The organism is Centipeda infelix ATCC 43532 (assembly GCF_000234095.1).
In the GTDB taxonomy this organism is placed as follows: Bacteria; Bacillota; Negativicutes; order Selenomonadales; family Selenomonadaceae; genus Centipeda; species Centipeda infelix.
This window is the reverse complement of the sequence record NZ_JH376798.1, coordinates 456,516-546,329: the sequence shown is the minus strand read 5'-3', so window position 1 is coordinate 546,329 and position 89,814 is coordinate 456,516. Positions and strand designations below refer to the sequence as shown.

Here is an 89,814-nt window from a genome sequence, read left to right as displayed (position 1 = left end):
GTGGCGAGCTTGCGAGCCGATAGGGGCGCTCGAAGACGCAGCCTCGGAATGTCATAGAAAATAGGTGTAGAGAGGCGCAACGATGAGGTCGATGCGCGTGCCGACGGGGTACATCTCGTAGACGGGGATGCGCTCCCCGCCCGCCTCGATCGTCAACTGTGTGCCGACACCCGTACGCAGACTAAGTTCGTTGTAGTCACGATCCATATCGAGAACGAAATAGTCGCCCTCCCGCCGAAATGTGCCCTCCTCGGGGAGGAACGGCAGCCCGACACCGTGCGACTGATAGCGCGTGCCCGTCAGGTGGAAATGACCGTCCGCGTGCGCGGTCAGGAACTCCTCGACGGGAGTTTTCTGCACCGAGTGGATGAAGTGGATCGTCAGAGGAACGGCATCGCGCACCTGTCGCACGAGGATAGTCTTTTGCCCGTCCGCCTGCAAAAACAGGGTGGGTGTACTCAGAATATCAAACGCAACGAGCAGCACCGCCGCTGCGAGCGCAATCAGATACGCTCTCATTTCTCGTTAAAGTACTTCTCCGCACCTGCATTCATCGGCAGGGACATCCCCGCCTTCGCCGTGTCCTTCGTGATCTGCTTGCCGACGGCATGCGCCGCCTGCAGACGGTCAAGATTCGAGAAGATTGCCTTTGTGATGCTATAGCCGAGATCCGCGTTCACCGAAGGACCTGCGACGAGCATTGCCATGACAGAGACACTTGGGATCGCCTCATCAAAGCCTGCATACGTCCCTGCAGGGATGACGGTCTTGGTGTAGAACGGATACTTTGCGATCAGGTCGTCTGCAATCTTGTCCTCCACGGGGAGCAGCCGCACGGGATTCTGCGCTGCAATATCCTGCACGGATGCCGTCGGGTAGCCCGCCGTCAGGACGGCGACATCCACATTGCCGTCCTTCAGTGCACTCGCGCCCTCGGCGAACGAGAGGAACTTTGCATCAATATCGTCATAGCTGACACCATATGCTGCGAGAATCTGGCGTACATTCGCCTCCACGCCCGAGCCCGCTGCGCCGACTGCGACACGCTTTCCCTTGAGCTCAGAGAGACTCTTGATGCCGGAGGACTGGAGCGTCACGAACTGGCAGGTCTCGGGGTAGAGCGATGCGATCCCCTGCAGACCGTCGACCTTCTTGTCCTTGAACATCTCCGTACCGTTGACCGCGTAGTAGGTGATGTCGTTCTGCACCGTCGCAAGATCGACCGCACCGTCGCGCAGCATATTGATGTTCGCGACGGATGCACCTGTGCTCTGTGCACTCGCATTCATCCCCGGGATGTCCTTGTTCAGCACCTCGGCGATCGCGCCGCCGATGGGGTAGTACGTCCCGGCTGTGCCGCCTGTGCCGATGTTGAGAAACTTCTTGTCTCCCGACGAGGCGGAGTTGCCGCCGCAGCCGGTGAGAAGCGCAGCAGAGAATACAAGGACTGCGCCTGCCGCAAGAATTTTCTTTACGGTAGAGATATTCATGTTCTTTCCCTCCATGTCTATAATAGAAAAGTTCTCGAACTATCGTCGCATGCGGCGATAATAAACGCATTTTATCATAAAGAACCCCGCGCCTGCAAGCGCGGGGCTTCTTGTATGACAGTATACACGCGTATACAAGAGGGCTTCGGTACGGCAAATCTCATTTCTCGTTGAAATATTTCTCTGCACCCTCATTCATCGGCAATGACATCCCCGCCTTCACGGAGTCGCGCGTGATCTGCTTGCCGACGGCGTGCGCTGCCTGCAGACGGTCGAGATGCGAGAAAATCGCCTTTGTGACCTTGTAGCCAAGCTCCTCGTTCACCGTAGGCCCTGCAACAAGCATCGCCATGACGGCAACGCTCGGAACAGGCTCGTTAAAGCCCACATATGTCCCTGCGGGAATAATGGTCTTCGTGTAGAACGGATACTGTGCGATCAGCGCGTCGGCGATCTCCTCCTCCACGGGGAGCAGCCGCACGGGATTCTGCGCAGCGATGTCCTGCACAGATGCCGTCGGATAGCCTGCCGTCAGAACGGCGACATCCACATTGCCGTCCTTCAGCGCGCTCGCGCCCTCGGCGAACGAGAGGTACTGTGCATCGATGTCGTCATAGCTGATGCCGTACGCCGCGAGGATCTGGCGCACATTCGCCTCCACGCCAGAGCCGACCGCACCGACGGCAACGCGTTTGCCTTTGAGCTCAGAAAGGCTCTTAATCCCTGAGGCCTTCAGCGTGACGAACTGGCAGGTCTCAGGATAGAGCGAGGCAATCCCCTTGAGACCATCCACCTTCTTGTCCACGAACATTTCCGTACCGTTTGCGGCATAGTATGCGATATCGTTCTGCACCGTCGCAAGGTCGATCGTCCCGACGCCGAGCATGTTGACATTGGCGACAGATGCGCCCGTGCTCTGTGCACTCGCGCTCATCCCCGGGATCTCCTTGTTCAGGATCTCCGCCATCGCGCCGCCGATCGGGTAGTATGTCCCTGCCGTACCGCCCGTGCCGATGTTGAGGAATTTCTTCCCCTCCACATCGGAGTTGCCGTTGCATCCTGTGAAGAGTACCACCATCGCCGCAAGGACTGCCCCTGCCGCAAAAACTTTCTTGACGGTAGAAATCTTCATGATCTACACCTCCTACCAACATCTTCAACAGTTCTCAAGATTGCAACAACTTATGATCTATAGCTGTATTCTATCACAATATTTTTATTCATTCAAGGTATTGGAACGATGATTTTTTGTTATATTCCTATTATTTCTTTTGACCAAAAAGACCTGTGGAACGAAGCAAATTTCGTTCCACAGGCCTCATAATCAGCGTTTCCGTTACAATGTCTGTTTGCAGCTGTCCGGAGTGAAGATCAGTACGCGATTGGCGAAGGGGCATTTTGCCTTCATCCGATCGAAGAGCTCGCCATCCTTCCGAAACTCCGCCGTCCCCGTCAGGAGGAAGCCGGTTCCCATTCCCCGATGCCCCTCCACCTCGTGACTGCCAAGCGTCACTGCAAGGTGAGGACACGCCTCTGCATTGCGCTCCGTCTTGCGGAATCCATAGCATGGGATTAGGATTTTCTCATCCTCGGTCACGATCAGGTACTTGTTCCACGTATTGGCGATGTGCGGCTCACCATCGGCAGATGTCGTCGCCACCGATACGATCCCATCGTGCTGCAAGCACGCAAAAAAGACTTCTGTCAGCATATACTCCTCAATTCTTCACAATTTCCGCTGTCTCCCCGTTCGCCTTCGCACGTTCGATGCATGCCTTGAGACGCGCGATGTTCTTTACATGGAGATCGATGGCAAAGCGGATGCGCTTCTTCTCCTCCTCCGTAAACGCAGGATTTTCATAGGCGGCGCGAATACGCTCAAGGCGTGCCTCCACGTCGCGCAGCTCATCCTCCATCGGGCGTACATGCTGGAGTGCGCAGCCATACACCGCACGCATCGCATCCTCGACATACTGCGCATATCCCGGTTCGCCCGAGGACTTCTCAAGCCACTGCGCGACGTGGTGGATGATGTCGTACGGCGATTCGCCGCCGTGGATCATGGAGACGATCTCCATCTTGACCTGCTGCTCGCGCCCGTGTGGCTGACGAACGTGCTCTGCATCCTCCGCCATCAGATGACCTTCTCGCCGTGGAAGCGCTCGCCGCCGATCTCAGGGTACAGCCCGTACTCGACCGCCCACTCGCATTTGTACTTGAGCGCCTGCGCATGGATGGTCGCGACGCGGTCGATATTCTCGCGTACAATCTTCGCGGGAACGCCCGCAACAAGGGAGTTCGGTGGAATGACGGCATTCTCTTTGACCACCGCACCCGCCGCGACGATCGAGCCGCGCCCGATCTTTGCCCCCGTCAGGACAACCGCCCCCATGCCGATGAGGACGTGATCCTCGATCTCGCAGCCGTGGATGCACGCGCTGTGTCCAACGGTCACATAGTCCCCGATGATGCAGGGGTTATCGTCCGCAACGTGCAGACATGTGAGATCCTGGATGTTCGAGCAGTCGCCGACAGAGATGTAGTTGACATCGCCGCGCGCGACCACCCCCGGCCAGAGGCTCGCGTACTGTCCGACGCGCACATCGCCCGAGAGAAATACCTGCGGTGCGACGAACGCCTCCTCGTGGATCTGCGGCGTGATGCCGTGAAATGCGGGGAATCCGTCCCCTTTGAATGTAAACATATCTTTTCCTTTCTAATAAGGAATCATCCTTTTTCCTCAAACGGCTCGCTGCTATGCGCTGCATGGTAGTACCTGTGCGCGGCAAGCACTTCGGCGGCACTCGGCGCGGGGCGCACGGGGACGGGATCACCGTCCGTGCGCTTTTTGCGGCGCACACCGCGCGCCTTTTCCGCTGCCGCATCGAGTGCGGTATTCGGCAGATTCTTGTATTCCTTGGAGTTCGCATATTCCATCCACTCGCGCTGCAGCGCACGCAGGAGGTAGACCTTCTCATCGTCGAGCGGTGAGAGTTTGCCCGCCTGCTGCGCCTGACGGAGCATATCGTCCAGCTCCTCGCGCGAGAGCACACGGCGGTTGCCGTATTGGTCGCGCGTCGAAGGTCCGGGTTGGAAGTGCTCCCGCTCCTTGTGCGGGTCGCTCTGTGCGCCGTCTGCGTGTGCGCCTGTGCCGTTCTGTGCGGCACTCGGCTGTGCTGCCGATGTTTCACTGTCCTGCACGGCAACTGCCTCACGCCCGAGTGCCCCCTGCATCGCGCCCGTCGTCGCGGCGGCATCACCGCCCTCACTCACAGGTGCATCAAGTGCATCACCCGCAGCGGCATCACCGCCCGCCGTCAGCGCCCCCGCGGACGAGCTCCCCTCGCAAGAACCGCCGCCCACGCCCGAGAATTTCGGTGTACTGCCGCCGCCCTTCTGCATCTCCGAGAGCACGGCGATATTCGCCTGCGCCACGGCGCGCAGGGCCTCGTCCTTCGTCTTCGCACGCTTCAGTGCGCGCGCCAGTACCTCGCGACGCTCCTCGATCCGTGCCACCTTCTCATAGAGATCGGGATCGTTTTCCTTTAGATACTGCTTGTCCCCGGGCGAGAGCTTACGCCCCTGCCGCAGCTTCTGACGAATCAGAGCCTCGCGATCCGCATCGCGATTCCCATTCGTTTTCTGCGCCTCGTCCGATCTCACCTTGCCGGGCTGTACGGGCGCACCCATCGCCTGCGCGAGACTCGTCCCCGTCTTGATCCGATACTTCATCTCGCGCCGAAGATCCCGCAGCTGTGCATAGTCGCCGACGCGCCCGATTCCCTCGAATATTGCCATAACATTACCTCCATGTAATGCGGTTTTCTACTATATATAAAGAATCGACGGGATATGCCTTCCGCATAAGCAGCTGTCCATATTCTATCGTATTTAGGGCAAAAAGAAAAGCCGATGTATCCACCGGCTCAGATTTCCTGTCATCCCATTTGGTCGTCCATGCACAATCCATTTTATAAACGAGTCCGTCGTGCAGACACTAATCACCCTGCCAAGTCCCGAGGTGCTCCCCCACCAAGGCAGACTAATCGTTCCAAATGTGCCCGTGCATCGCTCCCATCGTCTGCAATCAAACGATCGACACAACGCGCAAACAGGAAATTCATGAATGTAAATTTATCATATTTCACTTGCGCACGCAAGAGAGGGCTTTAGTCCTAAAAAATTTTTCTCCTGATAAAAAAAGATTGACATAAGAGCTCATCGGGTGCAAAATAATTACACAGAAATTTTGTGCTGCGTGACTGCGTGGGAGCGGCATGCGGTACGGGAAGAGGAATGAGGAGGAATTACTATGGGACAGCGAATGCCCATCGGGCTGCAGCTCACGGGGCTGGTCGGAAGTGTTATCGCACTGATGATCGTCCTACTTGCTGTCGTACTCTACGAGTTCAAGTCATCAAGTGCGGACTATCAGCATCTGCTCTCCGTCACGGTCAAGAACAGCATTACCCTGCTCGAGGCAGAGGACGACTTCCATCAGGGACTGAGCGAGGTGCGCGGCTACATCATCACGCGTGATCCAAACCGTGCCACGGATACGGAAAACGCGCTCAAGAAGGCAGACGAACAAATCGGTATCTTTGCCGAGCATGCGGTCAACGCCGACGCGAAAGCACGCGGTGAAGAGCTGCGCAAAGCGGTGCACGACTATACAGAGAAGACGAAGGATATCATCGCCCTCTACCAGCGCAACGACATTGAGGCAGCGACGGCAGCATCCACAGAGCTCCGCAAGAAGACGGACGAGATCGACGCGCTCTTCAACAAGGCGGCAGAGATTCAGACCACCGTACAGGAGCAGCAGCTTGAGAAACTGAACAACAACGTCGATCACATCTTTATCATCGTGCTCGTCGTTAGCATTGTCGGTATCATCGGTATCGGTGTCGCCGCCACATGGTACGCACGCCGTCTCGCCGGCCGTCTCGTCAAACTGCGTGGGGAAGTCGGCAAGCTCGGCAAGCTCGACCTCTCCTTCCAGGGCTCGCGTGCAACATGGAACGATGAGATCGGCGATATGGCAAATGAACTGCTCGAGATGAAGGATGCGCTTCACCACATCGTACGCTCCATCCAGACGGAGGCGGACAGCCTTTCCAAGGCAAGCGCCAACCTCTCGAACTCCGTACAGTCGCAGATGCAGGTCTCCGAGAGCATCGCACACACGATCACAGATGTTGCTTCTGATGCGGTGCACAACAATAATAGTATCGGTGAGATCACATCTGCCATCGAGCAGGTCAGCGCGCGCACCGAGGAGATGAGCGCGAGCGGTGTCCATGCGAACCAGACCGCATGCGACGCGGTGGACGATGCGAACCAGGGCATGAAGTACATTCACGAGCTCGTCCAGCAGAACGATACCGTCAGCAACGCCATGACCGAGATTGCACAGGTCTCTGAGAAGCTCGTCACGAGCTCCGATGCCATCAAGAACGTCGTCACCACCATCCGTGAAATCGCGGGTCAGACAAACCTCCTCGCACTCAACGCCGCCATCGAGGCAGCACGTGCAGGTGAGGCAGGACGCGGCTTTGCTGTCGTAGCAGAGGAAGTCCGCAAGCTCGCTGAGCAGAGTTCTGCCGCCACGAACGAGATCGAGCAGACCATCACCCATATGATCGAAAGCATCCAAGTCGCCGCAGGCGCAATCGAGAGTGCCGAGGAGAAGGTTGCGGCGAGCAAAGAAGTCACCGTGGAGACGGAGAAGAGCTTTGACTCCATCCAGAAGCGTCTCGAGGATGTCCGCACGAACATTGAGCAGATCAGTCAGGCAGTCGACCACACGGCGAACGATATGCAGGATGTCGTCGGCAACGTCCAGAACATCAGTGCAGTCGCCGAGAAGACGGGCGCGAATGCCGAGACCGTCGCCGCCGCATCCGAGGAGCAGAGCGCGAGCCTGCACGACGTGAGCGACAGCGCCGAGTCCCTCGCACAGACCGCCGCGAAGCTCAACGACATCACGTCGAAGTTCCGGCTGTAAAATATCTTTCAAAGAACCCCGAAGTTGTTACTTCGGGGTTCTTGCTTGCAAAAATAAAAATGCTTCCTATTGACAATCTCTTCCACCCCTATTATAATCAGACACATGAATAGTTGTTCATATGTTATTTGAATAAAGGAGACGATCACCATGAAAAAGGCATTCAAGTTTCGCGACATCGACTGCGCCCACTGCGCTCAGGAGATTGAGGATGCTGCGGCAAAGATCGAGGGTGTGAACAAGGTTCGCATCAACTTTCTCAGCGAGCGCATGACGCTCGACGCGGACGACGCACGCTTTGACGAGATCATTGCAGAGATCAAGAAGGTCGCCAAGACCATCGAGCCGGACGCCGTACTCGAGGCGTAACAACGAAAAAAGGGGGAAGCAGACATGACGAAGAAACAAAAGAGGATGCTCATGCGCATCGGCGGAGCAACAGCACTCTTCATCCCGGGAATGATCCTCGAAGACACGACCGTCGGTGTCGTACTCCTCCTCGCAGCATACGCGCTCATCGGGTGGGACATTCTCTGGCGCGCCGCAACGGGCATCCGCCACGGGCGCGTCTTTGACGAGAACTTCCTCATGGCAGTCGCCACCATCGGTGCGATCACCCTCGGCGACTACTCCGAGGGTGTGGCTGTCATGCTGCTCTACCAGATCGGCGAGTGGTTTCAAGGATACGCCGTGCAGCGTTCCCGCCGCTCCATCTCCTCGCTCATGGACATCCGCCCCGACACGGCGCGTGTTCTGCGCGACGGTGCGGAGGAGGAGGTATTCCCCGACGAGGTGGAGGTCGGTGAGACCATCATCGTCCATCCGGGCGAGCGCGTCCCACTTGACGGGATTATTACAAAGGGCGAGGGACTCCTCGACACCTCCGCACTCACAGGCGAGTCCATGCCTCGCGCAGTGCATGTGGGGAACGAGATCATCAGCGGCTGCATCAACCAGACGGGCGTGCTTGAGGTAGAGGTCACAACCCCGTACGAGGAATCGACCGTCGAGCGCATCCTGTCACTCGTGGAGGAGGCGACGGACAAAAAGGCGACCACCGAGGCGTTCATCACACGCTTCGCTCGCTGGTACACGCCCGCCGTTGTCATTGGCGCACTGCTCCTCGCCGTTATCCCGCCACTCGTCACGGGCGATCCGTTCGGTATGTGGATCTACCGTGCGCTGACCTTCCTCGTCATCTCCTGCCCCTGCGCCCTCGTCATCTCCGTGCCCCTCTCCTTCTTTGCGGGAATCGGCGGCGCGAGCCGTGCCGGCATCCTCATCAAGGGCGGCAACTACTTGGAGGCACTGGCAAAGGCGGACACCGTCGTCTTCGACAAGACCGGCACGCTCACGAAGGGCAGCTTCCACGTCACGAGCGTCATCCCCGCCGAGGGGTTCAAGGAGGAGGACGTTCTCTTCTACGCGGCGAACGCCGAACGCTATTCCACCCATCCGATCGGACGCTCCATCCTGCGCGCCTTTACGGGCGGCGGGAACACGACCGAGGAGACGGACGTACACGCGATGGAGGAAAATGCGGGACGCGGCATCTCCGCGCACATCAACGGTCATTTCATCCTGCTCGGCACGCATGACCTCCTCACAGCAAAGAAAACGGTAAACATCCCTCCTGTTCCGCATACGGGTGCGGTCTACCTCTCCGTTGACGGTCGCTTTGCGGGCGTCGTCCACGTCGCGGACGAGATCAAGGAGGATGCGGCGGAGGCAGTACGCGCCCTAAAGGAGCGCGGCATCCGCGAGACGGTCATGCTCACGGGTGACTCGCGCCCAATCGGCATGAGCGTTGGAAAAAGCCTCGGCATCGATACCATCCACGCCGAGCTTCTCCCGCAGGACAAAGTCGCACAGGTTGAAGCGCGTCTTGCTGCACAGCAGGATGACAAGACCGTCGCCTACGTCGGCGACGGCATCAACGACGCGCCCGTGCTTGCGCGTGCCGATGTCGGCATTGCGATGGGTGCACTCGGCTCGGATGCGGCAATCGAGGCGGCGGATGTCGTTCTCATGACCGACGAACCGCGAAAGATCGCAACTGCCATCGACATCGCACGCAAAACCATGCGCATCGCGTGGCAGAACATCATCTTTGCCATCGGCATCAAGGGCATCGTCCTCGTCCTTGGTGCACTGGGTCTGGCGGGCCTCTGGGCGGCGATCTTCGCCGACGTCGGTGTCACCGTCCTCGCCATCCTCAACGCCATGCGTGCACTGCATGTAAAGGAATATTGACGCACATGAAAGCCCCCGATGTTGCTCGGGGGCTTTCGTCTATTCTATTACGCTTCGCCGCGCCGCCCATGATACAGGCACCACGGCTCCTCCGCCATGAAGTCGCCGTCATGGTAGTACGCCGCGCGTGCACGGCAGCCGCCGCAGGACTTCTTGTAGCTGCACGAACCACAGCCGCCGCCGTAGTCGAGCGTACGCAGTTCCTGGAACACCTCGTTTTTCGCCCAGATCTCGTCGAACGGCGTCTCGCGCACATCGCCAAGCTCACGGTTGAGGTACGCGCACGGCTGCACCTTGCCGCGCGGACTGATGATGCAGTACGTCAGCCCCGCCAGACACCCGCGTGTAAAGCGCGTGTCCACGCCGAGCTGATCGGCGATGCGCAGGAACTGCGGCGCACAAGTCGGCTTCAACTCGATGTCCACCGTCTCCTGCTTCCGCATGATACGCGAGAGCACATCCTCATACGCCTCCGCACGCAGGGACTCCTCCTCGATCGTCTCCGCGCGTCCCGTTGGCACGAGAAAGAAGAAATGATGCGCCTTCGCCCCGATCTCCACGGCAAAGTCCGTCATCATCTCAAGCTCGTGTGCGTTCCAGTCCATCACCGTCGTATGGATCTGGAACGGCAGCCCTGCCTCACGGCAGTTCATCATCCCGCGCACCGCGCCATCCCAACCGCCAGGGAACGAACGGAACGTATCGTGCTTCGTCTTGTCGAGCGAGTCGAGCGAGATGCCCATGCCGCACGCGCCCGCTTCCTTCAGAGCCTTCGCCATCGGCAGATCGATCAGCGTCCCATTCGTGCCGAACACGGGGATGAGCCCAAGCCCGCGCGCATAGGAGACCAGTTCGAGGATATCGGGGCGCGTCAGCGGTTCTCCGCCCGAGAAAATCATAATGCGAAAGCCCGCCTTCGCAATCTCGCGCAAGAGCTTCTTGCCCTCCTCCGTCGAGAGCTCCTCGTCCGCACGGCAGCCCGCGTCGCGATAGCAGTGAGCACAGTACATATTGCAGGCATTCGTCGTGTTCCACGAGATGATCTTTACCCCGCCGCCCGCAACGCCCTTCGGATGCCCCTTCGGCATCCCCGCAGGGTGTCCACCGGGATGACCGCCCATATGCGCGTGGGGATGCCCCGCACCCCCATGTCCCGCCGCGTGCGGATGCGCCTCCATCGTCCCCTGTGCGGCATGCACCGCCTCCATTGGGGTACTCATACAGCAGCCTCCCGAACGCCGATCTCCTCATCCGTCAGATAGCAGGATGGATCGGACTCCCAGAAGTCCCCTGTCCGTGCCTCGGCACGCGTGCGGAAATTCCCGTTGCACCAGCTGAGATACTGACACTTCGAGCAGCGTCCCTTGAGGAGGGGCTTGCGATCCTTCAGCCCCGCGAGAATCGGATGCGTCATATCCTGCCAGATCTCGCCAAACTTCCGCTCACGCACATTGCCGAACGTGTGATGCTGTGTGAACTGATCGGGATGCACATAGCCGAGCGGATCGACCTCGCCGAACGCGATCCCCGAACGGTTGCCGCCGTTCGCACCGATCAGCTTCTTGATCTGCTCCGCCCCCGCATCGTTCCCCTCCGCGAGCGCCTTCAGATACATATAGACACCGTCGCAGTGGTTATCTACCGTCAGGATCTCCTTCTTGAGACCGCGTGCCTCAAAATCCTTCGTCCGCGCAATGATCGTGTCCATCGCACGGCGCGACTCCTCCGCCGTCACATCCTCATCCATCATCTGACCGCCGCGCCCCGAGTAGACGAGGTGGTAGAAACAGACGCGGTTGATCCCCTTCTCCTCAATAAAGTCAAAGATCTTATCGAGCTCCATGATATTGTGGTGGTTGATCGTGAATCTGAGCCCCACGCGCTGCCCCACGGCAACACAGTTCTCGATCCCCTCCATCGCACGCTGATACGCGCCCTCGACCCCGCGGAACATATCGTTCACATCCGCGAGCCCATCGAGTGAGATGCCGACATAGCCGACCCCGAGATCCTTGATCCGCTGCGCCACCTCACGCGTGATGAGCGTACCGTTCGTCGAGAGCGTCGGGCGCACGCCTTTGTCCCGTGCATACTCCGCCAGCTCGAAGAAATCGGGACGGATCAGCGGCTCACCGCCCGAGAAGAGCAGCACGGGCACACGGAACTCTGCCAGATCGTCGATAAAACGCTTTGCCTCCTCCGTCGTCAGCTCACCATCATACTTCTGTCCGTCCGACGACATATAGCAGTGCCGGCAACGCAGGTTACAAGTGCGCGTCGAGTTCCAGACCACCACGGGCCCCATCCCCTCCGCCGCGCCGCTCTTCATGCGGTGGGCGTTATGTCCGTAGCGCAGGGCATCCCCGTAGTACTCATCCATAAAAAGCAGCTTCGTTACGCTAATCATCCAGATCTCCTAAATACACAATACACAATTTAGACAGAAGGCGTCCCCTCGTTCCGTTTGCGGATGCCGTCGAGCAGCAGCCGCGTCTTGAGCGCGATGTTCTCCTGATATGAGAGCTCAAGGTGACTGAATGCCGCCGCCTGATAGAGCGAGTGGAACATCTCAGCAATCAGATCGACCGGCACATCGCTGCGAATCTCACCCGATGACTGCCCCTCACGAATGATCTCCGTAAACACCTGCTTGATCTGCGGGGTCATGCGTCTCCCCTGGTGCTTTGCTCCGTGCGGTGGTACTTCTACCACTCCCGGCCCCTCCGACATACTTCCGTGCGGCGCACCATGATGTGATGCCGAGAGGAAGAGCGGCATGACAAAGCGGTTCTCATCGAGGAACTTTGCCGTCACACGCGCCCCCACCTCCAGAAGTTCGAGCGACGTGCGCTCTGCCGCGCGCGCCTCCGCGAGTGCCATACGGATGGCCTCACCGAGCCGCCCGAGCAGAGAGAACAGCAGATCCTCTTTCGAGTTGAAGTAGTTGTAAAACGTCCCGATACCAAGATCCGCTGCGCTCATAATGTCCGCGACCGAAGTATCCTTGTAGCCCTTCTTCGAGAACTCGCTGATCGCCGCCTCCAAAATCATCTTGCGGGATTGCAGCTTCTTGCGCTCCCGACGGCCCATCTTTTCCTCCAACAAGAACGTCACCCTTTCTTTTGTCCTATGGACCTATTATAGCGAAAAATAATGGATTTGAAAAGAGAAAAATGAATCCCGTTCATATTTTCATTCTCAATATCCTAATTGAGAATACACGCACAAAAAAAACGCCGAGATTCTCGGCGTCATATATCTAAAATGGTGACCCAGGAGGGATTCGAACCCCCGACCCTTTGATTCGTAGTCAAATACTCTAATCCAGCTGAGCTACTGAGTCACATGTCTCGCGACTTGATTATAATATCAGATTGGGCAGGGCGTGTCAAGGAATTTTTTCAAATGGGCATACCCCACACACCGTCCTTGTAGATATGCATCAGCCGCACGGGCACAATCTCACCGCGCGTGACGGGCGCGTCCGTATAGACACGCACATACGTCTCCGTCAGCCCATCCGTCACGCCGTCCTCCTGCGTCTCGAACAGCACCTCTGCCACCGAGCCGAGCATGGAGCGGTGATATCCCTCTGCCAGTTCCTCCGCAAGAGCCTGCATCCGCGCCGCACGCTCCTTGCGGACCATCGGCGGCACCTGATCCGTGCGCCGCGCCGCAGGTGTCCCTCGACGCGCTGAGTATGGAAAGACGTGCATACGGGCAAAACCCATCCGCCGCACGAAGTCCATCCCCGCCGCAAAGTCCGCCTCCGTCTCCCCCGGGAAACCCACAATGATATCCGTCGAGATCGCCACCCCCGGCACTGCCGCACGCACCTCCATGACAAGCTGTGCGAACTGTGCCGTTGTATAGTGACGGTTCATCGCACGCAGCACAGCATCACTCCCCGCCTGCAGCGGCAGATGCAGATGTGCAGCAAAGCGCGGCTCCGTCCGCATCAGCTCGAGAAGATCCGCCGACAGCTCCACCGACTCCAGTGAGCCGAGCCGCAGCCGCCGCAGGCCACGCTCCGCAAGTGCCGTGCGACACGCATCCGCGAGTGTCGGACGCTCCGCAAGATCAATCCCGTACGCCCCGAGGTGAATCCCCGTCAGCACTACCTCATGAAACCCTGCATCGACGAGGAGGCGCATCTCACGTGCCACCGCAGAGAGCTCGCGCGACTTCACAGGACCGCGTGCGTATGGAATAATGCAGAACGTGCAGAAGTTTTGACAGCCGTCCTCGATCTTGAGAAATGCGCGCGTGCGGTGCGGCAGCGCGTGCAGCGGGATATCCTCAAAGACACGCGCCTGCATGATGTCTGTAATCGTCCCGAACGCCCCCGTATCCGCGCGGAGCGATGCCTCCACATAGTCCACAATGCGTGCGCGTTCCTTTGTCCCGATCACCACGCGCACCCCATCGAGTGCACGGATCTCCTCGGGCGCAACCTGTGCATAGCAGCCCGTCACCGCAATACAGGCGGCGGGGTTCGTCCGCGCCGCGCGGCGGATCAGCTGCCGCGACTTGCGGTCACTCAGATGCGTCACCGAGCACGTATTGATGACATAGACATCCGCCCGCTCCTCGAACGGCACGATATCATAGCCGCGCACACGAAACAGTCCCTCCATCGTCTCCGTCTCGAACTGATTCACCTTGCAGCCGAGCGTCATAAATGCAGCCTTCACGCCAAAGCCCCTTTTTGTCGTCATACACCAAACTCGATGCTTTTCCCTTTCGCCCCCACTATGGAAAATATTGCAGCGCGTGTGCAGTGCAAGCCCCCGACGCGAACCTTAGTGAAGCAAGTGGGAAAAGCACACGTTCTGCCCCTGCGGATTTTATTCGTTCAAGCGAAGCGCGTTTGGAATCCGCAGGTATTTAGGCAGATAAGTGTGCGACCACTTGCGTAACTCCGTGTTCGCGAGGGGGCTGCATCACAGGGTCCGCAATGATTAGGGCGCTCCAAATATTTTCCTATTCTATCACAAATCAAACGCTCCGCAATAAATTTTTCTCCCAAAACTAATGACATTTCCATAAAATACGATATAATAGTATCTAGGAAGTTATTCCCATGCCATCACCATGGAAGGGGGAACATACATGGCAACCATATCGCAGATGACCGGCGCAGCACGCAGCATCTACAGCTCGCTCTACGCCAACAACTCGCGTACGGACGCGACGGCAGCACTCTTCGGCGGTCCGCAGGCACAGAGACGGCGCAGCTCAAGCCTTTACTCCGCACAGTATCGCGGACAGGAGTCCAGTGCAAACGAACTGCGCTCCATCATGGACATCGCGAATCAGGCACGCAGCCTGCGCAAGTCCTACGCAGAAACCAGTTCGAAGTTCTACGCCGAGTACGACAGCAACATGAAGGATCTCAGAAAGTCCGCCGGCAAACTCAGCAATACGGACTTCCAGCTCGACAAGTCCGACATCAAGACCAACGCCGATGGCTCCAAGACCTACAGTGACAAGCTCAAGGCCGCCATCGACAACGTCAAGGATCTCGTCAATGAGTACAACGAGACCAACGACTTCCTCCACGAGAACAAGAGCCTCGGCAAGGGTGTCCGTCAGCTCGTCACCGAGTTCTCCGACACCACGTACAAGGCAGACTCCTACGCCAAGATGGGCATCTCCGTCGATGCCAAGACAGGCAAGATGAGCGTGAACGAGAGCCTCCTCGCCCGTGCCCTCACCGACTCGCCCGCACAGTCCGAGGCAATCCTTGGCAAGGGAGGCCTCGCAGGACGCGCCGACCGCCACGCACAGTACGCGCAGATGTCGCGCAGCCGCGTCATCCCCTCGATGGAGCAGGCGATTGGCGGCCAGCTGAACTACGCTGCGAACATGCTCAACGGCAGATCCCTGCCCACCATGTCGCGCTACTCAAATATGCTGAACCTCTTCAGCATCTATGTATAGGGGGAGAATAAAATGGATCTCACAATGGATATCGCACAGATGTCAGTCGGTATGCACCAGGCACAGGCATCACAGCAGCTTGGTCTCGCCGTCGCAAAGATGGCAATGGACTCCGGCAAGGATGCCCTCAAACTCATCGAGGAGACTACGGCAAGTATCGATCCGAGCCTCGGCAACAGCATCGACGTATCTGCGTAAACAGAAAACACAAAAATCCCCCTTTCTGCTTGTTCAGAAAGGGGGATTTCTTACAGAAAGTTACGAGGGTCTAATATGGACTGGTATACCTACATCATCAACGCTGCCATTCGCTCGAAATACAACGGTACGCACTGGTTTCGCTATCTCCGAAAGGTAATACGCGAAGATGAGATCATGTTGACCACACACGATTTTGAGCAACTCTTACAGGCAGCCGAGCTGAGCAACTTTCAAAAAGTTCCACTGAAACATGCCATGCAAAAAGGTTCACCCACACACGAACATATCCTTTCGCTGAACCGTCCGGCAAAGTTGAAGAATATCAATGCACTGATGGAGAAATATCACAATGGTTCATCCACAGAAATTGTTATGGCTGAATAACAATTTCGCAAACATGAACAATGCCCCACCGGAGAATATTTGCGAGATGCTGTATCAATTCAGCAACCTGATCGTATACGTCGCTCCCATCCGTTATGTATTAGGGATGAAACTCGAAAGTGGAAGAGAGCAAGATCTAAAGGACATTGGGTTGATCATACAACATGAGGACTTCAAAGATCCATTTGAACTTTTTGACCGACTTCAACAACAAGGCTTTTCCCGCATTGATTTCTCCATGCTCCTCGAAGGTTTCAGCTATGCCTACGGAATGGATTGGTTGGAGAAATTCTATAAGGAACATGAGAAACAGTTAGAAACACTGTTTTAGGATGATATATCAATACACAAAAAATCCCCCTCCACATGGAGGGGGATTCGTTATGCAGCGTATGCTGCAAATTGTGCCGTGTGTGGATTAGAACAGGAACTCAACACGACCGAAGAGCTGCTGAACCTTATCCTTCTCAGACTTCTCGATCGTCTTGCCCTTGAAGTACTTCGCGGAAAGGACGACGTTCTTCCAGAGCGTGTAGTTCGTGCCGAGCTCAATGCCCTTCGATCCGAAGAGAGCACCATCCTGCGTTGCAAGGACAGATGCGCCACCGAGGTAACGGTAGGCAACATATGCGCCCCACGAGCCCTTATCCATCGGATCTGCACCCTTGTAGTCATAGCTGACCTGATAGGACTTCTTAAAGTCCTCAAGATCAGAGTTATGCGCATAGGCTCCAGACAGGAAGCTGTTCTTGTCGAAGTGATAGCCGAGGTTGACGCCCCAGATGTTCATCTTATCCTTACCGTCCTTGGTAAGTGCTCGGAAGTCATTCGAACCCAAACGATAGTAAGCAGCACCCGCGACAAGGTTATTCTTGTCGTACTGGAGGGCGATGCTCTGATAGTTCGCCGTATCCGCTCTGTAATAGCGCTCTGCCGGCGGCAACGTATCATCATCAGCATCCAGAGCCTTGCTCTTGAAGGTATCCTCTAGGTTGAAACGACCAGCCTGAATAGTCGCCTTCAGATCCTTGCCGAAGCTGACCTCAGCACCCGAGAACTCATCATCAAAGACGATTGCGCCCGGAGCCGCATACCCCTCACCGGAGAGGAGCTCCATCTTGCCGAGCTTCACCGTGAAGTTGTTATAGTCACCCTGTGCCCATGCACGCTTAAGCGAAACAGTGCTGTCGTCGCCAGCATCTGTCTTCATGTTGTATGCACTGTCGAGACGTGCATGAACATTCCAGTGGCTGTTGACCTCTGCGCTCGGCTCAAGACGGAACATAAGATGGTTGTCGTTCTCACGCTTATCGCCCTCAACGCGCTGGCTCGTGTAGGTGTACTCGAGCTTGCCGTTCCACTTCACCATGTCAGCATGCTTCTCGAGGTTCGAGACGCGGACACCGAGGTTGTTGAGCTCATCAGCGAACTCAGCAGCGAGACGGTCGACGAGTGCGCGGTCCGAGACGGGCATGTTCTCCTTTGCCATCGCCTTTGCGACCATCTGCGCCATCTCATAACGCGTGATGTTGCGGTCGCCGCGATAGGTGCCGTCGCCGTAGCCCTCGACAACGCCGTCAGCGGCGAGCTGGGTCACAGCATCGTATGCCCAGTGGTCACGGGGCACATCGGAGAACGGGTTCGCAGCTGCGAACGTGGTGCTTGCTGCACCGACAACGAGAGCCGTTGCGAGTGCGGATACGAGAGTCTTCTTCATAAGAAACTCCTCCTTCTGTAAAACAGATAGTATCTGATTTCCAAAGGAGCGAGACCTCGCAAAAGTATCCATGTTTCCTTTTCGCGATGGATTCTCATCCCTTGGAACGATTTCATCATAGCATACGCAAGAACAGATTGCAATACCCAATCGTCAAAAAACTTTATAGCAGGTTATAATTTTCGGCTTATGTTCGTTCATGTGGGGATAAGAAGGAGGTGTTGTTACTCCTCCCACGCTGCATCTGTCCATGCCTTAACCATTTAGATCGACCTCATGCACTGTTCCGCCAGTAGCTTCCATCTGTGCGATAGATGCTCTCAGACGTTCCATATTCTCAGGACTATAGAACGGATCATCACTGCGCTCTGCCGAGATCACGAACGGGATTTTGCGTTCGCGCACCGCTGTCTTTGCAAAGACGCAGAACGCTGTCGTCATCGTCATCCCGATCTCGGAGCAAAACTCGTCAAACTGCCGCTTGAGATCGGCATCCATACGGATGCTCACACTTGCCTGTGCCATGTTCTCACCGCCCTTCTATTTTATTACATTGTATGAAAATATTTGTATGTTGTCAATTTATTTTAACGCAACTCACTCCCCCACGAGTGCGACGGGTGAGGGGACGCGGATGCCGCGGCTGTTGGTAAAGATCTCGACCGCGACGCCGAACACGTCGGCGATGCGCTCCTCGGTTAGCACCTCGGCGGGTGTGCCCGTCGCGCGAACACGCCCGCTCTGCACGAGGACGATGTCATCCGCGTACTGCATGGCGTGCGCCATGTCGTGCAGTACCATGAGGATGGTCATGCCGTGCACGCGGTTGAGCTGTGAGATGATCTCCATGACGCGCAGCTGATGCGCGACATCGAGGTAGGTGGTCGGCTCGTCGAGCAGCAGCAGACGCGGACGCTGACTGAGCGCCATAGCGAGAAAGACGCGCTGCCGCTCGCCGCCCGAGAGGGTATGCACCTCACGCTCCGCGAACGCAGAGACGTGCGCGGTCTCCATCGCCCACGCGACCGCCTCTCTGTCCTCCGCGTCCGAGCGCGTCTGAAAGAGCCCCGCATGTGCAAAGCGTCCATAGGTGACAAGCTGCTCCACGGTCAGCCCCTGCGCCGACGTGCGTTCCTGCGGCAGGATGGCACGCACGCGTGCAAGCTCTTTTTCGGCGTAGCTGCCGAGTTCGCGTCCATCCAGACAAATCTCGCCCGTATAGCGGCGATTCAGCCCCGCCAGCGCACGCAGGAGTGTGGTCTTGCCCGCACCATTCGGCCCGATGATGGCCGTGCGCCGCCCTGCGGCGATATCGACGCTGAGGCTGTGCAGGATCTCCTTGCCCGCGATCTTGACGCAGAGGTTCCGCGCCGTCATGCCCGCACTCATAGCTGCCTCCTCAGAAGATAGAGAAAGAACGGTGCGCCGACGACCGCCATGATAATGCCCACAGGAAGTTCCAAGGGAGCAAACAGCAGCCGCGCCGCCGTATCGCTCAGTGTGACGACGGCGATGCCGAGGAGCGCCGCTGCAGGGAGCAGGAAGCGATAGTCCGCGCCGATCATGAGCCGTGCGGCGTGCGGGACGATGAGCCCGACGAAGCCGAGGAGCCCCACCACGGACACGGCACTCGCGGCGAGGAGCGCGGCGACCGCCGTGAGGAGGATGCGCGTGCGCTCGACGGCAAGCCCGATGCCGCGTGCCATGTCGTCGCCGAGCTGGAGGATGTTGAGCCGCTGCGCGGCAGCGAGCGCGAAGAGCCCCGCTGCGATGGTATACGGCAGGAGCATCTCGACGTGCGGCCAGCTCCGCGCGGAGAGCCCGCCGACCATCCACATCAGGGCACTGTGAACCCTGTCACTGTAGAGGATCATCATCGCCGAGATGCCCGCACCGAGAAAGGCGGACACGGCAACGCCCGCGAGGATGATGCGCGTCGGACGGATGCCGTCTCGCCACGCGAGAATGTAGATGAGGAGCGCCGCGAGCATCGCCCCGCCAAACGCCGCCGGCGTGATGAGCCACGCCGCCCCCGGCAGCATGAGCATGATAAAAATGCCCGCAAGCCCCGCACCGGACGAGATGCCGATAATGTGCGGGTCGGCGAGCGGATTTCGTAGGATCGCCTGCAGGATCGCCCCCGAAAGAGAGAGGTTGATGCCGACGAGTGCGGCAACGATCGTACGCGGTAGGCGGATGTTCCAGAGGATCTGTGCGTTCGCCTCGCCCTGTGCACCGCCAAGGATGCCGATGACCTCCCCGAGTGGGATGTCAACGGAGCCCTTCGCGGTGGAGAGGAGCATGGAAAATGTCGCAAGCACAGCAAAAAGAATGAGGAGCAGGATACGTTTTTTCATGGGTAGACGAGCCTCGCCATGTACTGCACTGCTTTTGGATATTCAATGCCGGGGCTGAACAGGAACAGCTCCTGCGGCAGGTAGTAGACGCGCCCATCACGAATCGCACCGACGCTCTGCCATGCGGGGCTCTCGGCGAACATCGCCTCCATCGAGGCGCGGATCTCCGCCTCCTCGCCCATACTCGTGACAAAGATGATGTCGGGGTTCTGCGCAACGAGCGTCTCCATGCTGTAGGGCGCGGCATCGGGGTTCTTGTCGAGCGCGGGCATCCCCGCCGCTGTGTTCTCCCAGCCGAGAATGTTCGCAATGTTGCCCGCAATGCTGCCGTCAAGCTGAACGGAGAGCCCCTGTCCCGTGCTGTGGATGATGGCGACGCGTTTCTTCTCCTGCGGGATGGAGGTGCGGACGGCTTCAATGTCTGCATCCATCTTGTGGACGAGTGCGTCCCCCTTTGCCTTCTCACCCGTGAGCGCGGCAAATATTCCGATCTCGCGCTTGACGTCGTCGTAGCTTTTCATGTCGAGGACGAGCGTCCGAATGTTGTTCGCCGCAAGTGTCTCGATGAGCTTTTCGTTCATGCCCTTGTTGAGGATGACGAGGTCGGGCGTGAGTGCGATGATCTTCTCCGCGTCGATCTGGTAGACCCTGCCGATGCTCGTGACGCCCTTTGCCGCATCGGGGATTTTTGACTTCGAGTCGGGGCGGCCGACGACACTGCCGCCGACCGCATAGAGCGGGTCGAGGAAGGAAGCGGATGTGACGACGATGCGCTCCGGCTTTTTGTCAAAGGTGACAGTGCGGCCGTTGTCGTCCGTAACGGTGGCGTACGCGCTGCCCGTCTGCGGATTCTCCGCCGCAGGTGCGCCGCAGGCGGTAAGAAGAAGTGATGTCGCCGTAAAAAGTGCAAGTACCCACAATTTCATCATGTTAGCTCCTCCTCGTGAGAATGGTGGAAAGGTAGTTGAGCTTTTCGTCCGCGTGCGCCTCGAGGTCGTAGATGATCTTCTCATCGTCGAGCCCCGCGCGGCTGACGAGGACTGCCTCCTTCGTCATGTTGTTGCGGCGCAGCAGGTCGATGATCTCGGCGGAGTTGTGGTAGACCTTCATGACGGCGGCACTGCCCGCAACCGCCATGACCTCCTCCAAGCGGTCCTTGTCCGCTGTGCCGGGGATAACGGCGAACACGTCGTTGCCCTCGACGATGGGGCGGCCGACGCGGCTGCCGATGGCAATGAAGGCGGGCACGCCGGGGATGGTGACGATGTCCACGTCCTCATGCTCGAGGAGGCGGAAGACGTAGATGTAGGTGCTGTAGAACATGGGGTCGCCGAGGGTGAGGAATGCGACGTTTTTCCCCGCATTCAGGAGCGCAAGGATCTCGGCTTTGTTTGCCTCCCATGCGCCTGTGTCCTCAGCGAAATCCTTGACCATGGGAAATACTTGGTAGACGATCTCGATGTCCTTCTTGAGATACGGGCGTGCGATCTCAAGGGCGACACTGCCGTCCTTCTTTTCTGTTTTCGGGGCAATGAGGACATCTGCCGCCTCGATTGCCTTGATGGCCTTGACGGTGAGCAGCTCGGGGTCGCCGGGGCCGACACCGATGCCGTAAAATGTTCCGCGCATAAAATCTTCCTTCCATTTGATTCCTATATGTATTGTTCCATGATGGCATGCGTCCCACGCAAATACTTTGGGGCATCATGCCGTCCGCTGCTCATATCGGTGGAAGAACAATATGAGCAATAAAAAATCCTTCCACCATAGTACATAGGAAGAAGGATTTTGTCAAACGCTAAGATTCGGATGCTTACATCAGCATTGCGAGCATCGTACCTGCCGCGACCGCCGTGCCGATAACACCGGCGACGTTCGGTCCCATGGCGTGCATGAGGAGGTAGTTGCCCGGCTTTGCCTTGATGCCGACGATCTGGCTGACGCGTGCCGCCATCGGAACAGCGGAGACGCCCGCCGAGCCGATGAGCGGATTGACCTTCCAGCCCGTCGCGCGGCACATGATCTTTCCGAGGACAACGCCCGCCGCCGTACCGAAGATGAATGCGACGAGACCAAGGCAGATGATGAGAATGGTCTCCTTGACGAGGAAGCTCTCCGCGCTCATCGTGAGCCCCGTACCGAGTGCGAGGAAGATCGTGACCGTGTTGATGAGAGCGTTCTGCGCCGTATCCGAGAGGCGATCCGTCACGCCGCTCTCACGGAAGAGGTTGCCGAGCATGAGCATGCCGAGCAGTGCCGTGATGGACGGGAGCAGCAAGCTGATGAAGATGGTCGAGACGATCGGGAATGCGATGCGCTCGAACTTCGTGACCTCACGCGCCTGCTCCATGATGACCTCGCGCTCCTTCTTCGAGGTGAGGAGCTGCATGACGGGCGGCTGAATCAGAGGCACGAGAGCCATATAGGTATATGCCGCAACGGCGATCGCACCGAGGAGGTGCGGTGCCATCTTCGTGGCGAGGTAGATCGAGGTCGGACCGTCCGCACCGCCGATGATGCCGATGGAGCCTGCCTCCTGTGCCGTAAAGCCGAGGAGCATTGCGCCGAGCAGGGCGATGAACACGCCGAACTGCGCCGCGGCACCCATGAGAAGGCTCGACGGACGTGCAATCAGAGGACCGAAGTCCGTCATTGCGCCGACACCGAGGAAGATAAGCGGTGGGAAGATCTCGTATTTGATTCCCATGCCGATCGCGGACATGACACCCGGCTCCTCAAAGCCATTGAACGGGATGTTCGCAAGAATACAGCCGAATGCAATCGGGCTGAGGAGCAGCGGCTCGAAATCGCGTGCAAACGCGAGATAGAGCAGGATGAGTCCGACAATAATCATGATGACGTTGCCGCCGGTCATACCCACGAATCCACTGCCGTCAACGACTGCCTGCAGGGAGACGGTAAATGCGTTGATAAAATCCATAATCTCTCACTCCCTCCTCAGCGCGGCGTGCGCATTCCACTTGCGCGTCCGAAATTGCGCCATGCTGGCTGCTCTGCCGGACGGATCGCGTGGATCTGTTCGGCACTGTAGCCACAGGCGGTGACGGCTGCCGCAATGACGGCGACGGTCTCCATGCTGAGTCCCGCCGGAACGGCAGGGGCAGCAGGTGCGGCCGCCACAGGCGCGGGAGCGGCAGGTGCCGCTGCGGGCGGCTCTGCCTTTTTCTTCGTCGGGTCAAGTCTGTGGGTCAGCTCAATGAGCCCCCAGATCGCCGTCAGAACGGCGAAGACAATGACCATGTTGATGATCATGATGACGAATGGATTGTCGGTTACGGGTTGATGCATAAACTCACCTCATCTTGTTTTTCGCCTCATGAATACCGCCGCATTACCCGTCTACGGAGATACACCGAGGATCTTTATGTATATTGCGAAAATACCGCTTTCGTTATTATGCTGGATTTCAAACAGTTTTACAAGTTTTATTTTCGCTTTTCTCATGCAACTTTTGCATATTTTCTATAAACACGGCGTTTAATCCGCGCGTGCCGCGTCAAACACACGCTTCACCTCGGCGTAGATCTTGTCATAGCTCTGGCCCGGCTGTGCCTCATAGAGCTTCTCCCCATCCATAAAGATGCTCGGGACATAGTAGTACTGCCCCGCAAACGGCTGTGTCTTCGCAGGTTCTTTGTTCTCGTCGATGAAGTCAACCTGCACGCCCTCATAGCCCTCGGTGCGCAGTGCCTCCATCGCACGATGTGCATTCGCGCAGTAGGGGCAGCCCGCCATCTCGATCATGGTCAGTGTTTTCATGGCAATTCTCCTTTCGAAAGATAGGAACAATAAGCGATGTCTATCATAACACAAAGTTTTTTCTAATGCAAAAAGGCGGCAAACACCTCGTTGCCAACCTTCATGCCTGCATTCGTCAGAGCGACGAATCCGTCTGCACGGCGCAGCAGTCCCTGTGTGATATATTTCTCAATCACCGCTCCATAAACATCATCAATTCCCACGCCAAAGGTACGACGAAAATCCGCCTCGTCAATCCCCTGCGCCGTACGCAGTGCGAGAAAGGCGTACTCTTCCATTGCATTCTCGCGCGTGCGCTCCGTATCCTCGGGCGTGCGGACACTCCTGCCCGTCTGCATGGCACAGATGTATTTCTCCGTGTCAGGTTCGTTGCCCCAGCGTACACTGTCCACATAGCCGTGCGCCGCTGCGCCAACGCCGAGGTACGGTACGTTCCGCCAATAGCCGCGATTGTGCAGGCTCTCATATCCCGCACGTGCGAAGTTTGAGATCTCGTAGCGCACATAGCCGCGTGAGGGAAGTTCCTCCATGAGATAGTCGTACATCTCCTCCGCCGCGTCCTCGCTCGGGAGCGTGAGCCGCCCCTGCGCCTCTGCCGCCGCAAATGGCGTGCCCTCCTCGACGATCAGCCCGTAGGCGGAGATGTGTTCGGGCGCAAGTGCAAGAGCCTCGTTGACACTCGTCTTTAGGTCATCAAGTGTTTGTGTCGGCAGTCCATACATAAGGTCGAGACTGATGTTGTTGAACCCCGCCGCACGCGCCGCACGAAATGCCGTGCGTGCCTCCTCTGCCGTGTGGATGCGCCCGATGGCGCGAAGCAGTCGATCGTCAAAGCTCTGCACGCCGAGGCTGAGGCGGTTTGCACCTGCCTCGTGCAGCTGTGCGAGGGAATGCATGTCAACTGTGCCGGGGTTTGCCTCGACGGTGCACTCCTGCGGTATCCCCGCCGCGTCGATAAGGGTACGCAGAATCTCTGTGAGAAGTTCGGCGGGCAGTACAGTTGGTGTACCGCCGCCGATGTAGACGGTCGTCACATCGCCCCATCGTGCGCGAAACGGCGGCACCTCGCGCAGAATCTCCGCACGAAGTGCCGCCGCATAGGCCTCCATCTCCCGCGCCGCAGAGTTGCCCACGGCAGAGGAAACGAAGTCGCAGTATGCACATTTTTTCACGCAGTAGGGGATGTGGGCGTAGATGCCCCATGGTCTTACCTGTGCGTTATTCGTCAATTTTCAGCACCGCCATAAACGCCTCCTGCGGAAGCTCCACGCTGCCGACCGCCTTCATGCGCTTTTTGCCCTCCTTCTGCTTTTCGAGCAGCTTGCGCTTGCGCGTGATGTCGCCGCCGTAGCATTTTGCCAGAACGTCCTTGCGGCGGGCACGGACGTTCTCGCGTGCGATGATCTTGCTTCCAATCGCCGCTTGGATTGGGATCTCAAACATCTGCTGCGGGATGATCTCCTTGAGCTTGGTCGCAAGCTGGCGGCCGCGCTGCGCGGCGCGGTCACGGTGAACGATGGTCGAGAGCGCGTCCACGCCGTCGCCATTGAGGAGGATATCAAGCTTGACGAGGTTCGAGGTCTGATAGTCGATCAGCTCGTAGTCAAGGGACGCATAGCCGCGCGTGGCGGACTTCAGACGATCGAAGTAGTCGTAGAGAATCTCGTTCAGAGGGATGTGGTAGATGACGGTGACGCGCGTCGCGTCGAGGTAGTCCATGGTCTGGAACACACCGCGCTTTTCCTGCGAGATCTCCATGACCGCGCCAACGTAGTCCTTCGGTACGATGACGGTCGCCTTGACACACGGCTCCTCGATGTGGTCGATCTCGGTCTGGGGCGGGAGGTCGGCGGGGTTGCTGACCTCGACCATCGTCCCGTCGGTGCGGTAGACATGGTAGACGACGGAGGGCGCTGTCATGATGAGCCCAAGGTTGTACTCGCGTTCGAGACGTTCCTGTATGACATCCATGTGGAGCAACCCGAGGAAGCCGCAGCGGAAGCCGAAGCCAAGTGCGATGGAGGTCTCCGGCTCAAAGACGAGTGCGGCATCGTTGAGCTGGAGCTTTTCCAGTGCCTCACGGAGGTTGTCGTAGTCCTTGCTGTCCTCGGGGTACAGCCCGCAGAACACCATCGGGGTCACCCCGCGATAGCCGGGAAGCGCCTCGCTCGCGGGATGCTCCGCACTTGTCACGGTGTCGCCCACGCGCACATCACGGACATCCTTGAGTGCGCCCGCAATAAAGCCGACCTCCCCCGTCCCGAGTTCCCCTGTGTCAACGGGTTGCGGACGGAAGCAGCCGACATCGGTCACGTCGAAGGTCTTGCCCGTCGCCATGAGCTTTAACTTCATGCCTTTTTTGATTGTGCCCTCTTTCACGCGCACGTTCGCAATCACGCCCTTGTACGGGTCGAAGTACGAGTCAAAGATGAGTGCGCGGAGCGGTGCATCGGAATCGCCCTCCGGCGGTGGGATGTAGGCGACAACGGCATCGAGGACTTCCTTGATGCCGAGCCCCGTCTTGGCCGAGGTGAGGACGGCGGCACTCGCGTCGAGGCCGATGGTGTCCTCGATCTCATTTTTCACGCGCTCGGGTTCGGCACTCGGCAGGTCGATCTTGTTGATGACGGGTACGATCTCAAGGTCGTGCTCCAGCGCGAGGTAGACGTTCGCAAGGGTCTGTGCCTCCACCCCCTGTGCTGCGTCGACGACGAGGAGTGCGCCCTCGCACGCGGCAAGGCTGCGCGAGACCTCATAGTTGAAGTCGACGTGCCCCGGCGTGTCGATCAGGTTCAGCTCGTACAGCTCGCCGTCCTCGCCGCGATAGTCGAGGCGGACGGTCTGCGCCTTGATCGTGATGCCGCGCTCGCGCTCGAGATCCATGCTGTCAAGCACCTGCGCCTCCATCTCGCGCTCGCTGAGCGTGCCCGTATACTCGATGAGACGGTCGGCGATGGTGGATTTGCCGTGGTCGATGTGGGCGATGATGGAAAAATTGCGGATATGCTTCTGATCCATTGTGTCTCCCTTTCCCCTTCCCTTTTGCTTCTATATAATCACATCGAACACGTCGCGCTGCGTGTTTGTGACGAAAATCTCAATCTCTCCGCGTTCGGACGCGAGTTCCGTGCGTAATTGTTCGGCGAGAACGGGCAGGACAGGTACCTCCGTGCCGAAGTGGCCCGCATCGATGATGTGCATGCCCTGCTCGACGGCGCGCTGCGCGTCGTGGTACTTTACGTCGCCCGTGACGTAGACATCCGCACCGCGCCGCACAGCATCGTCGATGAAATCCGCGCCCGCACCCCCGCAGACGGCGACGCGGCGCACGGGACATGCAGCTGCGGCGGCAAGGCGAACATGGCTGACACCGAGACGTTCCTTCACCGCACGGGCAAAATCCTCAATGCTCGTCGGAGCGGGAAGTGTGCCGATGCGCCCGAGGCTCTCGGTCACACCGTCCTCCTGCTGTGTGATGACGAAGGCAGAGAGCTTTTCAAGTCCAAGATGCGCGGCGAGCACATCGTTCACGCCGCCGTGCGTCACATCAAGGTTCGTATGCGCCGCCGCAACGGCGATGTTGTGCGTAATGAGGGCAGCGAGGCGTTTTCCAAGCGGGAGGTCGGTGCGCAGCTGTTTGATGCCGCGAAAGATCGCGGGGTGGTGCGCGACGATCATATCCGCCTTGCGTTCGATGGCCTCCGCAACGACGGCATCGTCCACATCGAGTGCAACGAGCACACGCCCGACCTTCTGCGCGTAGCTGCCGACGAGGAGGCCGGGGTTGTCCCAGTCCTCCGCGAGGCGGCGCGGGGCGATGCGTTCAAGCGCGTTCATGATGAGCTGACAGCTGAGCATAATGGCCTCCTTTGATTGATGTATCGTTCGATATGTATCCCCATCAAAGCAAAGCGAACAGTGTCCGCAATGCTGCCAGACGGGAAACCGTATCCCTATACTCCTTCCCGTGCCGCGCCTTTTCACTTGCGTTCATACCCTCAACAACACGGGTGAGCTTTACAATCTTTCCTTCAATATGCTCATGCAGGAGTGGGTCGCGCTTTTCGTAAAGTCTTGCGCCGATATGAAGGAGTACGTCGTCGGGCATCTCTGCCGCACCATGCTCGGCACGGATGATCTCATAGAGGTGTCCACCCGCGCGTGCGAGCGTTTCGTCGACGATGTCCCAATTGTTCGTGTAGAGCCAGCGTCGCAGCTTTGCCGCGCCGTTCATTGGCTGCAGGACAAGGGTCTGCACGGAGGAAAGAATAGCGGGCGCACCTGCGAGAATCTCCGCGATGAGTGCGCCGCCCATACCGGCGATGACGATGGACTCCGCCTCGCCCGGCGTAAGGACAGACAGCCCGTCGCCCTGCCGTACGTCGATCTCACGCGTGAGACGCTGCGCGATCGTGGTACGGCGTGCTGCCGCGCACGCCCCCGCACTGAGATCGCCGACCACCGCACGCTGCGCAATCCCCTTCATGACAAGGGTCGCGGCGAGGTACGCATGATCTGCACCGATGTCCGCGACGGCGGTGCCGTGCGGAACAAATGCGGCAATCGCCGCAAGCCGTTCATCGAGCTGCATACACGCCTCCCCTTTTTTTCGACAGACATAAGAAAGGAGTGTAACTGCTGGGTTACACTCCTGTTGTTGCAAATGGCTCCTCGAACTGGACTCGAACCAGTGACATTCTGATTAACAGTCAGACGCTCTACCGACTGAGCTATCGAGGAATGTGTCAGACATGCGTATTATAAGGGCAACACGCCCTCATGTCAAGTAAAATGTTGGTTGCGCGGGTAAAACATATGTGTTAGAATCAAAATAGGCGTTGCCATACGGTAGGCGGTTAGTCCCCTGAAAGGGGGCGATGCTTGTGACCCTTTACGACTTCTTGTCGATCGTGTTTCTCGTAACGATCTGCATCGTAGCGTTAAGATAGTGAGCGTACCCGCCTGAGCGACCAAACTTAGGGTGGGTATTTTATCCAACAAGAAATTTGGGGACGAACCGTTTACCAGCAACGCCTTTTTGTATGCTTATTATACGATATGCAGCCCATTTCGTCAACTACTCCAGGAAGTCACGCAGCACCTTGCTGCGGCTTGGATGCCTGAGCTTCCTGAGCGCCTTCGCCTCGATCTGGCGGATACGTTCACGCGTCACGCCGAAACTCTGTCCGACCTCCTCAAGGGTGCGCGAGCGCCCGTCCTCCAACCCGAAACGCAGACGCAGGACATTCTTCTCGCGATCGGTCAGCGTCTCAAGAACCTCCTCAAGCTGTTCTCTGAGGAGCATAAACGATGCCGCTTCGGCGGGCGCGGGGGCCGCCTCGTCCTCGATGAAGTCGCCGAGGTGGGAGTCCTCCTCCTCGCCAATCGGCGTTTCGAGGGATACGGGTTCCTGCGCGATCTTCATGATCTCGTGCACACGCGCAACGCTGATGCCCATTTCCTTCGCGATCTCCTCGGGGCGCGGATCACGGCCGAGCTCCTGCAACAGTCCACGCGAGATGCGGATGAGCTTGTTGATCGTCTCAACCATGTGAACGGGGATGCGGATCGTGCGTGCCTGATCGGCAATCGCACGCGTAATCGCCTGACGGATCCACCACGTCGCATACGTGCTGAACTTGTACCCCTTGCTGTAGTCAAACTTTTCGACTGCCTTTAAGAGGCCGAGATTCCCCTCCTGAATGAGATCGAGAAAGAGCATTCCACGTCCGACATAGCGTTTTGCGATGCTCACGACGAGGCGCAGATTCGCCTCCTCAAGCCGATGACGTGCGCTCTCGTCGCCCGCCTCCATACGCTGCGCGAGTTCAACTTCCTCCTCCGCCGTGAGGAGCGGCACATGACCGATCTCCTTCAGATACATACGGACGGGGTCATCGAGCGATATACCCTCGGGCACGGTGAGGTCGATCTCGACCTCCTCCTCCTTCTCGGGAGGGTCATCATCCACGGATTCTTCTTCCACTGGCGTGGGGACATCATCGATGATCTCAACGCTCTCGTCGCTGAACCGCTGATACATGTCGTCCATTTCGTCGGGGGACATATCCTGTTTTTGGAGCGCGTCTATGAGCTCGCCGTACGTCAGCGTGCCACCGTTCTTCTTGCCCTTGGCAAGCAGGCGTTCTATGATTTCGGTGCTCGGTGCTTGCTTCTGCTCCGTCCCCTCTGTCATAACGCTGCCCTCCTATCGTATTTGCAAGGCTTTCGCCTCAAAGATCAATGTTTCCCTGTAATTTGCGCAGACGCACGGGATGCCGCAGCTTCCTGAGCGCCTTCGCCTCAATCTGCCGGATGCGCTCGCGCGTCACGCCGAAGCTCTGTCCAACCTCTTCGAGCGTACGCGAACGCCCGTCCTCCAATCCGAAACGCAGCCGCAGCACCTCCGCCTCACGCGGTGCGAGCGTTTTCAGTACCTCTGAGATCTGCTCCTTGAGCAACATCATCGATGCCGCATCCGCCGGATCAAGCGCCGCCTCATCCTCGATGAAGTCGCCGAGATGGGAGTCCTCCTCCTCACCGATCGGCGTCTCGAGCGACACGGGCTCCTGTGCAATCTTCATGATCTCGCGCACGCGCAGTGTACTCAGCCCCATGTGCTTTGCGACCTCCTCAGGGGTCGGATCGCGGCCAAGCTCCTGCAGCAGCTGGCGCGAGATGCGGATGTACTTGTTGATTGTCTCAACCATGTGAACGGGGATGCGGATCGTGCGTGCCTGATCGGCGATGGCGCGTGTGATTGCCTGACGAATCCACCACGTTGCATAGGTGCTGAACTTATATCCCTTGCTGTAGTCGAATTTCTCGACGGCCTTCAAAAGACCGAGATTGCCCTCCTGAATGAGGTCGAGAAAGAGCATGCCACGTCCAACATAGCGTTTTGCGATGCTCACAACGAGGCGCAGATTCGCCTCCTCAAGCCGATGGCGTGCGCTCTCGTCGCCCGCCTCCATACGCTGCGCGAGTTCGACTTCCTCCTCCGCCGTGAGGAGCGGCACGCGCCCAATCTCCTTGAGGTACATGCGGACAGGGTCGTCGAGCGCAACGCCCTCGGGGACGCTGAGATCGATCTCGATGTCGCTCTCCTCCGTCTCATCCTTGTCCACATCATCCATCGGCTCAAGTGCATCGTCCCCTGTGTCCTCGCCGAGTGCAGTATCGTCCACAAGCTCCAAGCCATCGTCACAGAGCCGTTGGTAAAGCCCATCCATATCGTCGGGGGTCATCATCCGTACGTCAAATGCTGCGATGAGTTCACCGCAGGTCAGCGTGCCCCCGTTTGCTTTCCCTTTTGCCGCAAGTTCGTCCAAAATTCCCGTTCCGCTCAATTCTTCCCGTTCCATCTGTAGTGCTGCTGTTGCCATCGTGCCCCCTCCTTTCAGTTCATAAATATATAAATCCTCAGCAATCCCTATCTAATAAGTATTATTGTTTAATATATCGTTGAAAATATACAGAAACAAAAGCTATTCGTGCAAATTTTCACGGGCGATCTCGTCTTGAATTTTCTTCACTTCGTTTAATTCGTCAATATATGCCGCTTTTCCTTCTTGCATCATCTCCTCAGCGCGGCGCGTGTGCCGTGCCAACGCGACGGTCAGATATGCCCGCCGCAGCGTGCCCAGAGCCTCCCGATAGGATGCCTCCGTATGCCCCTCCTCCACGAGGGCGCGTGAGAGCTCAGCCCCCACCGCCGTAGGCTGCACGGCGATAAAGTCCGCATCGAGCGCACCGCCCGTTTCCAACTGCTCCGCCATCGTGCGGAGAATGTCGGCAATGAATTCGTCGGGGAAATCCCTAAGAGGTATGAAAGATAAAATTTCGGTGAGAAGTGTGGGGTCGCGCAAAACTGCTGCCAAAAGCTCGCGTCCTGCTCGGCGCAGCACATCATCCACCTGTCGTACAGGAGGACGCTGCACTGCCGCCCGCATAGGCGACGGATCTTCTTCGCCGCCGTTCCGCAGGAAACTGCGCAGGGCATCCGTCACAACCCCCTCGTCCAGAAAGAACTCTGCCGCTGTCTGACGTACATAAGCGGCGCGCGTGACCGTGTCGAGTGCAGCGAGCACGGGCAGCATCGCATGGAGTGCTGCACGGCGACCGTCTACGCTGTCCTCCATGCGGGCACGTATGCGGCGCAGGTGAAACGCGGGGGCAGGGACAGCCGTCTCCACGAGCGCACGGAACGCCTCCGCGCCATGCGTGCGTACGTACTCGTCGGGATCCTTGCCGTCGGGCAGGAGGAGCACACGCACCTCTGCCGCACTCCCTCGCACCGCCGAAAGGGCGCGCAGGGTCGCCTCCTGTCCCGCCGTATCACTGTCATAACAGAAGATGATGCGCGGTGCACGGCGCAGGAGGAGTGCTGCGTGGCCTTCCGTAAACGATGTGCCGAGCGTTGCAACAACGTTCGCCACTCCTGCCTCCCATGCGGCTATCGCGTCCATATAGCCCTCGACGACAATCGCCGCGCCCTCGGTCGCAATCGCACGGTGTGCACGATCCAGCCCAAAGAGGAGCTTGCGTTTGTTAAAGACGGGGGTCTCCGCCGTATTCAGGTACTTCGGCTGTGCGTCGCCGAGCGCCCGCCCACCAAACCCGACCACGCGCCCACGTTCGTCCGCAATCGGGATGATGACGCGGTTGCGGAAGCGGTCATAGACCCCGTCCCCGCGCTCACGTTTCACGGAAAGCCCTGCCGTCACAAGGAGATGCGCGGGAATACCGCGCTTTTGGAACGCCTCGGAGAGCTTTGCCCATGCGTCTGGTGCAAAGCCGATGCCGTAGCGTTCGATTGCCTCCGCCGTGATGCCGCGCCCCGCAAGATAGTCCCGCCCCGCTGCTCCGTAACGCGTAACGGTGAGACAGTTGTGAAAGAAATCCCGTGCAAGCGCATTGACCCGCCGCAGATCGTCAAGCTCACGCAGGCGCATTTCCTCACGCGGATCCCGCTTCTCTGCGGGCAGCGGGATGCCGAGCCGCTCCGCCTGCCGCTTGACTGCCTCGAACCACGTAATCTGCTCGATGAGCGAGAGGAACTTGAAGGCATCGCCACCCGCATGGCAGCCAAAACAGTAAAAGAACCCGTCGGCAGGCACGACGGAGAACGACGCGGTTTTTTCGTTGTGGAAGGGGCAGCAGCCCCAGTAGCGGTTGCCCTTGCGCTTCAGCGGAACATATCCCTGCACGACGGCGAGGATGTCGGTCTGCGCGCGCACCTGCTGCACAAAGGCCTCCATCCTCGGGTCACGCATATGTTTCTCCTTTTATTTAGATTGGTTTGATCGTCATCTGATCCACGGGCGGGATGTAGATTTCGCGGAAGAGCGCGACGGCATAGCTGTCCGTCAGCCCCGCCACATAGTCCACCACGCACTGCTCACGCCCCCAACGCTCCTCACGTGCGATAAACTCGGGCGGGAGCGTATGGAAATACACGGTGAAGTGATCCATCAGCGCACGCAGGACAAAGCCCGCCTGTGCGCGCTCATGTGCGAGCGTCTTCGAGTGGTAGATACGCTCAAACATAAAGGCGCGGAATGCATCCATCACACGCTGCACAGGCTCTGAGAGAGCCGCATCCCCGCACACCTCCGAGGTCACAATCATATCGGACACCATGCTCGTAATCATCGCGGAGGTATCCGTGCCGAACGCATCCCGCACCTCGGCGGGCAGTTCTTCAGCGGTCAGAAGGCCCGCGCGGATGCTGTCGTCGTAGTCATGGCAGAGATAGGCGATGCGGTCAGCAATCCGCACAATCCGCCCCTCGAACGTCGTCGGCAGCCCCTTGCCCGTGTGGTTCAGGATGCCGTCACGCACCGCCCCCGTAAGGTTCAGCCCGTGTCCGCCGCGTTCCAGGATCTCGACCATGCGCAGGCTCTGCTCGTTGTGGGCGAAATGCCCCGTGACCTCCTCCACAACTGCCTCGCCTGCGTGCCCAAACGGGGTGTGTCCGACATCGTGTCCGAGGGCAATCGCCTCCGTCAGATCCTCGTTGAGGCGCAGCGCACGCGCAATCGTGCGCGAGATCTGTGCCACCTCAAGGCTGTGCGTCATGCGCGTACGGTAGTGGTCGCCCGCGACAATGTAGACCTGCGTCTTGTGCTTGAGCCGCCGAAACGATTTCGAGTGCAGAATGCGGTCGCGGTCACGCTGAAATTTCGTGCGGAAGGGACACTCCTCCATCGGATGACTGCGCTTTGCATCTCTGCTCCGCGCAGCGAGCGGTGAGAGGAGTGCGCCCTCCTGCTCCTCCAGACGTTCCCGTACGGTCACAACTGTCACCCCCGCTTACTTCACCACCATGACGGGGATCTTTGCCTCCTCGATGACCTTCTGGCTGACGCTGCCGATAAGCACACCTTTGAGCAATCCGAGCCCGCGACTGCCCATGACGATCATATCGCTGCCCTGCTCGTCCGCAACCTCAAGAATGCTCTTCGCGATGTGTCCGCTTTTGACGTGCTTGCGTGCCTTGCGCTCGTCCGAGAGCTTTTCCCAGATACGGTCAAAGACGATGTGGCTCGGAATATCTTTGTTGATGTTGCTTGCGACGTAGACAAAGTCGAGCTCCGCGTCACACTTCTCCGCAATGAACAGTGCCTCATCGACCGCCTTGCAGCCGCCCACCGAGCCGTCGACCGGAACGAGGATCTTTTTGATCGCACTCATCATAATCCCTCCTAATCACGTTTTAACAAGAAAGATTTCCTAAGGTATCAGTATATTTCGATGATTAACAGGAAAAATCCTCTCTCTGCGAAAAAAAAGTCTATTCACAGCATCCCTTCCTCGGAAAAGCTAAAGAACGCGCCGCCCCCAAGGATGACGTGATCAGTCACAGGGATGCCGAGCAACGCACCCGCCTCCTTCAGCTGGCGCGTGAGGCGGTGATCCTCTGCGCTCGGTGCGGGATCGCCACTCGGATGGTTGTGCACAAGAACGATGTGCGCCGCGCCGCAGCGAATCGCCGGCTCGTACACCTCGCGCGGATGCACGAGCGTATTCGTAAGCGTGCCGACGGAGACATCCGCGACCATCAGCACCTCGTTCTTCGAGGTCAGCGGCAGGACGAGGAAATGCTCGCGCTTCTCCGCACAGAGGCGCGAGCGCAGCAGTTCATAGACATCCGCCGCCTCGCGGATGTGCGGACGGTTCTGCGCCGTGCACTGTGCACGCCGCCCAAGCTCGAGAGCGGCGAGCACAGTCGCTGCCTTCGCCATGCCGATGCCTGGGATGCGTGCAAACTCAGCGGCGGGCATCGCAAGGATCGCGGAGAGCCCCGCCCCCTGAAAACGCGTCACAACACCGCGTGCAAGTTCGAGCACATTTTCTCCTGCGCGCCCCGTCCGCAGGAGGATCGCAAGGAGTTCAGCATCACTGAGCGCCCCTGCGCCGCGTGCGATCAGACGCTCGCGCGGAAGTTCTCCCTGCGGCAGATCACGCAGATTCATCCGTATCCTCCATCGCAATGCCCGCCGTTTTCGCAAGTGCTGCAACCGCATGGAGCGGCAGCCCGACAACATTTGAAAATGATCCGTGCAGTTCCTCAATGTAGATCGCCGCGCGTCCCTGAATCGCGTACGCGCCCGCCTTGCCCATCGATTCACCCGTGGCGACGTAGGCGGCGATCTCCGCCTCGGTCATCGGGGCAAAGCGCACAAGGGTCTCCGCCGCATCCGTATATGCGTGCCCGTCGATAACCCACGCAATCCCTGTGAGCACGGAGTGTTGGCGTCCCTCGAGCAGGGAGAGTACATGGCGCGCCTCTGCCGCATCGCGCGGTTTGCCGAATGACTTCCCGTTCAGCACGACAGCAGTATCCGCGCCGAGCACGGCATGGTCGGGGTACTCCTCCGCCACCTTGCGCGCCTTGACGAGCGCATTTCGGATCACGGCATCACGCGGATGCTCGCCATCCTCAATCTCATCGATGGCCGGTGTAATGGAGACAAACTTCGCCCCAATCTGCCGCAGGAGCGCGCGTCGTCGGGGTGATGCAGATGCCAGTATGAACATAGCTCCTCCTCCCGCCGCCCGTGATGGGGGCAAAAAGAGACACCGAAACTGTGCCGGTGTCTCTTAGGGAAGCACTGATAAATTCAGCCCATCATCTTGACGCATCTTTTTTGCCCGCTTTTTGTCGGCAAATCCTCCACATAGCTTTGGCTATGCGTCCGGTTTGCCTCCTCAATCGGACAGAAAAATCTACGCCAATCTGACGGACTTCATTTTATCAGCGATTCCCTCACAATTTCTCTATAAAATTGATTCGCCCTTGTATGCGCTTTTTCCTGCCAATGATTTACAACAAATACCGCAGATAGACATAGACCGTCGAGAGGACGATCGTGAGAATCATGAGCGGAAAACCGATCTTGAAGTAGCGGATGAAGCTGATGTGCACGCCGCGCTCCGCCGCCATGCCCGCCACGATGAGGTTCGCCGATGCGCCGACGAGCGTTCCGTTGCCGCCGAGACACGCGCCAAGCGCGAGTGACCACCAGAGCGGCTCAAGATTTGTGATCCCCATTGCGCCCATGTTCTGAATGAGCGGAATCATCGTTGCCACGAATGGGATGTTGTCGAGCACCGACGAGATAATCGCACTCATCCAGAGGATGAGCAACGCCGTCGCGGTCAAATCTCCGCCCGTCGCCTCGACCGCCGTTTCGGCGAGCTGTGCTATAATGCCGACCTCAATCAGTCCACCGACCGCAATAAAGAGCCCGATGAAGAAGAAGATGGTCGGCCACTCAACCGCGTGCATCGCCTTTTCCACCAGATGCTCGCTGCCGCCCGCGAGAAGGAGCAGCAGAAATCCGCCCGAGAGTGCGATGAGCGAGGACTCGATGTGCGTAAAGGAGTGCGTGAAAAATCCGAGGATCGTCAGCCCAAGCACGAAGAGCGAGCGCTTCAGCAGACCGTGATCCGTGATCGCCGCCTTCTCGTCCATCTGCATCAGCTCCGCCTGCAGTTCCGGTGTCGTGACGAGGCTCTTGCGATAGATTGCGGACATGATGAACATGACTACCACCATCGAGATGATCGCAATCGGCGCAAGGTGCTCGATGAACATGACGAAGGTGAGTTCCTTCACTGCGCTGCCAATCATGATATTCGGCGGGTCGCCGATGAGCGTCGCCGTGCCGCCAATGTTCGACGCGATGATCTGCGTGAGGAGATACGGCATGGGATCGAGCCTTAGAATCTTTGTAATGCTGAACGTGACCGGCACCATGAGGAGCACCGTGGTCACGTTGTCGAGGAATGCGGAGAATACCGCCGTAATCACACAGAGATAGACGAGGATGCGGCGCGGCTCCGCCTTCGCCGATTTCGCCGCCTTGATCGCCACATAGTCGAACAGCCCCGTCTCCTTTGTCACACCGACGAGTACCATCATGCCGACGAGCAGCCCGAGCGTCTCAAAGTCAACGTGGTGCAGCGCCGTCTCCTGTGAGAGGATGCCGAGCAACATCATGAGCACCGCGCCGATCATCGCGGCGACCGTGCGGTGAATCTTCTCCGAGACAATCACCATATACATCACAACAAAAATAATCGCGGCAAGCGTTTCCATGTAAGCGCCTCCTTTGTATTCGATTCGCGTGCGGCTCACAGCCCGCCACACGCGCGACTTTGTTCATTTTATCACAAAGTTCAAAAGGGTGACAAGTTTTTTTCCGCGTACAATTTTTCTATCCCGTTTGCAATTACTTTTGCTCCTTATTTCCGATTCGCTCACACGATGTGCATAGCGTGCGCTCAGCCACGGATTACGGAAGCACTGATAAATTCAGCACCGCCATCTTGACGCATCTTTTTCGCCCTCTCTTTGTCGACAAATCCTCCACATAGCTTTGGCTATGCGTCTGGTTTGTCTCCTTGACAGGACGAAAAATCTACGCCAATCTGAGAGACTATTTTATCAGCGATTCCTTACAATCCCTTTTTTGCCTCTGCTGGTGGAACTTCGGGGAGGAAGTGCACCTCTACACGGTTCTTTGCTTTGTCCGAAATCCATTCGGTCAAGCGAGCACGCGACGCTTCGTCCATATCCGATTGCAGATATATGAACGCAATTTGCGTTTCATGCAGCGCAGCCGCTTTATCTGCCGCCGGAGCAGGGGCTTGCACACTCCCGACGGCGATGCGGGAGATTTGCGGAAATACGATGCGTGCCTCACGATTCCAGTCCAATATGTAAGAGCCCTGTTTCTCGCTTTCCTCGCGGGCAGACTTGAGTGCGGTCACGGTCTGCTGTTCCTGCACAGAGGGAATGGCTCTTTTTTCAACCTCACTGAGTCTTTGATCGATCATCGCCTCCATCTTTTCCCGCTCTTCCACCGTTTCGGCGGAAAAGACCTCCAACTGGAACGGCCTGAGGTGTGCCTTTTCATGCAGTTTCTCCGTCAATGCCACCAAGTCATCCTCTGATATTCCGGCAATCGTAAATACCGTCAGTATTTTCTTCTCGTTGTCCAACGTATAGGAGATTGCCAAATGGGGCGGTGCTTTGAAGTTCTCCTCGATATAAATCTTCGCCTGCGCGTTCTCCAGATTTTCCTGCACGCTCTGATACGCAAAAAAACAGCTGGGCAGAGTGACAAGTATGGCAGCCGTCAGCAAATAGCGTTTCTGTCTTGAAAATTCAACAGAATCCCGCGCAATCTTCGAGGGGATATCAATGATTTGGAGAACCACAAATGCCGTCAGACAGATAAAGAAACTGTTGATAAAGAACAGATAGAGTGCCCCCACGGTGTACGCCGTCACGCCCGTCGCAATGCCATATCCTGCGGTACAGAGAGGAGGCATAAGAGCCGTCGCAATCGCAACACCGGGGATGACATTCCCGCCCGCTTTGCGGGTTACCCCGATGATGCCCGCGAGGCCGCCAAAGACCGCGATCAAAACATCCCAGATGGTCGGCGATGTCCGTGCAAGCAGCTCCGACGAAGGGGCATCGATCGGTGTGAGGAAAAAATAAAGCGTCGATGTGGCAACCGAAATGATCACTTGAGCGAGCAGACTTCCCGCACTGGAACGGATATATGTGCTGTCATAACGGGCAAGGCCATAGCCAATCCCAAGGATTGACCCCATCAGCGGAGAGATCAGCATCGCGCCGATGACGACGGCAGTGCTGTTCATATTGAGGCCGATGGAGGCAATGAAGATCGCCAGTATCAGGACGCTGAGATTCGTCCCCCGAAACTGCACGCCGGCATTGATTCGCTCTGTAATTTCCTGTAGTGATGCAATGTCTCCATGCAGGTCAAAAAAATCTTTTAGCTTATCCCAAATCAAACAAATCATCTCCTAAGAAAAAGGCACTGCTGCACGAAAGAAACGTACAGCAGCACCCCAATGTCAGCTCCACGCATGAATCGATAGGATTGTTCCGCCTGCAATTCGAACTTCGAGCGTGATGCGGTTCTACACCAATCGGAGGGTCTATTTTATCAGCGATTCCTTAACGCACCGCTTCAAACATTCCCCATGCGTCGCGATCACGTCCTTATACCAGTGAAACGATTTCTTGCGGTATCGCGCGAGTGTGCCCGTCCCATCGTCATTTCGATCCACATAGATAAAGCCGTACCGCTTTGACATCTGCGCCGTCGACGCGCTCACGAGGTCGATGCAGCCCCACGTCGTATAGCCCATGACGGGTACGCCGTCGGTGATCGCCTCCTCCACCTGCACGAGATGGTCGCTGAGATAGTCGATGCGATCGTCGTCCGCGACCGTCCTGCCGCCCGCACCGTCTGCGACAAGCACATCCTTCGCCCCAAGACCGTTCTCGACGATAAAGAGTGGCTTCTGCCAACGGTCATAGAAACGGTTCAGCACATAGCGCAGCCCCTGCGGGTCGATCTGCCAGCCCCAGTCACTCGCCTTGAGATACGGATTCTTCTTCCCGCCGAGGATATTGCCGCCGCCCGCCGTTCCGCCCGCGCCCTCGCAGATGCTAACGTAGTAGCTGAACGAGACGAAGTCCACCGTATGCTCCCGCAGCAGCCGCAGCTCCTCCTCTGTTGCACGGATCTCGATGCCGTTCTCGCGGAAGTAGCGGTTCATATAGCCGGGATACACGCCGCGCACGTGCATATCGCCGAAGAAATCGTTGAAATGCTCCGCCCGCATGACGGCGATCATGTCATCGGGCGCGGGAGTCAGAGGATAGGTCGGCATCGCGAGAATCATGCAGCCGATCTGAGCCTCGGGGATGATCTCGTGCCCGATCTTCGTCGCAAGTGCCGAGGCGACGAACTCATGGTGACACGCCTGATAGAGATCTTGGAGCGACAGCTCCGACTTCGGTGTCAGAATCCCGCCCGAGAGCAGCGGCTCATGGAGTACGGAGTTGATCTCGTTGAACGTCAGCCAGTATTTTACTTTATCCCGATAGCGCGTGAAGATCGTCCGCACATAGCACTCGTAAAAGCCGATGAGATCGTGACTCATCCAGCCGTTGTATGTTTTCGCGAGGTGGAGCGGTGTCTCGTAGTGCGAGATCGTCACAAGCGGCTCGATGCCGTATTTCCGACACTCGTCGAAGAGATCGTCGTAGAACTGCAGCCCCGCCTCGTTCGGCTCGGCATCGTCCCCGTTCGGGTAGATGCGGCTCCATGCGATCGACGTGCGGAACACCTTGAACCCCATCTCGGCAAAGAGGGCGATGTCCTCCTTGTACCGATGGTAGAAGTCAATTGCCGTGAGTTTCAGATTGTCCGCCGTCGGCTCCTCGGTCGGTGCGTCCGTGATGCCGTGCGGCATAATGTCCTGGATGTCGAGGCCCTTACCGTCCGCGTTGTACGCGCCCTCACACTGATTCGCGGCAACCGCGCCGCCCCAGAGAAAGCCCTTCGGAAATGCCATCGTTTGCTCCTTTGCCGCAGCATTGCCGCGCTCGTAGTCCGGTGGATCATCGGACGCTCACATGCGTCGTGTTATGCTAGCTCGATGCCGTTGTCCTGCGCAAGCTTGCGGATGATCGGCACGGGCAGTTCTGCAGCCTTTGCCGCCGTCTCAAGGTCGATTCCCGCACGCAGACAGTTCATCGCGACACGGATCACGCCCTGCTTGCGCCCGCGGAACTCGCCTTCGCTGATCCCCTCCGCCTTGCCGGCCTCTTTTCCCTTTTCAAACGCCGCCATAAGATCCGCCTCAAAAGCAGCGCGCATCCCCTCCACGCGCTGCTCGCTCATCGAACGAATCATTTCCCCTACATTCGTCTCGCTCATCGCTCATTCCATCCTTTCTGCTCTCTTAATAATCCTTTTTATTATAGATAATTCTTCCACATTGGTCAAATAAAAGAATGCCGCCACATTTCTGCAGCGACATTCAAGACAATCTTACTTCTTCCGATAGATGATCGGGCTGCGCACGAGGTACTCAAAGGGTGCGCTGAGGCAGTGGACGAGACGCGAGAATGGAAAGAGGAACGCGACCGCCATCCACGAGAACATATGGATACGGAACATAAGCGGCACGTTCTCCATGTAGTCGATCTCGGGGCTGAGCGCGAGAACCGAGCGGAACCACGGCGAGATGGTCTCGCGATAGTCAAAGCCGCCCTGCACGGCGTTCAGCGTCGTGGACGCACAGCCAGAGAAGATCGCAAGGAAGAGGAACAGATAGAGCCACTTGTCCATCATCGACGTGTTGACCGCCATGCGGTCTTTGCCAAAACGGCGGATGAGGAGCAGAATGAACCCCCCGAAGAAGAGTACGCCTGCGGGCGCACCGCCGCCGAGCGCGATCATGTGGTAAAGGTGCTCGTTGATGCCCGCCGCCTCGGTCATAAACTTCGGGATAAGCACGCCAATGATGTGGCCGCCGAGTGCCATGACGAGGCCGAGGTGGAACATCGGGCCTGCGATCTTCAGGTCGCTCTTGGAGAGGAACTGACTGGACTTCGTCGTCCAGTTCCGCTCAAAGACGGTGTAGCGCACGATCGTCCCCACGATGAGGAACGTGAACGCGATGTAGGGCAGGATGCCCCATGCGAATTGTTTCATTATGCTGTCCTCCCTTCAAGGCCCGCCGCCTCCGTGAGCACGACATCGAGGAGAAATGCGTAGGGCAGCTTCGCCTCGATCAGACGGTCGCGCAGCAGTTCCAGTTTCGGACGCACCTCGGTCAGGATGTGCAGAGCCTCCCTGTCGGACACCGCCGCCGCGAGCTCGAGGATCGCGGGCAGGTAGTCGGGCAGTTCGTGGTCGAGATCATAGCCCGCATCGAGAAAGAGCTGCTTGTATGCGAGCATCTCCTCGGACTGCTTGCCGAAATCCGTGCGGTTGTGCGTCGTGAGATAGAGGTTCGTGTTTTGCGAGAAGTCAAAGGCACGCACATAGGCATCCTCGAACTCCTGCCGGTCGCTCTCTCCGATGTAGCCGAAGAACTCCTCGAAGACCTCGCGCGACTGCGGACGCTCGACATCCGCGACCGCTGCTGCATGGGTGGGAACACTCTCCCACCACGTTTCCGAGGGATACTCGAACAGATAGGAGGTGAGGAGGAGCGGTGTCTGAATGCGGTTCGTATCCATCAGCAGCACCCTCCGGGACAGGCATAGCCGACCGAGCCCTGCAGTTCACGCAGCTTCTCGTGCGTAACATCCTGCAGACCTGCGGGGATGTTGAAGCGATCGCGGCGCTTGGCAATGCCGAGGAGGCGGTACATCGCCTCATACGTCTCAATATCGTGCGTAAGGTTCGCCGGCAGTTCCTCGCCCGTCTGCTTTGTCCGCATGACGGCACGCAGTTCGAGCAGGACGCGCAGGACGCGCTCGATCGCAGCCTCATCCCCCGCCGTCAGCAGCTGCGCGAGGTAGGCGACAGGAATACGCATCTCCGCCGCACCGGGGAAGAAGACCTTCTCCTCCACGCGTCGTGCAATCGGGCTGAGGGGCGGTACGTACCAGACATTCGGCAGCGTGCGGTACTCCGGATGGAGCGGGAATGCGAGCTGCCACTCGGCGATCAGCTTGTACGACGGCGAGTTCTGCGCCGCACGGATCCAGCGGTCGGGGATGCCCGCTGCCTGTGCCGCCGCAACGGTCGCGGGATCGTTCGGGTCGCAGAGCGCACCGAGGTATGCCTTGTAAATATCCTTCGGATCGGGCGTGGATGCCGCCGCCTTAACCTTGTCCGCATCGTAGAGCAGAACACCGATGTAGCGCATACGGCCGACACAGCCGTCACTGCACACGGTCGGCAGACCGTTCTCAAGGCGCGGGAAGCAGAACGTGCACTTCTCCGCCTTGTTCGTCTCCCAGTTGTAGTAGATCTTCTTGTACGGGCAGGACGGGACGCAGTGCCGCCAGCCGCGGCAGCCATCCTGCGAAATGAGCACCACGCCGTCCTCGTCGCGCTTGTAGATCGCGCCCGAGGGGCACGCCGCAACGCACGCGGGGTTGAGGCAGTGGTTGCAGAGACGCGGCAGATGCTTCATGAAGATGTCGTGGAACTCGAGCGTGATCTCCTGTCCCATCTTGCTGAGGTTGTAGTCCTTGCGTGCGGACTGTCCGTCTGCGAGGTCGTCCTCCCAGTTCGGCCCCCACTTGATCTCCATGCGCTTCTGCGTAATCAGCGAGCGCGGACGTGCAACCGGCTGATGGTTGCGCCGCTTCGTGTGAATCAGCGTCTCATAGTCGTACGTCCACGGCTCATAGTAGTCGTCCATCTCGGGCTGCTGCGGATGGTAGAACAGCTTCGCCAGACGCGTCATCATGCCGCCTGTTCTGAGGCCGAGCTTGCCATCCTTCAGCTCCCAGCCGCCCTTCCACTTCTCCTGGTTCTCCCACTGCTTCGGATAGCCGATGCCAGGTTTGGTCTCGACGTTGTTGAAATACATATACTCTGCGCCGCGTCGGTTCGTCCAAACATTTTTGCAAAGGATGGAGCACGTGTGACAGCCAATGCACTTGTCCAGATTCATGACCATCGCAATCTGTGCTTTAATCTTCAAGCCAATCTACCTCCTCCATGCGCCGCACGACGACGTACGAGTCGCGCTGATTGCCCGTCGGGCCGTAGTAGTTGAAACCGTAGCTGAGCTGCCCGTAGCCGCCAATGAGGTGGGTGGGCTTGATGTGGATGTGCGTCGGCGTGTTGTGCGTGCCCGCGCGCGTGCCCGAGATCTTCGAGCCCGGCACGTTGATGTGGCGATCCTGCGCGTGGTGCATGAACACGGCACCATGCGGGATACGCGGCGAGACGACGACGCGCGAGGCGACGACACCGTTGCGGTTGTAGAGCTCGATCCAGTCGTTGTCCTTCACGCCGATCTCCGCCGCATCCTTTTCGCTCATCCAGACACTCTGCCCGCCGCGGAACATCGTGAGCATCTGCTGCGCATCGAAGTACATACTGTGCGTGCTCCACTTGTTGTGGGGCGTGAGGTACTTCAGCGTAATTTCCTTCTGCGTGCCGTTCAGCGACTTGTTCATCGGACGGAAGTCGAGGATCGGACGGTAGACCGCCTGTGCCTCGCCGAACTCGCGCATGACCTCGTGATCCATGTAGAAATGCTGCCGCCCCGTCAACGTGCGGAACGGAATGAGTTCCTCCACGTTGTTCGTAAAGGGGGTATAGCGGCGGTTCTGATTGCTGCCCGTAAAGGTCGGTGCCGTGATCGTCTCACGCGGCTGCGCAATGACCTGATCGTAAGTAAACCGCTCGTCCTCGCGATCCTTCGCGAGCTTCACGAGGTTGTCGAGACCCGTGCGCTTTTCGACCGCCTCCCATGCGCGGACTGCCGTCCTGCCGCAGGTGGTCGGGGACATTCCAAGCACTGCATCAATCGCCTGCCGCGCCTCATAGATCGAGGGGCAGCCGTAGGACACATAATCCTTGTTCTGGATGATGCCGTTGCGCTGTCGGATCTCCTCGTAGTCCTCCGCCGAGTCCCACGTATTGCCGTGGCTCGCCGTCTTGCCGCCCGCATTCGGGCCGAGGGCAATCCACTTCTCATAGAGCTTCGTATAGTCGATGGTGTTGGACGCGATGTTCGGCATCGTCTTGCCGGGGATCGGCTCGCACTCGCCCTTGCTCCAGTCACGCACGACACCGTCCGGCTGCGCGATCTCCGCCTCACTGTCATGCCCGAGCGGAGTCGCGGCGATGTTCGTGTACGGCGTGAGCTTTGCGTCCTTTGCCACCTGCGAGACTGCCTGTGCCAGTGTGCGGTAGATGTCCCAGTCCGTGCGCGACTCCCAGAGCGGGTCGACTGCGGGCTGGAAGGGATGGACGAAGGGATGCATATCCGTCGAGGAAAGATCCGTCTTCTCGTACCATGTCGCCGTCGGCAGCACGATGTCGGAGTAGAGCGCGTTGCCCGCCATGCGGAAGTCGAGCGCAACGAGGAGGTCGAGCTTGCCCTCGAGCGCGCCGCCCGGCTTCTCCAGCTCCTCCTTCTCGCGCCACTTGACCTCCTGCGGGCGCGTCGCACAGTCCTCCTCCTGGAAGATGCTGTTCTCCGTGCCGAGGAGATACTTGAGGAAGTAGTCGTTGCCCTTCGCGGACGAGCCGAGCAGGTTGCAGCGCCAGACAAAGAGGTTGCGCGGGAAATTCTCCGGCGCATCGGGATCCTCCCATGCGAACTGCAGGCTCTTGTCCTTCAGGCTCTTCACGATGTAGTTCTTGATGCCGTCCGCACCCTCGAAGCCCGCCGCCTTTGCATCTGCAGCGATGTCGTTCGAGCCGCGGTTGAACGTTGGATAGGACGGTGCCCAACCGAGGCGCGCCGCCATGACAGCATAGTCTGCCGCGTGGTTGTAACGCGCCGGCTCATTTGCCGCCGTAATCGCATCCGTCTGGATCTCGTCGCTGCGCCACTGGTCGGTCGCGAAGTAGTAGAACGAGGTGGAGTTGAGCAGCTTCGGCGGTGCCTGCCAGTCCGAGCCGCTCATAATGCGCGCCCAGCCCTCATTCGGACGGAGCTTCTCCTGTCCGACGTAGTGCGCCCAGCCGCCGCCGTTGCGCCCCTCGCAGCCCGTAAAGAGCAGGAGGTTGATGATCGTGCGGTAGACGGCATCCGCGTGGAACCAGTGGTTGATGCCGCCGCCCATGATAATCATTGTTCTGCCGTTCGTCTTGATGGCGTTATCCGCGATCTCGCGTGCCGTCTTGATGACGAGATCGGGCGCAATGCCCGTGTACTTCTCCTGCCATGCGGGCGTATACGGCGTGTCGTCCTCGTACGAGCCTGCGCTCTCGCCGCCGATGCCGCGGTCAATCGCATAGTTCGCAAGCGTGAGATCGTAGACTGTCGTGACGAGCACCTCGCCGTCCGCCGTCTTGACACTGCGCACGGGAAGGGCGCGCGTCAGCGTACGCTTGGCGCGGTCGTTGCCGAAGTACGGCAGCTCGACCTCCACCGTCCCCGTCTTTTCGTTCCAGACGGAGAGGCGCGGGCAGATCTCTGCGCCCGTGTCGCGGTTCTCCTCGCGGATGTTCCACTTCTCCTGATCGCTCCAACGCTCGCCGAGCGTGCCGTTCGGAATGACGATCTCGCCCGTCTTGTCGTCCACGACGTAGTAGCGGAAGTCCGCGTGCTTTTCGTCGCGTCCCATATCGCGTGAGGAGAGCATACGCCCGGGGACGTACGTGCCATCCTCCCGCTTTTCGATGCGCACGAGGAACGGGAAGTCCGTATATTTGCGCGTGTATTCGAGGAAGAACGGGGTCGTCTTGTCGACGTAGTACTCCTTCAGGATGACGTGACCCATCGCCATCGCCATTGCCGAGTCGCTGCCCACCTTGAGCGGGATCCACGTATCCGCAAACATCGAGGACTCGGCATAGTCGGGCGCAATCGACACGACCTTGGTACCCTTGTAGCGCACCTCCGCCATAAAGTGTGCATCCGGCGTACGCGTGAGCGGCACGTTCGACCCCCATGTGATGAGGTAGCCCGCATTGTACCAGTCGCTCGACTCGGGCACGTCCGTCTGCTCGCCCCAGATCTGCGGGCTCGCTGGCGGCAGGTCGGCGTACCAGTCGTAAAACGAGAGCCCGACGCCGCCCATCATCTGGATAAAACGAATACCCGCCGCATAGCTCAGCATCGACATCGCCGGGATAACGGAAAACCCAAAGATACGGTCGGAGCCATACGTGTACGCCGTGTAGAGCACGGAGGCGGCGATCAGCTCGCTGACCTCCTGCCAGTTCGAGCGCACAAAGCCACCCATGCCGCGCGCCTGCTTGTACTTCTTTTTCTTTGCGGGATCGGAGGCGATGCTCTTCCACGCCTCGTACGCGTTCGGATGCGCCGCACGCGCCTCACGCCAAAGAGCCGCGAGTTCCCCGCGCATGTACGGGTACTTCACACGGTGCGGACTGTAGAGATACCACGAGAACGTCGTCCCGCGCGGACAGCCGCGCGGCTCGAAGTCCGGCATATCCGGCGCTGTCTCCGGATAGTCGGTCGCCTGATTCTCCCACGCCACAATGCCGTTCTTGACGTGGACGTTCCAGCTGCACGAGCCCGTGCAGTTGACCCCGTGCGTCGTGCGGACCGTCTTGTCGAACGACCAGCGGTCGCGGTACATATTCTCCCATGTGCGCCCGCCTTCATGCATCTCTGCATGACCGCCCGCAAGCTCCGACGTAGGAATCAAATACTTGAACTTTTTGAAGATACTGCTCACGCCTTCACCCCTCCATTATTTTGGCTTTCATTGAAAAGGCTTATAGATACGATACAATTTTACTATACCGCTTCGGGTGTGGATGTGAGCAATATCACAGTTCTATAAAATTTTATAATTGAAAACTATTCTTGTGATTGTTTTTTGCTATTGTGGGAGTCGCTGATAAAATAATGTCTGTCGGATACTATATGAGACAATCCGCCTGATTGTACCGTCTTGTAAGAAATGTTACGATAGAGTGAATAAATCAACAATACAAAGGAGCGGTGCTATGCAGGTACAAGTCAATGTAAAGCGCATCGGCAAGCGCAGGAATGCGATTGAGACGCGCCCCTATGAGATCGGGGAGGTGCACGATGTCGGCGGGCTGATCGCGGCGTTCGTCACGGCGGAGGTCACACGCTTCAATGCACGGGCGGAGGGTGGGGAAACGGTGCTCCGCTATCTGACGAGCGAGGAGATCGCGGATGCCGCCATGGTCGGAAAGATCGGATTCGGCGCGGACTACAACGGACAGGTGCAGGATCTCACGGCGGCGATCGAGAACGCACGCCAGTCGTTCGAGGACGGCATCTACCGCATCTTCATCAACGGCAATGAAGTGGGGGACGCACTCGACACGCCTGTCACGCTCCGAGAAAACGATGAGATCACCTTTGTCCGCCTGACGATGCTTGCAGGACGTATGTGGTAAACCCGATGGAGGAATACGATGATTAGCTACTATTTGCGCGATGAGGAAATGACACGCTATATTGAGCGGCTGAAGGCAGGGTTTGACGCGCTGAACCCGCAGAGCCAAAAGCTGCTCAACTTTCTCTTTTTCCGTACGGACGAGAAGGGAGAACCGGACTACGACTGGGACGTCGGCGTGGCAAACTTCCGTCGCAACAAGAAAGGCGTGGTCTGCACGGTCGATGATGACGTGCTGCCGCCTGCGCTCTACCCCGCCTTTGACCTGATGATGGGCGAGGACCTGCGGAGGGATCTCGTCGATATGGCGCACAGCCTCGCCGCCTATCCCTACACGAACCGCTACTACCGACGTCTCGTCCGCTCACGCGACTACCATCAGCACGTCGGCCGCATTTGGAATCTGATCGAGCAGCTTGTGCGCGAGTACGCCTTAGGGAAGAACTTCCTGCAGCTCCTGCGCAGAGAGTACGATGTGGAGAGGTACGGCAACAGCTTCCTCCCGCCCGAGCAGATCGCCGTATGGATCGACCGTGGGGACGCAGAGACCATCGCCATCATCCGCGACATGCTCCTCAGTGAGAACAACACGAACGTGCTCACCTACGATATTTTCCGCGCCATCTTCAAGTCACGCAGTACAGAACTCGTGGAGCTCGTCGGCAAACTCCTCCTCGCGGGGAAACTGCAGGAGGGACTGCGGCAGGCGATCTGCGAGACGATGGACTGCGGACGGCAGGAGCACTTCGTCTACATGATGGGGCTGATCGAGGAGCACAACCTCATCCGCTTCTCGTCCGTGCGCCGCGCCATCGCGACGACCATCGGCATCGGCACGGACAGCGAGCGTGTGGACAAGAAGCTCCTCGCGCTCATGGTGCGCGTGCTGCGCGATCCTGCGGAGGCGGACACACTCCTTCACAGTGAGGACAATGTCGAGGCGATGGTCGGGTTGTGGAGCAAGGGCGTACATGACCTCACGGAACTTATCGCCGGCATGGAGGCGATCATCGCAGAGGGACGGCCGCACTCCGTCCTGCTCGTCTCGTACTTCCTGCACGCCCTGCAGGACGGTGCACAGGAGCGGCGCATTGCAAAGCGCGTTCTCCTTGGCATCACGGATGCGGAACTGAGTGCGGCGGACATGAAGAAAATTGCCTGCTATCTGTCCTACATGACGGGCGATTTCTACATCCTGCGGGATCTCGACGACTTCGTCAAGCAATTCGATGCAACGACGTATTTCGCGGACACAGAGGAAGCCACGCGTTTCTTCGATCTCTGCGCGCGTGCCCTCGACCGAATGAAGCGCAAGGAAGAGAAGTACCCCGCGTGCATCTTCCCGTGGTACGATGTAAGTCTCACAAAGGAAGCACTGTCCAATGCGATGGTGCTCGCCGCCCTCTGCGCCGGCACTGCGCTGACGGATCGCGTCGCCCCCATCCTCCCCGTCTGCTACACGGGACAGCGCGCTGCACGGCTCCTCCTCAAGACACCGCTGAGTGCGGCACAGGAGGCATCGCTCCTCGACCTGCTGCGCCTCGCCCCCGAGACAGCGGAAGCAATCCTCCTCAAAAAAGATACGGCGACCGTGGCGGCTGCGGACTTCGTGCCGCGCCACCGCACAGAGATCGCCGCCCTGCTGCGCCTGAAGACCGCAAAGACGCGCCGCACGGTGCTCGACCTCCTCTACACGCAGGAGGATACGTCGCTGCGCGAGACGATGGCAGACCTCCTCGCACAGAAGGACGTGAACAAACGCCTCGGCGCACTTGATCTCCTCCTGCGCTGCAAGGCGGACGGGCGCATGGCACAGGAGGAGCTGCTCTCCCTCGCACGCGGCATCCAAAAGCCCACCTCGGACGAGCAGGTACTGATCGACGAGCTGTCGAGCAGCGCGGGTGCGGACGCACAGGAGCAGGCGCTGTTCGACGCAGCATACACGCCGGACTTTGCCATCGAGATCCAGTATGCGGAGAAAAAGGGCGGCATCCGCGGCCTGCTGAATCATCTCACAGGCGCGAAAGAAACGCCGTCAGCGGGCGGCTACGATGCAGCGGCAAATACCGTCCACGTTGTCAACACACTCACGCTCAAAGACATATTCCCGCGCACGGACGAGGAACTGCTTGCCATCGTCACGAAACTGAACGCACTCTATACGAAACATGAGGACTACGAGTACAAGGCACGCTGGATCGGCAGAGAGGAGACGACGCTTTCGGCGGGCTATTACGAACGGGCAGACGCAGAGCACGCAAAAGACGCGCCCGATCATATCAAATACTTTCCGCTTGCTGAGGTCTGGGAGGAGTTCTACCGGCAGGAAATTGTGGACTTCCCCACGCTCTATCAGCTCGCCATCGCGCTCCGTATGCCGAAGGCGGAGGACGAATTCTTCGCCGAGGGTCTGACGCGCATTGCAGAGCGGGACTGGACGGCGTTCCCCGCCGTCCTCGCCGCGCAGAAGCTGAGCTACTTCGGCGAGGGTTACGTCGGACGGCAGACGGGGAAAAATGTCATCCGCGTGCTCTATGAGACATATGCGGAGGAGAACCGCTCATTCGTCTTTGCCGCAGGTCTGCTGATGATGAGCCGTGCCTACGACTGCTTTGACGAAAACCTCTTTCTCGTGGAGTACAAAAACCAGTGGCGCACAGGGAACACGCGCCAGATCATGCACCACACTGCGCTCATGCAGACCGCGCTGCACGGCGCACGGCGCTATCAGGGTGCGGCGGAATTCGCACAGTCCTACGCCCTGCGGTACCGCATGATGGAGCGGCTCGAAGCACAGCTGCTGCGCACGGAGCAGGAGCCGGAGTCCGGCATGGTCGGCATCATCGAGCACGCGCAGGCGCATCTCCTCGGCATGGTGGAGAAGGACGCATTCTACAAGATGCTCCTCGGCGTGCAGGCGGACGGGATGAGCGAGGACGCTGCACGCAAACAAAAAGCAGTGGAAAAGAATCGCATACAGGTGCTCGAACGCTATCGCAGCGGTGCCCTCCCCGACCCAAAGGACGCGGATTTTCGCGGCGCACAGACGGAGGATGTCCTCGCCTTTGTACGGGACGAAGGGCAGCAGGTCATCGACTGTATCGTCACGGCAGAGCTGCGGCGCGGTGACACCCCCGCGCTTCACTCCGCCGCAGTCGCAAGCATCGTGCGCGTCGAGGGCATGGATACGTTCGTGCGCATCCTGCAGGCACTCGGCGCACTGAAGCTCGACCGCGGCAGCTGGTACTACGGGGCAAATGAGGCGAAGGCATCGACGCTCAGTCACCTGCTGAAGGTCAGCCACCCGCGTGCGGGTGAAACGGCGGCGGAGCTGAAGACTGCTCTCTCGGGAAGCGGCATCACGGAGCAGCGGCTCGTCGAGGCAGCGATGTACGCACCGCAGTGGATTCCGCTCATCGAGGCACACCTCGGCTGGCGCGGCATGGCAAGCGGCTGTTACTACTTCCAGGCGCACATGAGCGACATCCCGAAGGATCGCGAGAGCATGATCGCAAAGTACACCCCGATTGCCGTCGAGGATCTGAAGGAGGGCGCGTTTGACATCGACTGGTTCAACGCAGCCTACAAGGAGCTTGGCAAGGCGCATTTCGAGTGTCTCTACGATGCCGCAAAGTACATCTCCGACGGCGCGAAGCACGCACGGGCGCGCAAATTCGCCGACGCCGTGCGCGGCATGATGAAACTCGCAGACGTAGAGAAGGAGATCGCGGCGAAGCGTAACAAGGATCTCGTCCTGTGCTGCGGGCTGATCCCGCTGAAACGCGCACGGGAAAAGGATATGCTCGCACGCTACGCATTCCTGCAGAATTTCCTCAAGGAGAGCAGACAGTTCGGCGCACAGCGTCGCGCGAGCGAGGCAAAGGCGGTCGAGATCGCCCTCTCGAACCTCGCTCGTGCCTGCGGCTTTGACGACGTGACGCGCCTCGTATGGACGGCGGAGACGGAGCTCATCAAGACGCACGCCGCCCACTTTGCGCCCAAGGCGGTTGAGGACACGGAGCTCTGGCTGCGCGTGGCAGAGGACGGCAAGGTAAGCCTCGTGTGCGCAAAGGGCGACAAGGAGCTGAAATCCATCCCCGCAAAGCTGAAGAAGAATGCCTACGTGCTCGAGCTGAAGGAAGCGGAGACGAATCTGAAGGAGCAGTACCGCCGTGCGCGGAAGATGCTCGAGGAGATGATGGAGGACGGCACGCCGCTGCTCGCCCGTGAGATTGCAAACGTCATGGAGCACAATCCTGTCATCGCTCCTCTCTTGCGTGTACTCGTCTTCAAATCGGACACGGCACTCGGCTTTTACGAGGATGGCGCACTCATCACACCCGACGGCACACGCACAGAGGTCGCAGCGGATGCGGAAGTGAAAATCGCCCACGCGCTCGATCTCTATGAGAGCGGCACATGGACGGCGTATCAGGCATATCTCTTTGAAAAGGGCATCCGTCAGCCGTTCAAGCAGGTATTCCGCGAACTCTACGTCAAGACGGCGGACGAACGCGGCAAAGAGACGAGCCTGCGGTATGCGGGACACCAGATCCAGCCCGCGAAGGCCGTCGCGCTGCTCAAGACGCGCCGCTGGGTCGTCGACGGCACGGACGGACTGCAGCGCGTCTACTACAAGGCAAACATCATCGCGCGCATCTACGCGCTCGCCGACTGGTTCTCGCCCGCCGACATCGAAGCACCGACGCTCGAATGGGTGGATTTCTTCGACCGCAAGACATTCAAAAAACTGCCGATCGACGATGTGCCCGACCTCATCTTCACCGAGGTCATGCGCGACGTGGATCTCGTCGTCTCCGTCGCGCACGTCGGCGGCGTCGACCCCGAGGCAAGCCACTCGACCATCGAGATGCGCCGTGCCATCGTGCAGTTCAATCTGCCGCTCTTTAAGCTCGACAACGTCCGTCTCGAGGGCACGCACGCGCATATCCACGGAACGCTCGGCGACTATACCGTCCACCTCGGCAGCGGCGTCGTGCAGCAGAAGGCGGGCGCGATGGTGAACGTCCTGCCCGTCCACAGCCAACACCGCGGCCGCCTCTTCCTGCCGTTCCTCGACGAGGATCCGAAAACGGCGGAAATCATGTCGAAGATCATCCTCTTTGCGGAGGACGGCAAGATCAAGGATCCGTTCATCTTGGAGCAGATCCGACGCTGACAGCTTGATCGTGCGTGCCCCTAAGCGAACACCTCGCTGCACAAGTGATCGCACACTTGCTCCACAAGGGATCGTTTAGGGACATTGCACAACATCTCTCCACATCATTTCACACAAAAAACCGCAGGAAACTCATCGGTCATTCCACCGACTCAGCTTCCTGCGGTTTTCATTTGCAGGTATATTCAATTGTTGCATTTCTGTACACCGCGCAGCAAATTACGCCGACGCTGCTTCGGCATCGGTCACGGGACGGTGTCCCCCCAGTTCGACGATGTACGGATCCCCGAACAGCTCACGCGTCGCGTCGCTGTGGATATCCTCCTCCAACGAGCGCAGCGAACGCGTCAGCGACTCGATGTCGAGCTCGTATGCCTCACTGTCCATACGGTGCAGCTGCCGAATCTGCTCGCGGTACGCGAGACGCTGTGCGCGCATGCCCTCGATGAGTGCGTCATCCTTTGCAGGATATATTGCCGCCGCGCGTACCATCGCATTGATCGGAATCCGTTTTGCCGGATCATCAAGCACCGATGCAAGTGATATGACTGCCATAACAGCCACCTCATTTCCTTATGAGTATTTCTTGGTCGCGCACATTCCCCACGCAACCTTTTTATGACATTTCCCTTGTCCATTTTTATTATAAAATTTTTTCCATTGATTGAACATAGTTCTTTCTTCCTAATTTCTTCATTTTTATCGAAAAATAACCTTTCTTTATCTTTTCGATATAAAATTTATATGCTCTTATTTTTTATTTCGCTATTGAATTTCATTCTCTTATGTGCTATATTATCTACAAGCTTTCGTTTGAGACAGTATCTCGTGGAAAGGATACTGTTTCCAGAGCTCTCCTAAAATATAATACACAGCAAAAACACCCCGCAGCTGCTCATTGCGGGGTGTTTTTGTGCGCTCAGTGCGCGTGCGGGAGTTTGCAATCCCGTCCCTTGATATGTTCGTAGAGCCAATGCGCGAGGAAGTCGAGGATGCTCAGCAGATACTCCTGCTGGTTCTCGTCAACCGCCTCGAGATCGACCTCGGCAACCTTCTTCATGAAGCGCAGGTGCAGGGCTCGGTGACTGAATCGGTGCGGATCCTTCACGCTCTCCCCATATGCTTCCTCATGCGCGAAATGTGTCCCTGCATAGTTGGCAAGTTCGTCCAGAATCGCGACGATCTTATCGTATTTATCGTCGTCCGTGCACTCCATCACGAGCTCATAGCACTCATTCGTCAGGTCGAAAAGCTTTTTGTGCTGCGCGTCGACAGACGGAATGCCTGTCAGGTAATCATCGGTAAATTCGTATTTCATGATGACTCTTTCTCACTTTCCCTACATGTCCATTTCTTAATCCTCACCACTCATCCTGGATTCGTCCTCTATTTTTTCTTGCTTTTCTTCGTCTTCGCGGTATTTTCCTTCGGATTCTCCGCCTTACTCTCGTCTGTGGGCGGCACGTTCTCCCCCTGCGCATCATCTACAGGTGTCTCAGCATCCGCCGCCGGTTCATCCTTCGGCTGCGGTGCGGGCGCCTCTGCCGCAGCATTTTCATTTGCCACTCTCTGCGCAGCAATATCTTCTTCCTTTGGAATGCGGCAGTCCATGACCTTGATATGACCGTAAAGCCAGCGTGCCAGAAAGTCGAGGATGCCAAGCAGGTACTCCTGCTGGTTCTCATCGATGTCGTCGAGGTCGATCTCGCTGAGTTTCTGGATGAAGCGCAGATGCTGGTACCGCTCGCTGAAGCGACGCTCGTATTGGATGCGCTCCATGTACGCTTCCTCGTTGGCAAAATGCGTTGCCGCATAGGTGCGCAGCTCGTCGAGAAGTGCGACAATCTTGTCGAAGCGGTCAATCGCCGCATCGTCCATGACGAGGTCATAGCACTCGTTCGCGATCTCAAAGAGCCGCACATGCTCTTTGTCGATCTCATCGATACCGGTCAGATAGTCTTTTGTAAATTCATACTTCATGCTCTCCTGCTCCCTTCACTTAAGGAAGTACTGATAAATTCAGCGATTCCTTAATCCCAACCTTGAAGTTCCCAATATCGCTCCGCCGCGTCAACAAAAGAATAAAAACCATGTTCGCGCGCGGTATCCGTCCATATGTGCACGAGCTTCCAATGTCCGCTCGTCTGCCGCTCAAGCTCCATCGTGACGGAGCCCTCGGGCAGGAGCCGTCCATAGTCACTGTCGTCACCGTGCACGCGGCAGACGATGGCCGCACGGTCGCCCGAAATCACGGCCGGCTCCGTATTGACCGTATAGTGTGCGGCAAAGGCACGCAGTTCATCCGAGCCCCAGCGCGCATTGCCCTCCGCCTTCGTCACGGGCACGCGCTCCGCGTCGAAGTAGTATGTCAGCACCATGCGTGCCACATCGATGTACTCCGTACGATGCTCCGCCATGTAGTCCCGCATAAAGGCACTGTCGTGACGGAAGAACCAGTCGTGCGGATAACGCTCGTGGAGCGCGGCAATGTTGTCCGCGAGAAGTGTACTCACATCTTCGTGCATGGTGGTGAGCACGGCATCCTCATCGACGTATTCCGCAAAGAGCTTCCGATCCTCGGTGAGGACGGCGCGCGCAATCTGATGGAGTGCCGCCTCGGGCGTGCGGTCACGATGATAGCAGTAGCCCGTGTACGCGCCGCCAATGAGGGCGGCGGCAAGAAACAGGATCGCGCCGAGGCGCAGATTGCGGGTCATAGCTCTCCCTCCCGTTACTCTTTAGGAAGCGCGGACTTCATTTTATCAGCGATTCCTTTATCTTCTCTCAGGATGCGCACGTGCCGCTCCGCCTGCTGTGCAACATATGCAAAATGCGTGCGCAGATAGGTGTCGATGGTCTGCCCGATGTACTTTTTGCCCATGAGGTCGGGGTGCAGGCCGTCGGTCGTATACCCCGCCTCAAGCTCACCATCCGCATCCGCGAGGACACTGGAGACATCGAGGCTGTACTCCTGCTGCATGACCCAGTTGTTGATGTAGTCACGGTGCGCCCACCAATCGGACGGCGGTGTCTGGATCGTCATGCGCGCGGTCATCATCGCGGGACGGATCGGTGTCACTGTCAGAAAGATCGGCGTGATACCATGTGCCCTGCATTTCTCACGCAGTGCGGCGAGGTTGCGGACCGTCTCCGCACCGTAGATGCCGACGCGGTAGTCGTTGACACCCCCCATAATGATGAGGACGCGCGGCGAAAAGGGCAGAACGTCGCGCTCGAAACGTGCGAGCATCGCCGCCGTTGTGTCGCCGCTGTGCCCGAGGTTTTTCACAGGGACGGAGCAGTAACTCTCCCAGTCGTAAAGCGTGTAGGAGGGCGGGACAGTGATCGCGCCGCCGCCGTGTGTGATGCTGTCCCCGAGTGCGGCAATCGGCGTACGGTCAGCAACGGTGAATGTGCCGTTCTCCGACCACTCCGAGATCGGCGTGCCCGCCCCCGTCGTTCCGCGCACGCGGTAGAAGTATTCGCCCGGCACGGTAAACGCTTCATCATCGTAGACATCGTACTCGCCCGCCTGCAGCGTATGGAGATAGATGTCACGTCCGCCCGCGCGGCGATAGACCTCGACCTCGTGATGCTGTTGTCCGCTCAGCGGAATCCACGCGTAGACGGGATAGAGAGGTGCATACGGCATTTCGCCGAACTGCGCCGTCAGCACCGGCGCAGCCGGATCTGCAGTCTCACCGACGATGGGGCGCGGTGCGGACTCTGCCGCGATCGGTGCGCCGTCGTAGTCGAGCGGCTGCACCGTCCAGTAGAGGTCGTCTGTGCTGCCATACGAGGCGAGCGGCACATGGAGCCCTGTCGTATAGACGCGGTTCATGGTGTCGAGTGTCTTCATTTGCCCGTGTGCATCCGCCCGCAGGACGCGCACAGCATAGCGCACTGCCACAGGAACGGGCTGCCAGTGCAGGAGAACGGAAGAGAGTTGCTCCTCCTGCTGCGCCTGCGCGGGGTGCACGCGCTCCGCCTGCGCCGTGATCTCCTTCATGGCACGCTCCGCTCCTCCTGTGTTCTTCTGCGACGCATGGCGCGGCGCAGCTTTTTCCGCCGCACCTGCGGGTACGGCACTCAGTATCATACAAACGGCAAGGAGCCCCCCGATGCTCCGCCGCAACATTCCCACCTGCATTTAGTCCTCGTCCATCGTCCGAATGTACTCTTCGCCGATGGCTTCGCGCACGGCGGCAAGTGTCGGGGCGAGCAGTGCGCGTGCCTCCTCTGCGGTCGGTGCCGCTGCCGTGACGCGCACGAGACAGCCGTCCTCCTTCGCGTAGGTCGCAACGGAGGGGTTCTCGCCGTCCACGAGTGCGCCAAGGCGGTCGGCAACAGGCGACTCGCCGACGGGCAGCCCCTTTTCCGCCATGGAGTAGAGCTTGATGTTCATGGAGACAAAAACTTTATCACTTTTCGCGCGCAGGAATACGTCGCACGCCGTCTCGAACATCGGCTTCATCTCCTTCGGAGGGCCGGGGAGCATGATGCACGCGCGGCCGTCCTTCTCGATGATGACACCGGGCGCAGTGCCGTGGTCGTTCTGGAGCACCGTTGCGCCCGAGGGTACGGTCGCCTGCTTGCGCATACTGTCCGAGAGGGGAATGCCGCGCTTTGCCGCGCGTTCCTCCAGACGACGCAGTGCCTCCGCATCCTCGACGGGGGTGCAGCCGAAGTAGGAGATGAGCATTTCCTTTGTCAGGTCGTCCTTCGTGGGGCCAAGCCCGCCCGTGGTGATGACGCAGTCCGCGCGCGTGTACGCGATGTCGAGCGCGGCGCGCAGCCGCTCAGGGTTGTCGCCGACGACGGTCTGATAGTATGCGTCCAGTCCCATGTGCGCGAGGGCGCGTGCAATATGCTGTGCATTCGTGTTGACGATGCTGCCCATGAGCAGCTCCGTCCCGACGCTGATGATTTCGACGATCATGTAATACTCCTTTGTAACCGATAAGTCTTCTACGCTATTTTACTATAAAAGTCCTATATAGAAAAGGTAATTTCATGTTTTTTGTCGAAAATATTGTAAAAATGCGCTATGATAGAATATCATACGATACTGAAAACACAGAGGAAGAATATATTGAAACAAATTATCGTAAATGCCGACGATTTCGGACGGCATGTGCTTATCAACCGCGCGGTCGAGCGCGGTGTCACGGATGGCGTTCTGCGCTCGGCGACGATCATGCCCGGCGGCGCGGCATTTGACGATGCGGCAGAGCTTGCCGCACGCAGCCCAAAGCTCGGGGTCGGCATCCATCTGACGCTCGTGAACGGCAATCCCGTTCTGCCGCCCGCTGAGATCCCGTCGCTCGTAACGGAGGCGGGTATCTTCGTGGACGATCACACGGCATTTGCCGTGCGGCTTCTGCGCGGAGCTGTCAACCTCGATGAAGTGCGTGCGGAGCTCGGCGCGCAGCTGCGGCGCGTCGAGGCGGCGGGGATTCATCCGACGCATGCGGACAGTCACCAACATATGCACGTCCTGCCGGGGGTGATCGACATCGTGCTCGATCTTTGCCGCGCGGCAGGCATCCCCGCGATGCGTGCGCCGCGTGCGTCACTCTTTGCAGGAAGTTTCGGCGGCATCGGACAGCTCATCGGACGCACGGGGCTTGCCATCCTCACGCACCGTGCAGCGGCAAAGGCGCAGCGGCGCGGCATCCGCGTCCCCGATCACTTCGCCGGCATCGTCGCGGGCGAGGCGGTGGATACAGCGACACTCACGCAGATTGCGGCTTCGCTCAGAGACGGTGTGACCGAGGTGATGCTCCACCCCGGCACGGACAATGCCGTACTCATCCGTGACTGCCTCTGGGATCACGATTTCGAGGCGGAGCTTTCCGCCCTCTCCGCCCCCGCCGTACGCGATGCGCTCGCCGCAGCGTGCGCGGAGATTGTCAATTTTCGCATCTATGGGAACTAGGAGGGACGCATGGACAAGATCACCATCATCGTCCCCTGCTATAACGAGGCGGAAGTCATCGGACATTTCTACGACGAGGTAACTGCGGCGACGGTGGAAATTGCGGACTGCTCGTTTTCCTATCTCTTTATCGACGATGGCAGCCGTGACCACACCCTCGCGGAAATTCGCGCGCTCGCAGAGGCGCACACAAACGTCCGCTACATCAGCTTTACGCGCAATTTTGGCAAAGAGCCCGCGATGATGGCGGGGCTCGACTACGCGGACGGGGACGCGGTCATCCTGATGGATGCCGATCTCCAACACCCGCCTGCAATCATCCCTGAGATGGTCAGCTACTGGCGCGCGGGCTACGACGATGTCTGCGGCAAGCGCACGGACCGCACGGACGAGACGTGGTTCAAGCGCACAATGGCAAATCTTTTCTACCACTCGATGCAGGCGGTCAGCCGCTTCACGCTCCAGCGTGACGTGGGCGACTTTCGTCTGCTCGACCATCGCTGTGTCGCGGCACTGCGTCTGCTGCGCGAGAATCAGCGGTTTACAAAAGGGCTTTTCACATGGGTTGGCTTCAAGAAAAAGGAGATCCCGTTTCAGGTACAGCCGCGCGCAGCCGGCAAGACGACGTGGAGCTATCCCGCGCTGCTGTCTCTGGCGATCGAGGGCATTACCTCGTTTACGACCGCCCCGCTGCGCCTCACGACGGTGCTCGGGCTCATGGTCTCGGCACTCGCGATCCTCTATATGCTCGTCGTACTCGTGGACGCACTCGTCTACGGTGACCCGGTCGCGGGCTATCCGACACTCATGACGGTGCTGCTTTTCCTCGGCGGTGTGCAGCTGCTCTCGCTCGGCATCATCGGAGAGTACCTCGGACGCGTCTTCACGGAGAGCAAGCAGCGTCCGTCGTATCTGATCGACGAGCGGGACGGGGAAAAATTCGACTACGCGCGAAATGACAGGGAGGTGAAGTAGTGCGCGAAGATCTGCTGCGCACGGGACTGATCACTAGTGCAGTCTTTCTGTTCATGCTTGCGCTGAATCACTTTATGCCCATCCACCGCGACGACTATGACTACGCAATGGTGTGGAAAACGGGGGCACACCTCGCCTCACTCTCCGATGTCGCGGCCTCCGGCGTGCAGCACTATCTGCTCCACGGGGGGCGCACGGTGACGGTCTTCTGCCTGCAGCTCTTCCTCTGGCTCGGGAAAACGGCGTTTGACATTGCAAACGCGCTGATGTTCCTCGCGCTTGTGGTACTTGTGACGATGCACGCGCGGCGTGCGCTCACATTCTGGCACGCACCGGGGCTGTTTGCGGCGGCGGCTCTCCTGCTCTGGCTCGCCCTGCCGCACTTCGGCGAGGTTGCTATCTGGAAGAGCGGCTCAACGGTCTACCTCTGGTCGGCCGTGCCCGCCTTTCTCTTTCTCCTGCCGTATAACCTCACGCTGAAAAACCCAGCGACAGGGACAAGTGGACGGCGCACATGGGCGATTCTCCCGATGTTCCTGCTCGGCATCCTCGGCGGCTGGTCGATTGAAAACCTCGCCGTAACGGTTGTCGCCGTGGCGTTCGGTGCATCTCTGTACGTATGGCGGCGGTACGGCACACTCCCCGTGTGGATGATCGCAGGCGTGCTTGGTGCGCTCCTCGGTCTCATCGGACTGGTCGCCGCACCCGGCAACTACGTCCGTTACGATGCACAGGGGGCGGACAAGGACATCCTCGCGCACATCGGCAATCAGTTCGCGGGACAGGTTGAGATGGTGCTCTACTGCCTCCCCGTCCTGCTGCTCATCCTGACCGCGTGGCGGCTCTATCGACGCATAGAGGCGCGCATGGATGTCCCCCCCGCAGGGCGCACAGGCGCAGGGACTGCTGCCCTCGCCGCCGTACTTGCCCTGCTCGTCCTCTCCTATTTCACGGGCGGATGGATCGCAGGCACGATCCGTGATGTCACCATCGGGGGCGTACTCACGCCGCTCGGACAGACAAAGCCAAAGACGATCCACCTCTTCACGAATCTCATGAACGGCTTTGAGGAAATGGCGATCTACTGGTTCGCAGTCCTTCTTTTTTATGCACGTATCAAACGACAGCTCGGGCTGACCGCCGCTGCTGTCCGCTCGGCGGCAGAATGCGTGCCCATGTCTGCGGTTCTACGCCGCCATCCCGCCGCACGCTATGCGGCGTTCCTGATGGGGCTCGCCGTCTGCAACAACCTCGTTATGCTCGCCGCTCCGACCTTCCCGGGACGTGCAACGTTCAGCTCCTCTGCGATGCTCGTCGCGGCGGCGCTCGCCCTTCTTGGCGATTCTGCTATCATGACAGCGCTAGGTGTGTCAGCACGGCGTACCCTCTGCGCTGCGGCACTCCTTCTCTTCGCCTACACAGGCACAGCAGCACTCCTCATCACACACGAGATGGGCGCAGCGGACGCAGCTCGCATCGCACAGATCGAGGAGGCACGCGCACGCGGCGAGATCATCGTCCACTTCCCGCCCATCGAGCGCACGAACCGCGCCCTGCGCCACGTCTACTACGAGGACTGGGACAACAACGTCACGAAGGAGGGCGCAATGGAGTATTTCGGTCTGACGGATGTCGTGGTGGAAAAATGACATTTCGCCGCGTCTGTGCTACAATACAAGCGGAATCTCTATATTTTTGAAAGGAGCGGCATATATCCTTGGACAGTTCCCTATCCGATCTTTTCGCGCTCATCCTGCTCATCGTCTGCCTCTCGGCAAACGCCTACTTCGCGCAGGTCGAGACCGCACTCACCGCATCTCATCGCGGGCGGCTTGAGCGTCTCGCAGATGACGGCAACAAGGACGCGGCGCAGGCACTTTCCCTGCTGGAACACGCTGCACCGCCCCTTGCCATGGCACAGGCGGGCGTCACCTGCACCAGTCTTCTCATGGGGCTTGGCATCGGTCTCCTCGTCGCACCGACCTTCGGCAAGTTTCTCGCAAAGCTCCTCCCCGGCATGGAAGTCTTTGCTGCCGCCCTCGTCCTCAGCATCCTCGTCATGACCGCGCTCACCCTGCTCTTCGGCGACTTTCTGCCCAAGCAGATCGCCCTGCAGAACCCCGAGGGCATCCTCATGCGCAGCCACCGCAGCATCCGTCTGCTCACACGGCTCACGGCACTGCCGAGCGCAGCACTCGTCTCCGTCTCGCGCGGACTGCTCCTCCTCGTCGGCATCAATCCCGAAAACCGTGCTTCCGTCACGGAGGATGCGGTCAAGGATCTCATGGAGCAGGGCACGGAGGACGGCACCTTTGAAAAGGCGGAGCAGGACATGGTCGACCGCATCTTCCACATGAGCGACCAGACAGCCTCTGCCCTCATGACCCCGCGCACACAGATCGCATGGATCGATCTCGCCGAGACACGCGCCGAGCAGCTGCGCGTCATTCGCGCCGCAGAGCACGACGTATTTCCCGTCGCGTACGAGAACCTCGACGATTTTCGCGGGGTTGTCTACGCAAAGGAACTCCTCGATGCGGTCTTGGGCGGCGCAGAGCTCGACCTCGCGGACTACATCCGCAAACCGCTCTTCGTCCCGCGCACCATGGAGGGGCTTCGCGTCCTTGAGAAATTTCGCACGGGTGCGATTCACGAGGCGGTTGTCCTCGACGAGTACGGCGGTGTCGTTGGCTTCATCACCATGGGTGACATCATGGAGGAGATCATCGGCAGCGCAGACGAGGATGCTCCCACCGGCACGCGTACCGGTGCGGAGGAGACGGCGAACTGGGTCTTTGACGGGCTCTTCCCCATCGACGAGTTCAAAGAGGAGTTCGGCATTGACGAGCTGCCCGACGAGGATCACGACCACTTCCACACCCTCGGGGGCTTTGTCACCGCCCAGATTGGCCGCATCCCAAAGGTTGGCGAAACCTGCACATGGGATAGCTACACCTTCGAGGTGCTCCGCATGGATCGCGCACGCGTCGCCCAGGTCCGCATGACGCGGACGGAGCATGTGGATGGAGAGAGCTAAGACGACCTCCCCCATCTTGTTTCCGGTCTCCTGCCCCCTCCCCCGTCGCAACGGGGGAGGGGGCACACGTCAGCGTGACGGAAGGGGCGTCCAATAGAAATCATAAAATACAGAGGGAGAAACACCATGAATGAACGCATCTACAACTTCAACCCCGGTCCCGCCGTCCTGCCCGAGGACGTTCTGAAAGAGGTACAGTCAGAACTCCTGAATTTCAACGGCACAGGCATGTCCATCCTCGAGATCAGCCACCGCGCCCCCGCCTACGACGAGGTCCACCAGCAGACAAAGGCGGATATCAAGGAGCTCATGGGGCTTGGCGATGACTACGATGTCGTCTTCACCGCAGGCGGCGCGAGCCAGAGCTTCGCACTCATCCCGCTGAACTTCGCCACCGAGTCACACCCCGGCAGCTATATGCTCTCAGGCAGCTTCTCCCAAAAGGCATACGAGGAGGCCGTCAAGCTCGGTGTCGGCACCGTCGCCGCATCGACGAAGGAGGAGAACTACGTCCGCGTTCCGCGTCAGGACGAGCTGAACATCGCCCCCGGTGCCGCCTACCTCCACCTCTGCCTCAACAACACCATCTACGGCACCGAGTACCACTACACACCGCAGACGAACGGTGTCCCCCTCTTTGCCGACATGTCCTCCGACATCCTCTCGCGTCCGTGGGATTTCTCCTCCTATGACTTCATTTACGCGGGCGTGCAGAAGAACCTCGGTCCTGCGGGCGTCGTTCTCAACGTCGCAAAGAAGAAACTCCTCGAAAGCAGCCCCGCCGAGCTCCCGACCATGCTGCGCTATTCGACCTTCCAGAAGAACGACTCCCTCTACAACACACCGCCCGTCTTCGCCATCTACATGGTCGGCAAAACCGTCCGCTGGATCAAGGAACACGGCGGGCTTGCGGCCATGGGCGAAGCGAACGCGCAGAAAGCCGCCCTCCTCTACGATGCCATCGACAGCTCCGACGGATTCTATTGCGGACACGCCGAGAAGGGCAGCCGCTCGCGCATGAACGTCACCTTCCGCCTCCCGAGCGAATCCCTTGAGGCAGACTTCGTCGCACAGGCAAAGGAGCAGGGACTTGCGGGCATCAAGGGACACCGCAGCGTCGGCGGCATGCGAGCCTCCATCTACAACGCCATGCCCCTCGCAGGCGTGGAAAAGCTTGCAGAGTTTATGGCAGCGTTCCGCAAGAAGCATTGATTTCAATTTCACACAAAACGAGGCTGTTGCACGAAACAAACGTGCAACAGCCTCGTTTTTTATGTTGTAACCATCGTTTCAACCACCCCAAAATCCACGTTCAAAATCTCGTGTGCCCAAAATGTGCCCAAATTCCTGTTTTTCACCGAAAAATGCGCGCAGAAAAGGCTTCGTGGAAATCTCCACGAAGCCTTATTTTTCAATGGCAGAGAGGGTGGGATTCGAACCCACGGTGGCTCATCACCACACTTGATTTCGAGTCAAGCACCTTCGACCACTCGGACACCTCTCCATGTGCTTATGCGACATGACGCATTATAGCACAGCGAGGGGCGCATTGGCAAGGGCTTTTTTCGGAAGTGCGGTGATGCCCAGGCATTACTGCTCACAACATCCTCACACCGCGGCGAGTGCCTCCTCAAGATCCGCAATGAGGTCGTCAACGTGCTCGATGCCGATGGAGAGGCGTACCGTTCCCTCACCGATGCCGGAGGCGGCAAGCTCGGCTTCGTTCATCTGCGAGTGCGTGGTGGTCGCGGGGTGGATGACGAGGGACTTCACGTCTGCAACGTTCGCCAGCAGCGAGAACAGCGTCAGTTTGTCGATAAAGCGGAACGCTGCCTCGCGCCCGCCCACAATGTCGAACGTAAAGATGGAGATGCCGCCGTGCGGGAAGTACCGCTTGTAGATTTCATGGTCGGGATGGTTGGGCAGGGAGGGATGATTGACCTTCGCAACCTTCGGGTGCTTCGTGAGGAAGTCCACGATCTTCAGCGCATTCTCCACATGACGCTCGACACGCAGGGACAGCGTCTCAAGCCCGTGGATGAAGTAGAACGCGCTCTGTGGTGCGATGGCCGCGCCCGTGTCGCGCAGGATGAGTGCACGGATATAGACAACGAATGCGACAGGACCGAGCGCATCGACGAAGCTCACGCCGTGATAGCTTGGGTTCGGGTCGGTGAGGTGCGGGAAGCGTCCCGATGCCTTCCAGTCGAACTTGCCCCCGTCGACGATCACGCCGCCGAGGCTCGCGCCGTGCCCGCCGAGGAACTTCGTCGCGGAGTGTACAACGATGTCCGCACCGTGCTCGATGGGGCGCAGGAGGTAGGGCGTGGCAAAGGTGTTGTCGATAACGACAGGTACGCCCTGCGCGTGCGCCGCCTGTGCGACCGCCTCGATGTCGATGAGATCGGCATTCGGGTTGCCGACGGTCTCGATGAAGACGCACTTCGTATTCGGACGGATCGCATCTGCAAAGCCCTGTGCGCCCGCCTTCGGATCGACAAAGGTCACGTCGATGCCCCACTCCTTCACCGTATGCGCGAGGAGGTTGTACGAGCCGCCGTAGATCGTCTGCTGCGCGACGATGTGATCGCCCGCATGTGCGAGCCCTTGGAACGTCGCCGTGATCGCCGCCGCCCCCGAGGCAAACGCGAGTGCCGCCGCGCCGCCCTCAAGCGCCGCGATGCGCTTCTCGAACACATCCTGCGTCGGGTTCATGAGCCGCCCGTAGATATAGCCCGGATCTTTGAGCGCAAAGCGGTCGGCGGCGTGCTGCGCATTGTGGAACACGTACGAGGTCGTCTGATAGATCGGCACCGCACGCGCATCCGTGACGGGATCTGCCTCCTCCTGTCCGACACGCACCTGCAGGGTTTCAAAGTGATAGTTTTTCTCGCTCATGGATATTCCTCTTTTCCATTTTTGAAAACACATAGTTTATAGATATGAATTATATACAAAATATCCTATTTGTCAAGATAAACAGTCCTTCTCATAAATTTTTATTTCGATATTTAATAATAACTATTGACAAATAAAACAGTTTTGTCTATAATAGTCAATGTCAACAGAATATGAAACAGATTCTCAGGGATCTGCACTACAAAATTATGAAAGGGGATTTTCCACTATGTCACACGCAAATGATGCAAACCTTAACAATGCGCTCAACACCTACATCGCCAACATCGGCGTCGGCTACATCAAGCTGCACAACCTCCACTGGAACGTTGTCGGCCCGCAGTTCAAGGCAGTCCACGAGTACCTCGAGTCGCTCTACGATGCGTTCGCGGACGTGCTCGATGAGACGGCGGAGCTGCTGAAGATCGCGGGGGCACAGCCGGTCGCGAGCCTGAAGGGTTACCTCGCAATCGCAACGATTAAGGAGCTCGGCGATGAGGCTGTCGATCAGAAGAAGGCACTCGAGATCACACTCGCTGACCTCGAACTCCTCCGTGACCAGGCACTCGAGATCCGCAAGGCTGCCGATGCACATGACTGCTTCGGCGTTGCCAACCTCATGGAGGATCACGTCACCAACTACGCAAAGCAGATCTGGTTCCTTCGTTCCATGCTCGCGTAAATTCCTTCCCCCATTCTTCCTTATTTCCCATATACCCGAAACCGCCGCACCAATTGGTACGGCGGTTTTCTTGTCCCATTTTATGCGTCTGCCATCCTCTCCTCCCCCTTCATCTCCTGCCGGTCGCGGTAGATGTCGGTGATGACGATCTTGACGATGACGATGAAGGGGACAGCGAGGAACATGCCCGCCGCGCCGAGGATCTCGCCACCGAAGACGACGCCGAGGATGACGGCAACGGGGTGGAGGTGGAGAGATTTGCCGACGAGGGCGGGATAGACGATGTTGTGGTTGACCTGCGTAAGCGCGACGTAGAAGAGTGCAGTCTGCACGGTGAGTTCCCGCATCGCTGAGGCGGTCATGAGCGTGCCGAGGGTCGAGGCGACGGTGGGTCCCAGCACGGGGATAAACTCGCTGACGCCCGACAGCAGGGCAAAGACCGAGGCATAGGGCAGCCCCATCAGTTGGAAGTAGACAAAAACGACAGCGCCCGTGATGACACACATAACGATCTGACTGCAAATGTAGGCGCGCAGTGCGATGAGCAGGGTGTCAAAGAGGTGGAGAACACGCCGCCGCGCTGTGTGCGGAAAGAGATCCGCGAGCCAGAGTTTGATCGTGAGCCCATCCTTCAGGAGATAGAACGATACGAAAATGATGATGACAAAGTCGATGACCTTCCCGAATGCGATGAGGATAAAGGAGAGTGAGGCGCGCAGCAGATCCGCACCGACGCTGCGCAGACGGTCGAGGATGTTCACGAACTCATCTTGGATGAAGTCGGTGTCCGAGAGAAAGGGAAGCTGCTGCAGGCTCTGACCGATGGTCGGCAGCTCCGCAACGAACCGCTGGAAGGACGGAAGGACGGAGCGCGAGATGATGCTTGCGAGTGCGGCGAGCACGAGGATGAACGCGATGATGGCGATTGCCGATGCAACCGAGCGCGGCATCCGTCGCGCCTCCATGAAGTCCACCGCGGGCTTTAGGAGTAGCTGTAGGAGCAGTGAGAGGAAGATAATGAACGCAAAGTCCTGATAGAACCAGAACGTTGAGAGCAGGAGCGTAAACGTTACAGCGAGAATGATGGACGTACGGTAGTTGGCAAGATTCATAGGTGCCTCCTTTCTGTATATAATATTGAATTACAACTTGTCCCGATAATTTTCACGTATATGAAAGAATCCGACGATGTAGACGATGCGCTTCTCAATACGATAAATAAGAAGATACTTATGATGAGGGAGGGCTATCTTCCGATATTCCTTTGCGCGGAGGCAGGTATCACGACATAGCGGAAAGGCTTCCGGCAGATGTTCCAACCGCTCATAGACGACTGCAACATCATCCAAGACGCTGCGTGCTGCATCGGGATTGCATAGTGTCTGTGCGATGTACGCAATGCACGTATCGATCTGCTCATTCACATACGCCGGAACAATAAGTCTATAGCGCATATTTCAGTCTCGTACGAGCAAGTGCCTCGCGTGCGTCATACGTCCGCCTCGCCTCAATATCCTCCTCGGCACGAGCAATCTCGCGGTAGATATGTCCCCGCTCCTGCATATTTTCGTACGTCTCCATGCTCATAAAGACCATGTCACCGTAGCCGTTCTTCGTGACGTAGATCGGCTCGTCACTTGCATGGCACATCTCCGAGATGCGCGCGGTATCCTTGAGATCCTTGATGGGAATAATCTGTGGCATGATGCACCGCCTTTCTGGAATGGGATAATTATACCATAGTTTATACAGATTCTCCAATACAAAAACGCCCCGACCGATGCGGTTGGGGCGTTTCCATTGCAAATCTTACGCTCCGGGGTTCGGAGCCTTTGCCGTCTGCAGACGCGCCATGGCGCGCTTGAGGGCGAGGGTGGCACGATGTTCGTCGATGATGCCGCCCTGTGTATCCGGGCTCTCGCGCAGGAGCTGCAGACGCTCCTGTGCACGCTCATAGGCGCGCTGCGCGCGGTTGATGTCGATGTCGATCGGCTCCTCCGCAGCGGTTGCGAGAACGGTGATCTTCTCGGGTGTGACCTCCATGAAGCCGCCCGCCACAGCGATGAGCTGTTCCTTGGCGTCGACATGAATCTTCATGGCATGCGGCTGAAGTCCCGTGACGAGGGGGATGTGCTTCGGCAGGATGCCGATCTCGCCGCCCGTGGAGCGGGCGATGAGCATGTCGATATCGGCGGCGTAGACCATGCGGTCGGGAGATACGATCTCCAGCTTGATGGTCGCCATCCGTTACTCCTCCTCTTTGAGCTTCTTCGCCTTTTCGATCGCCTCTTCGATGCCGCCGACCATGTAGAAGGCAGCCTCGGGGAGTTCGTCGTACTTGCCGTCGAGGATTTCGCGGAAGCCGCGGATCGTGTCCTTGAGCGCAACGTACTTGCCGGGCGAGCCGGTGAAGACCTCTGCGACCGCGAACGGCTGCGAGAGGAAACGCTGGATCTTACGCGCACGCGAGACGGTCAGCTTGTCCTCGTCGGAGAGTTCCTCCATACCGAGGATGGCGATGATGTCCTGCAGCTCCTTGTACTTCTGGAGCACCGCCTGCACGCCGCGCGCGACCTCGTAGTGCTCCTGCCCGATGACGTGCGGGTCGAGGATACGCGAGGTGGAGTCGAGCGGGTCGACGGCGGGGTAGATGCCGAGCTCGGCGATCTGACGCGAGAGAACGGTGGTCGCATCCAGATGCGTAAAGGTTGCCGCCGGCGCGGGGTCGGTCAGGTCGTCCGCAGGGACGTAGACCGCCTGCACGGACGTGATCGAGCCCTTCTTCGTCGTGGTGATACGCTCCTGCAGTGCGCCGACGTCGGTCGTCAGCGTCGGCTGGTAGCCAACGGCGGACGGCATACGTCCGAGCAGAGCCGAGACCTCGGAACCTGCCTGGATGAAACGGAAGATGTTGTCAACGAAGAGCAGCACGTCCTGCCCCTGCACGTCGCGGAAATACTCCGCCATCGTCAGCCCCGTCAGAGCCACGCGCATACGTGCTCCCGGCGGCTCGTTCATCTGACCGTAGACGAGCGCGGTCTTGTCGATAACACCCGACTCGGTCATCTCCGACCAGAGGTCGTTGCCCTCACGCGTACGCTCGCCGACACCCGCAAAGACGGAGTAGCCGCCGTGCTCGGTCGCGATGTTGTGAATGAGCTCCATGATGAGAACGGTCTTGCCGACACCTGCGCCGCCAAAGAGACCAATCTTTCCGCCGCGCGAGTACGGAGCAATCAGGTCAACGACCTTGATGCCCGTCTCAAGGATCTGGGTCGATGTCTCCTGATCGTCGAACTTCGGCGCGGGACGGTGGATCGGCCACGCCTCCTTGTTGCCGACGGGCTCGGGGTTGTGGTCAACCGGCTCGCCGAGGACGTTGAACACGCGTCCGAGGGTCGCCTCGCCGACGGGCACCTTGATCGGTGCGCCCGTATCGTCGGCATCCATGCCGCGCATCAGGCCGTCGGTGGAGCTCATCGCGATGCAGCGCGTAACGCTGTCGCCGAGATGCTGCATGACCTCGACCGTGAGATTGATCTCCTGGTCGGCGGCCTTGCCCGTGACCTTGATGGCGTTCAGAATCTCCGGCAGTTCGCCCGCCGGAAACTCAATATCTACGACAGGTCCGATGACCTGTACGACTTTACCTTTTGCCAATGGAAAACCTCCTTACCTCCATGTACCCATTGTGCATGGATGTCACTTGAGTGCCTCGGCGCCGCCGACAATCTCGTTGATCTCGTTCGTGATGCCCGCCTGACGTACCTTGTTGTAGTAGAGGTCGAGCTTCCCGATGAGTTCGCCTGCGTTGTCGGTCGCGTTGCTCATTGCGTTCATGCGTGAACTCAGTTCGCTCGCCGCCGACTGGAGGAGCGCCGCATAGATGGTGGTGAACAGGTACTGCGGTAGCAGTGCCCCGAGCACCTCCTCGGCATTCGGCTCATAGATGTACTGTGCCTGCGCGTGCGCCGCGTTTTCACTCTCCGCCTCAAAGGGCAGGAGCTTTACGATCTCGGGGACGCAGGTGATCGCCGAGACAAAGCGCGTGTAGACCATGTAGACTTCCTTCACGCCGCCCGCCTCGAATGCGCCGATGACCTGCGCCGCGAGCTTCTGTGCGTGGGTTGCCTTTGGGCGCTCGCTGATGCCGACGCGCTCGTGCACAATGTCAAAGCTGCGATTCTTGAAGAAATCACGTGCCTTGCGCCCGACCGCAACGATCTGCGTATTCGCCTTGTCCTCGACGAGCGTCATCGCCGTCTTGAGGGCGTTGCTGGAATACGCACCCGCGAGGCCTTTGTCCGCCGCCATCACGAGGATGAGGCGTTTGCCGCCCGCGTGCTGCTCAAGCAGCGGATGCGAGACACCGCTTGCTGCCGCCGCCACACTCCGAATGACCGCAGCGGTCTTCTCGGCGTAGGGACGGTTGTTGTTCGCGGCTTCCTTGGCACGGCGCAGACGCGAGGTCGCGACCATGTCCATGGCGTTTGTGATCTGCTGGATGCTCTTGACGCTGCGGATGCGGCGACGGATGTCCTGTAAATTTGCCATATACAGTCACCTCTCCCCTTACGCTTCTTTGTAGGAGATGGTGTCCTTGAACTCCGCAATCGCCTTCGTGATGTCCGCCTCGAGCGCATCGTCGAGCTTCTGCTTCGACGTGATCGCCGATGCGATCTCGGGATGCGAGGAACGCATGAACTTGAGGAAGTCCGTGTGGAACGTGACGACCTTGTTCACGGGGATATCCGTGAGGTGTCCGCGCACCGCCGTGAAGATGACGAGCACCTGCTCGGCAACGGAGAGCGGGCTGTACTGCGCCTGCTTCAGCGTCTCGACCATGCGTGCGCCGCGATCGAGCTGTGCCTTCGTCGCCTTGTCGAGGTCGGAGCCGAACTGGGCAAATGCCGCGAGCTCGCGGTACTGCGCGAGATCCAGACGCATCGTGCCCGCAACCTGCTTCATCGCCTTGATCTGTGCGGAACCGCCGACACGGGAGACCGAGAGACCGACGCTGATCGCCGGGCGGATACCCGAGTAGAACGAGTCGGTGTCCAGCATGATCTGACCGTCGGTGATCGAGATGACGTTCGTCGGGATGTACGCCGAAAGGTCGCCCGCGAGCGTCTCGATGATCGGCAGTGCCGTGATGGAGCCTGCACCGAGTGCGTCGGAGAGCTTCGCCGCGCGCTCGAGGAGGCGGGAGTGTAAGTAGAACACGTCGCCCGGGTATGCCTCGCGTCCGGGCGGACGGCGCAGCAGCAGCGACATCGCGCGGTACGCAGCCGCGTGCTTGGAGAGGTCGTCATAGACGCACAGCCCATGACCGCCCTTGTACATGAAGTACTCCGCCATGGCAACGCCCGCATACGGAGCGAGGTACTGGAGCGGTGCGCTGTCCGCAGCCGTTGCCGCGACAACGATCGTGTACTCCATCGCACCGCCGTCCTCAAGCGTCTTGACAACGCGAGCAACGGTCGATGCCTTCTGACCGATGGCGACGTAGACACAGATACAGTTCTGCCCCTTCTGGTTCAGAATCGTATCGACGGCGATTGCCGTCTTGCCCGTGCCGCGGTCGCCGATAATGAGCTCGCGCTGCCCTCGTCCGATCGGGACGAGCGCATCGATTGCCTTGAGACCCGTCTGCAGCGGCTCGTGAACGCTCTTGCGGTCCGCAATACCGGGTGCCGGCGACTCAACGGGACGGAACTCCTTCGTGTCGATGGGGCCCTTGCCGTCGATCGGACGACCGAGCGCGTCCACGACACGGCCGATCATCGCCTCGCCGACGGGCACCTGCATGATGCGGCCCGTACGCTTCACGGTGTCGCCTTCCTTGATGACCGTATCGCCGCCGAGCAGAACCGCACCAACGCTCTCCTGCTCAAGGTTCAGCACGAGACCGTAGACATCGTTGCCGAAGTCCAGCAGCTCGCCCGCCATCGCCTTGTCCAGCCCGTAGATATGGGCAATACCGTCGCCGACCTCAAGAACCGTGCCGACATCGTTGACGTTCAGATCGACATCATAGTTCTTGATTCGTTCCTTGATTATGGAAGTAATCTCTTCCGGATTCATTTTCATATTTCGCTGTCACCCCGCTAGTTCGCCATTAACTCTGCTGTCATTGCTGCGAGACGTCCCTTGATGCTGCCGTCGATGCGGCGGTCGCCGATGCGCACCACCACGCCGCCGATGAGCGAGGAATCGCGGTGCTCGCGTAGAGTTACCTGCTTGCCCGTGATGCGTTCGAGTTTCTCCGTCAGCTCCTTCACCTGTGCGGGTGCGAGTGCCTCCACCGTCGTGACATCCGCCACGGCGATACCGAGTTTCTCGTTCGAGAGCTGACCGAAGATCGCGCTGATCGCGTCGAATACCATCATGCGCCGCTTGTCGATGAGCAGCAGGAGGAAGTTCAGCACCGTCTCGCGCACACCGCCCTCGAACACCTCCTTCAGGAGGGACTTTTTGTCCTCCGGCTGGATGTTCGGGTTGCAGAGATACGCCTTCAGCTCAGGGCAGTCCTGATAGAGCTGCTGGACCTTCGCCAGATCCGCGCCGTACTCCTTGAGTGCGTTATCCTCACAGGCAAGCTCGAAGATCGCGCGTGCGTACTTGCGTGCAAGTTCCATGTTCAGCATGGCGCATCACCAATCTTGTTCGCGTCGAGTTTTGCGATAAACTCGCCGATGATGGCATCGTTGTCCTTCGCCTCCAGATTTTTCTGGATGATCTTACCCGCTGCCATGAGCGACAGCGCGACAACCTCTGCCTTCAGCTGCTCGACCGCATGGGCGCGCTCGCGCTCCATCTGCAGCTCATTCGCCTTCTTCATCTGTTCGATCTCACGCTTCGTTGCCTGGATACTCGCCTCGCGCTCCTCGCTGGCACGCTTCTCCGCCTGATCGACGATTTCCTGCGCCTTCGTACGCGCGGCAGCAAGCTGCGCCTTGTACTCACTGAGCGTCGCCTCGGCAGCAGCCGCATCTGCGTCCGCCTTTTCGATGCTCTCGGCGATCTTCGCTCTGCGCTCATCCATCATGCGGACAATCGGCTTGTACGCCACCGCACGCAGGAGTGCAACGAGAATCAGGAAGTTGATGATTTGGACAGGCAGCGTCCCGTTGAGATCAATCAGCCCTTGCGTAATTTCACTCAATTCCTATGCCCCCTTTGCAAAATCCGTGCAATTCATACTTCTTAGTGAATCAGCGGATTTGCATAGAGCATGATGATGCCGAAAACGACGCCGATGATGGCAAGTGCCTCGATCAGACCGACCGAGATCAGTGTACGCGTGAAGAGAACGCCGCCCGCCTCCGGCTGACGTGCCAGCCCCTCGATGAAGCGGCCCGTAACAAGACCGTCACCGATGCCCGCGCCGATCGCGGCAAGACCAAAGCAGAGACCCGCACCGATAAGAGCGCCTGCGACCATGATTGCGTTTTCCATGAAAAGATCCTCCTTAAACAGTTGAACAAAATCTTAGATGATGTGCATGTTGCACGAGAAAGCCTAAAGATCAGTGACCGTCATCGGTCTTAATGGCAGCGCCGATGTATGCCGTGGAGAGCATCGTAAAGACGAGCGCCTGCACAATGCCAACAAACACACTGAATGCCAGCCAGATCACCGAGGGGATGGTGGAGCCATTCCCGAGAAGCTGCAGCAGGATGTGAATCAGAATCTCACCCGCCAAGATGTTGCCGAATAGACGAAACGACAGCGTGATCGGTTTCGCAATCTCCTCGACAATGTTGATGATGATGAACGGTGCGACCGGCTGGAAGAAATGCGCCACATAGTGCATCCCCTTCACCGCAAGTCCCAGGACGTGCATCATGACAATGACCAGCAGAGCCAGTCCCAGTGTGGTGTTCAGATCATTTGTCGGCGATGCCATCGTCGGAATCAGACCGATCCAATTCGACACGAGAAGGAACAGGAACAGCGACACGATGAACGTGGACAGGAATCCACGCCCACGCGGCCCCATGTTCTCCTCGACCTGATCATGAAGCGCCTCGATCACCGTCTCCATCATCATCTGCCAGTTCGACGTCGGCACAACCCTGAGATTGCGCGTCGCGAGCCAACCGATGAAGAGGACAACGACCATCGAGATCCACGTCATCACCAGCGTCTGCGAATTGAAGGTAAATCCGGCGATCTGCACTGCCTCGCGAACACCGATTTCGTGCATAACCTCTACCTCCCTCGGGGGGATCTCCCCCAGTTACCTACCGAGGTTCTAAGAACCTCGTCTATCGGCGCGTATCGTCCGCACGATCAGCTGCACCATCATAATCGCGTGCATCAGGAGAAAGCCTCCCACCGCCGCGAAGAAATAATGCACGCCCGCCGTCGTCGCCGCCCAGAGGACTGCCCCGATCAGCACGAGCATCAGCACCAACCCCACCTGCACCTGCGACGTTCCTGCCGCACCCAGACGCGCCGCACGCATGATGCGCTGCGCCATCTGTGCAAAGTAGAGTACCGCAGCCCCCGTACCCGCAAGCAGAGCTCCCACGAGCCGCAGCTCTCCCATGAGAAGAAGCGTGCCACAGCCCATAAGTGCCGCCGCCGCAAACGAGAGGACGATCTGCCTCCGATACGCCGATAAAACCTGCCTCATATTCCTCCTCCGACAGCACCGCAATGTAATTCCGAAAAGGCACAAGAAAACCGCCCCCACATTCCGCTTGGATTGCAGAGCCGTACATCGCGTACTGCCTTCGTTGAATATCAGTACCCTTACGAAATTCGACGCAAAGAATAAAATCCCTTCCACATCTGTATACATTTGTGGAAAATTTCACAAATTTTTCCGTCAACATCATAAGGTGTGGCTATATTTGTACAATAAGTCAATTTATAGCCCTTATTATACATTATACGGGCTTCTTGCCCTTTCCGCAACCTCATTTTAATAGGTCTTTTCAATTTAATATTGTAATGTGCGATTAGGGAATCGCTGATAAAATGAAGTCTGCCAGATTGGCGTAGATTTTTCTGTCCGATTGAGGCAGCAAACCGGACGCATAGCCAGAGCTATGTGGAGGGTTTGCTAACGAAAAGCGGGCAAAAAAGATGTGCTAATATGGTAGTGCTGAATTTATCAGTGCTTCCCTTAGCTTTGCTAAAATGGGCAAAATGCAGAGGAACTCCCCGATCGGCACGCGTCAGCGTGACGGAGGAAGGATCTTGGCCAACATAACGAACACAGCCGAAAGGAGCGCATACATGACCATCGAGGGAGCTGTCATCATTGAGAAGGGCGTGACCTTCGCCATCATCCACGTCGCCCCCGAAGTCACGCGCTATACCATCAAGTCGACGCAGACCCGCCGCGCCCTCATGCGCTTCTTCCCAGGCATGCCGATCATCCTCATGAGCCTCACCAACGACGGCAAGCCCCAATACTACGGACGCAAAGACATCGTAGATTTTTTAAGCAGCATTCGCCTGAACCAGATCCCGTGGAAGAAATATCATATTGTGTGAAAGGGACTGTTGCATGAAGTTTTCTAGCTTCGTGCAACAGTCCCTTATTCATAGTGCCCCTTGCAGGCGGCGATATAAATATTCTTCTCATCGAATGTGTAGATCAGGCGATCCACCTGCGTGATGCGGCGGCTCCAATAGCCCGTGAGATCATGCCGCAAGGGTTCCGGCTTACCGATGCCCTCATGCCCGTTCCGCTCAATATCCTCCAGCAGTTCGTTGATCTTGCGTGCAGTCTTACGATCCTCCTGCACCCACGTCATGAAGTCACGCCATGCATTCTCCGAGAACACCTTATTCATCGAGAAGCCGCTCCAATTCTTCCGATGACTTCTCTGTCACACATCCTGCACGCAGCTGCTCAATCCCCTCGACGATGTGTGCATAGTTGCGCCGATCGCTCATCAGAAAGACATTCTCCACCAGATTGTTATAGTTTTCAAGGCTCATCAGCACAACATTCTCCTCATTGCGCCGTGTCACGATAATCGTCTCCGCATCCCGTGAGGCAGCATCACAATAGGACTTCAGATTACTGCGCAGCGTCGAAAAATTCACTGCCAGCATACAATCACACCCTTTCACTTTTATTGTACCAAAACTCGTACAAAAAGCAAGAAGCAATTCGCCTTAACGAAAACGCGCATCTGCGTGTATAAACAAAAAGCGCAGCCACACACGCGGCTGCGCTTTTCTGTTTTCAGATATACGTTTTACTCTGCCGGGATAATGAACGAGAGGGAGCTGAAGATCTTCTTCGTCACGATCGGATTGTCCGTCGGGAATCCGACCTCGACGCCGATGACATTGAGCCCGTTGTTTGCAATGCGCACAGAGATTTCGCCGTTCGCATCCGCCTGCATCTCATTGGTGAGGTCGCCAAGCACATCCGCGATCACGGGCGCATTCGCATACGGCGCACCGTCCTTGTAGATGCGCAGACGGAGCGTATCGCCGCGCCGCAGCGTCAGCGGGTTCACCTCGGGCACAATCTGGATCGGCACATTGTAGATGCCCGCCGGCTTCACAGCCTCGTTCCAGTAGTGCACATTGTACTTGTACGCATACGTCACTGCCTTCAGATTCTCGATGCCCGAAAAATCACGCGTCGGGATCACCTTGCCGTCCGTCGTCTTTGCAAAATAGCCATAGTCGAAGAACGTCGCCGTCACACCGAGATCCTCGCCCGGCACAATGCTGATGTTCTTCTCGCCGTCCACGCGCTCCACCGTCGTCGGCTGGAAATTCACGTCGTAGGCATCGATGCGCTGCACGCACGCCGGATCATACGCATTGTCAAGCGGGCCTTCGCCGAGCACGAGAGCCTTCGTATCGACACGGTTCGCAAAGAAGACACCGTGTGCATCCGCAGGAGCCGCATACATACCAAGCCCCATCGCCGCGCCGAGCATTGCTGCCAAAAATTTTTTCTTCATCGAATATCCTCCCATCGTAGCATAAAAGAATTGTGGGAACAATTCAACCATCATGTTTATTATAGTATAATTGTTTTCTACTTGCAATAAGCAAATTCTCCTTTTCCCCTTTTTACTCTCTTATAAAACACTAATTATATTCTCATTCTGTTCTATACTTTATTTGAGATATTCAAAGTTAAAGACTTCTATGGAATCACTGATAAAACAGCCCCTCAGATTAGCGTAGATTTTTCGTCCGAGCAAGGTGGCAAATCGGACGCATCGCCAGAGCGATAAAGATGCGCTCAGATGACGTGGCTGAATGAATCAGGGCTTCCCTATAATAAGGAGGAATATGTATGCACATTGTAAAATCCTTCGCTCTTGCCGTCCTCATGCTTGCGCTTGCCGTCTGCACGGTTGGCACGGGTGAGGCGGCACAGTGGGACGGCGGCACGATCCGCGTCGTCGGTCTCGGCGTCGCCCCCGCAGGGACGAGCGGCACGCAGGCCGAGGCACTCGCCCGCCGCGCAGCAATCTCCGATGCCTATCGCCAGCTCGCCGAGCAGGTGAACGGCGTGAACGTCGACGCCTCGACCACAGTCGAGAACCTGATGCTCGCGAACATGACCGTCCGCACCCATGTCAGTGCCCTCATCAAGGGTGCCGAGATCCGCGAGGAAAAGGCACAGCGTGACGGCTCCTACACCGTGACACTCGAACTCCCCGTCTATGGCGCAACAAGCTCACTTGCGAGCACGGTCTTCGCGCCGAACAAGATCCCAGAGCCATGGACACCGCCCGCAGCGGTCTACGTCCCGTATCAGCCACAGAACTACGACACGACAGGCTATGGCACCTACGACCGCGCACAGATGCAGAACAGCGCAGCGAACCGTGTGACGACACCGACGCCGCTCCGCCCGAGCACACCCGCTGCGGTAGAAAATCCGCTCCGTCCGACGCAGCCTGCAGTGACAACACCTGCTGCGCCGAGTGAGCCCGCACCGCTTCGCCCGACGCATCCGACACCGCAGACTTCAACAATGCCCGACACGCCCGCACCTACCGTGCAAATCCCCGTCCCCCCTGCGCCCACGGTGCAGCCCCCCGCTGCTCCCGCTCCCACGCCCGCAGTACAGACACCCGCTGCCCCCACCACACCGCCCGCTGAGATTGTTCCCACGGGTCGCGCAGTCGGCGGCTATACGGGCGTCATCATCGACTGCACGGGGCTTGGTCTGCGCACTGCCATGAGCCCCGTCATCAAGGCAGAGAACGGCCGCCCCATCTACGGCTACAAGAACCTCGACAGTGACAAGGTCGTCCAGAACGGCATGGCATCCTACGCACGCAGCGATGCGGATGCAACGCGCGCGGGTACCAATCCCCTGCGTCTGCGTGCCGTCTCCATCGATGGCGGCGCAAACCCCGTCCTCTCCGCGAACGATGCGAACCGCCTCCTCCTTGAGAACAACGCGAGCGGCTTCCTCGACGCGACCAACGTGGTGTTCCTGCGCTGAGAACAGCCTTCTGAAAACCCTGCGAAATTTGTGACATTTATCACGAATTTTTCAGGGTTTTTGTGTTATACTATATAAGATACTACAAAACAAGGGAGGGAAACACATGAAACTCAGTGCACGCAATCAGCTCAAGGGCAAGGTCGTCTCCATCGAGAAGGGTGCTGTCAACGGCATTGTCGGCATCGAGCTGAAGGGCGGTGACGTCATCACCTCGACCATCAGCCTGAACGCCATCAGCGAGCTCGGTCTTGAGGTTGGCAAGGAGGCATATGCCGTCATCAAGGCAACATCCGTCATGGTCGGCGTCGACCACCACCACTGCTAAGGAATCGCCAATGACCTCATTTTATCAGCGATTTCCCAAAAGCTGCTATGACAGTATAAAATCCCCGCACATCGGATATTTCCGGCGTGCGGGGATTTTTTCATTGGGGAGTCTCGCGGGCCCCCGCCTCCATCATGATATAGCGGCGGTTCTCGCTCAAGTGTACGATAACCGCATAACGCGCACCCTGTAGATCTTGCTCCTTGATGCTTTCTACCATGCGTCGATGGTAAATCCTCGTATGCTCACGCAGAGAACCATCGGTAATATTGATATTCTGCCTAATTGATGAATAGATGATATCAATCAGGTTTGGCGCAATTTTATTGCCGCTTGCTGCTGCAATTTCTCGATGCAGCAAGAGATCATTATAGTCATGCGGTCGATCCGCACGAATATCCTGTTCCGTCGCAACACATGCCGCCTCAATACGCGCGAGCTGACATGGTGAACGCCGCACCGCAGCGAGTGCAGCAAGTTCCGGTTCCAAGATCAACCGGAGCTCGAGCAAGTCCAACGCCAACAGCGACCCCGTCTGCATAAATGTGAGTCCGAGCGGATCCGTCGGAATCCCGCGTTTCGGAGAAACGTACGTACCGGACCCCTGACGTGTTTCGAGAATATTGCGTGATACGAGCGTCTTAAATGCCTCTCGAAGCGTACTGCGGCTTACCTGAAACATTTCAACGAGTTCCTGCTCGGTCGGAAGTTTATCACCGGGAGCAAGCCCATGTTCTTGAATATATTCAATGATCTGTGCAGCAACAGCATCGGTCAGTGCAACGCCATTCAAATTTAGCTTCATAATTTTTCCCTTTCTATCATATTTATATATTTATTATAGCATAGCTTGTAAAATAATTTATCTGATGACTTTTCCGTAAATATATCTATCACGCCCTATTTAATTTCCAGCAACCCCTATTTTTCAACTTTTATCACGATTTTATCTTGACAACATTCTTTCTTTTCACGTATAATACAATAAATTCATCGGATGAATTTTAGATGAATTGCGAAAGGTATATCAAGTGTATGGAGGTGCTCTGTAATGAAACGATTTCTAAGTATACTCTGCACCATGCTGCTTCTATCCGCAGTATTTGCGGGGTGCGGCGGTGGTGGTGCGCAAAATGCCGATGGAAAGACCACACTGAAGGTCGGCTTCGGTTCCAGCATCGACAACAGTTCCGGCGGACAAGGACTAAAAAAGTTCAAGGAGCTTGTAGAGAAAGAGAGCAACGGCCGCATCACGGTGGAATTGTTCGGTGACGGACAGCTCGGCAACGACAAGTCCATGATGGAGGCTCTTCAGATGGGCACGCTTGATATGACGATGCCCTCCAGTTCTCCCGTCTCCGAGTTCACGAAAGCATTCCTCGCATTTGATCTTCCGTTCCTCTTCACCACACCGGAACAGGCAGATAAGGTGCTCGACGGCGCAAGCGGTCAGGACATCTTGAAGACGCTTGATACGGTCAACATCATGGGGCTCTGCTATTTCGAAAACGGTTTCCGCAATGTGACGAACAGCAAGCATGCTGTAAAATCCGTCACCGACCTCTCTGGTCTGAAGATCCGTACGATGCAGAACCCGATCCATCTTGAGACGTTCAAACTTTGGGGCGCAAACCCACAGCCAATGGCGTTCAACGAAGTCTTCACGGCTCTCGAGCAGAAAACGCTTGACGGACAGGAGAACCCGAACACACTGATCTTCGATGCCGGCTTCTATGAAGCGCAGAAATATCTGACCATCTCACGCCATTTTTACACTCCCTATGTACTGATGATCAGCAGGAAGACGTGGGATAAGCTCTCCCCCGAGGATCAGAAACTCATCCAAAAATGTGCGGACGAGGCAAAGATCTTCCAGCGCGAGACCAATCGTCGTCTGGATGCTGAGTATCTCCAAAAGATCAAAGACCACGGTCTTACGGTCGATACACTGTCCCCGGAGGAGACCGCAAAGATGAAAGAGGCAGCACAGCCCGTCTATGACAAATTTTCTGGCGACATTGGAAAAGAGCGTCTGGATGCCATCTTGAAGGAAGTACAATAAACTGCATTGGAAGAGGGCGCCGCCCCGGGGTGAACCCCTTGGGCGGCGCCTGTTCCATAATGGAGGTATGTTCCATGACCGGTATTCTGAAGAAGACAGAAACACTGATTGCGCTTCTTGCATCTGCCGCGATGGGCGGCATTGTTCTCCTCGTCTTCGCCAACGTCATCATGCGATACTGTTTCAACACAGGCCTGACATGGAGCGACGAAGCGTCCGTCAATCTATTCGTATGGTTCATCTTTCTGGGCGGAATCCTCGCCGCACTGGACGGTTTGCATCTGAAGGTGGATGTTCTGACCAGCCGTCTATCTGCAGGCGGACAAAAATGCTGCGATCTCATTGCCAACTGTCTGGTGCTGCTGGCAATGGGCATTTTGCTCGTAGGCGGCATCGAACAGGTCGCCGTATCGAGCAACAACATCAGTTCTGCAACAGGGATCCCCTTTTCCTGCATCACAGTATCCATGGTTGTCTTTGCCGTCAGCATGATTCTGTTGACACTATATAGGATAACGCAGATCCTTCGCCCAAACGAGGAGGGCAGATCATGAACGGTACAGAAATTCTTGCAGTCTTTCTCGTCGCCCTATTTTCCCTGCTGATGGTCGGCGTTCCGATCGCATTTGGACTCTTACTGGTATCCGCGGTCCTGCTGCTCTACATCGGCAATTTCACCCCGCAGCTTCTTGCCCAGGCAGTGGTATTTGGAGCAAACAGTTTCACACTGCTCGCCATCCCCTTCTTCATCCTTGCCGGTGAAATCATGAGTGCCGGAACGATCTCAAAGAGAATCGTTACCTTTGTCGCTAGTCTTGTCGGACATGTGCGCGGCGGACTTGGCTATGTCGTCATCATCGCCAGTACGATCTTTGCAGGGCTCTCCGGATCGGCCGTTGCGGATGCGGCCGCACTAGGAGCCATTCTGATCCCCATGATGATTCAGATGGGATATGATCGTGCGACATCGGTAGCACTCGTCTGTGCCTCAGCAATGATCGCACCGATCATTCCACCCAGTGTCCCGCTCATCCTATACGGGGTCAGCGGGCAGGCATCCATCGGCCGCTTGTTCATGGCAGGCATCGTACCGGGACTCATCATTGCACTCGCCCTGATGATCCTTTGGTACATCATGGCAAAGCGAAACAACTATCCCGTCGGCAAGCGTGCGACGATCCCCGAGATTCTGACGGCATTCAAAGATTCCGTCTTTGCCCTCTTCATGCCCTTTATCATCGTTGGCGGCATCCGTTTCGGCATCTTTACACCGACAGAGGCGGGCTGTATTGCCGTGGTCTATGCGCTCTTCATCTCCATTGTCGTCTATCGCGAGATGGGGCTGCACGACCTCAAAAAGGTATTCATTGGCACATCAAAAACGACGGGACAGGTACTGCTTGTCGCCGCTGCGGCCATGAGTACAGCATGGGTCGTAACAACAGCAGGCGTGCCACAGCAGGTTGTCTTTGCCCTACAGGACCTCACGTCAACACCGACAATACTTCTGATCGTCATCGCCGTCTTTCTCATCCTGCTCGGCATGGTCATGGACAGCACCCCCGCTATCCTCATTTTTGCCCCCATCTTCATGCCGCTCATCAAGGCAGCAGGAATTGACCCTGTCTACTTTGGCATCGTCATGGTACTCGATCTCATGATCGGACTGCTCACACCGCCTGTAGGAACAGTTCTCTTTGTCGGCTGCGGTGTCGGCAATGTCAGTCTCAATGCGCTTGTACGAAAACTGTGGCCGTTTATCCTGCTGGAATACGGTGTTCTGTTCCTCTTCATCTTGATTCCGGAGCTGGTTCTGATCCCGATGAAATGGTTTATGTAAGTGAGGAGATTCCATGCGAAAAATATACGTTACAGACTATGAATACGACTCGTTGGCACCGGAAGAACACGAGCTTGCACGCGCGGGACTCACACTCATCCCGCAGCAGTGTCACACAGAGGATGATGTCATCCGTACATGTGCGGATGCCTCCGGCTTGCTCAATCAATACGCCCCCATCACGCGGCGCGTCATAGAAGCGCTGCCGCATCTGAAAGTCATTGCGCGCTACGGTGTCGGAGTCAATACCGTAGATCTGGAGGCGGCAACGGAGCACGGTGTCTGCGTGCTGAACGTCCCCGACTACTGCGCAGACGAAGTCTCCAACCACGCCTTCGCACTCCTGATGGCCTGTCATCGAAAACTCGCACCACTTCACACACAAGTAAACGGCGGCGGTTGGGACTACAACATCTGCAAGCCCATTCACCGGCTCGCAGGACAGACTCTTGGGCTGCTCGGCTTCGGACGCATTCCACGACTGCTCGCCGAAAAGGCACGTGCTTTCGGTCTGAAATTCGCTGTATACGATCCGTTTGTCCCCCCCGCAAGTGTCGCCTCCTATGGAGGCAAACTCCTTACGCTGGACGAGGTGCTCCAAGCATCGGACATGATCTCGGTTCACGTTCCGCTGACCAAGGAAACGGAGCATCTTCTCAGCCACAGGGAATTTGACATAATGAAACCGAGCACCATCCTCATCAACACGTCACGCGGACCACTGATTGACGAGGAGGCGCTCTATGCCGCACTGACCCAAGGAAAAATTGCAGCTGCAGGGCTTGACGTGACCGAGCAGGAGCCTCTGGCACAGGATTCCCCGCTCCGCTCCCTGCCCAACATCATCATCACGCCGCATGCCGCATGGTATTCCGAAGAGGCGGAATGCGAACTCAAAACGAAGGCAGCACGCGGCATTGCAGATATTCTGAGCGGTCATGATCTTCCCAACATCGTGAACCGTACGGTACGGGAAAAACTATCCCTGAAACCACATGTTTCTGGTGTCCCATGCTGATCGCAACGATAGATGCCGGAACGAGCAATACGCGAGTCTTCCTCTGGCAGGACACAACAATTCTCGCCGAAGCACAGATGCCGATCGGCGTGCGCCACACGGCGATTGACAGGCATAACAAAAAGCTGACGGCAGCCGTTCGGGATACCTTGCGGGAAGCTGCACGCAAGGCAGGGGTCACGATGGATGACATCGCCTGCATATTGGGCGCAGGGATGCTCACCTCCAACGTTGGTCTCAAGGAGATCCCGCATCTTGCTGCGCCGATCTCCCTTGATGCGCTCTCCCACGCGATTGTCCCCTGCCACTTGCCGGAAATCTGTCCACAGGTCATTCATCTCATTCCGGGCATCAAGAACATGAATGATATGTCATTCACAGATGAAACGATCGGGCATATGGACATCATGCGCGGTGAGGAAACCGAGGCAGCAGCGATACTGCAATATTTTCCTTCCATTGAGCATATGGTACTCATTCTCCCCGGCTCACACAATAAATACATTGCCGTGTCGAACGGAGATACCATCTGCGGATGTCTAACAACCCTTGCTGGAGAGCTGCTCCACGCAATGACATTTGACACCATTCTCGCGAGCAGTACCGCACAAAGTTACGCCGAGCACTACGATGCAGAGGCATTTCAACGCGGTGTCGTCTGCCGCAGGCAGTCCGGTTTTGGTCATGCTGCGTTTATGGCGCGCATCCTTGACCTTTTTCACGAGGCTACGCCAAATGTTGTTCAGAACTACCTGCTCGGAATCCTGCTGGCAGATGATCTTATTGCACTCAGGAGGAGTCCCCTCTTCCCCAACCTGTCCGAGGCTGTGTTCATCATCGCAGGGAATCCGCTGATGCAAGCTGCATACAAAACCTTGCTCGCGTCAGAAAATTATCCCACACGATCGCTTGATCAAGATACTATGTGTGCGCTTTCCGGGCGAGGTGCCATTGCCCTTGCCCGAAGAGCAAGCCTGTTTCGGGAGGGATACGCATGACAGAACTGCATCAAGAACTGCTGACAGAGCGTCTCGTCGCCATCATTCGCAATATCCCCTCAGCGCTGCTTCCACCGACATGTGAAGCGCTGCTCTCCGGCGGTATCCGCTTCGTCGAAGTCACCCTGCATCCCGGCGATCCCGCTGCAACACACGATGCACTGCATGGCATCGAAGAATTGCGCCGGCGTTTTGATATGCAACTGCATATTGGTGCCGGAACAGTACTCACGCCGGAGGCAGTAGATGCCGCAGCAGCGGCAGGCGCTGAATTCATTCTTGCCCCCAACACAACCCCTGCCGTAATCCGTCGTGCAAAGGAATGTGGTCTCCTCACCATGCCCGGCGCATTCACTCCAACAGAGATTGAACATGCATGGACAGCGGGGGCGGACATCGTGAAAGTCTTTCCTGCCGACCTGCTTGGAGCACCGTATTTCAAAGCGCTCCAAGGACCGCTCCCCCATATTCCTCTCTCAGCTGTAGGCGGTATTTCTACGGACAACATTGCAGCATTTCTGGATGGAGGCGCTGTCGTCTGCGGGATTGGCGGAAACCTCGTCAATGCATCACGCGCCATACACGGCGCATGGGATGAGATCCGCGAAACCGCCGCCGCATACTGCCGTATTGTCTCCCCCTGGAGAATCACGGATACTATGTGAAAGGAGTCTCTATGGCAAACATACTGACCTTTGGGGAGCCCATGGCTCTTCTCATGGCAGAGAAGTATGGCCCACTTAAAGACGTACCTCTTTTCAGACGCCGCGTTTCCGGTGCCGAGGTGAATATAGCGATCGGTTTGACGCGGCTCGGCCACAGCGTCAGCTATATCAGCCGTGTTGGTCAGGATCCCTTTGGCGCACACATTCTTGACTTTCTCACAGAACAACAGATCAATACCCGATACATCGAAGTCGATGCCGCGGATCGAACGGGCATACAGCTCAAGGAAAAACCGATCGACGGACAGGATCCGATCGTCGTCAACTTTCGAAAGGGGACAGCCTTCTCTCACATTTCCCTCGATGTCATTCACACCATCGACTGGCAGAGTATCAATCATCTGCATGTGACTGGCATTCCCGCCGGTGTCTCAGAGAAAGCACGCCGTGCACTGAACCTATTGATGGACACAGCGCGTGCACGACAGATTCCCATCTCCTTCGACCCGAATCTACGCCCATCTCTGTGGAAATCCAAGGAAGAAATGGTTCATATCATCAACGAATTCGCCGCGAAGGCCAACATCGTCCTTCCGGGGATTGGCGAAGGAACCATCCTCACAGGACACGATGATGCCGAAACAATTGCCGACACGTACCTCGCACGCGGTGTCGATACAGTAATTGTCAAGCTGGGTGCCATCGGAGCATTTACCAAATGTTCCGATGGCAGCAGTTTCCACACCCCCGGCTTTCCCGTAAAAGAAGTAATCGACACGGTCGGCGCAGGTGACGGCTTTGCCGTTGGCGTCCTCAGCGCACTGCTCGAAGGACACTCACTGGCAGATGCCGTTCAGCGCGGGGCTGCAATCGGCGCACGCTCGGTTATGACTGCCGGCGATAACGAAGGACTTCCAACTGCACCGCAGCTTGAAGCTTTTCTGCTACAGGAGGGCAAATAATATGAACAAAGAACGAATCCTCTCCGCCATCAAAGCACAGGGTATCATTGCCGTTGTACGCGGAAAGAATGCCGAGCACGCCATCAACGTCGCCGAAGCCTGCATCGAGGGAGGTGTCACCTGCATCGAGCTTACCTTTACCACGCCGCATGCACATGAGGCAATCCGCACACTCAGTCAGAAGTATGCCGACGATCCAACAGTGATCATCGGTGCGGGAACCGTACTGGATGCAATCACCGCACGCATTGCAATACTGGAGGGTGCGCAATTCATTGTTTCTCCGGCATTTGATGCAGAAACGATAAAGTTATGCCATCGTTATCAGATTGCAGTCATGCCCGGAACCACTACACTCAGTGGTGTCATCGAAGCAATGGAGGCGGGTGCCGACATCATCAAAATCTTCCCGGGAGAGTTAGCGGGGCCTGCTATGATCCGAGCAATCCATGGTCCTCTGCCGCAAGCCGTACTAATGCCGACCGGCGGTGTTACACCGGACAATGCCGGTGCATGGCTAAACGCCGGATGCATCGCTGTTGGTGCAGGCGGCAGCCTCACCAAGGGAGCAGACAACAACGACTTCGCCGCTGTCACGGAACAAGCCAAAAAGTTTGTCCAAGCGATTACCGCAGCAAGAACATAACGCTTTCCATGAATGCAGCCCTTAGGCTACAAAATATAATCAGGACAAAAGCAAGAAAATCCAATAGAGCAAAAAGGGCACCGCAAAGGTGTCCTTTTATTCTTCCATCTCCCCATCCCGATGCCGCTTCGGCGGGCGCGGGTGGTAGAGACTCCAGTTCCAGTGAATCGCCGCAAAGCGGATCATGAGGACGAGGAGAAACGCGAGCCACGAGTCCGCCTCCACCCCGAGCGTAAAGCGCAGCGCACAGAACACAAACGCCCCCACGAGCGATGCCGCCGCATAGACCTCAGCATAGAGCACAACGGGCATCCGCTGTGCAAGCACATCGCGGATCATACCGCCGCCAACCGCCGTCGTCGCCGCGAGCAGGATCGGCAGCACATAGCTGTCGTCCCCACCCACGCGTACCCCCGTCAGCGCACCCGTGATTGTAAAGGCGGCAAGTCCGATTGTATCCGACACATTGAAGATCGTGAGAAGCCGCTGGCGGCGCATACGGTGCAGCGCCGTCCACTGGTAGAGGAACGACGTTGCGAGCGCCACCCCCACCGAGAGGAGGAAGTTCGTCGTATCCCGCAGCGCCATCGGCGGCGTGATGCCGACGAGCACATCACGCACCATACCGCCGCCGACTGCCGTCGCCAGAGCCAGCACCGAGATCCCGAAGATGTCCATACGGCGCGAGATGCCGACCAGTGCCCCCGACACCGCAAAGGCGAGCGTACCGATGATATCGAACAGCCGCCACAGATCTTCTACTGCCATAGTTTCGTCCTTCCCTTATACGCCACATTAGCTTCCCCCGCCGATGCGGGGGAGCGGTCAACCTCTTCCAATCACACTTCGCCTTTCGGCTTGTGTTCTTGGGAGGTTTTCCCATACGACCTGTTACCCGCTCAGCTGCGCCCTTCGGGCTTGCTTCTCGGACAGGTCAGTAAGTGCCGAACATAGTGAGGCGATAGGGGCGCCTGTGACACAAGCGACGCCCTATCGTCAGAAACGCACCAACGTCCAAAGCGCCTCTAGCTCGTCTGACGCTCTGACATCAGTACACATGCCCATCATCTTCTACGTCGCCAATCTCTTTTCCTGCACGAATATCAGCAATCGCCCGTCCAACCGCCTCGCAGACAGAGGGAAATCGTCTTTGAATTTGCTCATTTGTAAAGCGAAGCACACGAACGCCCTGTTGTCTCAAAAATTCGCTTCGAGCGGCATCATAGCGCTGTCCCGTTTCCTCGAAATGCTGACTGCCATCCACCTCAACGACAAGTCGAATTGATGGCGCATAGAAATCTGCAATGTAGTTTCCGATGGGCTGCTGACGACGAAAATGACAAGAATTCTGTGACAGAAAATCGTACCAGAGACGGCGTTCTTCGGGTGTCATGTGTTGCCGCAGTTCTTTCGCATACTGCTTTGTTTTTGTCTTGTAGTCACGCATGAAGTCAGCGATCCTCCATTGGCCAAGGCGCCCCTTCCGTCACGCTGACGCGTGCCACCTCCCCCGTGCCGCACGGGGGAGGCTTTTCATCCACGCCACATTAGCTTCCTTCGCCGCAGCGCGGAGGCTTTCAGCATACACCCATCACGCCATATTAGCTTCCCCCGC

Annotated in this window: 90 protein-coding genes, 3 tRNA genes and 1 pseudogene; 26 read left to right on the top strand and 68 right to left on the bottom strand. The window is 57.9% G+C overall.

Annotated features, from left to right (window positions below; all coding sequences use genetic code 11):
- Positions 1-51 precede the first annotated feature (51 nt).
- The 7 genes from HMPREF9334_RS05790 to HMPREF9334_RS05760 form a co-directional block, all read right to left on the bottom strand.
- On the bottom strand, positions 52-519 hold the full coding sequence (locus HMPREF9334_RS05790; RefSeq protein WP_006692551.1) for a DUF1850 domain-containing protein: 468 nt from the start codon (positions 517-519) through the stop codon (positions 52-54).
- Entirely contained in the window at positions 516-1,490 is a 975-nt protein-coding gene (locus tag HMPREF9334_RS05785; protein ID WP_006692550.1) for a TAXI family TRAP transporter solute-binding subunit, read from the bottom strand. The genes HMPREF9334_RS05790 and HMPREF9334_RS05785 overlap by 4 nt, the downstream gene beginning before the upstream one ends.
- Positions 1,491-1,650: 160 nt before the next feature.
- Positions 1,651-2,622, bottom strand: a complete 972-nt coding sequence (locus HMPREF9334_RS05780; RefSeq protein WP_006692549.1) for a TAXI family TRAP transporter solute-binding subunit — start codon at positions 2,620-2,622, stop codon at positions 1,651-1,653.
- A 204-nt stretch (positions 2,623-2,826) separates the two neighbouring features.
- A complete protein-coding gene (locus tag HMPREF9334_RS05775; protein WP_006692548.1) occupies positions 2,827-3,201 on the bottom strand; it encodes a pyridoxamine 5'-phosphate oxidase family protein in 375 nt (124 codons plus the stop codon).
- A 7-nt stretch (positions 3,202-3,208) separates the two neighbouring features.
- Entirely contained in the window at positions 3,209-3,625 is a 417-nt protein-coding gene (locus HMPREF9334_RS05770) for a hypothetical protein (RefSeq protein WP_006692547.1), read from the bottom strand.
- Positions 3,625-4,194, bottom strand: coding sequence for a gamma carbonic anhydrase family protein (locus HMPREF9334_RS05765; protein ID WP_006692546.1), 570 nt, complete (start codon positions 4,192-4,194; stop codon positions 3,625-3,627). Before HMPREF9334_RS05765 ends, HMPREF9334_RS05770 begins: the two co-directional genes overlap by 1 nt.
- A gap of 23 nt (positions 4,195-4,217) precedes the next feature.
- Complete coding sequence (locus HMPREF9334_RS05760) at positions 4,218-5,288, bottom strand: hypothetical protein (protein ID WP_006692545.1); 1,071 nt, start codon at positions 5,286-5,288, stop codon at positions 4,218-4,220.
- 514 nt (positions 5,289-5,802) lie between these two features.
- On the opposite strand from HMPREF9334_RS05760, the gene HMPREF9334_RS05755 reads away from it, so the two are divergent.
- The 3 genes from HMPREF9334_RS05755 (at position 5,803) to HMPREF9334_RS05745 (ending at position 9,750) form a co-directional block, all read left to right on the top strand.
- Positions 5,803-7,497: a methyl-accepting chemotaxis protein gene (locus HMPREF9334_RS05755; RefSeq protein WP_006692544.1), complete on the top strand. Its 1,695-nt coding sequence runs from the start codon at positions 5,803-5,805 to the stop codon at positions 7,495-7,497.
- Between the two features lie 150 nt (positions 7,498-7,647).
- A complete protein-coding gene (locus tag HMPREF9334_RS05750; protein ID WP_006692543.1) occupies positions 7,648-7,866 on the top strand; it encodes a cation transporter in 219 nt (72 codons plus the stop codon).
- A gap of 24 nt (positions 7,867-7,890) precedes the next feature.
- Positions 7,891-9,750, top strand: coding sequence for a heavy metal translocating P-type ATPase (locus HMPREF9334_RS05745; RefSeq protein WP_006692542.1), 1,860 nt, complete (start codon positions 7,891-7,893; stop codon positions 9,748-9,750).
- 47 nt (positions 9,751-9,797) lie between these two features.
- On the opposite strand, the gene nirJ2 is transcribed toward HMPREF9334_RS05745, so the two are convergent.
- The 5 genes from nirJ2 to mtaB all read right to left on the bottom strand — a co-directional run bounded on the left by nirJ2 (position 9,798) and on the right by mtaB (position 14,468).
- Positions 9,798-10,958: a putative heme d1 biosynthesis radical SAM protein NirJ2 gene (nirJ2, locus tag HMPREF9334_RS05740; RefSeq protein WP_006692541.1), complete on the bottom strand. Its 1,161-nt coding sequence runs from the start codon at positions 10,956-10,958 to the stop codon at positions 9,798-9,800.
- 8 nt (positions 10,959-10,966) lie between these two features.
- Positions 10,967-12,157 (bottom strand): putative heme d1 biosynthesis radical SAM protein NirJ1, encoded by a 1,191-nt coding sequence (nirJ1, locus tag HMPREF9334_RS05735; protein WP_006692540.1) that lies wholly within the window; start codon positions 12,155-12,157, stop codon positions 10,967-10,969.
- A 29-nt stretch (positions 12,158-12,186) separates the two neighbouring features.
- Entirely contained in the window at positions 12,187-12,840 is a 654-nt protein-coding gene (locus HMPREF9334_RS05730) for a TetR/AcrR family transcriptional regulator (RefSeq protein ID WP_006692539.1), read from the bottom strand.
- A 175-nt stretch (positions 12,841-13,015) separates the two neighbouring features.
- Positions 13,016-13,093 (bottom strand) — tRNA-Arg (locus HMPREF9334_RS05725).
- Between the two features lie 58 nt (positions 13,094-13,151).
- Complete coding sequence (gene mtaB / locus HMPREF9334_RS05720; RefSeq protein ID WP_006692538.1) at positions 13,152-14,468, bottom strand: tRNA (N(6)-L-threonylcarbamoyladenosine(37)-C(2))-methylthiotransferase MtaB; 1,317 nt, start codon at positions 14,466-14,468, stop codon at positions 13,152-13,154.
- A 394-nt stretch (positions 14,469-14,862) separates the two neighbouring features.
- Here mtaB and HMPREF9334_RS05715 point away from each other — a divergent pair, with 394 nt between their 5' ends.
- From HMPREF9334_RS05715 to HMPREF9334_RS11380, 4 genes are all read left to right on the top strand, one after another.
- Positions 14,863-15,693 carry a hypothetical protein gene (locus HMPREF9334_RS05715; protein ID WP_006692537.1) on the top strand — a complete coding sequence of 277 codons (831 nt, stop codon included), beginning with the start codon at positions 14,863-14,865 and terminating at the stop codon, positions 15,691-15,693.
- Between the two features lie 12 nt (positions 15,694-15,705).
- Complete coding sequence (locus HMPREF9334_RS05710; RefSeq protein WP_006692536.1) at positions 15,706-15,891, top strand: YjfB family protein; 186 nt, start codon at positions 15,706-15,708, stop codon at positions 15,889-15,891.
- 75 nt (positions 15,892-15,966) lie between these two features.
- Positions 15,967-16,278, top strand: a complete 312-nt coding sequence (locus HMPREF9334_RS05705; RefSeq protein WP_006692535.1) for a hypothetical protein — start codon at positions 15,967-15,969, stop codon at positions 16,276-16,278.
- 13 nt (positions 16,279-16,291) lie between these two features.
- Positions 16,292-16,609, top strand: coding sequence for a hypothetical protein (locus HMPREF9334_RS11380; RefSeq protein ID WP_211204845.1), 318 nt, complete (start codon positions 16,292-16,294; stop codon positions 16,607-16,609).
- Positions 16,610-16,696: 87 nt separating this feature from the next.
- Here the strand turns inward: HMPREF9334_RS11380 and HMPREF9334_RS05695 are convergent, their stop codons facing one another.
- The 30 genes from HMPREF9334_RS05695 to HMPREF9334_RS05555 form a co-directional block, all read right to left on the bottom strand.
- On the bottom strand, positions 16,697-17,995 hold the full coding sequence (locus HMPREF9334_RS05695; RefSeq protein WP_039957320.1) for an S-layer homology domain-containing protein: 1,299 nt from the start codon (positions 17,993-17,995) through the stop codon (positions 16,697-16,699).
- Between the two features lie 255 nt (positions 17,996-18,250).
- Positions 18,251-18,520 carry a type II toxin-antitoxin system RelB/DinJ family antitoxin gene (locus HMPREF9334_RS05690; protein ID WP_006692532.1) on the bottom strand — a complete coding sequence of 90 codons (270 nt, stop codon included), beginning with the start codon at positions 18,518-18,520 and terminating at the stop codon, positions 18,251-18,253.
- 72 nt (positions 18,521-18,592) lie between these two features.
- Positions 18,593-19,384 (bottom strand): ABC transporter ATP-binding protein, encoded by a 792-nt coding sequence (locus HMPREF9334_RS05685; RefSeq protein ID WP_006692531.1) that lies wholly within the window; start codon positions 19,382-19,384, stop codon positions 18,593-18,595.
- The gene (locus HMPREF9334_RS05680; RefSeq protein WP_006692530.1) at positions 19,381-20,352 is read right to left on the bottom strand and encodes a FecCD family ABC transporter permease; all 972 of its coding nucleotides are present in this window, start codon (positions 20,350-20,352) and stop codon (positions 19,381-19,383) included. Before HMPREF9334_RS05680 ends, HMPREF9334_RS05685 begins: the two co-directional genes overlap by 4 nt.
- Positions 20,349-21,278 carry an ABC transporter substrate-binding protein gene (locus tag HMPREF9334_RS05675; RefSeq protein WP_039957383.1) on the bottom strand — a complete coding sequence of 310 codons (930 nt, stop codon included), beginning with the start codon at positions 21,276-21,278 and terminating at the stop codon, positions 20,349-20,351. Before HMPREF9334_RS05675 ends, HMPREF9334_RS05680 begins: the two co-directional genes overlap by 4 nt.
- Positions 21,279-21,282: 4 nt before the next feature.
- Positions 21,283-21,981 carry a precorrin-2 C(20)-methyltransferase gene (gene cobI / locus HMPREF9334_RS05670; protein ID WP_006692528.1) on the bottom strand — a complete coding sequence of 233 codons (699 nt, stop codon included), beginning with the start codon at positions 21,979-21,981 and terminating at the stop codon, positions 21,283-21,285.
- A 184-nt stretch (positions 21,982-22,165) separates the two neighbouring features.
- Positions 22,166-23,293 (bottom strand): sodium ion-translocating decarboxylase subunit beta, encoded by a 1,128-nt coding sequence (locus HMPREF9334_RS05665; RefSeq protein ID WP_006692527.1) that lies wholly within the window; start codon positions 23,291-23,293, stop codon positions 22,166-22,168.
- A gap of 17 nt (positions 23,294-23,310) precedes the next feature.
- Positions 23,311-23,661, bottom strand: a complete 351-nt coding sequence (locus HMPREF9334_RS05660) for an OadG family protein (protein WP_006692526.1) — start codon at positions 23,659-23,661, stop codon at positions 23,311-23,313.
- 189 nt (positions 23,662-23,850) lie between these two features.
- Complete coding sequence (locus HMPREF9334_RS05655; RefSeq protein ID WP_006692525.1) at positions 23,851-24,132, bottom strand: thioredoxin domain-containing protein; 282 nt, start codon at positions 24,130-24,132, stop codon at positions 23,851-23,853.
- 62 nt (positions 24,133-24,194) lie between these two features.
- Entirely contained in the window at positions 24,195-25,361 is a 1,167-nt protein-coding gene (gene hemW / locus HMPREF9334_RS05650; RefSeq protein ID WP_006692524.1) for a radical SAM family heme chaperone HemW, read from the bottom strand.
- Entirely contained in the window at positions 25,351-27,150 is a 1,800-nt protein-coding gene (lepA, locus tag HMPREF9334_RS05645) for a translation elongation factor 4 (protein ID WP_006692523.1), read from the bottom strand. The genes hemW and lepA overlap by 11 nt, the downstream gene beginning before the upstream one ends.
- Positions 27,151-27,180: 30 nt before the next feature.
- Entirely contained in the window at positions 27,181-27,990 is an 810-nt protein-coding gene (locus HMPREF9334_RS05640; RefSeq protein ID WP_006692522.1) for a Nif3-like dinuclear metal center hexameric protein, read from the bottom strand.
- Positions 27,991-28,033: 43 nt separating this feature from the next.
- A complete protein-coding gene (locus HMPREF9334_RS05635; RefSeq protein WP_006692521.1) occupies positions 28,034-28,723 on the bottom strand; it encodes a tRNA (adenine(22)-N(1))-methyltransferase in 690 nt (229 codons plus the stop codon).
- Positions 28,724-28,796: 73 nt separating this feature from the next.
- Positions 28,797-28,872 (bottom strand) — tRNA-Asn (locus HMPREF9334_RS05630).
- Positions 28,873-29,209: 337 nt separating this feature from the next.
- Positions 29,210-30,328 carry an RNA polymerase sigma factor RpoD gene (rpoD, locus tag HMPREF9334_RS05625; protein ID WP_006692520.1) on the bottom strand — a complete coding sequence of 373 codons (1,119 nt, stop codon included), beginning with the start codon at positions 30,326-30,328 and terminating at the stop codon, positions 29,210-29,212.
- Between the two features lie 37 nt (positions 30,329-30,365).
- Entirely contained in the window at positions 30,366-31,517 is a 1,152-nt protein-coding gene (gene rpoD / locus HMPREF9334_RS05620; RefSeq protein WP_006692519.1) for an RNA polymerase sigma factor RpoD, read from the bottom strand.
- A gap of 102 nt (positions 31,518-31,619) precedes the next feature.
- Complete coding sequence (gene dnaG / locus HMPREF9334_RS05615; protein WP_006692518.1) at positions 31,620-33,407, bottom strand: DNA primase; 1,788 nt, start codon at positions 33,405-33,407, stop codon at positions 31,620-31,622.
- Between the two features lie 16 nt (positions 33,408-33,423).
- Positions 33,424-34,431, bottom strand: coding sequence for a deoxyguanosinetriphosphate triphosphohydrolase (locus tag HMPREF9334_RS05610; protein WP_039957319.1), 1,008 nt, complete (start codon positions 34,429-34,431; stop codon positions 33,424-33,426).
- A gap of 15 nt (positions 34,432-34,446) precedes the next feature.
- Positions 34,447-34,830, bottom strand: a complete 384-nt coding sequence (locus HMPREF9334_RS05605; RefSeq protein WP_006692516.1) for a universal stress protein — start codon at positions 34,828-34,830, stop codon at positions 34,447-34,449.
- Between the two features lie 101 nt (positions 34,831-34,931).
- Positions 34,932-35,609 carry a RadC family protein gene (radC, locus tag HMPREF9334_RS05600; protein ID WP_006692515.1) on the bottom strand — a complete coding sequence of 226 codons (678 nt, stop codon included), beginning with the start codon at positions 35,607-35,609 and terminating at the stop codon, positions 34,932-34,934.
- Positions 35,596-36,174 (bottom strand): Maf family protein, encoded by a 579-nt coding sequence (locus HMPREF9334_RS05595; protein WP_006692514.1) that lies wholly within the window; start codon positions 36,172-36,174, stop codon positions 35,596-35,598. Before HMPREF9334_RS05595 ends, radC begins: the two co-directional genes overlap by 14 nt.
- A gap of 286 nt (positions 36,175-36,460) precedes the next feature.
- Positions 36,461-37,738, bottom strand: a complete 1,278-nt coding sequence (locus HMPREF9334_RS05590; protein ID WP_006692513.1) for an ArsB/NhaD family transporter — start codon at positions 37,736-37,738, stop codon at positions 36,461-36,463.
- A gap of 196 nt (positions 37,739-37,934) precedes the next feature.
- On the bottom strand, positions 37,935-38,060 hold the full coding sequence (locus HMPREF9334_RS12550; RefSeq protein ID WP_071985974.1) for a secretion protein HlyD: 126 nt from the start codon (positions 38,058-38,060) through the stop codon (positions 37,935-37,937).
- Between the two features lie 37 nt (positions 38,061-38,097).
- A complete protein-coding gene (locus HMPREF9334_RS05585; protein ID WP_006692512.1) occupies positions 38,098-39,477 on the bottom strand; it encodes a DUF389 domain-containing protein in 1,380 nt (459 codons plus the stop codon).
- 138 nt (positions 39,478-39,615) lie between these two features.
- Positions 39,616-41,043, bottom strand: a complete 1,428-nt coding sequence (locus HMPREF9334_RS05580; protein ID WP_006692511.1) for a glycoside hydrolase family 1 protein — start codon at positions 41,041-41,043, stop codon at positions 39,616-39,618.
- 71 nt (positions 41,044-41,114) lie between these two features.
- Positions 41,115-41,408 (bottom strand): hypothetical protein, encoded by a 294-nt coding sequence (locus HMPREF9334_RS05575; RefSeq protein ID WP_006692510.1) that lies wholly within the window; start codon positions 41,406-41,408, stop codon positions 41,115-41,117.
- 114 nt (positions 41,409-41,522) lie between these two features.
- Positions 41,523-42,188, bottom strand: coding sequence for a respiratory nitrate reductase subunit gamma (gene narI / locus HMPREF9334_RS05570; RefSeq protein ID WP_006692509.1), 666 nt, complete (start codon positions 42,186-42,188; stop codon positions 41,523-41,525).
- Entirely contained in the window at positions 42,188-42,718 is a 531-nt protein-coding gene (narJ, locus tag HMPREF9334_RS05565) for a nitrate reductase molybdenum cofactor assembly chaperone (RefSeq protein ID WP_006692508.1), read from the bottom strand. The genes narI and narJ overlap by 1 nt, the downstream gene beginning before the upstream one ends.
- A complete protein-coding gene (gene narH / locus HMPREF9334_RS05560; protein WP_006692507.1) occupies positions 42,718-44,139 on the bottom strand; it encodes a nitrate reductase subunit beta in 1,422 nt (473 codons plus the stop codon). The genes narJ and narH overlap by 1 nt, the downstream gene beginning before the upstream one ends.
- Positions 44,129-47,824 (bottom strand): nitrate reductase subunit alpha, encoded by a 3,696-nt coding sequence (locus tag HMPREF9334_RS05555; protein WP_006692506.1) that lies wholly within the window; start codon positions 47,822-47,824, stop codon positions 44,129-44,131. Before HMPREF9334_RS05555 ends, narH begins: the two co-directional genes overlap by 11 nt.
- Before the next feature lie 274 nt (positions 47,825-48,098).
- Between HMPREF9334_RS05555 and HMPREF9334_RS05550 the strand changes: the two genes are divergently transcribed.
- Both HMPREF9334_RS05550 and HMPREF9334_RS05545 read left to right on the top strand, forming a co-directional pair.
- Complete coding sequence (locus HMPREF9334_RS05550) at positions 48,099-48,521, top strand: hypothetical protein (protein ID WP_006692505.1); 423 nt, start codon at positions 48,099-48,101, stop codon at positions 48,519-48,521.
- 18 nt (positions 48,522-48,539) lie between these two features.
- Entirely contained in the window at positions 48,540-53,699 is a 5,160-nt protein-coding gene (locus HMPREF9334_RS05545; RefSeq protein WP_006692504.1) for a DUF4132 domain-containing protein, read from the top strand.
- A 219-nt stretch (positions 53,700-53,918) separates the two neighbouring features.
- On the opposite strand, the gene HMPREF9334_RS05540 is transcribed toward HMPREF9334_RS05545, so the two are convergent.
- The 6 genes and pseudogenes from HMPREF9334_RS05540 to HMPREF9334_RS05515 all read right to left on the bottom strand — a co-directional run bounded on the left by HMPREF9334_RS05540 (position 53,919) and on the right by HMPREF9334_RS05515 (position 58,638).
- Positions 53,919-54,254: a hypothetical protein gene (locus tag HMPREF9334_RS05540; RefSeq protein ID WP_006692503.1), complete on the bottom strand. Its 336-nt coding sequence runs from the start codon at positions 54,252-54,254 to the stop codon at positions 53,919-53,921.
- 364 nt (positions 54,255-54,618) lie between these two features.
- A complete protein-coding gene (locus tag HMPREF9334_RS05535; RefSeq protein WP_006692502.1) occupies positions 54,619-55,017 on the bottom strand; it encodes a bacteriohemerythrin in 399 nt (132 codons plus the stop codon).
- Positions 55,018-55,283: 266 nt separating this feature from the next.
- A pseudogene (locus tag HMPREF9334_RS05530) lies at positions 55,284-55,679 on the bottom strand (bacteriohemerythrin); the annotation flags it as partial.
- Positions 55,680-55,729: 50 nt separating this feature from the next.
- A complete protein-coding gene (locus HMPREF9334_RS05525; protein ID WP_006692500.1) occupies positions 55,730-56,416 on the bottom strand; it encodes a hypothetical protein in 687 nt (228 codons plus the stop codon).
- A 14-nt stretch (positions 56,417-56,430) separates the two neighbouring features.
- Positions 56,431-57,849 (bottom strand): SGNH/GDSL hydrolase family protein, encoded by a 1,419-nt coding sequence (locus HMPREF9334_RS05520; RefSeq protein ID WP_006692499.1) that lies wholly within the window; start codon positions 57,847-57,849, stop codon positions 56,431-56,433.
- Positions 57,850-58,638, bottom strand: coding sequence for a molybdopterin-binding protein (locus tag HMPREF9334_RS05515; protein ID WP_006692498.1), 789 nt, complete (start codon positions 58,636-58,638; stop codon positions 57,850-57,852). It lies immediately after the preceding gene.
- A gap of 153 nt (positions 58,639-58,791) precedes the next feature.
- Here HMPREF9334_RS05515 and HMPREF9334_RS05510 point away from each other — a divergent pair, with 153 nt between their 5' ends.
- From HMPREF9334_RS05510 to serC, 5 genes are all read left to right on the top strand, one after another.
- The gene (locus HMPREF9334_RS05510) at positions 58,792-59,637 is read left to right on the top strand and encodes a ChbG/HpnK family deacetylase (RefSeq protein ID WP_006692497.1); all 846 of its coding nucleotides are present in this window, start codon (positions 58,792-58,794) and stop codon (positions 59,635-59,637) included.
- Between the two features lie 9 nt (positions 59,638-59,646).
- On the top strand, positions 59,647-60,612 hold the full coding sequence (locus HMPREF9334_RS05505) for a glycosyltransferase family 2 protein (protein ID WP_006692496.1): 966 nt from the start codon (positions 59,647-59,649) through the stop codon (positions 60,610-60,612).
- A complete protein-coding gene (locus tag HMPREF9334_RS05500; RefSeq protein WP_006692495.1) occupies positions 60,612-62,261 on the top strand; it encodes a DUF3329 domain-containing protein in 1,650 nt (549 codons plus the stop codon). The genes HMPREF9334_RS05505 and HMPREF9334_RS05500 overlap by 1 nt, the downstream gene beginning before the upstream one ends.
- Before the next feature lie 68 nt (positions 62,262-62,329).
- On the top strand, positions 62,330-63,649 hold the full coding sequence (locus HMPREF9334_RS05495) for a hemolysin family protein (RefSeq protein ID WP_006692494.1): 1,320 nt from the start codon (positions 62,330-62,332) through the stop codon (positions 63,647-63,649).
- Between the two features lie 126 nt (positions 63,650-63,775).
- The gene (gene serC, locus HMPREF9334_RS05490; protein WP_006692493.1) at positions 63,776-64,861 is read left to right on the top strand and encodes a 3-phosphoserine/phosphohydroxythreonine transaminase; all 1,086 of its coding nucleotides are present in this window, start codon (positions 63,776-63,778) and stop codon (positions 64,859-64,861) included.
- 203 nt (positions 64,862-65,064) lie between these two features.
- Here serC and HMPREF9334_RS05485 read toward each other — a convergent pair.
- Positions 65,065-65,153: transfer RNA gene (locus HMPREF9334_RS05485), tRNA-Ser, on the bottom strand.
- Between the two features lie 104 nt (positions 65,154-65,257).
- Positions 65,258-66,547 (bottom strand): O-acetylhomoserine aminocarboxypropyltransferase/cysteine synthase family protein, encoded by a 1,290-nt coding sequence (locus HMPREF9334_RS05480; protein ID WP_006692492.1) that lies wholly within the window; start codon positions 66,545-66,547, stop codon positions 65,258-65,260.
- Between the two features lie 229 nt (positions 66,548-66,776).
- Here HMPREF9334_RS05480 and HMPREF9334_RS05475 point away from each other — a divergent pair, with 229 nt between their 5' ends.
- Positions 66,777-67,229: a Dps family protein gene (locus HMPREF9334_RS05475; protein WP_006692491.1), complete on the top strand. Its 453-nt coding sequence runs from the start codon at positions 66,777-66,779 to the stop codon at positions 67,227-67,229.
- 80 nt (positions 67,230-67,309) lie between these two features.
- On the opposite strand, the gene HMPREF9334_RS05470 is transcribed toward HMPREF9334_RS05475, so the two are convergent.
- The 12 genes from HMPREF9334_RS05470 to HMPREF9334_RS05415 form a co-directional block, all read right to left on the bottom strand.
- Positions 67,310-68,341, bottom strand: coding sequence for an AI-2E family transporter (locus HMPREF9334_RS05470; RefSeq protein WP_006692490.1), 1,032 nt, complete (start codon positions 68,339-68,341; stop codon positions 67,310-67,312).
- 30 nt (positions 68,342-68,371) lie between these two features.
- On the bottom strand, positions 68,372-68,683 hold the full coding sequence (locus HMPREF9334_RS05465) for a type II toxin-antitoxin system RelE/ParE family toxin (protein WP_006692489.1): 312 nt from the start codon (positions 68,681-68,683) through the stop codon (positions 68,372-68,374).
- On the bottom strand, positions 68,673-68,933 hold the full coding sequence (locus tag HMPREF9334_RS05460; protein WP_006692488.1) for a type II toxin-antitoxin system prevent-host-death family antitoxin: 261 nt from the start codon (positions 68,931-68,933) through the stop codon (positions 68,673-68,675). The genes HMPREF9334_RS05465 and HMPREF9334_RS05460 overlap by 11 nt, the downstream gene beginning before the upstream one ends.
- A gap of 105 nt (positions 68,934-69,038) precedes the next feature.
- Entirely contained in the window at positions 69,039-69,473 is a 435-nt protein-coding gene (locus HMPREF9334_RS05455; protein ID WP_006692487.1) for a F0F1 ATP synthase subunit epsilon, read from the bottom strand.
- A gap of 3 nt (positions 69,474-69,476) precedes the next feature.
- Complete coding sequence (gene atpD, locus HMPREF9334_RS05450; protein WP_006692486.1) at positions 69,477-70,889, bottom strand: F0F1 ATP synthase subunit beta; 1,413 nt, start codon at positions 70,887-70,889, stop codon at positions 69,477-69,479.
- Between the two features lie 42 nt (positions 70,890-70,931).
- Positions 70,932-71,783: an ATP synthase F1 subunit gamma gene (atpG, locus tag HMPREF9334_RS05445; RefSeq protein WP_006692485.1), complete on the bottom strand. Its 852-nt coding sequence runs from the start codon at positions 71,781-71,783 to the stop codon at positions 70,932-70,934.
- Positions 71,784-71,801: 18 nt separating this feature from the next.
- A complete protein-coding gene (gene atpA / locus HMPREF9334_RS05440) occupies positions 71,802-73,319 on the bottom strand; it encodes a F0F1 ATP synthase subunit alpha (protein WP_006692484.1) in 1,518 nt (505 codons plus the stop codon).
- Positions 73,320-73,336: 17 nt separating this feature from the next.
- The gene (locus tag HMPREF9334_RS05435; RefSeq protein ID WP_006692483.1) at positions 73,337-73,876 is read right to left on the bottom strand and encodes a F0F1 ATP synthase subunit delta; all 540 of its coding nucleotides are present in this window, start codon (positions 73,874-73,876) and stop codon (positions 73,337-73,339) included.
- Entirely contained in the window at positions 73,870-74,394 is a 525-nt protein-coding gene (atpF, locus tag HMPREF9334_RS05430; RefSeq protein ID WP_006692482.1) for a F0F1 ATP synthase subunit B, read from the bottom strand. Before atpF ends, HMPREF9334_RS05435 begins: the two co-directional genes overlap by 7 nt.
- 41 nt (positions 74,395-74,435) lie before the next feature.
- A complete protein-coding gene (gene atpE, locus HMPREF9334_RS05425) occupies positions 74,436-74,687 on the bottom strand; it encodes a F0F1 ATP synthase subunit C (RefSeq protein WP_006690454.1) in 252 nt (83 codons plus the stop codon).
- Between the two features lie 70 nt (positions 74,688-74,757).
- The gene (gene atpB, locus HMPREF9334_RS05420) at positions 74,758-75,438 is read right to left on the bottom strand and encodes a F0F1 ATP synthase subunit A (RefSeq protein WP_006692481.1); all 681 of its coding nucleotides are present in this window, start codon (positions 75,436-75,438) and stop codon (positions 74,758-74,760) included.
- Between the two features lie 48 nt (positions 75,439-75,486).
- Entirely contained in the window at positions 75,487-75,870 is a 384-nt protein-coding gene (locus HMPREF9334_RS05415; RefSeq protein ID WP_039957315.1) for a hypothetical protein, read from the bottom strand.
- Between the two features lie 608 nt (positions 75,871-76,478).
- Here HMPREF9334_RS05415 and HMPREF9334_RS05410 point away from each other — a divergent pair.
- Entirely contained in the window at positions 76,479-76,739 is a 261-nt protein-coding gene (locus tag HMPREF9334_RS05410; protein ID WP_006692479.1) for a hypothetical protein, read from the top strand.
- Between the two features lie 44 nt (positions 76,740-76,783).
- Here the strand turns inward: HMPREF9334_RS05410 and HMPREF9334_RS05405 are convergent, their stop codons facing one another.
- The 3 genes from HMPREF9334_RS05405 to HMPREF9334_RS05395 all read right to left on the bottom strand — a co-directional run bounded on the left by HMPREF9334_RS05405 (position 76,784) and on the right by HMPREF9334_RS05395 (position 78,175).
- Positions 76,784-77,041: a Txe/YoeB family addiction module toxin gene (locus HMPREF9334_RS05405; protein WP_006692478.1), complete on the bottom strand. Its 258-nt coding sequence runs from the start codon at positions 77,039-77,041 to the stop codon at positions 76,784-76,786.
- Positions 77,034-77,306, bottom strand: a complete 273-nt coding sequence (locus HMPREF9334_RS05400) for a type II toxin-antitoxin system Phd/YefM family antitoxin (protein ID WP_006692477.1) — start codon at positions 77,304-77,306, stop codon at positions 77,034-77,036. Before HMPREF9334_RS05400 ends, HMPREF9334_RS05405 begins: the two co-directional genes overlap by 8 nt.
- A gap of 146 nt (positions 77,307-77,452) precedes the next feature.
- Positions 77,453-78,175, bottom strand: coding sequence for a DUF4198 domain-containing protein (locus HMPREF9334_RS05395; protein WP_006692476.1), 723 nt, complete (start codon positions 78,173-78,175; stop codon positions 77,453-77,455).
- A gap of 341 nt (positions 78,176-78,516) precedes the next feature.
- Here HMPREF9334_RS05395 and HMPREF9334_RS05390 point away from each other — a divergent pair, with 341 nt between their 5' ends.
- Both HMPREF9334_RS05390 and HMPREF9334_RS05385 read left to right on the top strand, forming a co-directional pair.
- Positions 78,517-79,680, top strand: coding sequence for an LPP20 family lipoprotein (locus HMPREF9334_RS05390; protein WP_006692475.1), 1,164 nt, complete (start codon positions 78,517-78,519; stop codon positions 79,678-79,680).
- 106 nt (positions 79,681-79,786) lie between these two features.
- A complete protein-coding gene (locus tag HMPREF9334_RS05385) occupies positions 79,787-80,008 on the top strand; it encodes a TOBE domain-containing protein (RefSeq protein WP_006692474.1) in 222 nt (73 codons plus the stop codon).
- A 100-nt stretch (positions 80,009-80,108) separates the two neighbouring features.
- On the opposite strand, the gene HMPREF9334_RS05380 is transcribed toward HMPREF9334_RS05385, so the two are convergent.
- Entirely contained in the window at positions 80,109-80,801 is a 693-nt protein-coding gene (locus HMPREF9334_RS05380; RefSeq protein ID WP_245535226.1) for a FadR/GntR family transcriptional regulator, read from the bottom strand.
- Between the two features lie 258 nt (positions 80,802-81,059).
- Here HMPREF9334_RS05380 and HMPREF9334_RS05375 point away from each other — a divergent pair, with 258 nt between their 5' ends.
- From HMPREF9334_RS05375 to HMPREF9334_RS05340, 8 genes are all read left to right on the top strand, one after another.
- The gene (locus HMPREF9334_RS05375) at positions 81,060-82,070 is read left to right on the top strand and encodes a TRAP transporter substrate-binding protein (RefSeq protein ID WP_006692472.1); all 1,011 of its coding nucleotides are present in this window, start codon (positions 81,060-81,062) and stop codon (positions 82,068-82,070) included.
- Between the two features lie 74 nt (positions 82,071-82,144).
- Positions 82,145-82,624, top strand: a complete 480-nt coding sequence (locus HMPREF9334_RS05370; RefSeq protein WP_006692471.1) for a TRAP transporter small permease — start codon at positions 82,145-82,147, stop codon at positions 82,622-82,624.
- Positions 82,621-83,910 carry a TRAP transporter large permease gene (locus HMPREF9334_RS05365; protein ID WP_006692470.1) on the top strand — a complete coding sequence of 430 codons (1,290 nt, stop codon included), beginning with the start codon at positions 82,621-82,623 and terminating at the stop codon, positions 83,908-83,910. The genes HMPREF9334_RS05370 and HMPREF9334_RS05365 overlap by 4 nt, the downstream gene beginning before the upstream one ends.
- Before the next feature lie 13 nt (positions 83,911-83,923).
- Positions 83,924-84,928, top strand: a complete 1,005-nt coding sequence (locus HMPREF9334_RS05360) for a C-terminal binding protein (RefSeq protein ID WP_006692469.1) — start codon at positions 83,924-83,926, stop codon at positions 84,926-84,928.
- Positions 84,922-85,926 carry a 2-dehydro-3-deoxygalactonokinase gene (locus HMPREF9334_RS05355; RefSeq protein WP_006692468.1) on the top strand — a complete coding sequence of 335 codons (1,005 nt, stop codon included), beginning with the start codon at positions 84,922-84,924 and terminating at the stop codon, positions 85,924-85,926. Before HMPREF9334_RS05360 ends, HMPREF9334_RS05355 begins: the two co-directional genes overlap by 7 nt.
- Positions 85,923-86,591 (top strand): bifunctional 4-hydroxy-2-oxoglutarate aldolase/2-dehydro-3-deoxy-phosphogluconate aldolase, encoded by a 669-nt coding sequence (locus HMPREF9334_RS05350; protein WP_006692467.1) that lies wholly within the window; start codon positions 85,923-85,925, stop codon positions 86,589-86,591. The genes HMPREF9334_RS05355 and HMPREF9334_RS05350 overlap by 4 nt, the downstream gene beginning before the upstream one ends.
- Before the next feature lie 11 nt (positions 86,592-86,602).
- Positions 86,603-87,553, top strand: coding sequence for a sugar kinase (locus HMPREF9334_RS05345; RefSeq protein ID WP_006692466.1), 951 nt, complete (start codon positions 86,603-86,605; stop codon positions 87,551-87,553).
- A 1-nt stretch (position 87,554) separates the two neighbouring features.
- Complete coding sequence (locus HMPREF9334_RS05340; protein ID WP_006692465.1) at positions 87,555-88,199, top strand: bifunctional 2-keto-4-hydroxyglutarate aldolase/2-keto-3-deoxy-6-phosphogluconate aldolase; 645 nt, start codon at positions 87,555-87,557, stop codon at positions 88,197-88,199.
- Positions 88,200-88,295: 96 nt separating this feature from the next.
- On the opposite strand, the gene HMPREF9334_RS05335 is transcribed toward HMPREF9334_RS05340, so the two are convergent.
- Both HMPREF9334_RS05335 and HMPREF9334_RS05330 read right to left on the bottom strand, forming a co-directional pair.
- On the bottom strand, positions 88,296-88,967 hold the full coding sequence (locus HMPREF9334_RS05335; RefSeq protein ID WP_006692464.1) for a trimeric intracellular cation channel family protein: 672 nt from the start codon (positions 88,965-88,967) through the stop codon (positions 88,296-88,298).
- Between the two features lie 280 nt (positions 88,968-89,247).
- The gene (locus tag HMPREF9334_RS05330) at positions 89,248-89,646 is read right to left on the bottom strand and encodes an endonuclease domain-containing protein (protein ID WP_006692463.1); all 399 of its coding nucleotides are present in this window, start codon (positions 89,644-89,646) and stop codon (positions 89,248-89,250) included.
- Between the last annotated feature and the right edge of the window lie 168 nt (positions 89,647-89,814).

Bases quoted from the DNA above. Each gene is read 5' to 3' on its own strand.
- atpE (WP_006690454.1), bottom strand. From the start codon at position 74,687: ATGGAAAACGCAATCATGGTCGCAGGCGCTCTTATCGGTGCGGGTCTC.
- narI (WP_006692509.1), bottom strand. From the start codon at position 42,188: ATGAAACAATTCGCATGGGGCATCCTGCCCTACATCGCGTTCACGTTC.
- HMPREF9334_RS05335 (WP_006692464.1), bottom strand. From the start codon at position 88,967: ATGGCAGTAGAAGATCTGTGGCGGCTGTTCGATATCATCGGTACGCTC.
- lepA (WP_006692523.1), bottom strand. From the start codon at position 27,150: ATGGATCAGAAGCATATCCGCAATTTTTCCATCATCGCCCACATCGAC.
- HMPREF9334_RS05775 (WP_006692548.1), bottom strand. From the start codon at position 3,201: ATGCTGACAGAAGTCTTTTTTGCGTGCTTGCAGCACGATGGGATCGTA.
- HMPREF9334_RS05770 (WP_006692547.1), bottom strand. From the start codon at position 3,625: ATGGCGGAGGATGCAGAGCACGTTCGTCAGCCACACGGGCGCGAGCAG.
- HMPREF9334_RS05395 (WP_006692476.1), bottom strand. From the start codon at position 78,175: ATGAAGAAAAAATTTTTGGCAGCAATGCTCGGCGCGGCGATGGGGCTT.
- HMPREF9334_RS05580 (WP_006692511.1), bottom strand. From the start codon at position 41,043: ATGGCATTTCCGAAGGGCTTTCTCTGGGGCGGCGCGGTTGCCGCGAAT.
- HMPREF9334_RS05375 (WP_006692472.1), top strand. From the start codon at position 81,060: ATGAAACGATTTCTAAGTATACTCTGCACCATGCTGCTTCTATCCGCA.
- HMPREF9334_RS05400 (WP_006692477.1), bottom strand. From the start codon at position 77,306: ATGCTGGCAGTGAATTTTTCGACGCTGCGCAGTAATCTGAAGTCCTAT.
- HMPREF9334_RS05660 (WP_006692526.1), bottom strand. From the start codon at position 23,661: ATGCATCAACCCGTAACCGACAATCCATTCGTCATCATGATCATCAAC.
- HMPREF9334_RS05410 (WP_006692479.1), top strand. From the start codon at position 76,479: ATGACCATCGAGGGAGCTGTCATCATTGAGAAGGGCGTGACCTTCGCC.
- HMPREF9334_RS05640 (WP_006692522.1), bottom strand. From the start codon at position 27,990: ATGCTCAGCTGTCAGCTCATCATGAACGCGCTTGAACGCATCGCCCCG.
- HMPREF9334_RS05515 (WP_006692498.1), bottom strand. From the start codon at position 58,638: ATGATCGTCGAAATCATCAGCGTCGGGACGGAGCTGCTCATGGGCAGC.
- serC (WP_006692493.1), top strand. From the start codon at position 63,776: ATGAATGAACGCATCTACAACTTCAACCCCGGTCCCGCCGTCCTGCCC.
- HMPREF9334_RS05345 (WP_006692466.1), top strand. From the start codon at position 86,603: ATGGCAAACATACTGACCTTTGGGGAGCCCATGGCTCTTCTCATGGCA.
- HMPREF9334_RS05435 (WP_006692483.1), bottom strand. From the start codon at position 73,876: ATGCTGAACATGGAACTTGCACGCAAGTACGCACGCGCGATCTTCGAG.
- HMPREF9334_RS05675 (WP_039957383.1), bottom strand. From the start codon at position 21,278: ATGAAATTGTGGGTACTTGCACTTTTTACGGCGACATCACTTCTTCTT.
- HMPREF9334_RS05465 (WP_006692489.1), bottom strand. From the start codon at position 68,683: ATGCGCTATAGACTTATTGTTCCGGCGTATGTGAATGAGCAGATCGAT.
- atpG (WP_006692485.1), bottom strand. From the start codon at position 71,783: ATGGCAAATTTACAGGACATCCGTCGCCGCATCCGCAGCGTCAAGAGC.
- narJ (WP_006692508.1), bottom strand. From the start codon at position 42,718: ATGGATACGAACCGCATTCAGACACCGCTCCTCCTCACCTCCTATCTG.
- HMPREF9334_RS05520 (WP_006692499.1), bottom strand. From the start codon at position 57,849: ATGCAGGTGGGAATGTTGCGGCGGAGCATCGGGGGGCTCCTTGCCGTT.
- HMPREF9334_RS05585 (WP_006692512.1), bottom strand. From the start codon at position 39,477: ATGATTTGTTTGATTTGGGATAAGCTAAAAGATTTTTTTGACCTGCAT.
- atpA (WP_006692484.1), bottom strand. From the start codon at position 73,319: ATGAAAATGAATCCGGAAGAGATTACTTCCATAATCAAGGAACGAATC.
- HMPREF9334_RS05690 (WP_006692532.1), bottom strand. From the start codon at position 18,520: ATGGCACAGGCAAGTGTGAGCATCCGTATGGATGCCGATCTCAAGCGG.
- HMPREF9334_RS05780 (WP_006692549.1), bottom strand. From the start codon at position 2,622: ATGAAGATTTCTACCGTCAAGAAAGTTTTTGCGGCAGGGGCAGTCCTT.
- HMPREF9334_RS05755 (WP_006692544.1), top strand. From the start codon at position 5,803: ATGGGACAGCGAATGCCCATCGGGCTGCAGCTCACGGGGCTGGTCGGA.
- HMPREF9334_RS05535 (WP_006692502.1), bottom strand. From the start codon at position 55,017: ATGAAATACGAATTTACCGATGATTACCTGACAGGCATTCCGTCTGTC.
- HMPREF9334_RS05360 (WP_006692469.1), top strand. From the start codon at position 83,924: ATGCGAAAAATATACGTTACAGACTATGAATACGACTCGTTGGCACCG.
- HMPREF9334_RS05505 (WP_006692496.1), top strand. From the start codon at position 59,647: ATGGACAAGATCACCATCATCGTCCCCTGCTATAACGAGGCGGAAGTC.
- HMPREF9334_RS05475 (WP_006692491.1), top strand. From the start codon at position 66,777: ATGTCACACGCAAATGATGCAAACCTTAACAATGCGCTCAACACCTAC.
- HMPREF9334_RS05680 (WP_006692530.1), bottom strand. From the start codon at position 20,352: ATGAAAAAACGTATCCTGCTCCTCATTCTTTTTGCTGTGCTTGCGACA.
- rpoD (WP_006692520.1), bottom strand. From the start codon at position 30,328: ATGACAGAGGGGACGGAGCAGAAGCAAGCACCGAGCACCGAAATCATA.
- nirJ1 (WP_006692540.1), bottom strand. From the start codon at position 12,157: ATGATTAGCGTAACGAAGCTGCTTTTTATGGATGAGTACTACGGGGAT.
- HMPREF9334_RS05480 (WP_006692492.1), bottom strand. From the start codon at position 66,547: ATGAGCGAGAAAAACTATCACTTTGAAACCCTGCAGGTGCGTGTCGGA.
- HMPREF9334_RS05525 (WP_006692500.1), bottom strand. From the start codon at position 56,416: ATGACCCGCAATCTGCGCCTCGGCGCGATCCTGTTTCTTGCCGCCGCC.
- HMPREF9334_RS05540 (WP_006692503.1), bottom strand. From the start codon at position 54,254: ATGGCAGTCATATCACTTGCATCGGTGCTTGATGATCCGGCAAAACGG.
- HMPREF9334_RS05715 (WP_006692537.1), top strand. From the start codon at position 14,863: ATGGCAACCATATCGCAGATGACCGGCGCAGCACGCAGCATCTACAGC.
- HMPREF9334_RS05730 (WP_006692539.1), bottom strand. From the start codon at position 12,840: ATGGGCCGTCGGGAGCGCAAGAAGCTGCAATCCCGCAAGATGATTTTG.
- HMPREF9334_RS11380 (WP_211204845.1), top strand. From the start codon at position 16,292: ATGAACAATGCCCCACCGGAGAATATTTGCGAGATGCTGTATCAATTC.
- HMPREF9334_RS05365 (WP_006692470.1), top strand. From the start codon at position 82,621: ATGAACGGTACAGAAATTCTTGCAGTCTTTCTCGTCGCCCTATTTTCC.
- HMPREF9334_RS05390 (WP_006692475.1), top strand. From the start codon at position 78,517: ATGCACATTGTAAAATCCTTCGCTCTTGCCGTCCTCATGCTTGCGCTT.
- HMPREF9334_RS05550 (WP_006692505.1), top strand. From the start codon at position 48,099: ATGCAGGTACAAGTCAATGTAAAGCGCATCGGCAAGCGCAGGAATGCG.
- HMPREF9334_RS05590 (WP_006692513.1), bottom strand. From the start codon at position 37,738: ATGGAAACGCTTGCCGCGATTATTTTTGTTGTGATGTATATGGTGATT.
- HMPREF9334_RS05710 (WP_006692536.1), top strand. From the start codon at position 15,706: ATGGATCTCACAATGGATATCGCACAGATGTCAGTCGGTATGCACCAG.
- HMPREF9334_RS05790 (WP_006692551.1), bottom strand. From the start codon at position 519: ATGAGAGCGTATCTGATTGCGCTCGCAGCGGCGGTGCTGCTCGTTGCG.
- mtaB (WP_006692538.1), bottom strand. From the start codon at position 14,468: ATGACGACAAAAAGGGGCTTTGGCGTGAAGGCTGCATTTATGACGCTC.
- HMPREF9334_RS05460 (WP_006692488.1), bottom strand. From the start codon at position 68,933: ATGCCACAGATTATTCCCATCAAGGATCTCAAGGATACCGCGCGCATC.
- HMPREF9334_RS05655 (WP_006692525.1), bottom strand. From the start codon at position 24,132: ATGAAAACACTGACCATGATCGAGATGGCGGGCTGCCCCTACTGCGCG.
- atpB (WP_006692481.1), bottom strand. From the start codon at position 75,438: ATGCACGAAATCGGTGTTCGCGAGGCAGTGCAGATCGCCGGATTTACC.
- rpoD (WP_006692519.1), bottom strand. From the start codon at position 31,517: ATGGCAACAGCAGCACTACAGATGGAACGGGAAGAATTGAGCGGAACG.
- HMPREF9334_RS05765 (WP_006692546.1), bottom strand. From the start codon at position 4,194: ATGTTTACATTCAAAGGGGACGGATTCCCCGCATTTCACGGCATCACG.
- HMPREF9334_RS05605 (WP_006692516.1), bottom strand. From the start codon at position 34,830: ATGATGAGTGCGATCAAAAAGATCCTCGTTCCGGTCGACGGCTCGGTG.
- HMPREF9334_RS05355 (WP_006692468.1), top strand. From the start codon at position 84,922: ATGCTGATCGCAACGATAGATGCCGGAACGAGCAATACGCGAGTCTTC.
- HMPREF9334_RS05595 (WP_006692514.1), bottom strand. From the start codon at position 36,174: ATGTTCATACTGGCATCTGCATCACCCCGACGACGCGCGCTCCTGCGG.
- HMPREF9334_RS05665 (WP_006692527.1), bottom strand. From the start codon at position 23,293: ATGGATTTTATCAACGCATTTACCGTCTCCCTGCAGGCAGTCGTTGAC.
- HMPREF9334_RS05385 (WP_006692474.1), top strand. From the start codon at position 79,787: ATGAAACTCAGTGCACGCAATCAGCTCAAGGGCAAGGTCGTCTCCATC.
- HMPREF9334_RS05750 (WP_006692543.1), top strand. From the start codon at position 7,648: ATGAAAAAGGCATTCAAGTTTCGCGACATCGACTGCGCCCACTGCGCT.
- cobI (WP_006692528.1), bottom strand. From the start codon at position 21,981: ATGCGCGGAACATTTTACGGCATCGGTGTCGGCCCCGGCGACCCCGAG.
- HMPREF9334_RS05745 (WP_006692542.1), top strand. From the start codon at position 7,891: ATGACGAAGAAACAAAAGAGGATGCTCATGCGCATCGGCGGAGCAACA.
- HMPREF9334_RS05455 (WP_006692487.1), bottom strand. From the start codon at position 69,473: ATGGCGACCATCAAGCTGGAGATCGTATCTCCCGACCGCATGGTCTAC.
- HMPREF9334_RS05760 (WP_006692545.1), bottom strand. From the start codon at position 5,288: ATGGCAATATTCGAGGGAATCGGGCGCGTCGGCGACTATGCACAGCTG.
- HMPREF9334_RS05685 (WP_006692531.1), bottom strand. From the start codon at position 19,384: ATGAGTGCGGGCATGACGGCGCGGAACCTCTGCGTCAAGATCGCGGGC.
- HMPREF9334_RS05340 (WP_006692465.1), top strand. From the start codon at position 87,555: ATGAACAAAGAACGAATCCTCTCCGCCATCAAAGCACAGGGTATCATT.
- HMPREF9334_RS05545 (WP_006692504.1), top strand. From the start codon at position 48,540: ATGATTAGCTACTATTTGCGCGATGAGGAAATGACACGCTATATTGAG.
- HMPREF9334_RS05350 (WP_006692467.1), top strand. From the start codon at position 85,923: ATGACAGAACTGCATCAAGAACTGCTGACAGAGCGTCTCGTCGCCATC.
- HMPREF9334_RS05705 (WP_006692535.1), top strand. From the start codon at position 15,967: ATGGACTGGTATACCTACATCATCAACGCTGCCATTCGCTCGAAATAC.
- HMPREF9334_RS05575 (WP_006692510.1), bottom strand. From the start codon at position 41,408: ATGAGCGAGACGAATGTAGGGGAAATGATTCGTTCGATGAGCGAGCAG.
- dnaG (WP_006692518.1), bottom strand. From the start codon at position 33,407: ATGCGTGACCCGAGGATGGAGGCCTTTGTGCAGCAGGTGCGCGCGCAG.
- HMPREF9334_RS05470 (WP_006692490.1), bottom strand. From the start codon at position 68,341: ATGAATCTTGCCAACTACCGTACGTCCATCATTCTCGCTGTAACGTTT.
- radC (WP_006692515.1), bottom strand. From the start codon at position 35,609: ATGAATCTGCGTGATCTGCCGCAGGGAGAACTTCCGCGCGAGCGTCTG.
- nirJ2 (WP_006692541.1), bottom strand. From the start codon at position 10,958: ATGGAGGCGGTGCATGCCGCACAGGGGACGATGGAGGCGCATCCGCAC.
- HMPREF9334_RS05695 (WP_039957320.1), bottom strand. From the start codon at position 17,995: ATGAAGAAGACTCTCGTATCCGCACTCGCAACGGCTCTCGTTGTCGGT.
- HMPREF9334_RS05405 (WP_006692478.1), bottom strand. From the start codon at position 77,041: ATGAATAAGGTGTTCTCGGAGAATGCATGGCGTGACTTCATGACGTGG.
- HMPREF9334_RS05330 (WP_006692463.1), bottom strand. From the start codon at position 89,646: ATGCGTGACTACAAGACAAAAACAAAGCAGTATGCGAAAGAACTGCGG.
- HMPREF9334_RS05635 (WP_006692521.1), bottom strand. From the start codon at position 28,723: ATGCAGCTCGATGAACGGCTTGCGGCGATTGCCGCATTTGTTCCGCAC.
- HMPREF9334_RS05415 (WP_039957315.1), bottom strand. From the start codon at position 75,870: ATGAGGCAGGTTTTATCGGCGTATCGGAGGCAGATCGTCCTCTCGTTT.
- HMPREF9334_RS05370 (WP_006692471.1), top strand. From the start codon at position 82,145: ATGACCGGTATTCTGAAGAAGACAGAAACACTGATTGCGCTTCTTGCA.
- HMPREF9334_RS05785 (WP_006692550.1), bottom strand. From the start codon at position 1,490: ATGAATATCTCTACCGTAAAGAAAATTCTTGCGGCAGGCGCAGTCCTT.